General features: G+C 63.6%; 111 protein-coding genes, 1 tRNA gene and 3 pseudogenes (2 of these 115 only partly in view). 48 read left to right on the forward strand and 67 right to left on the reverse strand.

Features of this window, described 5'->3' with window-relative positions:
- The 4 genes in view from GR702_RS08435 to GR702_RS08450 are tightly spaced (at most 11 nt apart) and all read left to right on the forward strand, a layout consistent with a single transcriptional unit that may run on beyond the window.
- Window positions 1-608 carry the 3' portion of a type IV secretion system DNA-binding domain-containing protein gene (locus GR702_RS08435; RefSeq protein WP_048575781.1) on the forward strand. It extends 1,531 nt beyond the left edge of the window, so the window shows 608 of its 2,139 coding nt (coding positions 1,532-2,139); its start codon lies beyond the left edge, outside the window; it ends in the stop codon at window positions 606-608.
- Window positions 605-3,571, forward strand: a complete 2,967-nt coding sequence (gene mobF, locus GR702_RS08440) for a MobF family relaxase (protein WP_048575780.1) — start codon at window positions 605-607, stop codon at window positions 3,569-3,571. Before GR702_RS08435 ends, mobF begins: the two co-directional genes overlap by 4 nt.
- An 11-nt stretch (window positions 3,572-3,582) precedes the next feature.
- The gene (locus tag GR702_RS08445) at window positions 3,583-4,170 is read left to right on the forward strand and encodes a restriction endonuclease (RefSeq protein ID WP_048575779.1); all 588 of its coding nucleotides are present in this window, start codon (window positions 3,583-3,585) and stop codon (window positions 4,168-4,170) included.
- Window positions 4,167-4,724 (forward strand): lytic transglycosylase domain-containing protein, encoded by a 558-nt coding sequence (locus GR702_RS08450; protein WP_048575778.1) that lies wholly within the window; start codon window positions 4,167-4,169, stop codon window positions 4,722-4,724. The genes GR702_RS08445 and GR702_RS08450 overlap by 4 nt, the downstream gene beginning before the upstream one ends.
- A 384-nt stretch (window positions 4,725-5,108) precedes the next feature.
- Here GR702_RS08450 and GR702_RS08455 read toward each other — a convergent pair whose 3' ends face one another.
- Both GR702_RS08455 and GR702_RS08460 read right to left on the reverse strand, forming a co-directional pair.
- Window positions 5,109-5,750, reverse strand: coding sequence for a PepSY-associated TM helix domain-containing protein (locus GR702_RS08455; protein WP_237449629.1), 642 nt, complete (start codon window positions 5,748-5,750; stop codon window positions 5,109-5,111).
- A 174-nt stretch (window positions 5,751-5,924) separates the two neighbouring features.
- Window positions 5,925-6,233, reverse strand: coding sequence for a hypothetical protein (locus tag GR702_RS08460; protein WP_202408153.1), 309 nt, complete (start codon window positions 6,231-6,233; stop codon window positions 5,925-5,927).
- On the opposite strand from GR702_RS08460, the gene GR702_RS08465 reads away from it, so the two are divergent.
- Together GR702_RS08465 and GR702_RS08470 are read left to right on the forward strand one after the other, a co-directional pair.
- Window positions 6,226-6,708, forward strand: coding sequence for a TraB/TrbI/VirB10 family type IV secretion system protein (locus GR702_RS08465; protein WP_474100218.1), 483 nt, complete (start codon window positions 6,226-6,228; stop codon window positions 6,706-6,708). The genes GR702_RS08460 and GR702_RS08465 overlap by 8 nt on opposite strands.
- Window positions 6,705-6,983: a DUF2274 domain-containing protein gene (locus GR702_RS08470; protein ID WP_160985495.1), complete on the forward strand. Its 279-nt coding sequence runs from the start codon at window positions 6,705-6,707 to the stop codon at window positions 6,981-6,983. The genes GR702_RS08465 and GR702_RS08470 overlap by 4 nt, the downstream gene beginning before the upstream one ends.
- Before the next feature lie 150 nt (window positions 6,984-7,133).
- Here GR702_RS08470 and GR702_RS08475 read toward each other — a convergent pair whose 3' ends face one another.
- The 5 genes from GR702_RS08475 to GR702_RS08495 form a co-directional block, all read right to left on the reverse strand.
- The gene (locus tag GR702_RS08475; protein ID WP_160985496.1) at window positions 7,134-7,457 is read right to left on the reverse strand and encodes a helix-turn-helix domain-containing protein; all 324 of its coding nucleotides are present in this window, start codon (window positions 7,455-7,457) and stop codon (window positions 7,134-7,136) included.
- Window positions 7,450-7,851 carry a type II toxin-antitoxin system RelE/ParE family toxin gene (locus tag GR702_RS08480; protein ID WP_237449630.1) on the reverse strand — a complete coding sequence of 134 codons (402 nt, stop codon included), beginning with the start codon at window positions 7,849-7,851 and terminating at the stop codon, window positions 7,450-7,452. Before GR702_RS08480 ends, GR702_RS08475 begins: the two co-directional genes overlap by 8 nt.
- Window positions 7,852-8,253: 402 nt before the next feature.
- Window positions 8,254-8,595, reverse strand: coding sequence for a hypothetical protein (locus tag GR702_RS08485; RefSeq protein ID WP_474100219.1), 342 nt, complete (start codon window positions 8,593-8,595; stop codon window positions 8,254-8,256).
- A 218-nt stretch (window positions 8,596-8,813) separates the two neighbouring features.
- Entirely contained in the window at window positions 8,814-9,587 is a 774-nt protein-coding gene (locus tag GR702_RS08490; RefSeq protein WP_237449631.1) for a recombinase family protein, read from the reverse strand.
- Window positions 9,577-9,771: a hypothetical protein gene (locus GR702_RS08495; RefSeq protein ID WP_069709770.1), complete on the reverse strand. Its 195-nt coding sequence runs from the start codon at window positions 9,769-9,771 to the stop codon at window positions 9,577-9,579. Before GR702_RS08495 ends, GR702_RS08490 begins: the two co-directional genes overlap by 11 nt.
- A gap of 345 nt (window positions 9,772-10,116) precedes the next feature.
- Between GR702_RS08495 and GR702_RS08500 the strand changes: the two are divergent.
- The 3 genes and pseudogenes from GR702_RS08500 to GR702_RS22295 form a co-directional block, all read left to right on the forward strand.
- A pseudogene (locus GR702_RS08500) lies at window positions 10,117-10,254 on the forward strand (IS3 family transposase); the annotation flags it as partial.
- Window positions 10,255-10,274: 20 nt separating this feature from the next.
- Window positions 10,275-10,421: a hypothetical protein gene (locus GR702_RS22055; RefSeq protein WP_202408154.1), complete on the forward strand. Its 147-nt coding sequence runs from the start codon at window positions 10,275-10,277 to the stop codon at window positions 10,419-10,421.
- Between the two features lie 58 nt (window positions 10,422-10,479).
- Window positions 10,480-10,662, forward strand: a pseudogene (locus GR702_RS22295) (hypothetical protein); the annotation flags it as partial.
- A 52-nt stretch (window positions 10,663-10,714) separates the two neighbouring features.
- Here GR702_RS22295 and GR702_RS08505 read toward each other — a convergent pair.
- Together GR702_RS08505 and GR702_RS08510 are read right to left on the reverse strand one after the other, a co-directional pair.
- Window positions 10,715-10,990: an HU family DNA-binding protein gene (locus GR702_RS08505; RefSeq protein ID WP_086485605.1), complete on the reverse strand. Its 276-nt coding sequence runs from the start codon at window positions 10,988-10,990 to the stop codon at window positions 10,715-10,717.
- 126 nt (window positions 10,991-11,116) lie between these two features.
- Window positions 11,117-12,745: a Na+/H+ antiporter gene (locus tag GR702_RS08510; protein ID WP_086485606.1), complete on the reverse strand. Its 1,629-nt coding sequence runs from the start codon at window positions 12,743-12,745 to the stop codon at window positions 11,117-11,119.
- A gap of 372 nt (window positions 12,746-13,117) precedes the next feature.
- Between GR702_RS08510 and GR702_RS08515 the strand changes: the two genes are divergently transcribed.
- From GR702_RS08515 to GR702_RS08525, 3 genes are read left to right on the forward strand one after another with little or no spacing between them, the layout of a single operon-like run.
- The gene (locus GR702_RS08515) at window positions 13,118-15,808 is read left to right on the forward strand and encodes an HAD-IC family P-type ATPase (protein WP_086485607.1); all 2,691 of its coding nucleotides are present in this window, start codon (window positions 13,118-13,120) and stop codon (window positions 15,806-15,808) included.
- Window positions 15,809-15,817: 9 nt separating this feature from the next.
- Entirely contained in the window at window positions 15,818-16,717 is a 900-nt protein-coding gene (locus GR702_RS08520) for a universal stress protein (protein WP_086485608.1), read from the forward strand.
- A 7-nt stretch (window positions 16,718-16,724) separates the two neighbouring features.
- Window positions 16,725-17,693: a calcium/sodium antiporter gene (locus tag GR702_RS08525; RefSeq protein WP_086485609.1), complete on the forward strand. Its 969-nt coding sequence runs from the start codon at window positions 16,725-16,727 to the stop codon at window positions 17,691-17,693.
- Between the two features lie 70 nt (window positions 17,694-17,763).
- On the opposite strand, the gene GR702_RS08530 is transcribed toward GR702_RS08525, so the two are convergent.
- A complete protein-coding gene (locus GR702_RS08530) occupies window positions 17,764-18,000 on the reverse strand; it encodes an HP1242/YdcH family protein (protein ID WP_086485610.1) in 237 nt (78 codons plus the stop codon).
- A 122-nt stretch (window positions 18,001-18,122) separates the two neighbouring features.
- The gene (locus GR702_RS08535; protein ID WP_086485946.1) at window positions 18,123-19,721 is read right to left on the reverse strand and encodes an MBL fold metallo-hydrolase; all 1,599 of its coding nucleotides are present in this window, start codon (window positions 19,719-19,721) and stop codon (window positions 18,123-18,125) included.
- A gap of 296 nt (window positions 19,722-20,017) precedes the next feature.
- On the opposite strand from GR702_RS08535, the gene GR702_RS08540 reads away from it, so the two are divergent.
- The 6 genes from GR702_RS08540 to GR702_RS08565 all read left to right on the forward strand — a co-directional run bounded on the left by GR702_RS08540 (window position 20,018) and on the right by GR702_RS08565 (window position 23,969).
- On the forward strand, window positions 20,018-20,887 hold the full coding sequence (locus GR702_RS08540; protein ID WP_337192562.1) for a 1-phosphofructokinase family hexose kinase: 870 nt from the start codon (window positions 20,018-20,020) through the stop codon (window positions 20,885-20,887).
- 194 nt (window positions 20,888-21,081) lie between these two features.
- The gene (locus GR702_RS08545) at window positions 21,082-21,237 is read left to right on the forward strand and encodes a hypothetical protein (protein WP_160985498.1); all 156 of its coding nucleotides are present in this window, start codon (window positions 21,082-21,084) and stop codon (window positions 21,235-21,237) included.
- A gap of 117 nt (window positions 21,238-21,354) precedes the next feature.
- Entirely contained in the window at window positions 21,355-22,233 is an 879-nt protein-coding gene (locus GR702_RS08550) for a LuxR family transcriptional regulator (protein WP_202408155.1), read from the forward strand.
- Between the two features lie 267 nt (window positions 22,234-22,500).
- Window positions 22,501-22,746, forward strand: coding sequence for a type II toxin-antitoxin system TacA family antitoxin (locus GR702_RS08555; protein ID WP_237449632.1), 246 nt, complete (start codon window positions 22,501-22,503; stop codon window positions 22,744-22,746).
- Window positions 22,743-23,270 carry a hypothetical protein gene (locus GR702_RS08560; RefSeq protein WP_048577672.1) on the forward strand — a complete coding sequence of 176 codons (528 nt, stop codon included), beginning with the start codon at window positions 22,743-22,745 and terminating at the stop codon, window positions 23,268-23,270. The genes GR702_RS08555 and GR702_RS08560 overlap by 4 nt, the downstream gene beginning before the upstream one ends.
- 243 nt (window positions 23,271-23,513) lie before the next feature.
- A complete protein-coding gene (locus tag GR702_RS08565) occupies window positions 23,514-23,969 on the forward strand; it encodes a hypothetical protein (RefSeq protein ID WP_048577673.1) in 456 nt (151 codons plus the stop codon).
- Here the strand turns inward: GR702_RS08565 and GR702_RS08570 are convergent.
- From GR702_RS08570 to GR702_RS08675, 22 genes are all read right to left on the reverse strand, one after another.
- Entirely contained in the window at window positions 23,956-27,726 is a 3,771-nt protein-coding gene (locus GR702_RS08570; RefSeq protein WP_160985499.1) for a conjugal transfer protein TraG N-terminal domain-containing protein, read from the reverse strand. The two genes, GR702_RS08565 and GR702_RS08570, sit on opposite strands and share 14 nt — an antisense overlap.
- Before the next feature lie 14 nt (window positions 27,727-27,740).
- The gene (locus tag GR702_RS08575; RefSeq protein WP_048577675.1) at window positions 27,741-29,165 is read right to left on the reverse strand and encodes a conjugal transfer protein TraH; all 1,425 of its coding nucleotides are present in this window, start codon (window positions 29,163-29,165) and stop codon (window positions 27,741-27,743) included.
- A 45-nt stretch (window positions 29,166-29,210) separates the two neighbouring features.
- Window positions 29,211-29,708 (reverse strand): hypothetical protein, encoded by a 498-nt coding sequence (locus tag GR702_RS08580; RefSeq protein ID WP_373886193.1) that lies wholly within the window; start codon window positions 29,706-29,708, stop codon window positions 29,211-29,213.
- A gap of 83 nt (window positions 29,709-29,791) precedes the next feature.
- Window positions 29,792-30,664, reverse strand: coding sequence for a conjugal transfer protein TraF (locus tag GR702_RS08585; RefSeq protein ID WP_231923301.1), 873 nt, complete (start codon window positions 30,662-30,664; stop codon window positions 29,792-29,794).
- Window positions 30,661-31,257 carry a S26 family signal peptidase gene (locus tag GR702_RS08590; RefSeq protein WP_048577677.1) on the reverse strand — a complete coding sequence of 199 codons (597 nt, stop codon included), beginning with the start codon at window positions 31,255-31,257 and terminating at the stop codon, window positions 30,661-30,663. The genes GR702_RS08585 and GR702_RS08590 overlap by 4 nt, the downstream gene beginning before the upstream one ends.
- Entirely contained in the window at window positions 31,229-32,107 is an 879-nt protein-coding gene (locus tag GR702_RS08595; protein ID WP_048577678.1) for a type-F conjugative transfer system pilin assembly protein TrbC, read from the reverse strand. Before GR702_RS08595 ends, GR702_RS08590 begins: the two co-directional genes overlap by 29 nt.
- Window positions 32,079-33,194: a conjugal transfer protein TraN gene (gene traN / locus GR702_RS08600; RefSeq protein ID WP_160985500.1), complete on the reverse strand. Its 1,116-nt coding sequence runs from the start codon at window positions 33,192-33,194 to the stop codon at window positions 32,079-32,081. The genes GR702_RS08595 and traN overlap by 29 nt, the downstream gene beginning before the upstream one ends.
- Window positions 33,191-35,128 carry a hypothetical protein gene (locus tag GR702_RS08605; RefSeq protein ID WP_086485617.1) on the reverse strand — a complete coding sequence of 646 codons (1,938 nt, stop codon included), beginning with the start codon at window positions 35,126-35,128 and terminating at the stop codon, window positions 33,191-33,193. Before GR702_RS08605 ends, traN begins: the two co-directional genes overlap by 4 nt.
- A 319-nt stretch (window positions 35,129-35,447) precedes the next feature.
- A complete protein-coding gene (locus GR702_RS08610; RefSeq protein ID WP_086485618.1) occupies window positions 35,448-36,464 on the reverse strand; it encodes a TraU family protein in 1,017 nt (338 codons plus the stop codon).
- Window positions 36,461-37,120, reverse strand: a complete 660-nt coding sequence (locus tag GR702_RS08615; protein WP_254908046.1) for a conjugal transfer protein TraW — start codon at window positions 37,118-37,120, stop codon at window positions 36,461-36,463. The genes GR702_RS08610 and GR702_RS08615 overlap by 4 nt, the downstream gene beginning before the upstream one ends.
- Entirely contained in the window at window positions 37,110-37,346 is a 237-nt protein-coding gene (locus tag GR702_RS08620; protein WP_086485949.1) for a hypothetical protein, read from the reverse strand. The genes GR702_RS08615 and GR702_RS08620 overlap by 11 nt, the downstream gene beginning before the upstream one ends.
- A gap of 103 nt (window positions 37,347-37,449) precedes the next feature.
- Window positions 37,450-37,713, reverse strand: a complete 264-nt coding sequence (locus GR702_RS08625; protein WP_160985501.1) for a hypothetical protein — start codon at window positions 37,711-37,713, stop codon at window positions 37,450-37,452.
- Window positions 37,710-38,036 carry a hypothetical protein gene (locus GR702_RS08630; protein WP_086485620.1) on the reverse strand — a complete coding sequence of 109 codons (327 nt, stop codon included), beginning with the start codon at window positions 38,034-38,036 and terminating at the stop codon, window positions 37,710-37,712. The genes GR702_RS08625 and GR702_RS08630 overlap by 4 nt, the downstream gene beginning before the upstream one ends.
- The gene (locus GR702_RS08635; RefSeq protein ID WP_086485621.1) at window positions 38,033-40,555 is read right to left on the reverse strand and encodes a TraC family protein; all 2,523 of its coding nucleotides are present in this window, start codon (window positions 40,553-40,555) and stop codon (window positions 38,033-38,035) included. The genes GR702_RS08630 and GR702_RS08635 overlap by 4 nt, the downstream gene beginning before the upstream one ends.
- Window positions 40,552-41,145, reverse strand: a complete 594-nt coding sequence (locus GR702_RS08640) for a TraV family lipoprotein (RefSeq protein ID WP_086485622.1) — start codon at window positions 41,143-41,145, stop codon at window positions 40,552-40,554. Before GR702_RS08640 ends, GR702_RS08635 begins: the two co-directional genes overlap by 4 nt.
- Window positions 41,146-41,180: 35 nt before the next feature.
- On the reverse strand, window positions 41,181-42,506 hold the full coding sequence (locus GR702_RS08645) for a TraB/VirB10 family protein (RefSeq protein ID WP_086485623.1): 1,326 nt from the start codon (window positions 42,504-42,506) through the stop codon (window positions 41,181-41,183).
- On the reverse strand, window positions 42,503-43,261 hold the full coding sequence (locus tag GR702_RS08650; protein WP_086485624.1) for a type-F conjugative transfer system secretin TraK: 759 nt from the start codon (window positions 43,259-43,261) through the stop codon (window positions 42,503-42,505). The genes GR702_RS08645 and GR702_RS08650 overlap by 4 nt, the downstream gene beginning before the upstream one ends.
- Window positions 43,245-43,883 carry a TraE/TraK family type IV conjugative transfer system protein gene (locus GR702_RS08655; protein WP_086485625.1) on the reverse strand — a complete coding sequence of 213 codons (639 nt, stop codon included), beginning with the start codon at window positions 43,881-43,883 and terminating at the stop codon, window positions 43,245-43,247. The genes GR702_RS08650 and GR702_RS08655 overlap by 17 nt, the downstream gene beginning before the upstream one ends.
- 9 nt (window positions 43,884-43,892) lie before the next feature.
- Window positions 43,893-44,159, reverse strand: coding sequence for a type IV conjugative transfer system protein TraL (locus GR702_RS08660; protein WP_086485626.1), 267 nt, complete (start codon window positions 44,157-44,159; stop codon window positions 43,893-43,895).
- A 133-nt stretch (window positions 44,160-44,292) separates the two neighbouring features.
- Entirely contained in the window at window positions 44,293-44,610 is a 318-nt protein-coding gene (locus GR702_RS08665; protein ID WP_086485627.1) for a hypothetical protein, read from the reverse strand.
- 156 nt (window positions 44,611-44,766) lie between these two features.
- Window positions 44,767-45,549: a DsbC family protein gene (locus GR702_RS08670; protein WP_160985502.1), complete on the reverse strand. Its 783-nt coding sequence runs from the start codon at window positions 45,547-45,549 to the stop codon at window positions 44,767-44,769.
- Window positions 45,536-45,844 carry a hypothetical protein gene (locus GR702_RS08675; protein WP_086485629.1) on the reverse strand — a complete coding sequence of 103 codons (309 nt, stop codon included), beginning with the start codon at window positions 45,842-45,844 and terminating at the stop codon, window positions 45,536-45,538. Before GR702_RS08675 ends, GR702_RS08670 begins: the two co-directional genes overlap by 14 nt.
- Window positions 45,845-46,291: 447 nt before the next feature.
- Here GR702_RS08675 and GR702_RS08680 point away from each other — a divergent pair, with 447 nt between their 5' ends.
- Window positions 46,292-46,708 carry a helix-turn-helix domain-containing protein gene (locus GR702_RS08680; RefSeq protein ID WP_086485630.1) on the forward strand — a complete coding sequence of 139 codons (417 nt, stop codon included), beginning with the start codon at window positions 46,292-46,294 and terminating at the stop codon, window positions 46,706-46,708.
- Between the two features lie 131 nt (window positions 46,709-46,839).
- On the opposite strand, the gene dmeF is transcribed toward GR702_RS08680, so the two are convergent.
- Entirely contained in the window at window positions 46,840-47,844 is a 1,005-nt protein-coding gene (dmeF, locus tag GR702_RS08685; RefSeq protein ID WP_160985503.1) for a CDF family Co(II)/Ni(II) efflux transporter DmeF, read from the reverse strand.
- Window positions 47,841-48,116 (reverse strand): metal/formaldehyde-sensitive transcriptional repressor, encoded by a 276-nt coding sequence (locus GR702_RS08690; protein ID WP_086485632.1) that lies wholly within the window; start codon window positions 48,114-48,116, stop codon window positions 47,841-47,843. Before GR702_RS08690 ends, dmeF begins: the two co-directional genes overlap by 4 nt.
- Before the next feature lie 431 nt (window positions 48,117-48,547).
- On the opposite strand from GR702_RS08690, the gene GR702_RS08695 reads away from it, so the two are divergent.
- Complete coding sequence (locus GR702_RS08695) at window positions 48,548-48,763, forward strand: helix-turn-helix transcriptional regulator (RefSeq protein ID WP_086485633.1); 216 nt, start codon at window positions 48,548-48,550, stop codon at window positions 48,761-48,763.
- 330 nt (window positions 48,764-49,093) lie between these two features.
- Here the strand turns inward: GR702_RS08695 and GR702_RS08700 are convergent.
- From GR702_RS08700 to GR702_RS08725, 6 genes are all read right to left on the reverse strand, one after another.
- Window positions 49,094-49,169: transfer RNA gene (locus GR702_RS08700), tRNA-Lys, on the reverse strand.
- A gap of 100 nt (window positions 49,170-49,269) precedes the next feature.
- Entirely contained in the window at window positions 49,270-50,382 is a 1,113-nt protein-coding gene (gene rodA / locus GR702_RS08705; RefSeq protein WP_160985504.1) for a rod shape-determining protein RodA, read from the reverse strand.
- Window positions 50,379-52,478 (reverse strand): penicillin-binding protein 2, encoded by a 2,100-nt coding sequence (gene mrdA / locus GR702_RS08710; protein ID WP_202408156.1) that lies wholly within the window; start codon window positions 52,476-52,478, stop codon window positions 50,379-50,381. Before mrdA ends, rodA begins: the two co-directional genes overlap by 4 nt.
- On the reverse strand, window positions 52,475-52,927 hold the full coding sequence (locus GR702_RS08715; protein ID WP_237449633.1) for a rod shape-determining protein MreD: 453 nt from the start codon (window positions 52,925-52,927) through the stop codon (window positions 52,475-52,477). Before GR702_RS08715 ends, mrdA begins: the two co-directional genes overlap by 4 nt.
- A 98-nt stretch (window positions 52,928-53,025) precedes the next feature.
- The gene (locus GR702_RS08720; protein WP_160985506.1) at window positions 53,026-53,907 is read right to left on the reverse strand and encodes a rod shape-determining protein MreC; all 882 of its coding nucleotides are present in this window, start codon (window positions 53,905-53,907) and stop codon (window positions 53,026-53,028) included.
- A 106-nt stretch (window positions 53,908-54,013) separates the two neighbouring features.
- Entirely contained in the window at window positions 54,014-55,060 is a 1,047-nt protein-coding gene (locus GR702_RS08725) for a rod shape-determining protein (RefSeq protein WP_160985507.1), read from the reverse strand.
- Between the two features lie 243 nt (window positions 55,061-55,303).
- On the opposite strand from GR702_RS08725, the gene mutL reads away from it, so the two are divergent.
- Together mutL and GR702_RS08735 are read left to right on the forward strand one after the other, a co-directional pair.
- Window positions 55,304-57,121, forward strand: a complete 1,818-nt coding sequence (gene mutL, locus GR702_RS08730; protein WP_160985508.1) for a DNA mismatch repair endonuclease MutL — start codon at window positions 55,304-55,306, stop codon at window positions 57,119-57,121.
- Entirely contained in the window at window positions 57,121-57,612 is a 492-nt protein-coding gene (locus GR702_RS08735) for a hypothetical protein (RefSeq protein WP_160985509.1), read from the forward strand. The genes mutL and GR702_RS08735 overlap by 1 nt, the downstream gene beginning before the upstream one ends.
- On the opposite strand, the gene GR702_RS08740 is transcribed toward GR702_RS08735, so the two are convergent.
- The gene (locus tag GR702_RS08740; RefSeq protein ID WP_160985658.1) at window positions 57,613-58,329 is read right to left on the reverse strand and encodes a MauE/DoxX family redox-associated membrane protein; all 717 of its coding nucleotides are present in this window, start codon (window positions 58,327-58,329) and stop codon (window positions 57,613-57,615) included.
- Between the two features lie 251 nt (window positions 58,330-58,580).
- Window positions 58,581-59,681, reverse strand: coding sequence for a redox-regulated ATPase YchF (gene ychF / locus GR702_RS08745; protein ID WP_160985510.1), 1,101 nt, complete (start codon window positions 59,679-59,681; stop codon window positions 58,581-58,583).
- Window positions 59,682-59,830: 149 nt separating this feature from the next.
- Between ychF and GR702_RS08750 the strand changes: the two genes are divergently transcribed.
- Window positions 59,831-61,348: a tetratricopeptide repeat protein gene (locus GR702_RS08750; RefSeq protein WP_160985511.1), complete on the forward strand. Its 1,518-nt coding sequence runs from the start codon at window positions 59,831-59,833 to the stop codon at window positions 61,346-61,348.
- A 50-nt stretch (window positions 61,349-61,398) separates the two neighbouring features.
- On the opposite strand, the gene GR702_RS08755 is transcribed toward GR702_RS08750, so the two are convergent.
- The 5 genes from GR702_RS08755 to GR702_RS08775 all read right to left on the reverse strand — a co-directional run bounded on the left by GR702_RS08755 (window position 61,399) and on the right by GR702_RS08775 (window position 65,150).
- Window positions 61,399-61,779, reverse strand: a complete 381-nt coding sequence (locus GR702_RS08755; protein WP_160985512.1) for a PEP-CTERM sorting domain-containing protein — start codon at window positions 61,777-61,779, stop codon at window positions 61,399-61,401.
- Between the two features lie 141 nt (window positions 61,780-61,920).
- Window positions 61,921-62,496: an aminoacyl-tRNA hydrolase gene (pth, locus tag GR702_RS08760; protein ID WP_160985513.1), complete on the reverse strand. Its 576-nt coding sequence runs from the start codon at window positions 62,494-62,496 to the stop codon at window positions 61,921-61,923.
- A 97-nt stretch (window positions 62,497-62,593) separates the two neighbouring features.
- Window positions 62,594-63,211, reverse strand: coding sequence for a 50S ribosomal protein L25/general stress protein Ctc (locus GR702_RS08765; protein WP_160985514.1), 618 nt, complete (start codon window positions 63,209-63,211; stop codon window positions 62,594-62,596).
- A gap of 148 nt (window positions 63,212-63,359) precedes the next feature.
- On the reverse strand, window positions 63,360-64,223 hold the full coding sequence (locus GR702_RS08770) for a TraB/GumN family protein (RefSeq protein WP_337192555.1): 864 nt from the start codon (window positions 64,221-64,223) through the stop codon (window positions 63,360-63,362).
- A gap of 3 nt (window positions 64,224-64,226) precedes the next feature.
- Window positions 64,227-65,150, reverse strand: a complete 924-nt coding sequence (locus tag GR702_RS08775; protein ID WP_160985515.1) for a TraB/GumN family protein — start codon at window positions 65,148-65,150, stop codon at window positions 64,227-64,229.
- Window positions 65,151-65,357: 207 nt separating this feature from the next.
- Between GR702_RS08775 and GR702_RS08780 the strand changes: the two genes are divergently transcribed.
- From GR702_RS08780 to ppdK, 3 genes are read left to right on the forward strand one after another with little or no spacing between them, the layout of a single operon-like run.
- The gene (locus GR702_RS08780; RefSeq protein ID WP_160985516.1) at window positions 65,358-66,272 is read left to right on the forward strand and encodes a glycine--tRNA ligase subunit alpha; all 915 of its coding nucleotides are present in this window, start codon (window positions 65,358-65,360) and stop codon (window positions 66,270-66,272) included.
- On the forward strand, window positions 66,269-68,386 hold the full coding sequence (glyS, locus tag GR702_RS08785; RefSeq protein ID WP_160985517.1) for a glycine--tRNA ligase subunit beta: 2,118 nt from the start codon (window positions 66,269-66,271) through the stop codon (window positions 68,384-68,386). Before GR702_RS08780 ends, glyS begins: the two co-directional genes overlap by 4 nt.
- 60 nt (window positions 68,387-68,446) lie before the next feature.
- The gene (gene ppdK, locus GR702_RS08790; protein WP_160985518.1) at window positions 68,447-71,110 is read left to right on the forward strand and encodes a pyruvate, phosphate dikinase; all 2,664 of its coding nucleotides are present in this window, start codon (window positions 68,447-68,449) and stop codon (window positions 71,108-71,110) included.
- A 19-nt stretch (window positions 71,111-71,129) separates the two neighbouring features.
- Here ppdK and GR702_RS08795 read toward each other — a convergent pair whose 3' ends face one another.
- Window positions 71,130-71,891 carry a methyltransferase domain-containing protein gene (locus GR702_RS08795; RefSeq protein WP_160985519.1) on the reverse strand — a complete coding sequence of 254 codons (762 nt, stop codon included), beginning with the start codon at window positions 71,889-71,891 and terminating at the stop codon, window positions 71,130-71,132.
- A gap of 85 nt (window positions 71,892-71,976) precedes the next feature.
- Here GR702_RS08795 and GR702_RS22665 point away from each other — a divergent pair.
- The 3 genes and pseudogenes from GR702_RS22665 to hisI all read left to right on the forward strand — a co-directional run.
- Window positions 71,977-72,171 (forward strand): annotated as a pseudogene (locus GR702_RS22665) (double zinc ribbon domain-containing protein); the annotation flags it as partial.
- A gap of 132 nt (window positions 72,172-72,303) precedes the next feature.
- On the forward strand, window positions 72,304-72,717 hold the full coding sequence (locus GR702_RS22670) for a ComF family protein (RefSeq protein WP_337192563.1): 414 nt from the start codon (window positions 72,304-72,306) through the stop codon (window positions 72,715-72,717).
- Between the two features lie 340 nt (window positions 72,718-73,057).
- Window positions 73,058-73,435 (forward strand): phosphoribosyl-AMP cyclohydrolase, encoded by a 378-nt coding sequence (gene hisI, locus GR702_RS08805; protein ID WP_160985521.1) that lies wholly within the window; start codon window positions 73,058-73,060, stop codon window positions 73,433-73,435.
- A gap of 21 nt (window positions 73,436-73,456) precedes the next feature.
- Here hisI and GR702_RS08810 read toward each other — a convergent pair whose 3' ends face one another.
- The 6 genes from GR702_RS08810 to tyrS form a co-directional block, all read right to left on the reverse strand.
- A complete protein-coding gene (locus GR702_RS08810; RefSeq protein WP_160985522.1) occupies window positions 73,457-74,164 on the reverse strand; it encodes a dienelactone hydrolase family protein in 708 nt (235 codons plus the stop codon).
- 22 nt (window positions 74,165-74,186) lie between these two features.
- Window positions 74,187-75,104 (reverse strand): cysteine synthase A, encoded by a 918-nt coding sequence (gene cysK / locus GR702_RS08815; protein WP_160985523.1) that lies wholly within the window; start codon window positions 75,102-75,104, stop codon window positions 74,187-74,189.
- Window positions 75,101-76,363, reverse strand: coding sequence for an MFS transporter (locus tag GR702_RS08820; RefSeq protein WP_160985524.1), 1,263 nt, complete (start codon window positions 76,361-76,363; stop codon window positions 75,101-75,103). The genes cysK and GR702_RS08820 overlap by 4 nt, the downstream gene beginning before the upstream one ends.
- A 90-nt stretch (window positions 76,364-76,453) precedes the next feature.
- Window positions 76,454-78,628 carry a TonB-dependent receptor gene (locus GR702_RS08825; RefSeq protein ID WP_160985525.1) on the reverse strand — a complete coding sequence of 725 codons (2,175 nt, stop codon included), beginning with the start codon at window positions 78,626-78,628 and terminating at the stop codon, window positions 76,454-76,456.
- A gap of 112 nt (window positions 78,629-78,740) precedes the next feature.
- Entirely contained in the window at window positions 78,741-79,079 is a 339-nt protein-coding gene (locus tag GR702_RS08830; RefSeq protein ID WP_160985526.1) for a PilZ domain-containing protein, read from the reverse strand.
- 110 nt (window positions 79,080-79,189) lie between these two features.
- Window positions 79,190-80,419, reverse strand: a complete 1,230-nt coding sequence (gene tyrS / locus GR702_RS08835; RefSeq protein WP_160985527.1) for a tyrosine--tRNA ligase — start codon at window positions 80,417-80,419, stop codon at window positions 79,190-79,192.
- 133 nt (window positions 80,420-80,552) lie between these two features.
- On the opposite strand from tyrS, the gene GR702_RS08840 reads away from it, so the two are divergent.
- Together GR702_RS08840 and GR702_RS08845 are read left to right on the forward strand one after the other, a co-directional pair.
- Window positions 80,553-81,089, forward strand: coding sequence for a DOMON-like domain-containing protein (locus tag GR702_RS08840; protein WP_160985528.1), 537 nt, complete (start codon window positions 80,553-80,555; stop codon window positions 81,087-81,089).
- Window positions 81,086-82,285, forward strand: a complete 1,200-nt coding sequence (locus GR702_RS08845) for an exo-beta-N-acetylmuramidase NamZ family protein (protein ID WP_160985529.1) — start codon at window positions 81,086-81,088, stop codon at window positions 82,283-82,285. The genes GR702_RS08840 and GR702_RS08845 overlap by 4 nt, the downstream gene beginning before the upstream one ends.
- Before the next feature lie 27 nt (window positions 82,286-82,312).
- Here GR702_RS08845 and GR702_RS08850 read toward each other — a convergent pair whose 3' ends face one another.
- The 3 genes from GR702_RS08850 to GR702_RS08860 are packed head-to-tail and all read right to left on the reverse strand — an operon-like array spanning window position 82,313 to window position 84,777.
- Entirely contained in the window at window positions 82,313-83,494 is a 1,182-nt protein-coding gene (locus tag GR702_RS08850) for a VWA domain-containing protein (protein WP_160985530.1), read from the reverse strand.
- A 3-nt stretch (window positions 83,495-83,497) separates the two neighbouring features.
- Complete coding sequence (locus GR702_RS08855; protein WP_160985531.1) at window positions 83,498-83,929, reverse strand: GFA family protein; 432 nt, start codon at window positions 83,927-83,929, stop codon at window positions 83,498-83,500.
- A 2-nt stretch (window positions 83,930-83,931) separates the two neighbouring features.
- Window positions 83,932-84,777, reverse strand: a complete 846-nt coding sequence (locus GR702_RS08860) for an AAA family ATPase (RefSeq protein ID WP_160985532.1) — start codon at window positions 84,775-84,777, stop codon at window positions 83,932-83,934.
- 126 nt (window positions 84,778-84,903) lie between these two features.
- On the opposite strand from GR702_RS08860, the gene GR702_RS08865 reads away from it, so the two are divergent.
- On the forward strand, window positions 84,904-86,124 hold the full coding sequence (locus GR702_RS08865) for a glycosyltransferase family 87 protein (RefSeq protein ID WP_160985533.1): 1,221 nt from the start codon (window positions 84,904-84,906) through the stop codon (window positions 86,122-86,124).
- A gap of 15 nt (window positions 86,125-86,139) precedes the next feature.
- On the opposite strand, the gene parE is transcribed toward GR702_RS08865, so the two are convergent.
- Window positions 86,140-88,149, reverse strand: coding sequence for a DNA topoisomerase IV subunit B (parE, locus tag GR702_RS08870; RefSeq protein ID WP_160985660.1), 2,010 nt, complete (start codon window positions 88,147-88,149; stop codon window positions 86,140-86,142).
- A 123-nt stretch (window positions 88,150-88,272) separates the two neighbouring features.
- On the reverse strand, window positions 88,273-89,454 hold the full coding sequence (locus tag GR702_RS08875; protein WP_202408158.1) for a penicillin-binding protein activator: 1,182 nt from the start codon (window positions 89,452-89,454) through the stop codon (window positions 88,273-88,275).
- 40 nt (window positions 89,455-89,494) lie between these two features.
- On the opposite strand from GR702_RS08875, the gene rsmI reads away from it, so the two are divergent.
- The 4 genes from rsmI (at window position 89,495) to GR702_RS08895 (ending at window position 92,399) form a co-directional block, all read left to right on the forward strand.
- Complete coding sequence (rsmI, locus tag GR702_RS08880; RefSeq protein ID WP_160985534.1) at window positions 89,495-90,322, forward strand: 16S rRNA (cytidine(1402)-2'-O)-methyltransferase; 828 nt, start codon at window positions 89,495-89,497, stop codon at window positions 90,320-90,322.
- Complete coding sequence (locus GR702_RS08885; protein WP_337192557.1) at window positions 90,319-90,678, forward strand: YraN family protein; 360 nt, start codon at window positions 90,319-90,321, stop codon at window positions 90,676-90,678. The genes rsmI and GR702_RS08885 overlap by 4 nt, the downstream gene beginning before the upstream one ends.
- A gap of 93 nt (window positions 90,679-90,771) precedes the next feature.
- Window positions 90,772-91,743, forward strand: coding sequence for a glutathione synthase (gene gshB / locus GR702_RS08890; protein WP_160985535.1), 972 nt, complete (start codon window positions 90,772-90,774; stop codon window positions 91,741-91,743).
- A 53-nt stretch (window positions 91,744-91,796) separates the two neighbouring features.
- Complete coding sequence (locus tag GR702_RS08895; RefSeq protein WP_160985536.1) at window positions 91,797-92,399, forward strand: DedA family protein; 603 nt, start codon at window positions 91,797-91,799, stop codon at window positions 92,397-92,399.
- 2 nt (window positions 92,400-92,401) lie between these two features.
- On the opposite strand, the gene GR702_RS08900 is transcribed toward GR702_RS08895, so the two are convergent.
- From GR702_RS08900 to rph, 4 genes are all read right to left on the reverse strand, one after another.
- Window positions 92,402-93,301 (reverse strand): tyrosine recombinase XerC, encoded by a 900-nt coding sequence (locus tag GR702_RS08900; RefSeq protein WP_160985537.1) that lies wholly within the window; start codon window positions 93,299-93,301, stop codon window positions 92,402-92,404.
- Window positions 93,301-94,452, reverse strand: a complete 1,152-nt coding sequence (gene hemW, locus GR702_RS08905) for a radical SAM family heme chaperone HemW (RefSeq protein ID WP_160985538.1) — start codon at window positions 94,450-94,452, stop codon at window positions 93,301-93,303. Before hemW ends, GR702_RS08900 begins: the two co-directional genes overlap by 1 nt.
- Before the next feature lie 94 nt (window positions 94,453-94,546).
- Entirely contained in the window at window positions 94,547-95,182 is a 636-nt protein-coding gene (gene rdgB, locus GR702_RS08910) for an RdgB/HAM1 family non-canonical purine NTP pyrophosphatase (RefSeq protein WP_160985539.1), read from the reverse strand.
- 27 nt (window positions 95,183-95,209) lie between these two features.
- Window positions 95,210-95,926: a ribonuclease PH gene (gene rph / locus GR702_RS08915; protein WP_160985540.1), complete on the reverse strand. Its 717-nt coding sequence runs from the start codon at window positions 95,924-95,926 to the stop codon at window positions 95,210-95,212.
- A gap of 83 nt (window positions 95,927-96,009) precedes the next feature.
- Between rph and hrcA the strand changes: the two genes are divergently transcribed.
- The 3 genes from hrcA to GR702_RS08930 all read left to right on the forward strand — a co-directional run bounded on the left by hrcA (window position 96,010) and on the right by GR702_RS08930 (window position 98,058).
- Window positions 96,010-97,053 carry a heat-inducible transcriptional repressor HrcA gene (hrcA, locus tag GR702_RS08920; RefSeq protein WP_160985541.1) on the forward strand — a complete coding sequence of 348 codons (1,044 nt, stop codon included), beginning with the start codon at window positions 96,010-96,012 and terminating at the stop codon, window positions 97,051-97,053.
- A 17-nt stretch (window positions 97,054-97,070) separates the two neighbouring features.
- Window positions 97,071-97,649 (forward strand): nucleotide exchange factor GrpE, encoded by a 579-nt coding sequence (gene grpE, locus GR702_RS08925; RefSeq protein ID WP_160985542.1) that lies wholly within the window; start codon window positions 97,071-97,073, stop codon window positions 97,647-97,649.
- A 145-nt stretch (window positions 97,650-97,794) separates the two neighbouring features.
- Window positions 97,795-98,058: a YMGG-like glycine zipper-containing protein gene (locus tag GR702_RS08930; RefSeq protein ID WP_160985543.1), complete on the forward strand. Its 264-nt coding sequence runs from the start codon at window positions 97,795-97,797 to the stop codon at window positions 98,056-98,058.
- Between the two features lie 72 nt (window positions 98,059-98,130).
- On the opposite strand, the gene GR702_RS08935 is transcribed toward GR702_RS08930, so the two are convergent.
- Entirely contained in the window at window positions 98,131-98,616 is a 486-nt protein-coding gene (locus GR702_RS08935; RefSeq protein ID WP_160985544.1) for a vgr related protein, read from the reverse strand.
- Window positions 98,617-98,618: 2 nt separating this feature from the next.
- Window positions 98,619-99,146: a copper chaperone PCu(A)C gene (locus GR702_RS08940; RefSeq protein WP_337192558.1), complete on the reverse strand. Its 528-nt coding sequence runs from the start codon at window positions 99,144-99,146 to the stop codon at window positions 98,619-98,621.
- A 212-nt stretch (window positions 99,147-99,358) separates the two neighbouring features.
- On the opposite strand from GR702_RS08940, the gene dnaK reads away from it, so the two are divergent.
- Complete coding sequence (gene dnaK, locus GR702_RS08945; RefSeq protein ID WP_160985545.1) at window positions 99,359-101,266, forward strand: molecular chaperone DnaK; 1,908 nt, start codon at window positions 99,359-99,361, stop codon at window positions 101,264-101,266.
- 80 nt (window positions 101,267-101,346) lie between these two features.
- Window positions 101,347-102,474 carry a molecular chaperone DnaJ gene (gene dnaJ, locus GR702_RS08950; protein WP_160985546.1) on the forward strand — a complete coding sequence of 376 codons (1,128 nt, stop codon included), beginning with the start codon at window positions 101,347-101,349 and terminating at the stop codon, window positions 102,472-102,474.
- Between the two features lie 196 nt (window positions 102,475-102,670).
- Here the strand turns inward: dnaJ and GR702_RS08955 are convergent, their stop codons facing one another.
- Entirely contained in the window at window positions 102,671-104,923 is a 2,253-nt protein-coding gene (locus tag GR702_RS08955; protein WP_160985547.1) for a patatin-like protein, read from the reverse strand.
- A gap of 100 nt (window positions 104,924-105,023) precedes the next feature.
- Here GR702_RS08955 and radA point away from each other — a divergent pair, with 100 nt between their 5' ends.
- The 7 genes from radA to proS form a co-directional block, all read left to right on the forward strand.
- The gene (gene radA, locus GR702_RS08960; RefSeq protein WP_160985548.1) at window positions 105,024-106,391 is read left to right on the forward strand and encodes a DNA repair protein RadA; all 1,368 of its coding nucleotides are present in this window, start codon (window positions 105,024-105,026) and stop codon (window positions 106,389-106,391) included.
- A gap of 11 nt (window positions 106,392-106,402) precedes the next feature.
- Complete coding sequence (locus tag GR702_RS08965) at window positions 106,403-106,936, forward strand: CvpA family protein (protein WP_160985549.1); 534 nt, start codon at window positions 106,403-106,405, stop codon at window positions 106,934-106,936.
- Between the two features lie 3 nt (window positions 106,937-106,939).
- The gene (locus GR702_RS08970) at window positions 106,940-107,353 is read left to right on the forward strand and encodes an iron-sulfur cluster assembly scaffold protein (protein ID WP_160985550.1); all 414 of its coding nucleotides are present in this window, start codon (window positions 106,940-106,942) and stop codon (window positions 107,351-107,353) included.
- Window positions 107,354-107,437: 84 nt separating this feature from the next.
- The gene (gene alr, locus GR702_RS08975; RefSeq protein ID WP_160985551.1) at window positions 107,438-108,481 is read left to right on the forward strand and encodes an alanine racemase; all 1,044 of its coding nucleotides are present in this window, start codon (window positions 107,438-107,440) and stop codon (window positions 108,479-108,481) included.
- 114 nt (window positions 108,482-108,595) lie between these two features.
- Window positions 108,596-109,156: a polyhydroxyalkanoate synthesis repressor PhaR gene (phaR, locus tag GR702_RS08980; RefSeq protein WP_160985552.1), complete on the forward strand. Its 561-nt coding sequence runs from the start codon at window positions 108,596-108,598 to the stop codon at window positions 109,154-109,156.
- 20 nt (window positions 109,157-109,176) lie between these two features.
- Complete coding sequence (locus GR702_RS08985) at window positions 109,177-109,614, forward strand: NUDIX hydrolase (RefSeq protein ID WP_160985553.1); 438 nt, start codon at window positions 109,177-109,179, stop codon at window positions 109,612-109,614.
- Window positions 109,615-109,678: 64 nt separating this feature from the next.
- Window positions 109,679-110,710, forward strand: partial view of a proline--tRNA ligase gene (gene proS, locus GR702_RS08990; RefSeq protein ID WP_160985554.1) — the 5' portion only. It continues 528 nt past the right edge of the window; 1,032 of the gene's 1,560 nt are visible here — the first part of the coding sequence; its start codon is at window positions 109,679-109,681; its stop codon lies off the right edge, out of view.

Genomic DNA, 110,710 nt, shown 5'->3' on the forward strand with positions numbered 1-110,710 from the left:
GCGACGGGGTGAACTTAAGCCGTATGCAGGTGACCCGCCCGCTGGTGATGGACACCGAGGTCAACCACCTGCCCAACCTTTCGGGGTTTCTCCGGTTCGGTCGCAACCTCCCCGTCGTGCGCTTCACTGATCGCTTCAATCTCCTGCCAACGGTCGCACCCGCCTTCATCGAACGGAACGAACCGCCCAAGCGACTGCCGATCGGCGAGAAGATCATATGCGAGACACGGAAAAGTCGCCGGGCGGCGCAAGCACGACAAACGGCCGCTAGGAAAGGAGAGGCTTCATCGGACCAAGGCGCAAGACCGACACCCGGGAAGCCGCAGGGCGACTTTTTCAACCGCCCGAACGATCCTCCACCCGTGGACGAGACGACCGGTGTGCCGATCCCCGAAGAGGCGGCCGGTCACGACAAAAGCACAATACCTCCGGATCATCCTGATCCCGACATGGGCGAGGGCGATTTGCCGATCGAGGACCATGCTGATGCGGACGACGTGGTCGCGACGCCCATCCCACTGCTGGGCGCGCGGCGGGGGACCCTTCGCGTATCGCTCGATAGCCATGGCCGGTCCGAAGGACCGCGCGAGAAGGCGAAGCCGGCATGATACATCCCCGCCGTCTCAAGGGCACGGCCGCCAATATCAGCCGCTACTATACGATCGGCGACTATTATACCAAGGGCGGCGACGAACCGTCTGAATGGGGTGGCAAGCTTGCTCCCGGTCTCGGCCTGTCGGGCAAGGTCGATCCCAAACAGTTCGAGGAACTGCTGGCCGGCAAGGTCGGCGACCAGCAACTCGGTCGGCGCCGCAAGGAAGGTATCCAGCACCATCCCGGCTGGGACTTCAACATCAGCGCCCCCAAGTCGATCTCGATCCTGGCGCTGGTGACGGGCGACGAGCGGATCATCGCAGCGCATGAACGGGCGGTTGGCGTCGCGCTGGCCCATCTTGAAGAGCATGCCGAACTGCGCCGCCGCGTCGAGGGCGAGATCGTCCATGAAACGACCGGCCGGCTTCTCTTCGCCCGCTTCACCGAACATGCGAGCCGCGACCTCGATCCGCACCTTCATACCCATGTCGTCGTCCTCAACATGACCAACCATCTTCGTGGCGACCGGATGTCGAGCCTCGAGACGCGTTCGATGTTCGCGGAACAGCTCGTTACTGGGCAGATTTATCGCAACGAACTAGCCCATGACGTGCGTGAGCTCGGTCACGAGATTGTGTTCGATCCGCGCCGCGGTCTGTTCGAGGTAGCCGGCGTCCCCGGCGAAATGATCCGCGAATATTCGCAGCGGGCAGAGGAGATAAACGCCCATGCGAAGGAACATTGCCTCACCGGACAGGCTGCTCGGCGCATATCCTTCTTCGAGACGCGCAAAGCCAAGGAAAAGATCGGACTGGAGGACCTCCAGGAGCGGTGGAACAAACGTGCCGAACCCTGGCGCGAGGATCTCGACAAGCTCATGGCGGCCGTCGCGGAGCGCGGCGAACGCACGATCGAGACTGATCCGGGCGTCGCCCGCCGCGCTGCGCTATTCGGAATCCGGCAAAGCGAGACGCGTGAAGCGGTCAACAATATCGGGCGGCTGTACCGCACCGCGCTCGCCTCCCATGTCGGTGAGGTCCGGTTCGGTGACGTGCGTCCGATATTCGATGCTCAGGAAGCCGATCGCAAGCTGCTCCGCACAGTACGCCAGACCGGCGATCAACCGCTTCCACGGGGACGCTCGTCGCGGCGGACCGCGAAACTGGAACTGGCCCTGTCGGAACATCTATCGCTCGCCATGGGCGATGCCTCTCCCGTCGCCAGCTCCGAGCGGCTGGCAGAGGCCGCGGTTGCTGCCGGTCTGACGCAAGAGCAGGCGCGCGCGCTCGAAGGGATCGGTACGGGCAACAACCGTCTTGTCGCGATCCACGGCGTCGCGGGCGCAGGAAAATCGACCCTGGTCGGCGCGCTGGTCGATGCGACCCGCGACGATTACATGACAATCGCACTTGCGCCGACGTCTTCGGCAGCGGCAGAACTGGGTAACCAGGCAAATATCGAATCCCGCACGGTCGCCTCACTGCTCGCCGGTGGCGGCCATAATATCACCGACAGGCATATTCTTGTGCTCGACGAGGCGGGCCAGCTCGGTAACCGTCAGGCATTGCGCATCCTGGAGATCAGCCGCGCGACCGGCGCGAGGCTCATCCTGCTTGGCGACAACAAGCAGACCGGTGCGATCGAGCAGGGCAAGGCGTTCTGGCTCCTTCAGCAGCTGGGACTGCCCACCAGTCAACTTCTCGATCCCATGCGCCAGCAAACCAGGACGACGAAAGAGTCGGTGGCGATGGCGCGCAAGGGCGACTATGCGGCTTCGCTTGCCGCGCTCGATCGTGTGAACACCGGGGAGACCGCAGAGGCTCTCGCCAAGGATATCGTCGTCGAGTGGACCCGGCTGCGGCCCGCTGCGCGCAATGCCACCAATATCCTTGTGCTCGACAATGCGACCCGGTTGATCGTCAACAGCCACATCCGCGAAGTGCTGAAACGCGAGGGCGCGGTCGCGGCCAATGATCACCGGCTCGAAGTCCTGACGCCGGCGGGCATGACAGATCAGGAAAAGCAGATCGCCCGCTTCTACACTGAAGGCCAGGTGCTCAAGTTTGCGCGCGACTACGCGGGTCTCGGAATCGCCCGGGACGCGGAATATCGCGTGGTCGGGATTGGGCGGAATAATAATGGCCGCCAGGTCGTGCGCCTGGCCGACGAGCATGGCCGTCAGATTGAATGGAATCCCCGGCTTGGCAAAGCGGCGCACGTCAACGTCTTCCTGACCGAGCAGCGCCAGCTCGGCGAGGGGGACCGCATCCAGTGGCGGCTCGTCAACAAGGATATCGGCGTCAAGAACGCCGAGCGTGGCACTGTGTTGGCCTTCGACGGGACGATTGCCACTATCAAATGGGACCGCGGCGAGCGTGTGCAGGATGTGGACCTGTCCGCTCATAGGACCTGGGACCACGGCTACGCGGAAACTGTCTATTCCTCCCAGTCGAAAAGCTACCCGCGGACCTATGTGCTGGCGCCGGTCGAATCCGGTCTGGTCAACGGCCAGAACTATTACACTGCGATCACCCGCGCTCGCTATGGTGTGAAGCTGTGGACCGAGGATGTGACACGTCTTGCGGCCAAGCTGGCGTCGCGCTCGGGCGAGAAGACCTCGACGCTCGAAGGGCTTGGCCGGCTCAAGGCCGACAGCCACAAGCAGCGGGGCGCGCGCCACAAGGAACGCCACGATCGGTCGCGCGAGGCGAATGCCCGCGAACGGGACGAACGCAACGCCGAGCGCGAACAGCGCCGGCAGGGGCGGGGTAACACAGGCCCGCCGGGCTTCGCTGACAGCCTTGCCAGTCGCGCGCAAGAGGCTGCCGTTTTGGTCGACCGCTTCCTGCGCGGCACTCTCGATCGCGATCGCGCGCCCGAATCCACCGAGCGTGGCAGCGCGCCCCATCATGTTCACCAGCCAGCACCTCAACCGCAGCATGACCATGGCGATCATGGCAGCGGACACGACCGATAGGAGGGTTACCCATGAATCTGAATCTTGTTCTCATTCTGATCCTCTGCACCGCACTGCTGGCGCTTCTCTTTCGTCACGACCGCATCCCCATCCGCCATCGATGGCGACGGCGGCAGGCCCGGGAGATGTGCGAGCAACTGCGGGGGCGGGACCGCGATCAGCCGGTCGCGCTCCATTATGCGCGGTTCCGCGCCATGGACCCGCTCGCGTTCGAGGAGTTGCTGCTCGAAGCCTTCGAGCGGCGCGGGCACCGCGTCATCCGCAATTGCCGCTATACGGGTGACGGCGGCGTCGACGGCGAAGTCATCATCGATGGAATACGCTTCCTGATCCAGGCCAAGCGCTACAAAGACGCCATCAGGCCCGAACATGTCTGGGACTTTGCCCAGCTCTGCGCCACCAGAAGGCAGCGCGGCCTGTTCATTCATACCGGCCGCACCGGCGGGATGAGTCGCGCCGTTGTCGATGGTGCGACGGGTATCCAGATCGTGTCAGGCCAGAAACTGCTCGCCCTGTTGACGGGGGCGCCGTTCTTACCTGACCTGTGTGAACCTCGTCGCCCCAGAGAAACCATCGCTTTCAGGCGGACGTCGTCATGAACGCGCTGTCCTGCTCACGATCGCAGCGACCCCGCTATTATATCGGCATCGCCTCGCTTTTGTCGCTCTCGCTTGTTCTCGCGCCAACGCCCGCACTGGCACAGCGTGGAGGATCGGCGGAGGCGGCCGAGCTCGCGCGCTGCATCCGCATTGCTGCGCGGGGCTATGGCTGGCTCGAAAAGACCCTCTGGGGACTGCGCAAGCAGGAGGCGGGCTGGATCGGAGCCGAAATCGCCAACACCAACGGAACGCATGACCTGGGACCGCTCCAGATCAACTCATGGTGGGTGCCCCGCATCGCCCGCCTCATCGGCAGGTCCGAGCATCAGGTCCGCCATTGGCTGCGCTACGATGCCTGCTTCAATGTCGAAGCGGCGCGCTGGATATTCATCTCCGGACTGGAGGCTACAGGCGACTATTGGAAGGCCATCGGCACTTATCACAGCCCCACCGCCTGGCGACAGCGGGCCTATGCAACAAAGGTCGCAACCCACATGCGCGTGAGGTTCGGACCGAAGGTGTTCGCAGCAACCGGTATCGACGCACCGAGATAGGGGCGACGAGAAGCGGGAACCGGTGGCCGGATATGGCAGTGTCGCCGTTTCCTGGGTGACTGGTATCCTAGGCTGCCATTGCTGGACGGCATTGGTGATGAGCTCGGCGCTACTATCTCAGCGTATGTGTTCGGGTGGGCCACGCGAGATGAACAGGTCAGTCAATCCTCGACCATGTTGTCGCTCTGGCGAAGGCAAACACTCAACTGGGCGTCAAACTAGCCGAGGTCTGGCGCGAGAGTGGGTAGAAGCTGATCGTCCTCGGCACCAGGGCTGAGGGGGAGGCCCGCGATGAAACGCTGTCGGTACTTCGCCGCAAGCTCTACGATATCACGCGGCTTGGCATGACAGTCGTCATCGCCGGTGACGAGACCGTGCCGCGTATTACCCCAGATCTGGCGTTTTTGGGGCAGAATGAACCGCAACGCTGTCGCGCTGGATCGCATTCGCATGGGCCGCGCCGCGCGTCCCAGTGTCCTCTACGGTCTTCGCGGTGTCGGCAAGACCGTGTTGCTGGTGACGATGCGGGATGCCGCCGAGGTGGAGGGGACGTCGATCTTTATGATCGAAGCGCCTGAGAACCGATCTCTCCCCGGCATTCTCGTTCGGCGCTTCGGGCGGCGCTGCTGCGGCTCCACCGAGAGAAGCAGGCTTCAGAGGGGGCGATCTCGAAGCGGATCTTTCGGATCTGATAGTCACGATAGGGAAGGCCGCACGGGAATGGGGTGGCTCGCCGCCGCGTGCTGGCGGCAACGTGATCGTCCAACTCGCCGCGCCCGGGGCCTGCCGCTTGAGAAATGTCAAGGCGGCGTCGAGCGCAACCGGCGTAACGGTCGTACCGCGCAACTCCGGCCGCATCCAAAGGGAAATCTCCTGCTGGAACAACGATGTCGTCCCGAACAGGAAGATCAGGAAAAGCAACCACCCGGGCAGGAGTCCCACCCAGGTGTGCAGCCGCGCCATCGACTGTCGGAATGACCTCGTCGCGACCGATGCCGCCGGCATCTGAGAAATGTAGCTGTTCAAGGCTATGGCGTCAGAAGCGGTAGCGCACCGTCGCCATCGCGTTACGGGGGTCGCCATAGACGCTCGTTGGATAACCAAGGCCCGACTGCCCCGTCAGAGAACGGTAGTATTTCTTGTCGAACAGGTTGTTGACGTTAACAGCCCGCTGCCGAAGTCGATTTTTCGGGACGGCGCTCAGCCCGGCCCCGCAGACATGATGATCAGCAGCACGCCGGCTTCGGCTGCGACTTGGCCGACGAGGGCGAAGATCAGCGCGTTTTCGGTCTGAGCGACGATCAAAAACGCCTGTGAAGCGCTGGCGGCCTCCCTTGGGGTGCCACATCCGAACAGTGCGCGCATGAGGATGCCCAGGTTGAAGCCGGCGACGTGGATCAGATACCTCTTGTGGAGGTTTTCGCGCCCACGCAGCCATGCGCGGCGCATGCCGCCCCGGTCCAGGACATGGGCAAAGCTGCGTTCCACCAGCTCGCCGCGTTTGCGCATCGTCCTGCTGATCCCGCAAGGCTCGCGCATTCTGGGCCGCTACAACAGCCAGGTCAGCTATGGGCAAAGCCGCGTTCAAGTCGTCTGGAACCGGATCATCCTGCCCGACACGTCATCGCTGACGCTCGACAACCTGGCCGGCACCGACCCGGCCGGCTATGCCGGTTTGGAGGATGAAGTCGATTGGCATTGGGATCGCATCTTCGCCGGCGCCGTGCTGACAACGCTGCTGGGCGTTGGCGCCGAACTGGCCGCACCGGAGAACCGGCAGGACGGCGATCGCGTCATCATCGCCGGGCGCGACAGTGCGCAGGACAGCATCAATCAGGTCGGCCAGGAGATGACCCGGCGCAACCTGAACATCCAGCCCACCTTGACCGAACGGCCGGGCCTGCCGGTTCGCATCATCGTCAACAGGGATCTCGTACTGCGGTCCTACCAGCCACTGTTTTTTAACAAGGGGACTTCCCGATGAGCACGACCAGGAAACTGCGGCTTGGCCCTCTGCCTCGCCAAGAAGTCACGAAGCTGACCTTCGCATGTCCGGCCAGCCTGAAAATCGATCTTGACCGTTATGCCGAGCTTTATGCGCTGACCTATGGCGAGGCGGTCGATGCGGCAACACTGATCCCGCACATGCTGGAGGCGTTCATGGCAGGGGATCGGGGATTCAAGAAAGGCGAGCATGCCAAGGCGCCGCCTTCGCGGCCGGCTGCGGCTTCGCCAGGCGTGGATGCTGCGCCGCGCTGACTCCCTGAAACGCAGAACCCGCCATCACTGGCGGGTTCTGTTCGGCCGGGTCGGTCAGGCGTCCGGCGCTTCGATCATCACCGGATAGCGCCGATCTTTGTTCGGAGAGTTCTTCTCTCGCAAGGATCGAATGCGATGCGTCCCCGGCGTTCAGAGCACGGCTTCAAGTCCCTTGCGTTCGATGATGTCGAGCAGTTTCTGCGATGGGCCGCTGGGGCGCTTGTCGCCCACTTCCCACTTGCGGACGGTGGACGCGCTGGTATTGAGCACCGAGGCAAGGACGGCCTGGCTCAGTTGCAGGCGCTCGCGCAGCGCCTTGATTTTGGCAGCGTCGTAATCCTGCACCGGCTTCAGGCACAGCAGGTCGTACTTCTGCATCTTGCGCTTGTCGATGAACCCCAGGCGATGCAGGTCACTGGCGCCTTCATGCACCGCTTCCATGATGCGGCTCTTGGGTTTGGCTTTGTCAGTCATCGGTGATCTCCAGCAAAGTGCCGTCGGCAGCGGCTTCATCCAGTTGCGCAGCCGTGCGCTTCAACAAATCAGCGGCGTAGTCCTGCAAGGCTTGCAATTCATCGTCGTGGATGTTGTCCCGCTCGTTCTTCTCGAAGCCGAATACAAAGAACCAGCGGTTGCCCTTGTTGGTGGCGACCAACGTCCTCGCTCCGCCGCGCTTGCCGCGCCCGGCCAGTCCGATGCGCTTTTTCATCACGCCGCCGCCGAGGTCGGCGTCGATCAGCCCGGCAGCCATCTCCAGGACAGCCTTGCGCAGAGCGGAATCGCTCAGCTCCGTCTTGCGCATCCACCGCTGGAAGTGGCGGGTTTTGAAGATTCGCATCGTTGTTCTCACTATACCACTCAGTGGCATGATGTGTCCATGGGAGGATAGGCGCAGCCAGATCGAAGACCATGTGGTGTCGAGTGATCGGCCAGATCCAGATTCACACCGTCCCGCCGCATCCCGATCCGGTTATCCGCGAGATCAGTAAGGCCGGTCAGGTTGGCTCGCCATGGCTGGCCCAGGCCGGCCAAGTGCATTCGATAGAAAGGTGTCGGTTCAAGCGGCATCGCGGGCGTCCATCCGCAAATGATGGAAGGATGCCGCATGCTGGCGACGCCGGAAACTTGCCAGGGCGCGTTCCAGCGTAGTGCGCGCCGATTGCCGGCTGCGCGAATTGTCGTATCGCTGATACGACAATTCGGTGCTGGGTCTGCGGACGGGGAATTGTCGCGCCACTGTCGCGACAATTCCCGGCAAACTGATGCGGCATCACGTGGCTTCCAGCCCGCGCAGCAGTTCGGGCGAACGCTTCAACAGCTTGAACAGCTCGGCCAGCGCCTGCGGCACTTCTGCCGCTTCCTCGGCCTTGGCCGGCGTGGCCTGCTGGCCGCTGGCGATCAGCTTGCGCAGCTTCGCCACTACGTCGCTGGCTTCACGTTCTTCCTGATCCTGGGTGTGGACGTAGCCCATGAACGTCGCCACGGTCTTCTGCGCCGTGAGCGCCATGCCTACCTTGATCGGCACGCCGGAATTGGCAATATCGGTGGCCGAACGGTGGCGGATGCCGTGGGTGCCAACGTGGGCCGGGCCGGTGCCACATTGGGCCCCCATTCTAGGGAGCAGGGGCGTAGACGCACGGGGTGCTGTGGCGCACTGTTGGAAGCCTTGGCGGGCGCTAGCAAAGTACGCCAACACATGCTGGAGTGTGCCGCGGTTTCCGAGGCATTTTCTTGGGGCAAATTTGGGGCAATTTGCCCGCCAAAACATGCCAATCCACGCCAATTTCGCGCTCTGTCGTAGGTGGGCGTATTTTATGTAAGATGTTGATTTTAATATTTTTTGTTGATAATAGTGGGTGCCAATGGAGCACTTTGCTTGCACAATCGGGGAATGGTAGCATAGCTCGGCCTACGCCACACGACATCGCCGTTGTTGCGCTTTGCGGGCAGATCCAGCCCATGCTCGATGAACCAGAGCAGTGCCTGCCGTGCGCTGCCAAGTTCGGCCACCTTGTCGAAGACAAGGGTAATGGCTTCCTGGATGCGGCGGTCGGGATCCTTCTCGATCCGGTCGCCAGCCTTCACGAAGCCAACCGGGGCGGCAACGATCAGTTCGTCGCGCCGGGCCTTCTCGTAGCGGGCCGAGAGCGAGCGCTGGCGCAGGAGATCCAGCTCATACTCGTTGAGGCTGCCCTTCAGGCCGAGCAGCAGCCGGTCATTGCCCTGGCGCGGGGCGTACACGGTCTCCTGGTCGATCAGAACCGTATCGACGACCCGGCACATCTCGATAAGCTGCTGCCAGTCGCGGCTGTTGCGCGCGAAGCGTGAGACTTCTCGCGCCGCGACCGCGCCGACCTTGCCGAGACAGACCTCGGCAACCATCCGATCGAAACCGGCGCGCGTCACGCCGCCTGCCGCGGATCGACCAAGATCGTCATCGACCGTCTCGATTTGCGACCAGCCCAGCGCTGTGAGACGGTCACGCATGGCGTATTGCAGGGCACTGCTCTCTCGGTTGTGGAGGACCTGATGCGCCGAGGACTGCCGCACATACAGGATCGCCTTGCGGTCGAGATGCTGTGGCCCAATCTTCTCACAGATCATCACGCACCTCCCGCTGTTCCATGACGGGATCGTTGACGTGGTCGAGCAGCAGGCGCACGATCAGCGACGTCAATGTCTGGCGCGTCTGCGCTGGCAGCGTGTCCCATCTTGGTGTCGGGGTTATCGCGGAATTGCGGGGACAGGAAAACAGATCGAGCTGCAACACCTTGGACTTGTAAGCCATTGAGACCTCCCGAATGTGAGTCGTGAGGGCTCGATGCTGCGCTCAAAACCGATAATGCCGAAACCGGCTTTGCCGTTCGCAAAAGCTTGGCCAGTGCGCTCAGCGCGCCGACGTCAACCTGGGGCGACGCGCCTATGCGCGTCAGGGCGCAAGCGGCGTGGTCGAACATCCATGCAGGAATCTCGAGCCACCGGTCCGACGTCGCTCCCGTCTTGCTGCAGCGAAGTCTATCCTGACCCGCCCGCACGACCTTCTCATGAACGTGAACACGACACCCTGACCAGGGATGCCAGCGATAAAGAACTTCTCGAACTTCGGTCCCGTGGGCGTTGCGACGCCGCGTTGTACAACACCGTCCGTCCGCACAGCAGCCTGGGATACCGACCACCGGCACCAGAAACGGCTTCACCGCCATATCCGGCCTCCGGCTCCGCTTCGCTCCACCTCCATCCGGATATGGCGGCGGTGAGCGTAATCCACTAACAAACCATACGGTCCACTCGGTGGGGGCAGACCAAGGCGGCGTCGAGAAGAACATCGCCGCGTGGTGCGGCAAGATCGAGCGGCTGGCGGCTTCCGCATTTGCTCTGCGGCGCGGCACCAGGCTCCAGGCCGTTCTCCCGAACGATTGGTCCGACGACTTCCGCTGAAGTTGTGCAGAGCATTTTGCAAGACGATGCTGCAAAGTCTCCTGTGAAGGAAATCCTTCTCGTTCGCGCCGGGATCCTGCATCGGCACTATCAGGGCTATCGGGTCGACCACCATAATCGCGGCACCCAGCGCCAAGCGTTCTACACGCTTTCTCCCATCGCTCGAAAGCTGCTCCAGACAGGCCATGCCCAGTCAGCACCGCCACAGCACCCACGACAAGGCTCGTTGGCCCTCGGTTGAGCGATCTGATCGCGCCGCCCCGGCTTATGCTAAGAGGCACCGCCGATCGGGGTTACGGGTTGAGCTTGTCCTTCAAGGCCTTGGCGGCCGAAAAGCCCAACTTGCGCGATGCCTTGATGGTCATTGCCTCGCCGGTTGTCGGATTGCGGCCTTCCCGCGCAGGGCTGTCCTTGACCTTGAACTTGCCGAAGCCGTTGAATGAGATTTCCCCACCTTTCGCCGCGGCCTCGCCAATCCCGGCGAACATCGCATCGACAAGCTTGCGCGCATCGGCCTTGGTGATGCCGTGTTCACGGGCGATCTTTTTGGCAAGATCATTGTTGTTCATGAAAAATACCTCTCCTGAGCTGAATTTCGGTCGCAGGGCTTCATAACGGGCGAGGCATGGCGCGCCTCCTTCCAATCCTGACCGCGCTGGCTTCATAACGAAATGCCTCACAGGCGAGGCACTATCTCATCCTGCAAGCCGCGTCTCGAAGAGATCCAGTTCTCGGATGAGCTTGCGCGCGGCCTCGCTGCCCAGTTGTCGGTTGCGAACCCGCCGGGATATTTCCTCCCGCTCGGCCTTGAGCGCGGCGAGCCGCAATTCGCGTTCGATCTTCTCGTCGCGCCGGTGAACATCCTTCTGCTCGGGCTCGGCGATCTGATGATCGATCCGATCACGGTATAAATCCATGAGCCGCGACGCGACATTAACGTAAGTGTCCGGATCCCTCTTGCCGTTGGCGAGGCGATGTTGCGTTCGTTCGATCTCGCCGATCGCCGCTTCCGCGGCAGCAACGCGCGCGGCATCCACCTCGGCCTCTCCCGTCGGCTCGGGTGGCATCTCGAGGCTCCGCATCATCAAGGGCAGACCGATGGATGCGGCAATCAGCGACAGAATGATCACGCCCATCGCCAGGAATATCGCGAGATCGCGGGCGGGGAAGGGCGAGCCGTCCACCATCGCAAGCGGGAGGGTGAGCACACCGGCCAGCGTGATCGCGCCTCGCACACCGGCGAAGGACATCGCCCCGATGATCCGCCAATTCGGGCGCTCTCGGTCCTCCGGCCGACGGAACAAGGTCAGGCGGAACGACAACCACACCCAGGCGAAACGAAGCGCTGCGAGTCCAGAATTGATCGCGATGACATAGACACCCAGCCACCACGGTTCGTGATGACCGGTGAGACGCACGGTATCGGCGGCATCGGCGAGGATCGTTGGCAGTTGCTCGCCCAACAGCACGAAGATGACCCCGTTGGCGGTGAACTGGATCATGTCCCACACCGCTGTTCTTCGGATGCGTGTGACAGCCAGGGCATTCCCGCGCGCCTCAACGAAACCCATGGTAAGCCCGGCTGCGACGGTTGCGAGGATTCCTGAACAATGGAGATGCTCGGCGATCAGATAGGCGCCGAACGGGATGAGCAGGCTAATCAGGATCTGCGAGCCGCTTTCCTCGCCCACGTATCGCGTGACGATGCTCTTCGCCCAACCGACAAGCCAGGTCAGCGCTATCCCGACGGCGATTCCGCCGATCGCGACCCACAGGAAATTAATCGCTGCCTCCCCCAGGGAAAAGGCGCCAGTCAACGCGGCGGCGACCGCAAAACGCAAGCATACGAGACCCGAGGCATCGTTGAGCAGGGATTCTCCCTCGAGGATATGCATCATCCGCTTGGGAACGGGGGTGCGCTGGGCGATTGCGGAGACCGCTATCGGATCGGTCGGCGATACTACTGCGGCGAGGGCGAACGCCACCGCAAGCGGCATCGCCGGGATCATCCAGTTGATGAAGAATCCCATGCCCAGCACAGTGAACACGACCAGTCCAAGCGCAAGCTCGAGGATGGTCGACCGATCCTTGAACAGATCCTCCCGCGGGATGCGCCAGCCATCGAGAAACAAGAGCGGCGGCAGAAAGAGTAGGAAGAAAATCTCCGGATCGAGCGTTACGCGCCAGTCTGCGACCAGTCCGACTGCGGCGCCCAGGGCGATCTGCACCAGCGGCCGCGGTATCGGGAGCGGAAGCAACCGAGCCAGTATGCCGCTTACGACGACGGCGAAAAGTAAAGTCAGGACAAGCGTTACGGTTTCCAAAAGCGGCCTCGAACAAGCGGGGAGGGTCGGTGTCTCCTTGGACTCTTAGCGGGATGGGCCGTTCATGCCAGCCTTGTTCGAGGTCCGCAGAGGCGATCTACCCTGCGGTTCGCGAACACCCCGATCGCACCCAGCGCGGGTCCTGCGAACGCACTCGTCCATTTCTAAACCCCAGCCTATCGGGCGGTGGGAGCAGCGTCTCTACGGATATAACCGGATTGCGATCTACCCGGTCTCTCCAGCTAGTTGATCCCAGTTATCGATCGAATTGGAGGACTTCGGAGCCCAGTTCAGGAACCAAAGGAAGCGAGGTCTGGCCCACGCTTCCGTGTGCTCAATTCCCATGATCCGAACCTATCCCAAGGAGGCTTGATGTCGGCGCCCATCGATTTGGAAGAAGTGTGCTGGCATGCGTTACCGAGCAGCGAGATCGCCAAGATCCTCGACGTGGATCTTACCGGCCTCTCGCCTTCGGAAGTAGGCCGACAAGCTACCCGTTTTGGTCCCAATGCGCTGCCCAAGTCGCCTCGGCGGAGCCCGTTGCTGCGCTTTCTGGCCCAGTTCAACAATACCCTGATCTACGTTCTGATCGCCGGGGCGCTGGCAGCCGCGCTGCTCGACCATATGATCGATGCGGCTGTCATCGTGGCCGTCGTAATTGTGAATGCGGTTATCGGCCATATCCAGGAAGGGAAGGCGGAACAGGCTCTCGAAGCGATCCAGCAGATGATCGCGCCAAAGGCGAGCGTTGTCCGCAGCGGCATCAGGCAGACGATCCCGGTCTCCGAGATCGTCCCTGGCGATCTTGTCCTCATCGAAGCTGGCGATCGTGTCCCGGCCGACCTCAGGCTGCTCCATGCCCGCCGCCTCCTGATCGACGAAGCCCTTCTGACCGGGGAGTCGGTCGCGGCCGAGAAGCAGGAGGCGGTGCTGCCCGAAGAGACCGTTCTCGCAGACCGGCGAAACATGGCCTTCTCCGGCACGCTGGTCGCCGCCGGACAAGCGAACGGAATTGCCGTTGCCACCGGGCCCCACACGCAGATCGGACGGATCAGCGAGCTAATCCAGTCCGTCGAAGCGATGGTGACGCCGCTGCTGAAGCAGATCGACCAGTTCGCCCGTCGCTTTACTTGGTTCGTGCTCGCAGGAGGCCTGGCGCTGTTTGCGTTCGCCGTTCTGGTGCGGGGCTACGACTGGATCGATGCTCTGATCGCCGTTGTCGCGCTTGCCGTCGGCATTGTGCCGGAAGGTCTGCCGGCAGTCATTACCATCACGCTTGCCATAGGCGTGCGCCGGATGGCTTCCCGGAATGCCGTTATCCGCAAGCTCCCTGCGGTTGAAACGCTCGGCGCCACTTCGGTGATCTGCTCGGACAAGACCGGCACGCTTACGCGCAACGAGATGACGGCCCGCCGGATCATCTCCGCCCGGCACACCATGATCGCCAGCGGCTCAGGCTACATTCCGGAGGGACATCTCCAGATCGCGGGAACAGGCGATCAGGCCGACGCCATGGCGGCCTCTATGCCGCTGATCCGCTGTGGTATCCTGTGCAACGATGCGTCACTGCGCAAGGTTGGCGAAGACTGGCGCGTCGAGGGCGATCCCATGGAAGGCGCCCTGTTCGCCCTGGCAATGAAGGCTGCCGTCGACCCGGAACTGGAACGTACGGAATGGGAGCGGCTCGACGAGATCCCGTTCGATGCGGCGCACCGCTTCATGGCGACGCTTTGTCGTGGGTCTGACGGAGCGACGGCTCTCCTCGTCAAAGGCGCACCCGAGGCCCTCTTCGCGATGACCTCGCCCGACGACATCGGCGATTGGGAACGCGCCATCGCTGAAGCCGGAAACGAGGGCGAGCGTGTCCTCGCCTTTGGAGCGAAGCCCATGCCGTCGGATGCAGAGCGCATCTCGTTCGACGACGTCATGGCCGGCGTCCGGCTGCTCGGACTGGTCGGCTTCATCGATCCACCGCGCCTCGAGGCGAAGGAGGCGATCGCCGAATGCCGCTCGGCCGGGATCGCCGTCAAGATGATCACGGGAGACCATGCCGCGACGGCGCTGGCAATCGCGCGCCAGCTCGAGCTTGCCGACGATCCGCAAGCGATGACCGGGCTCGATATCGAGAAGCTCTCGGACGAGGAACTCGAACGGATCGTCGCTCGCATCTCCGTGTTCGCCCGGACCAGTCCCGAGCACAAGCTTCGCATCGTCCGCGCCCTGCAGGCACAGGGCCAGATCGTCGCCATGACCGGCGATGGCGTGAACGATGCCCCGTCGCTCAAGCAGGCCGATGTCGGCGTGGCGATGGGCATCAAGGGGACCGAAGCCTCGAAGGAAGCCGCCTCCATGGTGCTCCTCGACGACAATTTTGCATCGATCGTCAGCGCCGTACGCGAGGGCAGGACCGTTTACGACAATATCCGGAAAGTCATTTCCTGGGAAATCCCCACCAATGGCGGCGAGACACTGGCGGTCGTTCTGGCGATCCTCTTGGGATTTGCTCTGCCAATGTCAGCAACCCAGATCCTGTGGGTCAATCTCATCCTCGCCGCGACGCTCGGTCTGGTGCTCGCTTTCGAACCCACCGAGCCAGGCGTAATGCAGCGTCGCCCACGCAAACGCGGCGCGCCTCTGCTTTCGCCATTTCTCCTGTGGCGCGTCGTGCTGGTGTCCGTGCTGTTTGCCGCGGTCACCCTCGGCCTCTTCTTCCACACGCTCGATCAGGGCCGCGGCCTCGAAGTGGCGCGCACGATGGTCGTCAACATGTTCATCGTCGCGGAGATTTTCTACCTCTTCAACGTCCGCTATCTGCACATGACGTCCCTGACGTGGCGCGGCGCGCTGGGAACCCCCGCCGTGTTGATCGCGATTGCGATCCTGCTCCTTGGCCAGGCGCTCTTCACCTACGCCCCGTTCATGAACGCGATCTTCGGCTCGCGACCGCTCACCGTTGACGACCTTGCGCTGCTCGTGCTCGCCGGCGCGGCTCTCATGCTCCTGCTCGAGGGCGAAAAGCACCTCATGCGGCGTCTGGGCTGGTTCAAGGAACTCAACGACTAGGAGGACGAAATGACCCAGGACACTTTCCCCAAACGTATCGCGCTTGCAACCGACCTCAGCCATCGTTGCGACCGCGCGCTCGACCGGGCCCTGATGGTCGCCAAGGCGTGGCAGGCCGAACTCACAGTCATCCACGCGCTTGCCCCACCCGACGATATTACCCTGTTCGGGAGCCTGCGCGACCAGCCATCCTGGCGTCGCCCGCCTGACCCGGTTCGAAAGGTCCGCGATCGAATGTTCCGGGATCTGGTGCGCGAGGACCCGAACATCGACATCGCAGTCCATGTCGAGGCGGGAGCGCCTGCAGATGTCGTCCTGAAGGTCATCCGGAAATCCCATGCGGAGCTGATCGTCACCGGCGTCGCCCGCGACGAACTACTGGCGCGCATGTTCCTTGGCGACACTGTCGACCGGCTGATCCGCAAGTCTCCCGTTCCCGTTCTCATCGTCCGCGACCGCGCCTTCGAGCGCTATCACAACATGCTCGTCACGACGGATTTTTCGAAGTCTTCCCGTGTCGCGCTCGAGACGGCCGTCCGGTTCTTCCCAGATGCGGGCATCTCGCTCTTCCACGCCTATGACGTGCCCTTTGCCGGCTATCTCGGCCGCGCGGAAGTCGAGAAGCAATTCGAGGACTATGGCAAGGACGCGACCGACAAGTTCCTGGCCGAAGCCGGGATCGCGCCCGATACGGCTCGCATGGTCAGCCGCATGATCGAAAACGGAGTGCCCGAGCGGCTGTTGCAGGACTATGCCGAGACTTCGCGGCGCCATCTCACCGTGGTGGGGACTCATGGCGGCGGCATGGTCTATGAAGCCCTGATCGGAAGCACGGCGCGCAAGATCATCGATGCCGTGCCCGGCGACGTCCTCCTCGTGCCCGATCCCGCGAAGCGCAAGGCAGACTGACCTCCCGATGACTCTTGCGATCGTCTGGATCTGCGTCGGGCTTGCCGCATTGATCGCTGGCGCCGAACTGCTCGTGAGAAGCGGGTCGGCTCTGGCGGCACGCCTCGGCGTTTCACCCCTGCTGATCGGACTCACCGTCGTCGCGCTCGGAACGAGCACTCCGGAGCTGGCTGTCGGCATCGATGCCGCCGTTCAGGGCAACGGCTCGCTTGCGGTGGGGAATATCGCCGGCACCAATACCGTCAACATCCTCCTTATCCTCGGGCTGAGCGCCGCGCTGCGGCCGCTGGCGATCCAGATGCAGACACTGCGCCTGGAACTCCCCGTGATCGTCATCGCCTCGGCCACGCTGCTCGCCTTCGCATGGGACGGCACGCTCTCGCGGTTGGAGGGGCTCCTACTCGTCACCATGGGCGCGGCGTTCACGCTGGCGGTCATCCGCGTCGCCCGGCAAGAGAGCATTAAGGTCAAGTTGGAATTTGCCCGTGAGTACGGGCCCCGGCGCCTCGCCAATCGCCAGGCGGCCACCGAGATGCTGATGCTTGCCGCCGGCCTTGTCATCATCGTCGCCGGCGCCGACTGGCTCGTCGAGGGTGCCGTCGGTTTGGCACGTCTCTGGCGCGTCTCGGACGCATTCATAGGTCTGACCATCGTCGCCATCGGCACCTCAGCGCCCGAACTCGTGACCACGATCATTTCCACCTTCCGAGGTGAGCGTGACATCGCCATCGGCAACCTGATCGGCAGCAGCGTCTACAACATTCTTGTGATCCTTGGCGTGACCTGCCTCATTCCGGCCGATGGCATCGACGTCAACACTCACCTTATCGGCATCGATATCCCGGTGATGCTAGGCGTAGCGTTGTTCTGCATTCCGGTTTTCGTTAGCGGCCGCAAGATCACGCGGGGCGAGGGTGGCCTCTTCGTGAGTGCCTACGTGGCGTACCTTAGCTACCTCATCATACAGCGTGCATGAGATGAGCCGTTTCCCGCCGGCGCGTATCCGAAGGCCGACAGCGCCGCGCAAGACCCCTTGACCCATTGGGCTAATTCGAGAGTGCTGCGGCGATCCGGTCCTTTATCGCCAAGCGGCGCCTGCGAAGCTCGGTTTCATGATCGTGCGACGTCGGCTGGACATTGGTCTCGGCCACGTGAATTTCGTCGTTCACTTCATCATAGTCGATGAGCAACTGTGCAAAGCTCGGGTTTGAGACCTTCAGCGCATGGATCTTGTCCAACTGGCCCGGAAACTCTTCGCTCAAATTATGCGGTGTGTTCGACATGTCTTACTCCGTAGATGCCTATGCAAGCGTGATAGAGGACGCACCCGGGTGCGCCCATAAGTAGGTTCCCCATCAGCTTCGGGCGATAGGCCTGGTCGAGCAGAGCAAGGAGCTTCGGGCAGCTAGTCCTGCCGGCTCTTCCGCTTCTCGCGGTGGGACTGGTAGGAACGCAGGATCTCGCCCATCCGGGCAAGCGCCTCGCGCCGTGCCGACGCACTCTCGATATCCTGCAGTTCCTTCTTCAACCGGACCGAGAAATCGGCATAGTCGTTCTGCCAATCCCGCCCAACCGCGCTCTGCAATTCGACATCGCCCGTCTTCAGGCGCTTGGCCGGCGCTCCTGTGGGCAACGAATAGGTCTCGCCGATCTGCGGCGTGACGATTGACAACACTCCTTCGCCTTGCATCAAGCGGCGTAGCGTCTCGATGGAGACTGGCTCGCCATGGTCCAGGAAAAGACTGCCATTGATCGGCATCCGCCCCGTGATCCATTCCTTGAGATCCGTCTGGTCGCCATGCGCGGAATAGCTGTCGATCCGACGAATTTGGGCACGGACCGCGACGTCCTGTCCCCAGATCCGGACGCGACTGGCACCGTCGAGGATCGTCCGGCCGAGCGAGCCAGCCGCCTGGAAGCCGACGAACAGGATCGTCGATTCCCGACGCGCGAGATTGTACCGCAAATGGTGGCGAATACGCCCCGCTTCGCACATGCCGGACGCGGCCATAATGATTGCGCCCGACATCGTGTTCAGCCGCATCGATTCCATGGTGGTGGCGGTGTAGTGGAACGACGGGTGATGGAAGATCTCCCCCGAACCCATGTCTTCAAGGTCGTTGGCGTGCTTGGCGAACACCTCGGTCGCCCGTGTCGCCAACGGAGAATCGATGAACACCTGCGGAAATGCCAGACGCCCGGTGTTGATCAGTGTCGCGATGTCGAGCAGCAATTCCTGAGTACGTTCAAGTGCAAACACTGGGATCACCAGATTGCCGCCGCGGGTCAGGGCGGCCTTGATCTCCGCCTCGAGTTGCGTCCGGCGTTCCTCTATCGAGACATCCTCCCGAACCCGGTCGCCATAGGTGCTTTCGCACACGACATGGTCCAAACCAACCGGCGCTTCCGGATCCGCATGGAATGCCTTGTGATGCGGTCCAAGGTCTCCCGAGAACAATAGGTGCGAGCCTCCGACGTGCATCTCGGCCGACGCTGACCCCAGAATATGCCCTGCATTCCAAAACCGGGTCCTGAAGCCCGGTACCGGCTCGAACCACTCATTCAGTTCGACCGTGTCGCACAGGCTGTAAGCGGCCATCGAATCCGCTTCGGTGTAGATCGGCTCGAACGGCACTTCATCCCTGCGATCACGCCGACGATTGCGTCGCTCCGCTTCGCTCTCCTGGATCCGTCCGGCATCCGGCAGCATGTAGTAGAGAAGATCCTTGGTCTGGGGAGTGCAGTAGATCGGGCCACGGTAGCCCTCGGCCGACAACTTGGGCAGAAGCCCGCTGTGATCGATATGCGCATGGGTCAGCACGACCGCGTCGATCCTGCGCACATCGAATGAAAATGGGTCCCGATTGAGCGTTTCGAGAGTCCGCGATCCCTGGAAAAGGCCGCAGTCGATAAGCACAGTACTCCCTCCATAGTGCAGTTCCATGCACGAGCCGGTGACTGTCCCTGCAGCGCCGTGGAAGGTGATCTTGGGCTCGTTACTCATCGGCTCACTCTGCTCCTGCTTGGTCTGCAACAGTCCGACCCTTAGACACCCCTATAACTCGAGCTATGCGAGATATCCCGTAGTGGGCCGCGTCAACTGGCATTGCCGTACTGGCCGAGCACATCGCGCTGACCGCGACGTCGTCGATCCTCGATCACATCCGCGAATATGGGCCGGTTGAATTGGGGATATTGCGGATAGACCGGAATGCGGCCGGCCCGCTCAATGGCAGAATGACGAACATTGCCACCCTGACGCTGAACCCCACGATCGACGTCGCCTACGAAGTCGATCGCATGTTCCACACGCGCAAGATGCGGACAAAATCCGAGTTTTACAGCCCAGGCGGTGGCGGCATCAACGTCGCCCGGGTCTTCGTCCGCCTCGGCGGCAATGCTCGAAACTATTATATGGCGGGTGGCGCAACGGGCGATGCGCTCGACGGCCTGCTCGACCTTCATCAGCTTGTTCGCAATCGCATCACCATCGCGGGCCACACCCGCGTTGCATCTGCCGTGCTGGAGATCGAAAGCGGCAAGGAATTCCGCTTCGTCCCGCCCGGCCCGACAATCCAGCCTGTCGAATGGCAGGCGTGTCTTGCCCAGCTTGAAAACGCGCAGTGCAAATTCATGGTCCTAAGCGGTTCGCTACCCCGGGGTATGCCCGGTGACTTCTACGGTCAGGTCGCGGCGCTGATGCACCGACGCAATATCCCGGTTGTGCTCGACAGTTCAGGGCCCGGTCTCAAGGGTGGCCTTCAGGAAGGCCGCATCTTTCTCGTAAAACCCAGCATCGGCGAGTTGCGGCAATTCACCGGCCAGAAACTCGCGACACCCGACGAGATCGCCAATGCCGCAATGGAAATCGTTCGATCGGGACAAGCCGCGCATGTCGCCGTGACCATGGGCCATGACGGCGCAATCCTTGCCACTGCCACCGGACAGCTTTTTCTGCCGGCCGCCTCCATAGAGGCGAAAAGTGCGGTTGGCGCCGGTGACAGTTTCCTCTCCGCCATGCTCTTTGCGATCTCGATCGGCTGGGATACGGCCGAAGCGTTCCGCTTCGGAATTGCTGCTGGCGCTGCCGCCGTGATGAGCCCGGGTCACGATCTCGCCAGACCAGACAATATCCAGCACCTATACCAGCAGGTTACGCCAATACCCTGAGTGTTGCGGCAAATCGGCCATCTGAGATTCATCGCGCCCGAATCATGCGCAAGCTCGACGCTAGTTCGATCGCGAGCCTGGTTGCGACGGCGATAGCGCTAGGCGGCGCGCAACAGACCCTGGTGCGTAGAATCCCGCATTGCTGGAAAAAGGCCGGTCGGTCAGTCAACCTCTTACGCCAAAGAGACTGAATGATGACCGACAATACTCCCAACGGGGCGAACATGAACGTCCGCGCGCCCTTCCCGATTGCTCATCCAGAGGCGGCGAGGATACTGCTTTTTCTGCCGCACATGCAGGCCGCCATAATCACGGCCGCTCTGGAGCAGCAGCAGGCCCCTCAAATCTAGCAAAGGATCCATCCTTTATGAATATTAGCACGACCGGCCTCGATTCGGCTAAAAATTGCTTTTCAAGCTCACGCGATCAGAAAAGTTGTCGTCCGCAAGACGCTAAGACAACCGCAGATGCGTCCCTTCTTCGAGAAGTTTCCGCCTAGTCTGGTCGGAGCGGAAGCCTGCGACTGGACGAAGATCTGCGCCGGCGAGGAGGAGAAACCCGTGTATGTCGGACCCCGCCTGCTTGAAGCGCTATCCCGTCTCAACATGGCATCGTCGACCGAGGCACTGCGCGACGGACTGGCTGATGCCGCCAGGCAAATGGGCTTTCCCTATATCGCGCTGGTCCAACACGGCGGTCTGCCGCGGCTGGTCGAGTGCTCGATGGTGGTCACCAACTATCCGGCGAAGTTCGTCCAATCCTACATCGCAAACCACTATTATGTTATCGACCCGGTCTATGAAGTGAGCCAGCTTCTCGATCGGCCGTTCGGCTGGGAGGAGATCAGCAACGTCGTCGAGCTTGCCGATCACCAGCATGCCCTTTTCAAGGAAGCGGGGCGCTACGGGATCGTTCACGGCGTCACCGTGCCGCTACACATCCCGAGCGAGTCCTACGCGTCATGCACCTTCGCCCGCCCGGAACCGATCGAGATCACGCCATCGCTGATGACCACGCTCCAGATCATCGCCGGCTTCGCGTTCAGGGCGGGCCTCTATCTCCATCACGCCATGCACGACCGCAATGTTCCCCGGCTTACGCGCCGCGAGGCAGAATGCACGGCGCTGATCGCGCTCGGCAAGACCGATTGGGAGATCGGCCAGATCCTCGGGATCGCCCAAACCACGGTTCGGTATTTCATAACGAGAGCGAAGCAACGCTACGGCGTCTTCAGGCGCTCGGAGCTGGTCGCGCGCGCGATCATCGATGCTCAGGTCATCCGTGATGGCCAGGACAGGGATAGCAAGGTGCCCGAGAGCGCCGACGACAAGCCGGAGCGTGGATAGCTCACATCGCGTTGCGGGAGCGGACGATGCGCCAGATACGGCTTGGACCATTTTGCGGCGAGCAGCGCGGAAGGGTGGAGGTTGGTTGAGGCGGTGGAGTAGAATCGGAAAGGTGGTGAGTGGGGAAGCGCGTTAACGCCCCCAAGCGCCCCGGTGCTCTTTCAAAGCGTACACTGCTTGACGAACGGCAGCGGAAGGGTGTACCAATTGAAGCTGTACGAGTGGAGGCACACAATGCCGCGAGCAGTAGTGGAAGACAACAGACGCATGAGCCTGCGGATTCGGCCGGAGCAAAAGGCTTTGCTTGCCCGGGCGGCTGCGCTCAAGCATACCGATCTCACGACCTTTGTCACACGTTCGGCGCTGCGCGAGGCCGAGAACGTGATCGAAGAGTCGGAGCGGACGAAACTGAGCGAGAGAGACAGCCTGCTCGTTCTTGATCTGCTCGAGAACCCGCCGCCGGTGAATGCGAAACTGCGCGCTGCCATCGCCGCGATGCCGAAGTTGGCATGACGCTTCCTTCATGGCACGAGGAAGCGATTTCGAAAGCGCATGACCGGACTTCATTCGACTGCGGCGACAATGATCTGAACGTCTACTTGCAGCGTTATGCGCGGCAAAGCCACGAGGCAGGCGGGGCGAAGACGTTCCTCGCCATCGACGACACCGACAGCAAGACGGTTCTCGGCTTTTACAGCATCGCTCCGGGCAGCATGGATCATGCGGATACGCCAGAACTGGCGAGGCGAGGACTCGCCAGGCATGAGGTGCCGGGCTTCCGGCTCGCGCGGCTAGCAACGGATCTGCGTGTGCAGGGGCAAGGGCTCGGGGGTCAGCTCCTGGGCGCGATCGGGCGCAGATGCATTCGCGTCGCGACCGAGGTCGGCGGGGTTATGCTGATCATCGACGCCAAAAACGAGCGCGCCGCGGACTGGTATGCCGGCTACGGCGCTATTCCGCTGCACGACAAACCGCTGACGCTCATATTGCCCTTTGCGACACTCGAACGTGAATTGAGAGCTGCAGGCCAGTTCTAGGCGTTCAGGGCGCGATGCGCCGTGCAATGTCGTTTGTCTTCGACGTGAGCTCCACACCGGGGTCACTCGCGCGACCATATCCACATCGGAACCCGAAGGCTGAGGCGCGCTCCAGATCGGCTTGCAGAGAACAGAATCAGCGGGGTCAAACCAGTGTTCCAGTGCGATTTGCCGCACGAAACCGGCTATGAATGATGGAACAATGACAAGATCTCTGCTATAGTCGGCTGCGAGGAACTATCGATGAATACCGCAGCCGACATGCCCCCAACCGATCCTGCAGCGCCGCGGCTGAGGCTAGCCGATTGGCTGTGGCGTCCGTGGTATGCAAAGGCGTGGTGGGCCACGATCCCGGTCTGGTGGATCGGCATGGCGGCGTCCACGAAGATCGCGCCGCTGGAGGCCTTCTACGACAGCGCGCCTGCCGGTTTTCTCAATGTGCTTTTCTTCCCGATGACTGCGCTCCTGGCGCTGGGTGTCGGTTACGCGCAGGATTGGCTGACGGCATTTGCGCCGCAGGGCGAGGGCGATCCTATATCCGATGAGGCGCGGGCTAGAATTGCCCGTCTGTGGGAAGAGCATGATCGCGCTATGGAAGATATCCGAGCCGGCAGCGATATCCACGATCCGCGCTCCGGGGCGCTATACATCGGCAATCCGATAAGCCCTAACAATGGCGCTCGTATCAGCGTTTTTTGAAGCTGCTGTCGCCATCGCCCGGGCTGCCCTCGATGTCCGTGGAGAATCTCCCGCCCTTCAGAACCGCGTTCTGTTCAACCGATGTGAGAGGGCCAGTAACGTCGAATGTCGCGCGCCCGGAATCCGCGTCCTGAAGGTAGCGGTTACGCATGCCATCCGGGCCAAGGATGCGATCTGACAGTTCGCGGGAGAAGGTTGCAGCCGGATCGCTGGACCGGGCCGCGGCACGTTCGGCGGCAGCAATTGCCTCTCGAACGTCGTAGTTCACGATATCCAGGCTCGACTGAGCATTCTCCGTTGAAATGCCAACATCACGGCTCTCGAACCCCAGACTTCCGCCGACACGTCCCGAGGTGGAACGGCCCTTCTGGGTGGTCGGCGTTTGGCTCGATTGCTGTCCCTTGCCGGCCGGTTGTCCGCGGCCGCCAATAGCTTCGGATTCCTGAGAGTCGATACTCCCTCCGACATGAGCACCGACAGACGTACCAATCGTGACCTGATCCTGCGCCGAGCGCGACAGCCCCCGCTGCCATCCGGTCTGCGCGATGATCGCCTGGACGTCCCTGGTGAGCGTATCTGCTACCTGCGGATTGAGCCGCCAGTTGCCGTGCCGGTCCATCTCGAACCCGCCGCGCAGCCAGTTCTGCATCATGGCCTGGCCCTGTTCGCCGCTGCTCAGGAAATGCTCGATCGTGTCGGGCCCGGCCTGTTTGCCCGCCTCGAAACGCGTACTGGTGTCGTTGCGCGCCGACTGTTGGAACCCGACCGAGCTCGATACCAGCACATCGTTGTCGGCGAACGAAAATCGCGCACGCCCGCCATTGGCGATCGCACCGAGCTGGCTCTCGTTGATCAGACCACCGCGCCACATCTGCGCTGCGGTCTCCGGCGTCAGATTGAGGCTCAGGTCACCATTTTGCGCCATGGCGATCTGGCGCTTGGACATCTGCACGCCATGCTCGCCCAGCAGTTGCTGCATGCGGGTCAGGCGCTCATTGTCGACAATGCGGGTCAGGCGCTCGTTGCGCGCGCGATCGGCAATTCCTTCCGCGCCGCCTTCGGCCATATCGACCTGATTGCCGGCACCCTGCGACAATGTGCGAATGAAGCTATCGAGGTGGGCCGCCTGCCGCACCGACATGCCCGCAGCCGCCGCACCCTCGGCAAAGCCGGCATTGTCGGCCTGTCGACGCTGCTCGCCGATCCGAGCCGCAGAGCGCGTTCCATCATGGCCGACCTCGCGCTGCGCATCGAGCTTGCCCGACCGCTCGGCGAAGTCGTAGCCCGCCGCCTCGCGTGTGCGCCCGTAGACGCTGGTGCCTTCCCGGGCAGCCTCGGCCGTCGCGCCGTCGGCGGTGCCGACCTGCACAGCGGCATTGTAGGTTTCGAGCGCGCGCATCACCTGCGCTTCGTTGCGGCCAGTTGCGCGGGAGAGCTGGGAAATGGCGGTGGAGCGGGCTTCGCCCGAGAGGGCGTTGATGAAGGCGATCCGACGGGAGGTTTCCTGCACGCCGAGGCCGAGCATCGATGCGGCATTACGCTGCCCCTCATTGCTGCCGGTGCGGTGTGCCTGCTCGGTCGCGACATTGCCGCGCTCGATCCGCGTCACATTGTCGCCCGCGAAATCGCGCCGTCCTTCCATCGCGCCGACCTGGACCTGAGCGGCGGTGAGGTCGTTCCGCAGCATCTGCTCCTGGTCGAAGGTGTTGGCAATCAGCTTGGCGAAGGTTGGATCGGCCGATGCCTGCGCGATCACCGTCGAAGCTTTCAGTACCGCGTCCTTCTGGTCGTAGCCGTTCCGCTCGAAATGCCGCTGTGCGCCGGACAACATCATGTCATAGGCGCGCGTATCGCCGAACGCCTTCCACTGGACCATCCGTTGCGTAAAGGCGGCAAAGGCACCTTCGCCCGCCTGTCCCTGGCCGAAATATCCCGTGCCCAGCGCGCGCAGCGCATCCTTCTCCGCGAAATTATGGATCGCCGTCGTCGCGGCATTGTCGCGCACTGCGCGAACGGTCGCTGGATCGGTCAGACTACGGCCAGTGAGCGCTGGCGATAACCCGCCCAGTTCTCGTGCGCTATCGAGCCCACCCATGCCGAATGCGGCCGTGCCGTTCGCCCCGCCGCCGTGCTCGCCGAGGACCCGGCTTGCGGCGCCGAATGCCCGGTTCGCGCCGAAGGTCGAGCGCTCCCCGAAGTCGCCGAAGTTCGACGCCGCACCGCGCCGCGCCATGGTGCCCGCCGCCGTCGCCTGCGCCTCGAGCGCGCCCGCATAGCCCTCGCTTGTGGCGAGCGGCGCGGCGGCGGCCGTGCCCTGTCCCTGGACACCGAGGGCGCCGCTGGTGAACGAGGTGAACACGTTGCCCGAAAAACGGAACACGGTGAACACGAAGGCGCCCGCAAGTCCCGCCGCAGCCGTGCGGAAGCTCCCGAAGATGGCGAGCGCCTTCATCGCGGAGGAGGGCGCGAGCATCCATGCGTTGGCCGCGACATTGTTCGCGCGCATCTCGGCCAGCACGTCGGTCGCGCGGCCCAAGGTGAGTTGATAGATGCCGGCGTCGATCACGCCCCAAAGCGCGACGAACACGAAAAGACCGAGCGCGAACGACGCGACGCGCAGGTTGATCGGGGTGAGGATGAACAGGAGCGCGATCGGCATCATGAATAACATGATTCCGAAGACCGTGGCCCGGATGGTCGGCATCCATTCGTTGGCGGTCGACATGGTGGCGAGGCCGGAGGAGACGACGGCGCGATTGGCCATGACGCGCGCGGCGGTTGCCGGACTGTCCTCGAACAGCACGTCTCCCACCGTACTGCCGAGCATGACATTGGTCAGGAACTGCTGGAGCGACTGGGGTGTGTCCATCATCATCTGGCCGAGTTCGCCGATGTTGGATCGGCAACGCTGTAGCTGGGTCGCGTTGGTGATATCGTAGCCGGTGCGTGTGCAGACCTGCGCGACGTAATTGTCGAACAGCGCGGGCTCGGAGAGGCGCGTCGAGATATGCTCCCAGGTTTCGGTGCAGCTGACCGTCGTGCCGCCCTTGTCGGTGGACGTGAACACCGTGCTGAATGTCGCGGGACCCGCCATACCCGCGAAGGCGGCGGGCAGATCGGTGGCGGTGCGGAACAGCATATCATCGTCAACGCCATAGGCGGGCGAGACGCGCGCGACCGGATAGCATTGCCGGACATAGTCCTTGATCGTGCTATCTAGGAAGGTGTCGGTCATCGGACCGCGCGGGGACGCGGCATTGAGAAACAGATCGAACGTGTGGCCGCCCGCGCCGAACTCGAGCTTGGCGTGCGGATCGGTCGTATTGTCGTCGATGACCTCGGCCAGCGCGCGCTCCATCATATTGGTCACGCCCGCGACCAGCACGATCAGGTTCGGCACGTCGCCGACCGGCTGATAGGCGTTGCGGACGCGGTCATAGACATGGACCGTGCCCGTGGTCGCCACCATGCCGACGAACAGCCCGACGCCGATCAGCATCTGAAAACCGAACCCGACCAGCCCCATGCCCTGACCGCGGATGCCGGCGAGCAGGACACCGAGGCCGATGCCGACCACCGCGACGATCAGTACCAGTGTCTCGTAGCGCGGATCGCCGAAGATCATCGAGACCAGGCGGAAGGCGTCCACAGTCTCGGCAAAGCCGTCATAAGTATGGAAGCTGGTATCGATCGCCAGCGCGGGTGTGGCCACGAAAAGCGCGATCAGGACGGACAGGGCGCGGAGAATGCGGATCATGGCGTGGCCCTAGCTCAGCGGTTGCGGTTGGCGGCGGCGCCGGCGGCATCACGCGCATCGCGGTCGCGCTGGCGAACCACCCCGGCATAGTTGGCCGAGAGATTCGCCGACTCAAGCGCTGCCATATAGGACTGACGCATCTGCGCGCGCTGGCGCAGCACTTCGTCGCGCAGTCCGCTCAATTGCTCGATTCCCTTGCTGAGGATGCGCGTCTGGCAGACCTTGGCATTTCCGGGATCGCTGGCCCCTGCCGCCGTCGCGCCGCGTTCGGCATTGGACACCGCGAAGTCGATGCTGCGCGTGAGGTCGTTGAGCATCTGATAGGCGAGCGTCAGGGCGACCAGTTCATCGGTGTCACCGATCACGCTCTCGACCATGCCCTGCCGCACGCCCCATTCCAGCAGGCGATAGACCGGCAATGTACGGACATTGGCGACGAACTGGCGTTCCTCGGGCGTCAGAGCAGCCCGGGTGCGGATTTTGACCGCAATTGACTCCATCCGTCCGCGCGAAAGGATCAGTGCGCCCTTGCCGCTGCCGTCCACGGAACAATCAGTCGAGGTTGGCGGCACGGCGATGGCTCGGGTCTGGACCTTGCCCGTTAGAAAATCGTCCACGCTCTCGGTATCCTGCCGTGGACAGGCCGGGATCGCGCTAAACAGAGGCACGCGATCGGTGGCGTCCCAGCGCATATAGACGTCGCCGACGCGCGCGCGCATAACGCCGGCCCATTCGGATGCTCCGACCCGCGCGGCGGCGTGGGCGAGCAGCGAGCCGGTCTTGAAGATGTCGGTGACCTCGGCGGGGCAGTTTTCGAGCGCGTCCTTCAAATCCTCGGTCGGATTGCCCTGATTGGCCTGGATTTTCTCACGGCTCTGCTGATAGCTTTTCGAGAAACCTTCGCGCACCGACTTATAGCCGGTCATCTCCTCGATGATGCCGGACATGTTGTCGTCACCCTTGGCGATCTGCACCATGCGGTTGGCGAGACGGCAGTCGTTGACCTGGATCGAGTTCAGGAAGTTGGTCGCGGCCTCCATCTTCGAGATGATGTTGCCCATCTTTTCATCAAGGGTTTCGAGTAGATATTGAAAAGCAACGGCGGGCGCGGCCTGCAGGATGCTTTCGAGCTTTTGCACGAGGTAGTCCGGATCGAGGAAACTCATTCCCCCCAGGAACATGTCGATTCCGCCGCAGCCCGCCCTGATCTTCGGCAGCGTGACGCTCATCAGATAGTCGTTATGGACGTCGACCCGGCCCGACATGCCGCCCGCGGTGATGTAGCCGCGAGTCTGATCCTCGAAGCTGCCGGGGCTGGTGTAAGTAACATTGTCGAACCAGCTCTCGGCCCAGCTTTGCGCGGACGCGGGGGAAGCGAAGCCGCAGACCGCCAGCAGCGGCAGGGCAAGCAAGGTCAGACGACAACGAGCGGAGGCCATGGCAGACAACTTTCCTGGAAGTGGGCGAGGACGTGGCTCCCCATGTCAATTCCTCGCCCGGTTGGGGACGGGGCGTGGCGATGCGGCCACGATCCCGGTGAATTTCGACATGCCGCGCACGCCGACGGTGGGCTTCACCCCGGTCAGCATCTTGGCGGCAAGGTAGAGGTTGCGCGCCAGGTTCGGCTCGTGGTCGGTTCCGATCGCAACCGGAATGATGCGATTGGGATCGGAGACCGGGCGCACCCAGGCGACGGGATGCCCCACCCAGGGCAGACCGAGTCGCCCGGAGCGCAGCATCGCCTCCTGGCTACCGATCGTGCGCACCTTCCAACCATAGCGTTGCCCGAGGGCACCGAGTCTGTTCCAGAGATCGGCACAGGGCACGCAACCCGGCGCCGTGCTCATCTCGACGATGAAGGCCGGTCCCTGGCCCTTCATGGTTTCCGCGAAATCGGGCGGCCAGTTGCGTGTCACCGGCACGCGGGCGAGCCATTGTCGCATCCCGGCCTCGGTTGCGACGGGATGGATCGCCGCGCGCATCGCCTGCTCGCGGGTGACAGGCTGTGCGGACGCCGGGGAAGCGCCCGCAAGGAACACGGCCAGCGTGCAGGCCAGGTGCCGCTTCACCGCTGCGGCTCCAGGCTCGCGCCGACAAGATCGCCGCCAAGCGCGCGGGGATCGGTTGCGGACACCGGCCCGGCCGAGAGGGCATCGAAAAAGCCGTCCTCTTCGCCGGCCCCGGTCAGGAACTGTTCGGGCCGGATATCACCCGCAAGCAGCCGCACCGCCTGATAGGCCGTCTGGATGAGATTGGGATAAGCCTCGACCCCGCTCGCGATCACCATGCGCTGCTGGCTGTTGCGCCTGATCACCATCGTCGTCGGCGTGATCTCGACCCCGAACCGCTGGGCCAGCTCGGGCCTGCGCTCGATGTCAATCAGCGTGACCTGCCAGCCCATCTCCTCCTGGAAGCGCTGGACGATCGGCCACTGGACGCGGCAATAGCCGCAAGTCGAACGCGAGAACATGACCAGTGCGAACTCGTTGGCCCGGCCGCGCAGATACTGGCGACGGACCTGATCCTTTTGCGCGGAAAGCTGGTCGCGGGCCTCGCCGACCATCGGATTGGCGGACTTGGCGTTGAGTTCGGGATTTTGGAGCATGGCGATCTGGGTGACTCCCGCGAAGGCGCGCGCCTTGCGCCTCGCGAAATCCTGCAACCGCCAGAAATCCGCCACGGCATCGACCGTCAGTACGGTCGCAGCATAGTCGCGTTGCTGCTCGATCAGATTCCTGATCTTCGGTGGTGTCCATGTCGCCAGCTCCGCCATCGGCGGGATCGCCGGCTTCATCAGCGCATCTGGATCGGCTTCATCATCCGCAGGGCCGGGCGGGGCCTGATACCACCAATAGCCGGTGCGCTGGTCGGCGGCTTGTGCAGGGGCCGGCATGGCAGGCACGAGCGCCGCCGCGAGCAGGAGGGCCGCCCGGCTCACAGCAGTTTCTCCATGCGTTGGAGTTGTCCGATTTCGACCGGACCATAGTAACGGCTGTCGAATCCGCTCGCGTGCGGTGATCCGACATAGATTGTTCCGGGCAGGATGAGACCGTTGTCGGGTTGCCAATGATCGAGACGCTGACCGTCGTGACCGAAGGGCTTGCTGACGCCAAGCAGCCTGCCGTTGCAGTAATACCAGCCATCCCATTCGCCATAGGTCATGGACGGCTTCTCGATCAGCGAGATGCGGTCCCCTGGGAGGCACATGGCATATTTGGTGACAGCAACCGGCTTGGGGCCGGCGAGCGGGTGCGACAAGGTGAACGAGACGAGATCGTCCCGGCCGATCGGTCCCGGCGCCTTGCGGACGAGCCACGCGTCGATCGACGGGCTCATGACGATCGTCGCCTGCGGGATCGCCCACCAGGTGAAGAGGCCGACCGGCAACACGATGCCAAAGGCCTTCCACAGTTGCTTCGGGCGCGGAGGCTGGCCGAGCCCCGAACTGCCGAGCGCCACCGCCGCCTTCAGCGGCAGCGCCTTCAATTCGACGAAGCCGGCTTTAGCGGCCCTGAAGGCGAGCCTGAGCATCGCTGACCTCCTTCTTTCCGCCGAGGCGGGCATATTCTTCGAGAAGTCCGGAAAGCGCCGCGTCGCCATAGACGACATGGGCCGCGCGCGGGCTGTCATCCTCGCGCTCGCAATAGGGCAGGGCGGGATCGCCCGGCACCATGGCGAGCGCTGGAACGCGGGTGACACTGTGCTGACGGAAGATCAGTGGATCGACGATCAACTGCACGTCGCGCATCGCGCAGGCCGGGCCTTCGCAGCCGGGATCATGGCGCAGGATCTCGGCCGAGAGCTTCGCCATCGGGGCGACCTTCGTGAGTCCGCCCGGCATTCCGCGAAAGGCGAGCACGCCGCCGACCCGTTCAAGTTGCCCTGCGTAGGTCCGCAGCGTTGTCACCGGCATGGACGAGGACACGAACAGCACCGGCACCCAGCCTTTGGCGCTCGGCGGCGCGGTGATGCCGACGACCGCCTCCATGTCGGGCGCTTCGAGGCCGAGAGCTTGGCCAAGGCGAAGTGCCATTGCTTCGCGTTCGGCCGCCATAGCCTCCTTGGCCTTGTCCATGGCTGTACGCGCGCGGGCGTCCATCGCAGGGGACGGGGCACGCTTGCGCAGGCCTTCAAAGGCGCGGCGGCGGGATTCTTCCGATGGCGTCGGCAGTGACGTCGGACCGCGCGTTTCCGCTTCCTGCTTTCGGGCGGCCGTGGCGCGTTCGAGCCGGTCGAGTGCGGCCTCACCTTGCGCTGCTGCCCCATCACGCGCATTGTCCGGGCGAGGGTTGTCCTGCGCCAGAGCGGAAGCGGAGACGAGCATCGCCATCGCGGCGGCGAGAGGCCGCACGCTACTGGCCGATGGCCTGCATATGGGCATCGATCTTGTCCTTCATGTCGATCTGGATGTCGGCCTGGGCGCGGGCCTCGATCTCGGAATAATATTCGGAAAGGTCCATTTTGGAGAAATCCAGCGCCTGGAACTCTTCCGGGGTGAAGCCGCGGCAATAGGGGTTCTTCGGCGTGCCCCAGCCGACGCTGTTGAACGATTTGAGCTGCGGGCGGCCCTGTTCCTGGATGATGCGGCCAAGCTTGGTGTTGAAGCAGCAATGGCCGCGCGACCGCTGGACGCAGACGCCGAGAATGCGCGAGGAGCAGTAGCGCCCGACCTCGTGGCACATGCCCGATCCCCGTAGCATGCCCACTTCCATGTCTTGCTGGTCACAGCCCGAGAGCAGAAAATCCATCATGAAGTTGATCGCGAGGCTGATCGCGATCGAGGTCGGATCGATGCCGGCGATGATGGCGTTCGCGCCTGATGTCGCGGCCTGACCAGCGGTCGCTCCGGCCCGGAAGGCTGTGTAGGCGGCGCTCATGCCGGTATAGACGCCTTTGGCCACGGCGATCTTGGTCTGGATCGATGAGATGGACGAGCCCATCCCGTCCTTGACGATCTTGCCCTTGTCCTTGCAGCAATTCTGGAATGTGGTGCGCAGCCCCGCCGGGCGGCAGCGCACCGCGCGCCCTGCGAAGATCTCGATATTGCCGAGACAATGCCCCTCTGCATCGACCACGCCGTCGGCGGGCGCGCCGGGATCGTCGATGACCGGATCGTCCTCGATTCCAGCGCCGTCGCTCCCCGTGCACGCATGGGGCGAGCACATCGGCGTTCCGCCGCCCGCCGGGGTCAGACATTGATGCTGCGATCCCAGCGGGCAGCTATATTCGCCCTGCGCATCGGCGACGCACATCACCTGCTGGACCGGGCAGAGCCAGGCGTCGTCGGCCATGGCCGAGCAGCTCACGACCTCGCCGGGATCGCCGGCATCGCCATTGCCGTCGAGGTCGACCGCGCAGACAGGTTGCTGCGCCTGCGCCGGAGCGAACTGACCGGCGAGTAGAAACCCGCAGATGGCGAGCGCGATCAGGGCAACCTGCGTCGGCCAGAGGAGAGGACGCCAGATCATCGCACTTCTCCGGTGCAGACGAGATCGGCGCCGCCGAGACGGACAGTCTGCATCATCACGACTGCTTCGGGAAAATCGTCGAGACAGCCGCAGGCCGAGACGATCTCTTCGCCCGGACCGGCGGGGCAGATGTCACCGCCCGCGCTGCCGGTCTTGCAAGCGTAGTAGAATGTGTCCCAACCCGTGGGCGCGTTCTGTTTGGAGCTGACGACGCCATCCAATGCCACGCCGTCATTAGCCTTGGGCGCGCGTGTCTTGCAGACCGGCTCGCAGGCCGGGACCGTACCGCGATCGGGTAGCGCGAAGGGACGCGACGACGTCGTATAGCCGTCATCGGCGGTCTTCACCCGGTCGGCGAGCAGCGCCTCGGTCGAATGGTCGATGATATAGGCGCCGCGGCTGAGATCGGGCGGCGTCGGCGAGCCGAGATCGACGGCGCATTTGTAGCGGCGCTCGCGCTTGAAGAAATCGCGGGTCAGCCGGATCGTGCAGATCCCATTGCCGAACAGGCGCGTTTGCGGTAGCGGCGTGAGGCCGGTGCCGACGCCGTTCCTGACGGTCTGCACGCCGTCGACGGTCTCGCCATCGAGGCGGCAGGCGGAATCGGCGGCATAGCCCGAGCAGAGATCGACGAGGCGTTCGGAGACACCGCAGCTCGCATCGACCCGGACCTCGATATCGACCCAGCCCCAACGGCCGTCACCGCCGCCGCGCACGCGCACGCCGAGCGCCGCCGTTCCAGCGCGGAACCGTTCGGTGAGATCGATCGGCGTCAGGTTGACCGTTTCGGCATCGACGTTGCAGTCGCCCGAAGGCAGGGCGTCGCCCAGCCACGGCCGCTTGCCGGCATAGCCGACGACCTCGCCGTTGACGCGTGATTGCAGCCAGTCATTGGCGTCTTGCCGGACGATGCGGGCAGAGACGAGGCCGTCTGGCCTCAGAACCTGGAACGTCGCCGTGAATATGGGCGGTGCGGCCGAGCAATTGCCGTTGCCGCCAATCCGGTAGCGCCGGCAGTCGGTTCCGCAGCTCGTGACCGACTGGACTTGTCCGGAAACGCTGATGATGTCGTCATAGATCGCCGGCGCCAGCGTCACTTCCCGCTCGATCGTGCAGAGCCTCACCTGATCCGCCTTGCCGACGCCAGCGGGCGAGGCCTTGAGCGCCTGGAAGATGCTGCTCGAAGTCGACGCCGCAGAGGCGTCACCCTGGATCGCGGTCGGATTGGCGCGATAGGCGGTCTGGGGCAGCGACGGATTGGGCGTGCAGGCGGTGCTTTGCGCGCCGGTATAGCGGATCACCGGGCCGTCGATCGCGGCCTGCGCGACGCCGACGCGCGGATCGGCGGTGGTGAGCGCGCCGATCACCCCGCCACCCAGGTCCTTCAGCACCGAGGCCATATTGCCCCAGACCAGGTTCGCGCCGCAGCTGTTGTTGATGCAGTAGCAGCCGGCGAGATCGGTCAACCCGACCTCGGTGAGCTTGAGGTCGCCGCTCGAGGCGACATCCCATTTGAACGTCTTGCACTGGTTCCAGGTGCCGGGCTGGCAGGAAACAATGCCGTTGGCGCAGATGCCGGACACCGGCACGGGCAAGGTCAATGTCTGGTCGACGCTGCCGTCGAGATCCTTGTCGCGCGAAATGCGGAGCGTCCCGATGTCCCCCGTTCCGGCAGGCTGCGCGAGCAGTTCGAGCAGCGTCGCCGTCTTCTGGCACGCGATATTCGGGTTGAACGTCTTGCTGTTGTCGACGGTCGTGATCGGCTGCCCGGCAAGGCCCGGCGTCAGATAGTTCTCCTGGATCGCATCGCTGTCGGACGTCTTCGCGCGCGAGGCCTCGGCGGCGGCGCGGGCGCGATCCTCGACTGTCTGCGCCGAGGCCGACATTGGTAGAGTGGCGGTCGCCGCCAGCAGGAGGAGACAGCGCACTTTCATGGCTGCCTCGCCCGCGTGCCGCGTGAACCGCGCCGGAACCGGAACACGTCTCCCGCGCGGAATGCGCTGGATCCGGGCGAGAGTATCCGGAAGACGGCCTGGCCCTCGAAGGTGGTCAGCGCGGCCGCCACCGGCGCGGCATGAGGGGGGCCTGCCGCCCACGATGGGGGGCATTCGGCCGCGCTGACCATAGGTGGAGCGACGGCGGCAGGGGGCACCGCCGCCGCTCCGTCCGCGCGCCCGCTCACGGTGGGGAGCCTTCCGTGACGAGCGGGACAACCGCCCGTGCCGGATGCGCGGGATGGGGGAAGCGACCGGCTCATGGCGTGGAAATCCCCGCGCAGCAGATCGCTTTTTCGAAGAGCATGAACTGGGCGTTGTCCTTGCCCGGCGCATGCTTGCCGCTGGTCCAGAGCGCGCCGGGCCGGCCGATGTTGACGCACTTGCCGCCCTTGACGGGCTCCATGATCTGGAGCTTGTAGCGGCTCTTGGTCCAAATCGGCTGAGCCTTGAACGAGCAGCCGTCCTCGGAATGGATGGTGAGTGCGCCCAGGCGCCCCATCATGAATGTCGTGCGCGCCGCCAGCCCGGCCCAGGCCTCGACCCGGTCGCCCATATGGATGTCGCCGGCAACCGGATAGGTCGCGCCCCACGACCCCATGCACCAGAACAGGGGATCGATGGTCTTGCCCGCGGCGGCGGCGGCGCTGTCGGCCATGCAGGCAAGGCCTGCTGCCGGATTGCCGAACAGGATGCCCTCGGGCTGGATGATCGCGCCGAGCGTGCCCGACTGCCAGGTCGGCAGAACCTCGGTGATCATCGCGACATCGAAGCCGTCATCCTCGATGCACGGCAGGTCGGTGAACATGTCGAGCATCTTCCAGACCGGCGCGATGTAGTAATGCGCCTGCGCAAACAGCTTGGTGGTGTTGGTCCCGTCGGAGATCGACGACTGGCTGCCCTGGAGCTTGCCGCCGGTCGGCAGGAGGTCGACGCCGAGCGCCGTCATGCAGCCGGGCTCGGTGACGACGTCAACCATGCGGTTGGGTGTCCAGAAGCTGACCTTGACCCCGAACCAGAAGGTCGCGCCCTTGCGGCAGGCGCAGAGCGGCTTGGACGCCGACTGCGCGTCGAGCGCCTTGTCGAGCTTGTCGTAGCTGCCGACGCGCACGCCGCCGATGGTGATCGGGAAGATGCAATTCCACCTGACCTTGGTGATCGGATTGAACACCGTGTCCGAAGGGCATTTGGAAGCATGCGCGGGCGTGGTGGGCGCGAGCAGCGACAGCAGGATCGCGGCGGCTCCGACGCGCAGAGCGGATGCAAGGCGGGTCATTGGCCTCGCCCTCCCTTGGCTGACAGGTTGACTTCGGTGAGTTCGAGCTTTTGTCCGACCTGCCGCACAATGACGGGCGCGACCGTGAGGCCGAGCCGGTCCTTCACTCGTTCCTCGAGCATGAACAGCGCGCGGCTGTGGCGTTCGCCGAGCGACAGGGCATCGTCTTTTGGATCGCCGCCGCCGGTCAGGACGATCCAGTCGGTAAGCGTCGCCGTCTTCAGCGCCCAGGCGAGATCGCGGGGGTGAACGATGACGAGGCGCTGCGGCAGCGAGACATAGGTCAGCGGGTTGAAGGTGAAGCCCTTGGGATAGAGCAGCTTGCCGTCGGGCAGACGGATTTCCTGGTCGAGCGTGTAGAAAGGCACGACATGGCGCACACGATTCTCGCGCGCGGTGGCGAGAGTCGCACCCTTGAGCGCGCTCCATGCCGAACGCGGGCCGAACTTCGCCCTGATATCGGGCGGCTGCTGCGCGGCGCGGGCCTCGATCTCGGCCATCGCGTCGGGCTCGGCGATCGGCCAGGTGCGGCCGATGGTCGAGGTGTCGGCACGGGCGGACGACGCGATCAGCACCGCGCGGGCCAGGAGCCCGGCGATCGTCGCGGACTGGAAGGCGACGATGGGCCAGCGCTGGCGGGTGCGATCATCGGCCACGGCGGCGCTCCCTCCACGGCACGGGCGGCGTGCGGCTTTCGCCGCAGACCGCACAGATGAACGCCGAGAGGCCGAGCACGAGGGTCAGCCAGATGAGCGCCTGGTTGCCGCCGAGGTCCGGGGCCGACCACAGCACCAGCCCCGACTGCACGATCAGCAGCAGATGCGTGCCGACCAGCAGGCGGATCGAGGACGGACAGGGCGAGGCGGAGAAGATGCCGTTCATCGCCATCTCCGTGACCTTCGCGCGGCCATCCAATCGGGAAGCCGATCGAGAATGTGCGCGACGGCGAGCGCCAGCGCCGCGCCGGCGAGCCCGGCACAGGCGATCAGGGCGGCCAAGCAAGGCCCGCATAGGCCAGACTGGCGATCACCGGCCCGGTGAACGCCAGCAGGAGCTTGCACCGCCGCCAGCGGATGCGCTCCATGCCCAGGATCTGGATATAGGCATCGCGGACCGCCGCGAGCAGCTGGATCCGGCCGCTCAGTTCCTCCTGGCAGCGGAGCAGGTAGGCGTGCAGCGTTTCGTCGGGCCGGCGCTGAACGGCCGCCAGGGGATTGGTGTCTTGGGGCGGGAGCGGGTCGAGGATCATCGAGGCCTCCGCAATTTCGCGAGCAACCGGCTCACGGCACCGGTCAGCGCGATCATCAGCAATCCGGTCAGGAAGCAGCCAGCGCCGACCAGCGCAGCGCTGCGCAGGACGAGTCCGGTCGGCTGCTCGAGAACCAGCCCGGCGACGAGCACCAGCGATGCGATCATCACCGTTTCGATGACGACGAGGCGGAACCGCCAGCGCAGCGCATCGGCCTCGGCGCGCTTCGCCACGCGCGCCTCGACGATCCGTTCGAGGTCATTGTCGCCGTTCTCGACGAGCCGGAGCGGCAGCTGGTCGGGGGAGGCAAAACGCCGGCTCATGACCGCGCACCCCGCTTGAATGCGACGGCGCTGTCCGTCTGGCCCGCGTTTCCGAGGACCTCGGCGGGATCGACGCCGGCAAGATCGCAGACCGCCTCGAGCGGCGATCGGCCTCGGCGCACCAGCGCCTCGAAGGCCGCGACATCTTCGGGCGCCGAGGTGTTGATCCAGTAGGAGAAGGGATCGACGACGAGGCGTGCAATGCCGAGCCCGAGCGGCGAGTCGACGAACACCTCGCTGTAGTTGGGCTTGTTATTGCGGACCGATTTCAGGAGATCGAGAACGAAACCCGAATAGTCGAGGATCTTGTTCTCGACCGCCTTGTCGTAGGTCGAGCCCTGCAGCAGGAAGCGGGTGGCGGCGTTCTCGAGGATGACCTGGCCGGTGCCGCCGAACAGCATGAGGTCGTTCATGCTCTGGAGGACAATGCCGAAACTGCCGCGATATTTGCGGGCGCGGCGATACCCCTGGGAAAATGCCTCGGCGAGCCGTGACAGATCCTGCCCGTCGCTGCGCGTCATGAACTGCGCGGCTTCATCGCAGAGCACGAAGCGGGGCCGGTCACGCGCCGACAGGTAGAGTTCCTGGGTGACGGCGTTGACCACGACCATGATCACGACGTTGAACAGGTCGGGCATGGCCTTCAGGCGCTCGAGTTCGAGCACGACGAATTCGTCGCTCGAAATGTCGAAGGTCGAAGGCCCGTTGAAATAGTGGCCGTAAGCCCCGTCCGAACCGAAATCGCGCAGGTTGAAGGCGAGCTCGCGCGCGGTCGGCACCAGATGGTCCACGCGGTCGAGATCGGAGGCGGTGTTGGCGGGATAGGCTCCCAGCCATTCGCGCACCGCGTCGATCCCGGCTTCGGCCCGCCCGCTGTCGATCGCCCATTGCACCGCGGACTTGAGCAGGTTCCATTCCGAGGTGGTGACGCCCTTGCGGGTCGCGGCATTGGCCATTTCCGCGACGATCGACACGGCCATGCTGATCGCGGATTCGCGATCGTCGCCGTCGAGGGCCAAGCCCAGATCGAAGGGATTGAGGACGAGATGCTCTTCGCCGAGGTCGATGTAGCGGCCCGAGCAGAGCGAGCAGAGCTTGCGGTAGGAGCCCCCGATGTCGATGATGCGGATGAGCGCGTTCTGCGCGAAATATTGCTGGCAGAGGTTGTTGAGCAGGAAGCTCTTGCCCGCGCCGGACTCGGCCGAGACGATGAAGTTGTAATTGTTGATCCGAGGATCGAAGAGGTCGAGCGTGATAAGCTGACCCTTGCGGCCCGTGTAGAGCAGCGCCGGCCGGCCGCCGCCCCGGAAATCGGTCTGGATCGGCGACATCAGCACGCCCGCGCGCACCGGCACGCGGAAATCGCGCTGAAGCATGCGGACCGTGCGGCGCTCGGGATAGAGACCGAACGGCAGGCTCGCGGCGAGCAGGATCGGATTGAGGTAGCTTTCCTCCTGCACCATCCAGGGCAGCGGCTCGCTCTCCCAGAGGCGTTTGGCGCGCGCCGCCATCTCGCGGGCCTGGTGACGATCGCGGCCGAACACCCAGAGCGTCGGGATCACCGAGACGAAGCGGCTGTTGCCCACTTCGTCCAGGATCCACGAAATCTCCTCGATCTGCTTGCCGACCTCGACCGCGAAGCTGCCCGCGGCCTTCTGCGCCGAGAGGATCTGCGCGCGCTTGTGGATCTCGAATTGCGAATGGTCGAACAACACGTTCAGGGTGAAGAGGAACGGCCCGCCGATCTGGTCGCTGTCCTCGGCCGAGCCGCGCATGCCGCCGGTCAGGCGATTGGCGCGCTCGGCGGTAATCCGCTTGGGCGGCGACTTGGGGGTCAGGCAGCGCGCCACCTGGTTGCCGAGAAACACTTCCGGTCCGTCGAAAAGCAGCGCCGGTCCCGCGTCGATAATCTGGCGGCGCAAGGGGACATCGGCGGTCTGGGTGAACACGCCGGGCGCGGCGGCATGGACGCCGTTGAAGATGCGGCGATAGAAACTAACGATCTCGCCCGCCCCCATCGGCCGGATACCGAGCTTGGATAATTGCTCCTCGATCTGCCGGCGCAGATCGCTGTCCATCGGCGCCCTGGCCTTGACCGAGAGGAAAGTGCGGAAATTGCGGACCGGGATGCCGTGGAGCGCTTTCAGCCCCATGGTTCCCGCCTGGAGATAGTCGAAGGTCCGCCGCGCCGATGCCTGGATCAGCGGATCGGGGCGCGTCTTGAGATCGAGAAAGGCATCGAGAGCGCCTTCGACCAGCGGATCGGCGAAGCTCTGAAGCTGGAGGATCGTCCCTTCGGGAAAGTTGACATTGAGGAGCCCCAGCAACGCCTCATGCACATGCGCGAACAAATAGGCGGTGGGAACCAGCTCCCAGGCGTAGCCCCAGCCATCGTCGATGGTGAGGAAGGCCTGCTCTTCCTCGACCCAGGCGGCGAGCGGCAGATAGTCGGAATAGCTGTCGCGCTCGACGCTGCGGCGCAGCCGCGCGAGCGTCATGCCCGATTGGTAGCTGGTCATGGCCGCGGTCCCGTGTCGTTCTGGCCGTCGTCGGCACGATCCCTGACCTGTTCGAGCACGTTCGCGCGCGATGCCGGAGATACGGGCGTGACCAGATAGTCGCCCACAACCCATTGCGGGCGCTCGACCAAAGAATAGACATAGCGCGGCATGTAGAGCCGGTCGGGCCGCTGCCGATCGGCATAGGGCAGGATCAGGGTGCGTACCGTGCGCGGGGGCTTCAGCATCGGCGTGACTGGCTGCTCGATCAGGCCCTGCAGTTCGCGATATACGGAGTCACGATAGCCCGCGAACGCGCCCGACCCTGTCTTTGCGGTGCCTGCCTTGCCGGAACCGCGCGCGGGCTTGCCGTCCTTCAGCAGCTTCCTGTCGTTGGTGACGGCCGGATCGGACTTCGACGCCACGCCAGCCACGGCGTCGGCATAGGCCTTGTCGGGATGGATGCACTGGCCATGATCGTCGTTCTTGCAGCTGAACTTCTCGCTGTAGGGCGACATCACCGATCCCAGCGTCGCGCAGCCGCCGAGCAAGGGAAGCGTGAGGATCAATGCAGCGGCCCGGATCGCGCGGCCTCGCGGACGATGAAACATGGGACGTACTCCCCTGGTGTTTGCTGGCGGGCGCATCAGAATTTGCTCCCCGCGGTGGGCTTGATTTCGAGGCTGACGCCTTCCTGGATGACGACGACGACATCCTTGGCCGCGCCGACCTCGACGATGGGGCCGGCCTGGCGCGCGAGATCGAGATAGAAGTCTGTCAGCTTGTCCGACGAGCGCGACAGGCCGCCGGCGATGCCCGCCTGCGCCGCGTCGCCCGCATCCAGCGTGCGGACCGAGCCCAGCGCCGAGGTCGAGACATTGCCGACCGTGTTCTCGACCGTCTGCGCGACTCCGGTGATGGTGCCCGCGATAAAGGAGCGGGCCAGCGCCGCGCCGGCACGGGTGACGACCTTGCCGGAGAGGCCCTTCTTGCCGTCGGCATCGACGAAGAAGCCCTTGATCGGCTGATCGACCACCGAGCGTTCGTCGAAGTCGACGCAGGACAGCGAGACCAGCTGGACTTCGACCCGCTCCTTGGCGAGGCTGCCGGTGGCGTTGCCGATGACGAAGCAGCCGGAGAGGTTGGCCTTGACGTCATTGGGCAGCACGGCAGGCGCCTGGACACGCGCGATCAGCGGCTCGGGATTGTTGGTCGCGTCCCGGCTCGCCAGCGCGTCGATCCCGGTCAGCAGCCGCGCCTTCATGAAACCAGGCGGCAAATAGATCGTCCGGGCCTTTTTTTTAGCGCCCGCTGCCGCATCTCCGCCGCCGACCGGCGCGGTCGCCGCGCCGATCGCGCCCACTGTCTTTTCGACCGGCGGAGCAGGGGGTGCGGGCGGGGCCGCGGGAGGCGCCGGAGGAGCGGACGCCGATGGATCGATGTCGCCGGTCGCGGGCGGTTCGGGAAAGTCGGGAACCGCGCCGGGGATCGCCGGCGGCAGGTCGCCGTCGATCGCGCCCGCCGTGCCGGTCCCAGGCACGATCTTGCCTTCCTCGATCGCGGTCACGCGCTCGCCGAGCAGCGTCTGACCGTCGAGGATCTTCTTCAGGTCGCCGCGCAGCTTGATCTCGAGGCTGTCGCCGCGAAGTCCCGCACCCATGTCGAGATGCGAACTCGGCGGCGCGGCGGCTTCCTCGGCCTTGTCGCCGCTCGCCGAATAGAGGCCGAGCCCCAGCGCGCCGATCACGCCGGCGACGCCGAGCTGCTTCAAGCGCAGCTGCTGGCGCGCGCTCAGCGTCTGCCAGCGCGCCTTGAGATCGAGCAATGCCGGACCGCGCGAGGCGAGGTCGGGACGAACGCGTTCCTCCTGAAAACCGTCGAGGTCGAGTTCGCCGTCCCGGTCCTGAAGCGTGCGATCACCGCGACCGCCGCGATTGCCGGGGCTGCGATCATTCGGACCGGCGGGGCTCATTGTATGGTTCCCCGGCGCACGACGATCAGCCGGGCCGTCTCGCCCGCCGACAGAGTGCCGCGGTCGAGCGTGACCGCGAAGATATTGGCGCCGAGCGCGCTGTCGAGGAAGCTGCGTTCGTCGAGCAGCGTGTCGCTCGCCACCGACACCAGATACTCCGAGGCCGAGAGGCCCGAGCCGTCGACCTCAATGCGGCGCCGTTCCTCGATGCTGGCATCGGGGAGCAGCCCCAGGCGGAGCGGGCCCGAGCGCGGTGCGACGCTGGTGAAGCTCGCCGGTATCCGGTCCTGGAGCATCGAGAGCGTGATCGAGACCGCGCGTTCTTCCTCGACCAGCGGTCCGAGCAGTTCCTCGTTCGCCTGCGCGCGCTGGGCGCCCCCCGGCTGCAACGTCACCGTCTGCGCCGGAATGTCGGATGGTTCGGCGTAAAGCGCAAAGACCGCGCCGTTGCAGGTGATGAAGAATTCGGACGGGACCGTCACGAAAGTCCGCGTCACCGCACCGGCGTCGTCGATCTCGCGGACGAGAAACTTGATCCACGCGTCGCGTCCGGCTTTTTCGACGGCGATCGCCTTCTCGGCGGAGAACTTGACGTCCTCGATCTCGCCGCCCGCGCAGATCACATGATTGATGTCGCGGTTGGACAGGCGGATCGTGCTGGTCTGGTCGGGCAGCGCGACGATGGTCTGCGCCATGACGGGCAGCGGCATCAGGGCGAGGCCGAGCGCCAGCAGCCGCTTAGCGGGGCTGTGCATCAAACTTCTCCTCATTGAGGGCGGTCAGCCAGAAGCGGCCGTTGTCGATCACGTATCGGATCCGCAGATTGCCCCGGAACTTGCGGATCACGCCGCCGATCACGCGCACCTTTTCGACGGGAACGAGGATCTCGGTCCTGGTCCAGGTCACCGGCTGATCGGGGCGGATATAAGTCGCGATCGAGAGTGTCGGATTGTCGGCCAGCTCGTCGAGCAGGCGGTTGAGACTGTCGCGCACGCTATTGTAGGTCGAGGGGTGGACGATCGAGAGCAGCTCCTGGAACTGCCGGTCCGCCGAGTAAGCCGAATAGGTGCCCGACAGCGACACCACGTTGCGCGTAATCGTGCGCAGGTATGCCTCGGACGGCTCGCTGCCGGTCACATAGAGGTCGCCGCCGCTGCCGAACGGCACGACCACGGTGCGGGTGTTCTGGTTCGAGGTGTAGATGAGCGTGCCGAGCACGGCGGTAATGCCGAACAGGCCGATCACGGCGAGCTTCAGCAGCCGGTTCTCCTCGAACAGGTTGCTCGCGCCCTGCAGGTAGCGGTGCATGCCGAAGCTTGCGGGCTTGCCGAGCAGGGGGTCGCGTGGAGGCGCGTCGGGGGATTTGCGTCCGAACATCGCTTGGACTCACTCGAAGAAGCGGGTCTGCGTCGGACCCGGATAGTTGCGAAAGCTGACGAGGCCCCAGCGCCAGGCCATGTGCGGGATGAACCCGCGCGGCTTGGTGCGAAGCCAGGGGACGAAAAGGAGAAGACCCGCAACGAGCGCCCAACCGAGCATCCCGCCGAGGACTACGGCGACGAAGATGACGGTGATCACCAGCACGAATTCGTCCGATCCGAACCACAGGATCTGGACCGGCTTGTGCAGATATTGGGGTAGCCGCTCGTTCATGAGCCTTCTCCTCCTTGCGTCGTGACCTCCCTTCCGAAGCCGGTTGAACTTCGTGGGCTGTCTCGCCATCGCGCCTGTGCGCGCTGGCCCGTTGAGGCCCGCGGTCCGCGTGGGCGGACCACGGACCGAACCGTCAGATGACCATCCCGAAGGTCTGGAGGATCGAGTCCGCCTTGATCAGGCAGACCGCCGCGACGATCGTCGGGATGCCGATCATGATGTTCGAGAACAGCCTGCTCACGCCGAACAGGAAGGCGGCGACGCCGCCGACGAAGCCGAGCGGGCCTTTGACGCCCTGGTTCACGACGATATCGTAGATGTCGTAGCCGAGGTCACCCGCGGCCGGCGCGGAGAAGGCGTGAGCCCCACCGGCGCCGAGCAGCGCGAGCGCGGTCAAAGGGATGCCGACATTGGCGAGCGAGACGGTCTGCCGACCGATGGTCCTCAACATGCATTTGCTCCTGTGAAGATGGGCCGCTCCGGGATCTGCTTGCCGGCATCGATGGGGATCGCTGTCGGCCGGCGGCGAGGCTGGACGGCCCGTCTCGGGTCTCGCCGCCGGCATGGGGCTGGCGCGGTGATCGCCGCACCAGGGATCGGGACGTGGTCAGCGCCCGGCATTGGCGAGCGCCTTCGTCCCGGCGAGGAACTCCTCGATCTCGGCCTGCCGGAAGCCGGAGATGATCTTGCCTTCCGCGATCAGCGTCGGCGTGCCGGTGATCCCGACGCTGCGCACGACGCCGGCGTCGGCTTCGACCCGCGCCTTGCCTTCCGCGCATTTGCGCAACTGCGCGGGAGCGGCACCGGCGTAGATCGCCTTGAACGCGGCTTCCTTGTCGGGCGAGCAATGGACATGCTCGGCCTTGGCGGCAGCCTCGGGATGGATGCCGGAGACGAAGAAGATGAGGCGGCGCACCGGCTTGCCCTCGGCGGCCTTTGCTGCCCAGAAGCGGTCGAGCGCGCGGCAGTAGGGGCAATCGGGATCAGTGAACTCGAGGACGACGGGTGCGCCTTCGGGGCCGATAGCTAGGGCCTTGCTGGTGTCGATCGCGGCGAGCTTCCTCGCCGCAGTGGAATTCTGCGCCAGCGCGGTCAGATTCTGCCCGTTGCGGTCGTAGACCTCCGCGAACAGCAGGTGCTCGCTCTCGGGCGCGTAGTAGATGATGCGACCACCCGCGCTCGCCTGGTAGATCGGACCCTTGACCGGCGCCGGTCCGAAATCCTCGAACTGGAGATTGGTGAAGGTCTGCCGCAGTTCGCTCTCGGCTTCGCGCGCCGCCGCGGCGAGCGGATCGGCTTGCTGCGCCGAGGCGGCGCTTTGGGCAGCGAGGATCAGAGGCAGGGCGAGGGCTGCTGCCCCGATCTTTGGCCCGAGCTTACGGATGCGCATGCGAAATCTCCTGAATGGCGCTAACCGGAGGTGAGAGCAGGCGCGCATCGAGATGCGTGCCCGATCCTACCGGGATGTGTTCACGGGCCGTGGCCGACAGGCCGCCGTTCTCCGCCGGGGCCGATGCCGCCGCGCGGATCACAAAGCCGTCCGCCGTCGCGGCGATGGTCCGATGCCGCCCCACGTCCGGCATGGAGCTGAGGCGCTGGGAGCGATTGTCCGGCGTCGCGCAGGCTGTCGTCGTAAGGACGAGGACGCCCAGGGCAGCCGTCATCGCTTTGGCAATCGGCTTCATGCACGACTCCATGTCGGCGCAACGCGCCAAGGTTAAAGTTACTTAACGATCCGAAGTATCAGGCCCGATTCGACTTGAGTTGTTCGGAACGAGGTTTGACTGATGGGATTCGAAGTCGATTGCAACAGGCCCCGGCAGCTGAGTGCCGCCAGCTTCGAAATTAGCCGGAATTGCTCGAAAATAGCTTTATTTCGGTATGATGGGTTCGTTCGCGCCGCTCTGTCGCACTTTCGGAAGATAAACTCCGAAACACCCCATTTTGGATGAATTCGGCAACGAAATGCCGACTATACCGTATTCGACTGGTGCGGGCACGTATTCATGCCTATTCGGTAGATATATTCCTCTAAAATCATCGGCATCTATTATTGCGGACGACCGTCTGGGCTAATTAGATATTTCGGGCGATCCATCGCGCCAGGACGCGTTGCTGCGGAGGACGAGATCATGGAGCCCGACGATAAATTTGCCGCCGTCGACACGTCGATCTTCAGGGAGATCAAGCTGCTGTCCGGCGAGCGGATCAGGCACGAGCGGAACCTGCGCGGCATCACGCAAATAGAGCTTGCCGCCAACATGGGCGGCAGCCCGCGCTGGATGCGCGAGATCGAGGCCGGGGCGCCGGGCACGAAGCTGGAGGATCATCTGAAAGCCACGCTCAGCCTCGGTATGCCGACGGGACATATCGCCTTCTCGATCCTCTTTGCGGGCCAGCGCATGCGGTTCCCGCGTCAGCTCATCTACGGCGATCTGCCCGCCATCGAGCGCAAGTGCATCGAGATGATATCGGATTCGGTGCTCACCGCGCTCAAGCAGGATCTCTCACCCCAATGGCGGCGCGGCGATGATTGCGGCCAGATATGAAACCCGCGACCGCTCCGAACTGCGGCGCATCTTCATCGAGCGGATATTGTTCGATCCGATTGACCCGCAGACAAATAGGGCCACAGCTGCTTTGCGATGATCGGCCAACGCAGCTGGATCCAGACCAACGGTCAGCGACTACACAGCCCGCATATGTGCCCGGTCTCTTCTCTGGCGGGGTGCGGCTCGATCGTGACGTGGACGAACTCGTCATGCACCCGGACCCGTCTGGCATAATCCCCGGGAGGCAAGGGTCGTTCCGCGACCAGAGCGACGATCGCGGCGAACTTGCCCGGACCCACCTGCCAGACGTGAAGATCGGTGATGCGGGCATCGCCGTCCTCGATCGCCTCGCGGATCTCGTCTTCAAGCTCGGTATTGGCGGCCGCGTCGACCAGCACGGCCGAGCTGTCGCGCAGCAGGCCGAATGACCAGCGGGCGATCACGACCGCACCGACGACTCCCATGGCGGCATCCATCCAGCGCCAGCCGAGAAACAAACCGGCAAGCAGCGCGGCGATCGCCAGCAGCGAGGTCAGCGCGTCGGCGACGACATGGAAGTAGGCCGCGCGCAGATTGTTGTCGTGCTCGTGATGATGGCGATAATGCCCGTGATGGTCGTGCGCATGATGATCGTGATGGCCCTCGTGACCGTGGCCATGATGATGGCTGCCGAGCAGCCAGGCGCTGACGAGGTTCACGATCAGGCCGAGGATCGCGATCCAGATCGCCTCGACATAGGCGATGTCGGCGGGCGCGAAGAGTCGCCGGACCGACTCGATGCCGATACCGAGCGCGATGATCGCCAGCACGAGGGCGCTGGCAAAGCCGGCCAACTCGCCGACCTTGCCGGTGCCGAAAGTGAAGCGCGGATCGCGCGCATGGCGCCGGGCATAGCCATAGGCGAAGGCCGCGACGCCGAGCGCGCCCGCATGGGTCGCCATGTGGAAGCCGTCCGCGAGCAGCGCCATCGATCCGGTCAGATAGCCGGCGGCGATCTCGCCGATCATCATCGCGAAGGTCAGCACGACGACGATGCGGGTGCGCCGCGCATTCTCGTCATGGCTCGCGCCCAGGAAGTTGTGATAGTGCGCGAGGGTCTCGGCGCTTCGCAAGACGTCCGTATCGCGAGTCATTTGGAATAGCGCCGGATCACGGTTGTCAGCTCCGCGGCGCCGGCCGCGCGCTCGGTATCGTCAAGGCCGGGCCGTGCGACATGCTCATTGAGATGCTCGACGATGATCTCGTCCATCAACCCGTTCACAGCGCCGCGCACCGCCGCGACGAGTTGGAGAATATCGGCGCAGGGCGCCTTGTCAGTGAGGCCGCGTTCGACCGCTGCGACCTGTCCTGCGATGCGTTTGACCCGCGCCATGAGATCGGAGTCGTTTCGAGATGTGTGTGCCATACTATACCCCCCTATATTATTTAGGGACAGGCTGACAACTGTTCCGGGCGGGCGGTGGCATACACCGGAGCTAAGCGACGAGATCCCGCCGCGGGAATGATAAGCGAGAACGCAATATGCGGCATTTGCTTGCCTGAAAGCGCGATCTTCGTCCTTTGGAAGCCGCTCCGGAAATGCTAGATTGGCTGCGCGTCATGGCCTGCCTGCGTTGCCCACAGGGTAGCAATCCATGCGCTATTCCCATGCGGACTCATACGATCAGCTTCGGCGAACGCGTTCGCGTAATGGCCGGATGGCGGTCCAACCGTTCCAAATCGGCCGGAAGGGAAGGGAGAGGGAAGGAAGCGGAAGCAGCGGACAGACAACTGTCGAAGACCCCAATCCCTCAACCACAACACTGAAGTCGGCAGGCGACCCGATCGGACGTTGCAATGCGTAATCTGCTGGCATTCTCCGATCTAAAGGCGAAGGATATTCCTTTCACCCGCCAGCATGTGGCACGCTTGATCAAGCAGGGGCGCTTTCCCGCACCGATCAAACTGGGCGTAGGCACGAACCGCTGGATAGCTTCCGAGATCGATGACTGGTTGGATCAGCGAAAGGCCGCCCGGGATGAGGCTCTGGCATCGCGGCCAGGAAACCCATAGTCAATTTTCACGATAGCAGACCGAACGTCCGCTAGTTCCGAACGGTGCGCAGGCAAAGCCTTCCCCGAACGTCGCTTGCGAATCGGCTTTCCGTGAGCAGCATAAGGCTCGTTCACAAGCCAGGGCTAGATGCCTCAAGTCAGGTCTTGCACGGCAGATTTTGAGGTCGGCGCACGCGAACAAGGCGTCACTGGCAGGAACATTCCCGAACCTCTGGGAGCCTCGCATCACGTGAAATCTGCTGCACAGTTTGCTGCACACCAGCGGAATCTTGATCGAAAATCGACCTTAGGTTACTGTGACAAGTCACTGAAATTATTAAGAAAGTAGTGGTGGACGCACTTGGGCTCGAACCAAGGACCCGCTGATTAAGAGTCAGCTGCTCTACCAACTGAGCTATGCGTCCACACTACCTGCTACAAGGCCTTGCGGCCCCGCCGCTTCGGCAGCGGAGAGGCCCCTATAAAGGCTCTTTTCGGATTGAAAAGAGCTATTCTCAAAAAAGTTCACCGAAGCGAGCCACGGCCCTGACTCCAGCGGTGTACAGCCATGATCGTGCCAAGGCAGATCATGTTGGTCAGCATCGAAGTGCCGCCGTGGCTCATGAAGGGCAAGGGAATACCCACGACCGGCGCCAGTCCCATGACCATCATCAGGTTGATCATGACGTAAAAGAACATGGTCGCCGTCATTCCGGCGGCCAGCAGGCTTGAGAACCGATCGGGCGCGCGACGAGCGACGTTCATCCCCCATCCGAGGACAACCGCGAAGACGAAAAGCACGAAGAGCCCGCCCATCAAGCCCCACTCCTCCGACATGGTCGCAAAGACGAAGTCCGTGTGGGGTTCTGGAAGGTATTGCAAATGGCTCTGGGTGCCGTTGCCGAACCCTTTGCCGAAGATGCCTCCCGACCCTATCGCGATCTTAGATTGCGTGATGTGATAGCCGGTCCCGAGCGGATCGCTTTCCGGATCGAGGAAGGTCAGCACTCGGTTGCGCTGATAGCCGTGAAGCAGCGTGAAGAACGAGACGGGTGCGATGACCATCACGGCAGCGCCTGCGCTGACGAACCACCACAAGGGGAGACCAGCGAGGAACATCGTCACCGCGCCGCCGAAACAAATGGCCAGCGCGGTCCCAAGATCGGGCTGGATCATGACGAAGAGTGCGGGAAGACCGATCAGTAGGCCAGCGGGTACAAGACCGCGCCAACTGGCTGTCATCGCCTGGGGCAAAGTTTCGTAGAAGCGGGCGAGAACGAGAACGATGGCCGGCTTCATCAGCTCAGAGGGTTGCAGCGTCATGAAGCCAAGGTTCAGCCAGCGCTGGCTTCCTCCACCGACCGCCCCGATGAGCTCGACCAATACGAGCAGGACGACTATGCCGCCGTAAACCGGATAGGCGGCCAGGCGGAAAAGGTTTCGGCTCAGGCGCGAGATGATGACCGCCATGACCAGAAAGATGCCGAAGCGCACGACATGGCTGAGCGCGTAAGGCTGCAGCGACCCTCCGGCCGCCGAATACAGAACCGCCGCGCCAAGCGACACGAGGCAACACAGAGGTATCAGCATCTGCCAAGGCTGGCGCGAAATAGCCTCTGGCACGATCGAGCGGCTCATTGGGCGTTTGCTCCGGGAGTGCCGCTCGGCGTGGACGTGCTGGCTGGGGCCGGCGGCGCATCCGCACGCGGAATGCCGGGCGCTGCATCCGGTTCCGGCGCAGGCGACTGCGCATCGCTGACGATCGGCTGGCGCGGCTCCTGCGAGCCGCTGGCCTGCTGCAGGGCCTCGGGCGCCACGGCGGGAGCACCTGCTCCATACTGTGCCGAGTAGGCGCGGTATCTTGTATCGAGACGCTCCTTGGCAGTGCCGCCCCAGTTTTTCTCGAGTTCGGTCAGGATGTCCATGCCTTTCTGCCGATCGAAGACATACGTCAAAACATCTCTGGCGATGGGATAGGCCGCGCCCGATCCACCACCGTGTTCCACGACTACGGAGCAGGCATAAACCGGATTGTCGAAAGGAGCGAAGCAGATGAAGTGGCCATGGTCGCGGTGCTTCCAAAGACCGCCCTTGCCGCTGCCGATGTTGAGGCCGACTACCTGCGCGGTGCCCGTCTTTCCGGCAAGCTTGATGTTCGGGAAAGGCAATTTGGAGTTCGGCGCCGATCCGGGTCCATTAGCCACGTCCGACATTGCCTGGTGAATATATGCCAGATGGTCCTGCGGAATGCCGAGAGAAGCGGCAGGGCGGTCGCCAGCGCCGTGAAGAAGCCGGGGCATGATGATCTTTCCGCTTGCAAGGCGAGAAGCCTGCACCGCCTGCTGCAGCGGGTTCACGAGGAAGTAACCTTGCCCGATCGTCGCGTTCACGGTGTCGAATGTCTGCCATTCCTTGCCGTACTTGCGCAGTTTCCAGGCGGGGTCGGGCACGGTGCCGTAAGACTGGCCGACTACAGGCAACTCGAATTCATGGCCAAGGCCTAGGCGCCACGCCATCGCGGCGATCGGGTCCATGCCGATGCGCTGGGCGAAGTGATAGAAGTAGACGTCGCAGCTCTGGTATATGCCCTTAGCCATGTTGACCGAGCCGTGACCGCGCCGGTTCCAGCAGTGGAACACGCGGTTTCCGACGCGAAGGCCACCGCCGCAGAACACCGACTCGTCGGGATCCAGACCTGCTTCCATGAAGGCCAGGGCCACCATCGGCTTCACGGTCGAGCCGGGCGGATAAAGGCCGCGCAGCACCTTGTTGCGGAGCGGCACATGGTCATCCTCGGACAGCATCTTCCACTCGAGGCGGCCGATTCCATCAGAGAAGCTGTTCGGGTCGTAACTCGGCATCGACGCCATTGCGAGCACATCGCCATTGCGACAGTCCATCACCACGACCGCCGCGGACTCAAGACCGATCCGGCGCGCGGCGAAGTCCTGTATGCCTGCATCGATCGTCAGCTTGATCGTCTTGCCGGGAACATCCTCGCGGGTATCGAGATTGCGCACGATGCGCCCGGAGGCGGTGACCTCGACGCGCCGGGCGCCCGGGCTGCCACGCAGATCCTTCTCGAAAATCTTCTCGAGCGCGTCCTTGCCGACCTTGTAGCCCGGCGTGATCAGGACGGGATCGTGGTCCTTCTCGTACTCTTCCGCGGACGCAGCTCCGACATATCCGATAAGATGGCCTACCGAAGGACCCGTGGGATAAAAGCGCGAGAAGCCGCGCTGCGTTACCACGCCGGGAAGGTCGGGCAGACGCACGCTGACGGCGGAGAAGCGTTCGAGGTCAAGCCCGGTTGCGACCTCGACCGGCGCAAATCCATGTGCCTTGTCGAGCTTGTCCTGCAGGTCCTGCAGGTCGACCGGTGAGAGGGAAAGCAGGCGTCCCAGTTCGGCGATGGTACGCTCGGCATCCTTCATCTGCTCGGGTACGACATCCACTCGGAAATCGGCCCGGTTCGATGCGAGAGGCTGTCCATGGCGATCAAGGATCCAGCCCCGGCGCGGAGGAATGAGGGAGAGGTTGACGCGGTTGCTTTCCGCCTCCAGCTTGTATTTCTCGTTCTCGAACACCGACAGGTACGTCATGCGCGCGGCGAGTAGCGCGCCGACCCCGCCCTGTATCGTTCCCAACACGACAGTGCGGCGGTCGAAACTGTTGCGCAGGGTACCTGTCGTGACGTGCGGTGGACGCAGCCAGCGGCGAAAGTCGATCTTCATCGAATAAGCACGAAGGGCCTGAGCCGAAAGCGATCGGCAATGGCGACGAGCCGGCCGACAAGCGGATAGAAAAAGACCGATATCACCAGTTGCGGACCGATTACGCGTAAGGGGGTAGAAGCACCGGCGATGTTCGAGATACCGAGGCAAAGTACGATATAGGCGATGATCAACCCGACCGCCACCAGCCACTCGGTCAGGAAGTTGCGCCAGGGGAGCCGGGCTTCCACCACGTCGAGCACGATGGCGGAGATGGACCACAGCAGCACCGCTGTCCCGAACGGCTGGCCTGAGAAAAGATCGTCAAACAGGCCGAGCGGAAGACCTGCCCATACGGGCAGCAGACCAAGCCGCAACTGGCGCCAGGCGATGAAGACCAGAAAGCCAAGGGGAGGAAGTACCGGAGCCGACGCGATCAGCATCCAGCCGGGCATGAGCGAGGCGACCATGATCGTCAGCCATGGCACGCTGAGTGCAAGGAGAGCAGACGGCTTCCGGTTTATCCTTGGCCTAATCACGCCATCTGGCTGCGAGAGCAGGGCCACGGCTATGATCCCGCCTGTGGAACTGCCGGAGGCGGTGGGGGAGGAGGGCTCCAGGCCCGCTCGACGATCACGAAATCGGTATCGGACGGATTGCTCAGAACACGTGCGATAGCTCCGTCGCGGAGGAGCTTGGTTACGATCGCCATTGGCGTGCCGGGCCGATACAGGCCGCCCGAGCCCGTCGTCACCATCACGTCGCCCTTGCGCAGCGGGTTGAGACCGAGGTTGACGAGGCGAACGCGGATAGTGCCGTCGCCTTGCCCTTGCGCAAAGGCGGCCACGCCATCCTTTGCGCGCCGCACCGGCACCAGACTTTCCGTGTCCGTGATCAGCAGCACCCGAGAACTCGAGGATCCGACCTCGAGAACGCGCCCGACAAGGCCCATCGGCGAGCGCACCGGCATGCCCTTCGTCACGCCGCGATCCGCGCCGGCGCCAAGCGTGGCGAACCGACGCGTACTTGTCCCTGTGGAAGCCACGAGGCGCGCGAAAGCGACCGGCTGGGCGTCGCCTTCGTCCAGATCCAGCAATTGCTTGAGGCGGCGGTTCTCGTCCTTGATCGCCTGCGCCTCAACCAGCCGGACCTTGGCTTCGGCAAGTTCACGCGCGACCCGTGCGTGTTCGCTGCCGCTCTGGAAGAAGCCCGAGATTGTCGCGAAGGCATTCTTGCCGGCGCTTCTTCCACCCGCAGATGCCTGTGCAGCCGGTTCCGTCGCGTCTGCGGCGACGCTGTTCAGTACGGAAAAGGCGCCCGGACTGAAAATGGCGATGGCCAGCAGAACCAAGCCGACCAGAGCCCCTGCCACGCCCGCTGCGTAGCTGAAGAACGTCGTGTACTGCGCCCTGCGCGAAAAGCCGGAGCGCCGATTGGATGGCGGTGCCATGCGCCATGCACTCCTGTCGTCATTGCGGCGTCACCTGCAGGCTGGAGCCGCTTCATCTGGAACAGCAGCAGCTCACCCGAGCCACCGCTGTCCTTTGCAAACCCGATCAGGCGGACATGAGGACGCCGCGATAGACCGGGTCCTCCATCGCGCGGCCAGTGCCGAGAGCAACGCAGGAAAGCGGATCCTCGGCGACGCAGACCGGAAGGCCGGTCTCTTCGCGCAAATAGGCATCGAGGCCCTGGATCAGCGCACCGCCGCCGGTAAGGACGATCCCCTGATCGACGATGTCAGCGGCCAGTTCCGGTGCCGTGTTTTCAAGGGCGATGCGCACGCCCTCGATGATCGCGCCAATGGGTTCGGCCAGCGCTTCTGCCACGTTGGCCTGGGTGATGGTGATTTCCTTGGGCACGCCGTTGACAAGGTCGCGGCCCTTGATGTGGATCGTCTCGCCCACGCCGTCGGCTGGCATGATGGCGATGCCGTAGTCCTTCTTGATACGCTCCGCCGTTGCGTCGCCGATCAGCAGGTTGTGGTGGCGACGAACGTAGGAGACGATCGACTCGTCCATCTTGTCGCCGCCCACGCGAACCGAAGTGGTATACGCAAGGCCACGCAGGCTAAGCACCGCGACTTCGGTGGTGCCCCCGCCGATATCGACGACCATCGAGCCGACGGGCTCGGTGACGGGCATGTCGGCACCGATCGCGGCCGCCATCGGCTCGAGGATGAGGTAGACCTGGCTGGCGCCCGCGTTGCTTGCAGCGTCGCGGATGGCGCGGCGCTCCACCGACGTGGAGCCCGACGGTACGCAGATCACGATCTCGGGATAGCGGAACAGGTTCTTCTTGCCGTGCACCTTGCGGATGAAGTGCTTGATCATCTCTTCCGCGATCTCGATGTCGGCGATGACGCCGTCGCGAAGAGGACGGATCGCCTCGATGTTGTCGGGAGTCTTGCCCATCATCATCTTGGCGTCGTCGCCGACCGCCTTCACTTTCTTCACGCCGTTCATCGTCTCGATGGCGACAACCGACGGTTCGTTGAGGACGATTCCGCGGTCCTGCACGTAGACCAGCGTATTGGCCGTGCCGAGATCGATCGCCATGTTCTGGGAGCCGAGTTTGAAGAATCGCGAGAAGACGCCGGCCATCTAAAATCCGTTTCTTGCCAATCGCTTGCCGAATGAACCTCGGAACCTGCGACAGGGGTTTTGGGGTGAGAGCGCACCCCTTAGCCCATCGATTCGCGAAACGCCAAAATTTTGTGGCTTTTTGCCGTGGGTATCGACGGGTGCCCGTCTCGAATTCCTCGCGCTTCGTCGCTACGGTCAGCCGCCATTGGTCGTGCGCCGCAACAATGCGTAACCAGCGCTGATTTCAACCGAGTCCCTAGTATGCCGACTATCCGACGACTGCCCGAACATCTCGTCAACCGCATTGCAGCGGGCGAGGTTGTGGAGCGTCCGGCCTCCGCCCTGAAGGAACTGGTGGAGAACGCGATAGATGCCGGCTCTACCCAGGTCACGGTACGTCTCGCGTCGGGCGGGCTAGACATGATCGAGGTCACGGATGACGGCTGCGGCATGCGGCCGGACGAAATCGCGCTGGCTCTGGAACGGCACGCCACCTCCAAGTTGCCGGATGAGCAGATCGAACTGGTCGCCACGCTCGGTTTCCGGGGCGAAGCACTGCCCTCGATCGGCTCCGTGGCCTGTCTCACGATCGAGAGCCGGCCCCACGATGCGCCGGAAGGCTGGAAGAGTGTCGTCGATCATGGCGAAGTTACCATGGACGGACCGGCGGCCCTTCCTCCCGGCACTCGCATCCGGGTTGAGGCGCTGTTCGCGAAAGTGCCGGCGCGGCGCAAATTCCTGCGCTCTTCCCGCTCCGAATATGCCGCATGCCTCGACGTCGTCCGACGCCTCGCAATGGCCAGGCCCGACATCGGCTTTGTCATGGAGCACGATGGCAGGCGCGTGCTGGCAGTGCAGCCACGCGAGGAACTCGCCTCGCGCGTTGCACGGATTGTGGCGCGCGAACTGGCCGAGGACGGCGTGCTGATCGGAGCGGAGCGAGGGCCGTGCCGTCTCACCGGCGTTGCAGGGCTGCCTACCTACAACCGAGGCGTGGCGGATCATCAGTATCTCTTCGTGAACGGGCGCCCGGTGAAGGACCGCCTCCTGACGGGGGCGGTACGCGGCGCCTATTCCGACATGCTGGCGCGCGATCGCCACGCTGTTTTGGCGCTTTTCCTCGAAATCCCGCCCGAGGAAGTGGACGTCAACGTTCACCCGGCAAAGACGGAAGTGCGGTTTCGCGATCCGGCGTTCGTGCGCGGGTTCCTCGTCGGTGCATTGCGCCATGCGTTGGAAGGGGCCGGGCAGAAGAGCGCCCAGCCGCCTGCCGGCGCCGCGATGGAGATGTGGAAAGTGGAGCCGGTCCGGGCGCCGCCCGTGACGCCCTCGCTCGGGACGCTGTTCGCGCGCGAATATGGCGGACCCAGCGCGCGGCATGAAGCTTCGAGAGTTGCGGAGAGCGGCACCGTCTGGCGCTCCTACGAAGCCGACGTCATGGCCCAGCCGTCAGCAAGAGCCGAGCCTGCCAGCGAAGCGAGCGAAGAGGCCCTGCGGTATCCGCTTGGCGTGGCGCGAGGTCAGGTGGCCGGAACCTACATCGTTGCCGAAGCGGAAGACGGCCTTGTCATCGTCGATCAGCATGCGGCGCACGAACGACTGGTTCTCGAGAAGCTCAAGGCGGCAGGAGCCGAGGAGGCGATGAATCGCTCTCAGGCCCTGCTGTTGCCGGAGGTCGTCGACCTCGAGGAGACTGCCTGCGACGCGCTGGAAGACAAGCTGGTCGATCTTGCCCGTCACGGCCTTGTCCTTGAGCGGTTCGGCCCGGCGGCAATGCTCGTGCGGGCCGTGCCTTCGGTGCTCTCTCGCAGCGACGTGACGGCTCTGGTCCGGGATGTGGCCGACGACCTCGCCCGGAACGGTGACGCGCTCCTGCTCGGTGAGAAGCTGGATCTCGTGCTGGCGACGATGGCATGTCACGGCTCGGTGCGGGCAGGGCGCGCGCTCTCGGTTGCCGAGATGAACGCGTTGCTTCGCGAGATGGAGCGAACGCCGCGATCGGGCCAGTGCAACCATGGCCGCCCCACATGGGTTAAGCTTGCCCATCAGGACATAGAAAAGCTTTTCGGGCGAAAGTGATGCGAAAGACGATTGCGGCTGTGGTTTGCCTAGGGTTCCTGTCTGCCTGCGGGGAGGAGGGGGCTTCCCACGACCCCGCCAAGGCGGCGCGCGATGTCGCCATGGTCGAGAAAATGAGCAAGGAACCGTTCAAGCCGATCCTGCCGGTGGTCATTACCCAGGTCGACATAGAACGCTATGGTCTCGACAAGCCGGGGTGCTCCTTCCACAAGAATCGCGACAAGGATCCGCTCTTCATAGCCGGCAAGGACGAGGCATTCATGCGTGTCGGCGCAGAACTCAAACGCTTCTCCGCTAAGGATGTCAGCGCGGATTTGCCCGGTGGAGCCCGGTCGACCTACGTTGGCCTCGCCAGCTGGATCGACCTTGTCCGCCTGCCCGACGATGGTTCGGGCAGCGACGCTCTCAACTGGCCTGCACGACTGATCGTCCACGACGCCCAGGAACGTGTCGCCTATCGAGCGGACGGGCGCGTGAGCTGCCGGACCTGATCATGGCATTATGGTGGGTCGGATCAACATCCAAACCGCCATACCGACCATGAAGAGGTTCTCGAGAATAGAAACCGCCCCGAGCGGTACGTTGTCCGCGCCGCCGACGCACGCGCACCTCAGCTCCCGCTTCTGAACGTAGACAGCGTAGAAGACGGAAACCGCGCCGACGCTTCCGATCAGGAGCGCGATCGGAATGGACAGCCAGGGCAGGATATCGGCCGCCATGAAAGCGCCGGCGAACCATTCCAGGAATGGATAGGCGTAGGCATAGGGCACCCATCGCCGCGCCAGAAGGTCGTAGCTCAGGAACATCGTCGTGAATGCTTCCAGGTCCTGCAGCTTCAGCATGGCGAGAAGCAGCATCGATGCCGCAACGAACCACTCCGCGGCCTGAACCGTAACTGACGTCCCAAGCACATCCCAACTCGCGGCAAGGGCAATCACCGCAGCCGTGAGAAAGACGCATATGACCGGTGCATAGCCGGGGCGGCTGGATGGATCATCCAGACCTAGGAAGCGCCGAAGATCGTCATGCCCGCCTATGCGCTGTTCGTTGATGAACGTTTGCGGCGTAGTGCTGACACGATGTCGAGCTTTGAAGGCATCGACTTCCTGGCGGGTAGTAAGGCAGTGATCCTCGACCAGGTACCCCTTGCTTTCTAGGAGATGCTTGGACTTGAGGCCGAATGGACAGACGTGCCTGTCCATCACCATCCGGTAAACCACTGCCGTGCGGTTTGGATCGATTAGGGCCTCTTCGGCGCGCAGGCCTTCGATCAGATGGCTTTCCGAGCCGTTTCGATCACCCGTACAATCCAGCGAACGTGGCGAAATTCCATCGACCATAGGCCAATGCTCCTTGTCGCCTCCCGCCATGGTAACGCACGCTCACGGCGGAAAGTGCCGAATGGATGCATCCGCTTTCGTGCAGGAGAGGCAGATCGCCGCCTCCCCTGCGCCGTCCGTCAAACGTTGAACTTGAAGTGCATGACGTCGCCGTCGTTGACGACGTACTCCTTGCCTTCCTGACGCAACTTGCCCGCTTCCTTGGCGCCGGCCTCGCCTTCGCAGGCGACGAAGTCGTCGTAGGCAATCGTTTCGGCGCGGATGAAACCGCGCTGCATGTCGGAGTGGATCGTGCCGGCGGCTTCCGGAGCCTTCGCCCCCTTGTGGACTGTCCATGCGCGGGCCTCCTTGGGGCCTACGGTGAAGAAGGTCAGCAGTTCCAGCAGTGCGTAGCCGGCCCGGATGATACGGGCTAGGCCTGCTTCCGAAAGGCCCATTTCCTCAAGGAAGACCATCCGTTCGTCAGGCTCCATCCCGGTCAGTTCAGCCTCGATCGCGGCTGAGACGATGACAGCGCTTGCACCTTCGGCAGCTGCCTTCTCGAACACCCTCGCCGAGAAGGCATTGCCTGCGGAAGCGGCCTCTTCCTCCACATTGCAGACGTAGAGCACCGGCTTTGCGGTGAGCAGTTGGGCCTGTGCAAAGACGCGCGCCTCGTCCTCGTCCCTGGGCACCGTCAGGCGCGCTGGCTTGCCCTCCCGCAGGAGTTCCAGCGCCTGGCCGAGGACGGAAGCGACGATCTTCGCTTCCTTGTCGCCCTGGGTCGCCTTCTTCTGGGCGGCGGGCACTCGCTTCTCGAGGCTTTCGAGGTCGGAGAGCAGCAGTTCCGTCTCGACCGTTTCCGCGTCGGCAATCGGATCGACCTTGTTGTCGACATGCTGGATGTCGTCGTTCTCGAAACAGCGCAGGACGTGGATGATCGCATCCACTTCGCGGATGTTGCCCAGGAACTGGTTACCCAACCCTTCGCCCTTCGACGCTCCACGAACGAGACCGGCAATGTCCACGAACGACAGCTGGGTCGGGATGATCTTGGCCGAGCCGGCGATGGCGGCCAACTTGTCGAGCCGCGGATCGGGCACGCCGACCTGTCCCACGTTCGGCTCGATCGTGCAGAACGGATAGTTCGCGGCCTGAGCGGCCTGCGTCTCGGTCAAGGCATTGAACAAGGTCGACTTGCCGACATTGGGAAGGCCAACGATCCCGCAACGAAAACCCATCGATTACTCCGAAAGCAGATATGGCCGGGAAGCGGCCTTTGCCGCGCCCATAGCGACCTCGACGGGACTTGACCAGTTTGTCCGCGAGAGGAGATGCAGCAGCACCAGGATTGACGGAACGTTCAGCCATTGCCTCTAACCCGTGCGACATGAATTCCCTGCTTCGACCTGCCTTGCCCTTCGCCGCACTTTTTGCGCTCGCGTCATGCGGGGAAAGCCCGGAGGCGGTTTTCCGAGACGCCCAGACGGCCTTCGCTCAGGAGAACTATCAGGAGGCGCGCCTTGACCTCGTAGAGGCTTTGCGTGCGCGACCGACTGACCATGCGATGCTTGTCCTCCTGGCCGAGACGCACCTCAGGCTTGGCGATCCCGACAGCGCGGAATGGGCAATCGGTCGATTGGAGCGGGCCGGTGGCAAGCCGCCGGCCCGGATCAAGGCCGAAGTCGCCCTGTTGAGGCAGGACCCGACGTTGGCTCTCGACCTGCTGGGACGTGACGAGACTGTGGACGGTTGGCGTATCCGTGGGGAAGCATATGCGATGCTTGGCCAGGCGGACGCGGCGCGACACGCGTTCGAACAGGGGCTGAAAGCGGGCGGCAATGTGCGTCTTGGCTCGGCCTATGGCCGGGAACTGCTGCTTGCAGAGGATTTCGGCGCTGCGGGAAAGGTTCTGGCGCGGATGAGGTCATTGGCGCCGCAAAGCTACGAAACACTGGTGATGGCAGCCGATCTGGCCGCTGCACAGGGGCAGGACGAAGCAGCCATTGCAGCCTACCGCAGGACGATCGATGCCTTCCCGGACCGGGCCGCGCCCATGCTGGCCCTCGCGAACCAATACGATGCGCTCGGCAAGGTGGACGATGCGATCAGCCTGGTCGAGCGAGCCGCGAAGATCGATGCCGGTGACCCTCAGGTAGAGGAACTGCGTTTCCAGCTCCTCTCGGAAAAAGGCGAGTGGGAGAAGATCAGGCTGGCGTTGCAAACGCGCGAGACTTCCCTGCAGCCGGGATCGGCACTTAGCATGACGTATGGCGAGGCACTGCTGCGCCTCGGGCACGCGGAGCAGGCGCGCGTCATCTTCCGCCGTGCAGCGCTCGTTCTTCCCGGCAACCCTTATTCGCGGCTGATGCTCGGACAGGCAGAGCTTGCGACAGGCGACGCGCAAGGTGCCTGGAAGACCCTGGAGCCGCTTGCGCAGAGCAGCCTTGCGAGGCCCGAGGTGCTGGTTCAGGCGGAACAGGCGGCGCGCGCTGCGGGAGCGCCGGAAGCGGCGAAACTTCGCGCAAGGCTGGAACCTGCGCGGATTAAGGCGACAATGGAGCTGGTGGAGCAGGGTGAAGATGCGCTCGCGCGCCAACAGTGGGCACGCGCCGTGGCGATCTACACTCGGCTGCTGCAGCGTGGTGAGGACGCGGAAGTGCTGAAACGGCTGGCGCTTGCACAAGGCCGCTTGGGTGATGCCGCCTCGGCCATTGCCCGGGCAGACAGGGCGCAGGCCCTTTCACCCGACAATCCGGACTACCTCTACGTAGCCGGCATCGTACGCCTCGACAGCGGGCGGGATGTCGGCGAGGCCGTTCGCTTGTTGGAGCGAGCTGCCGCCATCGATCCGGGTAACCGGGCCATTTCCCGGGACCTTGCGCGGGCAAAGGCCGCCGCCGGCTAAACCGGCAGCGGCCCTTGAGGAGATAGTCTGGCGGCTGTCGCCAGGAGGACTTAGGCGCGTGCCTTCCGGCGACGAGCGTAGGCCAGGCCGAGAAGGCTGAGGCCCAGCATGCCGAGCATGCCCGGCTCCGGAACCGCCGTGCCGCCCGACGAACCGCCGGAAGTGGTGCCGCCCGAGGTCGTCGTACCACCGGACGTGGTCGTGCCGCCCGAAGTGGTCGTGCCGCCCGAGGTCGTGGTGCCGCCCGAAGTTGTCGTCGTGCCGCCCGAGGTGCTGCTGCTGGTGGAGGTGCTGCCGCCGCACTGCTTCTTGCCGGACGAGTGGCCGCAGTTGCAGTAGTGCTTATGGCCCCAGGTGGCCTGCGCCGGAGTAGCCAGGCCGATGGTTGCGGCGGTGGTGATGGAAAGCGCGAGCAGCGTCTTGCGGAGCATTGGTTGGTTTCCCCTGTAGTCGGTTAAGTTGATTGACCAAGCTTACGCAACGACCGTGCCAAACGCCGATTACTCTCGTTTTTGAGCGCCAGACCGCCTTTGGTAAGCGACGGTTGTAAACTAACTCGACATCATGAAGCTTCAGGGTTGCTGACGAAGCGCCACATCGTTCATGAAGCGTGTGTCGTCCCCCGCTGCCAACCGGTCAGCCTCGGCGGCGACGGCGCCCAGCATATCGGCCAGCGGGTCCATCTCAGCCTTGGCATAATTGCCAAGGACGTGACCGGTTACCCGATCCTTGTGCCCGGGATGCCCGATTCCCAGGCGAACCCTGCGAAAGTCGGCGCCAAGGTGCTGATCTATCGACCGCAGTCCGTTATGTCCGGCGTGCCCGCCGCCCTGCTTCACCTTCACCTTGAATGGCGGCAGGTCGAGTTCGTCGTGGAACACGGTGATGGCCGAGAGGTCGAGCTTGTAGAAGCGCATCGCCTCCCCGACGGAGCGCCCGCTCTCGTTCATGAACGTGGCCGGCTTGAGCAGCAGGATCTTGTCGCTGCCGATGCGCCCTTCCTGTAGCCACCCCAGGAACTTCTTCTGCACCGGACCGAAGTTGTGGATGTCCGCCAGGGCGTCGACTACCATGAATCCGACGTTGTGGCGGTTGAAGGTGTATTGCGGACCGGGATTGCCCAGACCGACCCAGAGCTGCGTGGCCATTGCGGTTCCTTGGCTGCATCAATCAACAGGTCTGACAAAGAAAAGGCCCCTCCCGCAGTGCGGGAAGGGCCGATTCAAAACCGAAGCTGAAGAAGGCTTACTGGCCTTCACCCTCTTCGTTGCCGTCCTCGCCTTCCGCGCTGCGCAGCGCGGAGGGAGCGGCGATCGTGGCGATCGTGAAGTCACGATCGGTGATCGCGCTCTCGACGCCCGAGGGCAGCTTGACGTGGCTGATGTGGATCGATTCGCCCACGTCGAAACCGGTCACGTCGATGCTGATCTCGTGCGGGATCTTCTCGGCGTCACAGACCAGCTCGAGGTCGTGGCGAACGATGTTCAGCACGCCGCCGCGCTTCAGGCCCGGCGAAAGCTCTTCGTTCTCGAAGACCACGGGCACGTTGACGTGAACCGTCGCGCCCTTGGCGAGGCGCAGGAAGTCGGCGTGCACCGGGCGGTCGGTGACGGGGTGGAAGGCAACGTCCTTCGGCTGCGTCCGGAACTTCTGGCCGCCCACTTCGACTTCGACGATCGAGTTGAAGAAGTGACCGGTCATGAGCTGACGGGTCAGCTCCTTCTCCTCGACGTGGATCACGAGGGGTTCTTCCTTGCCGCCGTAGACGACGGCGGGGACGCGGCCGTTGCGACGCAGATCACGGGAGGCTCCCTTGCCAGCCCGTTCACGCGTCTCGGCCGGCAGGTTAAGCGTATCGCTCATGGGACTTGCCTTTCAAAACTGGATAGTGTCGGCCGACGCCGCTCATCGACATCGTGCCGCCCGCCACGCCTCCAGGGATGACCATGACGGGAAGCGGCGGCCCTTACCCGCAAGCTCCCTAAAAGACAAGCCATGATCCCACGCCGTGTCACTCAACACGGACAACCCGGAACCCCCTTGCGGCAAGCATCGCCGGGAGGCCGTCCGGGCCAGCCATGTGAGCTGCCCCCACAGCCACGAAGGGGCGCTTCCCGGATCGGATCTGGCGCGCGATCAAGCCCGTCCATCGGAGGTTACGTCCCGTGAACAGGACTTGCCGAAGCTCGGGATCCGCAAGTAGGCCCGCGCGGGTCTCCTTTTCGATTGCCGTCATGTCGCCGCTGCGCCAGCTCTTGGCCAGGCCGCGGTCCGGCGCCGCAGCTTCCTTGACTACGGCGGCAAGCAGGTCACGTTGTTCACGCTCGGGCAGGCTGTCGAACAGGCCGAGTTGCCGGGCGGCGCCTTCCAGCTCCAGAACCGGCCTCGCGCCTGCCGCGGCGATCACCGCCCTGTCGACACCGTAGCGCGTATCCTCTCCCTCGGCTCCAGCGCGTGCGATGGTCAAAGCGGCCGCCCATGTGTCCATTTCGGCGAAGTCGTGGTCGGCATGGCCGCTTTTCTTCAGGAGCTTTTCAACGGCGGGACGATCCTGAGGAGCGACCCGCAATGACAACGGCGGCTCACCTTCGCTGCGCGCAAGTTCGGCAAAGGTGGCTGCGACCTCTCGTTCGTCCGCAAGGTTCGCCACTTCGACCATGACCGTGCCTGACCGTTCGAACGCAGCAGCAACCGCCGGAGTGCGCCAGTTCACCGGACGATCCGAAGAGTGAATCGTACCGAACAGCCAGCCTACATGCCCCTCTCGGTCCACGACTCGCCAGAGAGCCGGGTCGGCCTCGTGCGACTGCGGCGAGCAGGCGAAGAGAACGGCGGCCAGCAGCAACGCAGCGGGAATACGAAAGCTGCAGGGCACGACTTATTGCACGCGCGTGGAGGTGATGCCGGAGGCGGCAAGTTGGTCCTGAACGCTCCCGGCGCCAGCGAGGTGCCCAGCGCCTACGGCGACGAAAACCGTTCCCGGCCTATCAAGCCGCTCCTTCAGCCAACGCGCCCATGCGACATTGCGATCCGTGATCAGGACCCGGCGCATATGTGCATCGCTCTCGTCTTCATTGAGAAGCGCGGCCAGATGCTCGGCGTCGCCACTCTTCCATGCCTGAACCATCGCATCGATGTCGGCCCTGACGGTGGGAAGCTGGGCTATGACCTCGGCGAGGTAAGAGCGCTGCGTCTCCTCCGGCAGTTCGTCGAACAGGCCAATCTGGTACTCCGCCGTTTCGAAGGCGTGATTGCGCATGTGGCGGGCCCTGGCACGGGATTCGACCTGCGCATCGATGCCGCTTTCCGTGTTGTAGCCCGCGTTCCTGAGCGGGATCAGCGTCAGCATCAGAGCCGCTAGCCAGGTGTCGTTCGCGTCGAATGCAGCCGGCGCTATCCCGGCCGCGACCATCGCCGCTTCGTATTCGGTTCGAAGTGCGGGGGGCAGGGTTTCGCGAAGGTTCCTGCCGTCGCTTCGCATACTCCTGCGAGCGATCACGCCCTGGGTTTCCGCAGTCCCATCGATGGGAATTTCCGTCACCAGTTCCTCCGCCTCGTCGAAGGCAGCAGATACGGGTCCTTTGTACCAGCGGACATCTTCCGGAAGAACGTGGATCGTTCCAAACAGCCAGATCGTCGTGTCTTCATCCGCAACCTTCCAGAGGGCAGGGCGCACCTGCGCTGCAGGGCCTGGCTCGTTCGAGGACAAGGGTTGCGCCATCACTGGAACGGGCAACAGCGCCAGCGGTGCGCAAGCGGAAGCGCTCAGAAGCGAGCGGAGCCAGATGCGGAGGAAAGACATCGAAATTCCTGTAGAGCGGGGTGCAAAGCGACAGACAGGGCTCGCCTATGCACGAAACATGTTTGCGGATGAAGGGGAAGACAACGCAGAGGACGCGCCCCGGAAAGGATGCAACAGGAAAGCGCGACTTCAGCATGTTCTTTGCGCAGTTGATTTGACAGGCTCGATCCGCCAAAGGCTGCGAGCCTCGATATTCACGGGAAAACGATGACCGCCGCGCCAAAGGCACCAGCACAGCCGCTCAGCTTCCAGGACATGATCCTGACGCTCCATGATTTCTGGAGCAAGCAGGGATGTCTCATCCTGCAGCCCTACGACATGCGGATGGGTGCGGGCACCTTCCACCCGGCTACCACCCTTCGAGCGCTGGGACCGGAACCGTGGAAGGCGGCCTATGTCCAGCCCTCCCGCCGGCCGACGGATGGTCGGTACGGCGAGAACCCCAACCGGCTGCAGCATTACTACCAGTACCAGGTGATCCTGAAGCCCAATCCCGAGAACCTGCAGGAGCTTTACCTTCAGAGCCTTGCCGCCATCGGTGTCGATCCGCTTGCGCATGACATCCGGTTCGTGGAGGACGACTGGGAAAGCCCGACGCTAGGTGCATGGGGTCTGGGCTGGGAAGTATGGTGCGACGGCATGGAAGTGACGCAGTTCACGTACTTCCAGCAGGTTGGCGGCTTTGACTGCAAGCCCGTCGCGGGCGAACTGACCTATGGGCTCGAACGACTGGCCATGTACATCCAGGGCGTGGACTGGGTCTACGACCTTCGGTTCAACAACGAAGGCGTGACTTACGGAGACGTCTTCCTCGCCAACGAGCAGCAGCAGTCGAAGTACAACTTCGAGATCGCCGACACCGATGCGCTCTTTGCCGGGTTCAGGGCTGCCGAAGCGGAATGCATGCGCTGCATCGATGCGAAGGTTCCCCTTGCCGCGTATGATCAGGCGATCGAGGCGTCGCACCTTTTCAATCTGCTGCAAGCGCGCGGCGTGATATCGGTGCAAGAGCGCGCCAGCTACATGGCGCGGGTACGTGACCTCGCCAAGGGTTCATGCCAGGCATGGATCGACGTAAACAAGGACAAGTGGGAAGCGAAGTTCCCCGGGTGGAGCGTATGACCGACTTCCTTCTCGAGCTGCGCAGCGAAGAAATCCCGGCGCGCATGCAGGCCGGCGCCCGCGCGGACTTGGAAAAGCTGTTCCACAAGGAAATGGAAGCCGCAGGCGTGACGCCGGCGCAGATCACGGTCTGGTCGACTCCGCGGCGGCTTGCCCTGATCGCCAGTGGTCTTCCGGAAACAACGGAGGCGGTGAGCGAGGAAACCAAAGGGCCGGCAACCAGCGCACCTGAGCAGGCGTTGGAAGGGTTTCTGCGCAAGACCGGACTGACGCGGGAACAGCTTCAGGTTCGTGACGTCAAAGGCAAGGACACGTACTTCGCCGTCGTGGAGAAGCCCGGCCGTGCCTTGAAGGATGTGCTTGCCGAAGCTGTGCCGGCCATCGTCCGGGCATTCCCCTGGCCGAAATCCCAACGTTGGGGGGCTTCCTCGATCTCGACGGAGTCGCTGCGCTGGGTGCGTCCGCTCTCGGGCATCGTCGCGATCCTGGGTGAGGACCTGGTCGAGTGCGAGGTGGGGGGCATCCGCTCGGGCTATGCGACTAAGGGCCACCGCTTCCACGCACCCGGTGACATCACCATCGGCGGTGCGGACGACTATGCCGCGAAGCTGTCGGCCTGCCACGTGATCGTCGATCACGTCGAGCGCCAGGACCTGATTCGCGACGAGGCACGCAACGTCGCGGCCGCAGCAGGCCTCACCCTTGTCGAGGATGAAGGACTGGTTGTCGAGAACGCGGGCCTCACCGAATGGCCTGTGCCGCTCCTCGGGCGCTTTGACGAGGCGTTCCTTGATGTGCCGCCCGAAGTGATTCAGCTGACCGCGCGCGTGAACCAGAAGTACTTCGTGTGCGAAGATGGGCAGGGCAAGCTGGCGAACGCTTTCGTCTGCACGGCCAACATCGATGCCACGGACGGCGGGGAGGGGATCGTCGCGGGCAATCGCAAGGTTCTTGCGGCCCGCCTCGCCGACGCACGCTTCTTCTGGGAGCAGGACAAGAAAACCTCGCTTTCGGTTCACGCCGAGAAGCTGGGTCGCATCACCTTCCACGAAAAGCTCGGCAGCGTCGCCGAGAAGGTTCAGCGCGTTGCGCAGCTGGCCGAGTGGCTGGCTGCGGAAGGGATCGTTCCAGCTTGCGACCCGGCACTGGCTCGCCAGGCGGCGGAGTTGTGCAAGGCAGACCTCGTGACCGAGATGGTCGGCGAATTCCCTGAACTGCAAGGTCTGATGGGAGGCTATTACGCCCGCGCGGAGGGGCTGCCCGAAGCGGTCGCCGACGCTATTCGGGACCATTACAAGCCAGTCGGGCAGGGAGACGATGTGCCCGCCGCGCCGGTCACCGTCGCTGTGTCCCTGGCGGACAAGCTGGACACGCTCCGCAGTTTCTTCGCGATCGACGAAAAGCCGACCGGCTCCAAGGATCCGTTCGCGCTGCGCCGCGCCGCTCTGGGCATCATCCGCATAATCACCGAGAACAATCTTCGGTTTGCCGTGGCCGAGGGCGATCTTCTCGACTTCTTCGCCGACCGCCTCAAGGTTCAGCAGAAGGAAGCCGGTGTTCGTCACGACCTGATCGATGCAGTGTTCGCCCTGGGGGGCGAGAATGATCTTGTCCGTCTTCTGACACGTGTCCATGCTCTACAGGCATTCGTTGCCACCGAGGATGGCGCGAACCTGCTCGCTGGCTACAAGCGCGCGGCCAACATCCTCAAGAAGGAAGACTGGCAAGGCGTAGAGGCGGAAATCGCGCAGACCGGTGAAGAGGATCCGCTCGTTCTGGTCGAAGATCCCGATCTCGCGGATGTGATCGCGGCCAAGATGGAAATGCGTCACGAGGCGGAGCGCGGTCGGGGCTATACTCCTGAACCGGCAGAGAAAAATCTCATGGACGCATTGGACGCTGCGGAACCCGAAGCTGCAAACGCAGTTGCAGCAGAGGACTTCGCATCTGCGATGATGGCCCTGGCTTCTCTTCGCGCGCCAATCGACGCGTTCTTTGACCAGGTGACTGTCAACGATACCGACGTCAACAAACGATATTCGCGACTGGCCCTGCTTGCCCGCTTGCGTGCTGCAGTGCACAATGTTGCCGATTTCTCGCGGATCGAGGGGTAGGAGGTTTTCCCCTCGTTCGTTCAACTTGCGCAATTCCTGTTCGGGAAAGTTAGGGGATAGATGATCAGGCAGGTCTACACGTTCGGTGGCGGGGTCAAGCACGACGACCCCCGCTCGCGCGACAAGGTGATCACCGGTGGCAAGGGCGCCAACCTTGCCGAGATGGCCGGGATCGGCCTGCCCGTGCCGCCAGGCTTCACCATCACCACCGAGGAATGCGTCAAGTACCTCGCTGAGGGAGCGAATTTCTCCGATCAGCTTCGGGCCGATGTTGCCGATGCGCTGACCCATATCGAAAAGGCCGTGGGCAAGAACTTCGGCGACGCGGCCGACCCGCTGCTCGTATCGGTCCGGTCCGGGGCGCGCGTTTCGATGCCGGGAATGATGGACACGGTCCTCAACCTTGGTCTCAACGACGCAACTGTGGAAGGTCTTGCCGCGACGTCGGGTGACGATCGCTTTGCGTGGGACAGCTACCGCCGCTTCATCCAGATGTATTCGGATGTCGTTCTTGGCGTCGAGCACCACCTTTTCGAGGAAGCGCTGGAGATAGCCAAGGAAGACAACGGCTATGACAACGACGTCGATCTTACCGCCGCCGACTGGCGCAAGATCGTGACCGAATACAAGGCGATCGTTCAGAACGAGCTTGGACGCGCCTTCCCGCAGGATGTGCATGAACAGCTTTGGGGTGCCATCCAGGCTGTGTTCGACAGCTGGGATTCCGATCGCGCCAAGGTCTACCGCCGCCTGAATGACATTCCGGGTGACTGGGGCACTGCGGTCAACGTGCAGGCCATGGTCTTCGGAAACATGGGTGACACCTCGGCAACGGGTGTCGCCTTTACCCGCGACCCGGCCACGGGCGAGAAGGCGTACTATGGCGAGTGGCTCGTCAACGCACAGGGTGAGGATGTCGTCGCTGGCATTCGCACCCCGCAGTACCTGACCAGATCCGCGCGCGAGCGTGCCGGCGCAAAGCCGCTGTCGATGGAAGAGGCTATGCCCGAGGCATATGCCGAACTCGCCGCGGTGTTCGAACTGCTCGAAAAGCACTACCGCGACATGCAGGACATCGAATTCACGGTGGAGCGCAACAAGCTGTGGATGTTGCAGACCCGCTCTGGGAAGCGCACTGCCAAGGCCGCGCTCAAGATGGCTGTCGACATGGTCGAAGAAGGCCTCATTGACGAGGCCACCGCCATCAAGCGCGTCGATCCGATGGCTCTCGACCAGCTTCTGCACCCGACGCTTGACCCTCAGGCGGCGCGCGACATCCTTGGCAAGGGGCTGCCAGCATCGCCCGGCGCTGCATCCGGCGCGATCGTGCTCGACGCGGACACCGCCGAAAAGCGCGCGGAGCGCGGAGATGCGGTGATCCTCGTTCGCGTGGAAACTTCGCCGGAAGACATCCATGGCATGCATGCGGCGAAAGGCATCCTCACTGCTCGCGGTGGCATGACGAGCCATGCGGCAGTGGTGGCGCGCGGCATGGGCCGTCCGTGTGTGTCGGGCGCATCGGGCCTGTCAATCGACATGAAGAGCCGCACCCTGCGGATGGGGCAACGCGCGCTCAAGGAAGGCGACATCATCACTCTCGATGGGTCGACGGGCGAGATCATGGCCGGCGAAGTGCCGACGATCGAGCCGGAACTTGCGGGCGATTTCGCGACGCTCATGACCTGGGCGGACAAACACCGTCGCATGAAGGTGCGCACGAACGCGGAAACCCCTGCAGACTGCCGCATGGCGCGCCAGTTCGGCGCGGAGGGCATCGGCCTGTGCCGTACTGAGCACATGTTCTTCGATGCAGGGCGCATCTCGGCTGTCCGCCAGATGATCCTTGCAGAGGATGAGGCCAGCCGCCGCGCAGCGCTCGAAAAGCTGCTGCCCGAACAGCGCGCCGATTTCCAGGCCATTTTCGAAGTCATGGCAGGGCTGCCCGTCACCATCCGCCTGCTCGACCCGCCGCTCCACGAGTTCCTCCCGCACGCCGACGCCGAGTTCGCCGAGCTGTCGGAGACCATCGGTATCGGTGTCGATACTCTGAAGCGCAGGGCCGACGAACTGCACGAGTTCAACCCGATGCTGGGGCATCGCGGTTGCCGTCTGGGTATCACCTTCCCCGAAATCTACGAGATGCAGGCGCGCGCCATCTTCGAGGCGGCCTGCGACGTGGCGCTCGCTTCGGGTGAGGCAATCGTGCCAGAAGTCATGATTCCGCTAGTCGGCACCAAGCGCGAACTGCAGATCCTCCGCAAGCTCGTCGACGAGACCGCTGCCAAGGTCTTTGCGGAAAAGGGGCGGACGCTCGAGTACCTCGTGGGAACGATGATCGAGCTTCCGCGCGCGGCGCTGATGGCCGGCGAGATTGCGGAGGAGGCGAAGTTCTTCTCGTTCGGTACCAACGACCTTACGCAGACGACGCTCGGCGTCAGCCGCGATGACGCTGCGCGTTTTCTCAGCCCTTACGTAGAAAAGGGTATCTACCCACGCGATCCATTCGTCAGCCTCGATATCGAAGGGGTCGGCCAGCTTGTGCAACTGGGCGCAGAGCGCGGGCGTGCGACGTATTCGGCGTTGAAGCTGGGCATCTGCGGCGAGCACGGCGGGGATCCCGCTTCGATCGCATTTTGCGAAAAGGTTGGCCTCGACTACGTCAGCGCTTCGCCTTTCCGCGTGCCGATCGCCCGGCTTGCAGCTGCACAGGCTGCGCTCGGTTAAGCTGGCTCGGGCTGGAAGGTTATCGCTTCCAGCCCGTTAAGGTCAGGATCTGAAAGCTTTCCACTGTGCGGCCGCTGGCACCAGCGGCCGCAAAGGCGTGGCGGGCACGCGAAAAGGCAGCTTTACCCAACGCAGGGCTTGGGTCGGCAAGCACGTTGCCGAGACCTTGCTCCCGAAGGTCTTCGACCAGCCGATCGAGGCTTCGGAACCCGACAGTGATGGTTCGGTGATCGGCAACAGGGTCGGCGAACAGCGCACGTTGCAGTAACTGGGCTCCGGATCGCACGTCAATGGATGGATGAACGCGCGGCGCAGGGCGATCCCCATCCGCCGCAAGCATCACCTCGCGAAGGACCGGCAGGCTGCCCGAAGCGACGAAGCTGGCTATCATGAGACCGCCCGGCGCAAGCGCCTTGCGCATGTGAACCAGGGCTCCGGGCAGGTCATTGACCGTATCGAGCGTTCCGAGGCTGGCAATGAGATCGAACCCTTCGAAGGGGAAGGGCTCCTCCTCCTCGAACCCGAAACCTGGCTCCCGTTCCGTGACCTCGACCATTGAGGTGCGCAAGGTTCGAGCCAACTCGCCGGAATAGTCCCCGATGATCAGGGCGCTCGCAGGCTCGAAGCGCAGGAACGACAGGCGTTCGGGTACGTCTTCGACCATGTCGTCGATGATGTACCGTGCCGCATCGTCCCTCCTTCTCTGCAGTTCCAGCATCCGCCTGCGAGAGGCGGCGCGGCGCTGTGGGGAGAAGATGCTGGGAGGTGCTTTGCTTGCCATGAGACCTCCCTGCCGCCTTGATTAAAACGTTGCAACCAGCCTCGTGCGACTTTGTGCAGATGGACTGCGTGGGTAGACCGGGTTCATGTCCATCGGTCAGACACTTCAGCCGCTCGTCGACCTGATCTTCCCGCCGCGCTGCCCGCTATGTGGGGATGGGATCGGAACCCAGACAGGACTCTGCACGCCGTGCTGGGCCACTCTGGCGGTCCCGGGGGAGCCGGCATGTACCGCATGCTGCCGTCCCTTTGGGGAACCAGCCTTGGAAGGGGCAACCTGTGCCCCGTGCCTCAAGGATCCGCCGAAGCATGCCGGGATCGCGGCGGCAACGCTTTACAACGACAGCTCCCGCAAGCTGGTCCTAGCGTTCAAGCACGGGAGTCGTCTCGGCCTAGCTCCGATGATGGCCGGCATGATCCTGCCAAAAGTTCGCTTCGTAGACGAGGAGTGGGTGGTCGTGCCGGTACCGTTGCATCGTTGGCGACTGTGGAAGCGAGGGTACAATCAAGCCGCCGAACTGGCCCGCCATCTGGCAAGGGGCACGGGCGGGCGGCTCTGCGTTGATGCCCTTGTCAGGCGTAAGGCCACGCCATCACTTGGCGGGTTGGGAAAGCTCGCCCGAAGGCGTGCGCTTACCGGAGTAATCGCGATTGCCGCGGCTCGAGCGCCGCAAGTTGGCGGCAAGAAGGTGCTGCTGGTGGACGATGTGCTTACAAGCGGTGCGACGAGCAACGCGTGCGTCTCAGCCTTGCGCCGTGCGGGAGCGGAGAAGGTGGTTATCGCCTGCTTTGCCCGGGTTCTGGACGAGGCACTGGACGCAACGTGAGTGCAAACGAAAACGCCCGGAACCTGCGTTCCGGGCGTCCTCGTGACGAAACTGCTGGGCCCGGCTTTCGCAGTTCGGCTGCGCCCCTGAACACGCCTGGCCCGATCCCTCATGATCGCATTTCCCTGAACCGTGGCGCTTTCCTACCTGGTTCGTGTCAAAGCAGACACTTGCCTGTGGGCGACCTGTGGGTCAGAAGCAGCCCCCCAGCTGCATGTGCAAAATTCCCCGAATCGCGCGTTTTTGAAAGAGGATTCGTCAGCGTTCTGGATTTTGGCACTGCCCTGTGGTTATCGTGCAACAATAAAGCCGCAATGGTCTGAAACAAGGATTGAGGGACGTGTCGGACGTGTCTGTCGCCGAGCGCGAACAAGGAAAAGCGTTTCTCCCGAGGTTCGATGCGAACGGGCTGCTGATCGCGATCGCAGTCGACGCTGCTTCCCGAGAAATCTTGATGGTGGCCTATATGAACGCCGAAGCGCTTGCAAAGACACGCGAGACGAAGATTGCACACTTCTACTCCCGCTCCCGGCAAGCCCTCTGGATGAAGGGTGAGACGTCGGGCCACTTCCTGCATGTCGAGGAAATGCGGGTCGATTGCGATCAGGACGCCATCGAACTGACGGTCCGCCCGCAAGGTCCCGCATGCCACACCGGGGCGCGCAGCTGTTTCTATCGCCGATTGGATGGCGAAGAACTGGTGCCTATCGGGGATTGACCGCCCCGGAGGCCAGTCGATTCAGCCGATGATCTCGTCGAAGAACGAGAGCATCGCTGCCCAGGACTGGCGGTCGGCACTCGTATCATAGCCCAGGAACGCCATACCCTTGGTCTCGCTTGCCGGGTCGGTGAAGCCGTGCTTCACATGACTGTACGCATGGAAGTGCCAGTCGGCCCCGGCGGCGTCCATCTCTTCCCAGAATGCCAGGACGTGCTCGCGCGGAGCGAGCGGGTCGGCATCTCCATGGCAGACGAGGATACGAGCGGTGATCGTTCCCGGTATAGCCGGCGTCTGGGTGGGCAGCGTGCCATGAAAACTGACTACTCCCGCCAGATACTCGCCAGCGCGAGCAGCCTCCAGGACGGCCTGCCCGCCCATGCAATGGCCGATGGCGAACAGGCGAAGGCCCTCCGCTCGCTCCCGAAGAGCGGAAATTGCCGCAGCGATGCGTTCGCGATAGTAGCCGTTGTCCGATCGAAGCTTGTCGGCCAGAGGGAACGAGGCCTCGAAGCTTTCTACCCGTTCGCCGTAGAAATCGGCGATCATCACCAGGTATCCCTCGTCGGCTAGCCTTGCGGCACGCCGTTCCATGAGCGCTGTCACGTTCGTGATCGTGGGGAACAGGATGATGCCTGCGCGCGGTTGACGCTCTGGGCGGGCTAACCAACCGGTGAGTGCGACCTCGCCGTGGCCATAGTGAACCGGCTCCAGACCCATCTCGCTCATTCCATGTTCCCCATTTTTCGACTTACTCGGGCAGGAAATCGGGCACGGAAAGATAACGCTCGCCCGTGTCGTAGTTGAAGCCAAGCACACGGCTGCCGGCAGGCAGATCCTGTAGCTTCTGGGCTATGGCAGCCAGAGTGGCGCCAGAGCTGATGCCCACCAGCATGCCTTCCACCGTGGCACTGCGGCGCGCCCAGTCCTTGGCATCGGCGGGATCCACCTGGATGGCGCCATCGATGGACTTCGTGTGCAGATTCCCCGGAATGAAGCCAGCACCGATGCCCTGGATCGGATGCGGCCCGGGCTGCCCGCCGGAAATCACGGGCGAAAGCGTTGGCTCGACCGCGTAGGCCTTGAGCTGCGGCCAGCTTTCCTTGAGCGTCTCGGCGCAGCCGGTAAGATGGCCACCGGTGCCCACGCCGGTCACGAGAACGTCGATCGGGGTGTCGGCGAAATCCGCCAGGATCTCCTGCGCCGTCGTTTTCACGTGGACGGAGATGTTGGCCGGGTTGTCGAACTGCTGGGGCATCCAGGACCCGGGCGTTGCCTCGATCAGTTCACGCGCGCGCTCGATCGCGCCTTTCATGCCCTTTTCGCGAGGGGTGAGGTCGAACTCGGCACCATAAGCCAGCATCAGACGGCGCCGTTCGATCGACATCGATTCCGGCATAACGAGAACCAGCTTGTAGCCCTTGACCGCAGCGGCCATTGCCAAGCCGATCCCGGTGTTGCCCGAAGTAGGCTCGATGATCGTGCCGCCGGGCTTGAGGCTGCCATCCGCTTCCGCGGCTTCGATCATCGCAAGGCCGATGCGGTCCTTGATCGAGCCGCCGGGGTTCGCGCGCTCTGCCTTAACCCACACCTCATGGTCGGGAAAGAGCCGCGCCAGGCGGATGTGCGGAGTGTTGCCGATCGTGGCGAGGATGCTGTCGGCCTTCATGGTGTCTGCTCCCAACGGGGTTCGAAGGTTCGGGCCCGGCGGATTTCGGGGAAGAGCCAGGCCCAGGCAAGGGTTATCACTATGGCAGCGCTTCCGCCGAAAACAACTGCGCCGGTCGCACCGAGAAGAGCGGCTGCAAAGCCGGACTGAAGCTCTCCCAGCTCATTCGAGGCCGAGATGGCCAGGCCCGAGATCGCGGAGACACGGCCACGCACTTCATCGGGGGTCCGCAGTTGCACAAGCGAACTGCGGATGAAGACCGAAATCATGTCCGCTGCCCCGAGCAGGGCCAGTAAGGCCAGAGAAAGCACGAAGTGCTTCGAAAGGCCGAACGCCACCGTCATCGCGCCATACCCCGCGACAGCAACGAGCATCTTGACGCCAACGTTGGAGCGCAGGGGACGGAACGAGAGCCACAGCGCCACTACGGCTGCACCGGCGGCAGTCGCCGCGCGCATCTGGCCAAGCCCCTCGGGCCCAACGTGCAGGATGTCGCGTGCGAAGACGGGCATCAGCGCGGTTGCGCCGCCAAGGAGCACTGCGAACAGGTCAAGCGTCAGGCATCCCAGAAGGAAGCGTTCGCGCGACACGAAGTGGAAGCCTTCCACGATCTGGCGGATGGGGTGGGCCTTGCGGGCATCCGGCCGCGGAGGCGGCAGGTTCCGGATCGACTGGATGGCGACAGACGCACCCAGCGTGAAGACTGCGGAGGACCAGTAAGGCAAGGCATGGTCGGCTGCGAACATGAACCCGTAGGCGGCAGGACCGATGATCGTTCCAGCCTGCATCGCAATCGAGTTGAAGCCGATGGCACGGGGTATCAGGCGGGCCGGAACGATGTTGGGTGCGATCGCCGCCATCGACGGGCTGATGAACACTCTCACCGTACCGTGCAGCACAGCGAAGAAGTAGAGGACGGGCAGGCTGCGCACCTCAAGCGCCGTGGTCAGGCCAAGTCCCAGCGCTACGCCCATGTCGAGCAGGGACGCGATGCCCGCCACGCGGCGGCGGTCGAAGCGGTCGGCCAACACTCCCGCGACCGGCGTAAGCAGAAAGACCGGGAGGAACTGCGCGAAGCCGAGAAGGCCCAGCTGCAACGCCGCTTCCTGGATCGACATGCCGTATTCTGTCCGCGCGACGTCGTAGAGCTGGTAGCCGATGATCACGACGGTGCCCGTAGTGGCAAGCACCGCGAAAAAGCGCGCAAGCCAGAAACGGCGGTAATCAGGTATGCGCAGGGGCGAAGTGGGTTCGGCCATCGGCGTCGATGCGGGTGGGGCAGGGGGGAGATTCACGCTTCCTGAATGGCAGCGTAGCCCCCCCTTGCCAAGATGCCCCGTGTTGATCCGTCAGTAGGTGAACTTTGCCGTCAGGCGGACGTCGCGGCCGGCAATGGGCACGAAGTCACGCGTGAACGATGCGGAGCGACGACCGGTGACGTCGAACAGATTGTCGGCCGACAGCATAAGCGTGACGGGTCCATCTTCCCCTGCCGGATGCCAGTCGGCGCTCAGATTGACGAGCGTGAAGGCAGAGGTCCGGTTCTCGTAATCGCCCACGCGCTTCTGCCTGGCGTTCCATTCTACCTCGCCACGCACCCGGATTTGGCCGAAAGTGGCCGAGCTGCCGCCTCTCAGGCGAAGCGGAGGAATGCGCGGCACCGGCCCCACCCCCTTGATCTGGGCGTGGGTGTAATCGGCGGCGGCGTCGAAGTTCAACTCGCCGTTGTTCCACGTCATGGCCTTCAGCGTTCCGGCCGCCTCAAAGCCTTTGAAGCGAGCGTCCACGCCCGTGTAGCGGTAGACGGGTTGCCCGTCTTCCTCAGCCCCGGTGGCAAGGGGAGCGATGTAGTTGTCGAAGTCCGTGATATAGCCGGTCAGCGAAAGATCCACGGTAGAGGTGCTGTATTTCAGGAACGCCTCGAAGCCGTTGCTGCGCTCGATCCCGAGGGTAGGGTCGCCTTGTTCGTAGGACTGCGTGGCCACGTGAATGCCGTCGCTCAGCAGCTCTTCCGGAGAAGGCGCGCGTTCTCCATGGATGAAGTTGGCGCCCAGATTGAGGCCGCTCCCCGACTTCCAACTCGCACCCAGCGCTCCGGACCAGAGGTCGAACGACTTGCGGTAGCCAGCGCCCTGCGACCGGACCCGCGAACTGTCGTATCGACCGGACCCGTCAAGCGTGATCCCTGCGCCCAGATCGTACGACTGCAGAGTGAACACGCCGATCCGCTCGACTTCATAGTCAGGGATCAGGGCTTCTTCCCCCGTCGTGACAAGGCTGCGCCAGAGGTATTGCACGCCGCTTCGGCCCCGCCACCCGCCCCGGGTCGCCTGCACGAGGTCGGCGCGGGTTTCGATGCCTTCGCCCTGGAAGACCGTGCCCACCTCATCGCCCTCGAACTCGGTGTGCTCATAGTCTGCATATGCCCCCCTAAGCTGGACGCTCTCGAGGAACCCGCCCAGCTTCAGCTCTCCCCTGAGGTCGAACCGGTCCTGCTTCAGGCCGATGGTGACAGGCCCCTCGCCATGATCGTGGCCTTCACCCTCATCCTCATCGTCGTGGTGGATTTCCGGACGCTCCGGTACGCCGTAGGATGTGTCGTAGTGCTGGTACGAAATACCAAGGCTGCCACCGGCGTCGATGAAGGCGAGACCTGCACCAACGGTAGACGTGCGCGCGGCAGAGTTGGGGAGACGACCCGAGCGATCGGACTCAAGGGTCAGAGCTGCCGCCTCCCCCGTTTCTCCTTCTTGGGCAAGGTGCTCGGCGCTTCGAAGCATCTCGCTTCTCAACGCCTTCGAATAAATGTGTCCGCCTGTCCTGAGATCATCGCTCTTGCGCCAGGATGCATCCACATGCGCCACAAAGCGGTCGCCAAGGGGGGCATCGATCGATCCGCTTAGGGCACGCTCGTCGGCGGCGGTTGCGTAGCTGCCGATGCCGGTTGCAGTGATGTGCCGAGGTACTTGCCGGGGAATGCGCTTGTCGATGGCATTGACTGCACCGCCGATCGCATTGCCGCCATAGAGAAGAACCGAGGGGCCATGGAACACGTCGATGTGGTCGACGGTAAGCGGATCGAACACCACGGCATGATCCACCGAGACATTGGAAGCGTCGAGCGAGCCGATGCCATCGGTCAGCACACTTACCCGGTCACCGCTGAAACCGCGCAGAACCGGCCGCGAGGCGCCCGGTGAGAAGCTGGTCGAGGAGACCCCGGGCAGGGAATTAAGGATTTCGCCGATCTGGCCACGTGTCTGCGCAACGAGAGCATCGCCCGAGATGCTCGCCGTGGCAGCAAGCAAGCCGTAGTTGGTCGGCGGATGGCCGACGACAACGATCTCCTCGCCATCATCATCTTCGCTGGAGTGTGCTGGGGCGTGTGCCGGCGCGGTGCCAGTCGTCCGGGCTGGTGACGGAGGCGCTTCCTGCGCTTGAACTGGGTTGGGGTGCGTGACAGCGAGCGAGGTGAGCAGTCCGGTGGCAGCCAGAATGGCGAGTCGAGATGTTTGGGTGTCCATGAAGACGCCGCTAATTGTGACGATATATTATATCAATGTAAAGTTTTGTTGCTGCGCCGAGGTGTTGCGTGGCTGCGGCGAAGCGAGATTCAGCTTTGCCACCGTCCCGTTCCTAACGACGTGGGCGAAGGCGCGGATTCGGCTGCAGGGTATCCACCAAGGCTAGGAAATCGTCGATACGGATGATCCGCTCGAACTGGAAGCCGGCACGGCCTTCATGCGCCCAGATCATGTGGGCCTCGATGCGACCGATCACCGGCAAGCGCATGACGAGACGTTCCCCGCGGTCCAGCGGCACTTCGCCCTGAACCATGAAACCCTGCGCCGAAAGATTGACGATGTGCAGATCGAGATCGCCCAGCTGGCGATGCTCAGCGACGACGTTGTAATCGACCGGGTGGCGCGTGGCGCGGCGCTTGTCGGTTACAGTGAGCTGAGCTCCCGCACTCATCGTTGCTATGCCTTTTTATCCTGACGATCGCTGACGGCCATAGGGGCAATTGGCAAACAATCGGTAAACTCCCCGGACCCGAGTCTCCTCCAAGGTCCGGGGTTACTGGTTCAGACGCCCCTGAGCACCCCGTGCTTCTTCTTGCCGAGGCTGAGCTTGCGACTTGTCCCAGGCTCTACCACGACGAGGAAAGCCGGGTCGGAAAGCACTTCGTCATCGAGGCGGACCGCTCCTTCGGCGATCTTGCGCTTGGCTTCACCGTTGGAGGCGACAAAACCGAGAGCGATGCACGCAGCAGCGAGCCGGATGCCATCGGAGCCAACTTCGGCGGTGGGCAGGTCAAGGCCCATTCCGCCGCCCGCAAAGGTGGCCTCGGCCGTAGCGGAAGCTCCAGCCGCGGCCTCGTCGCCGCGGCACAACCGCGTGGCTTCGTTGGCAAGGACGATCTTTGCCGCGTTGATCTCGCTTCCCTCAAGGGCTTCGAGGCGCACGATCTCGTCCAGCGGCAGGTCGGTGAAGAGGCGCAGTCGCTTGCCGACATCGCGGTCGTCGGTGTTGCGCCAGAACTGCCAGTAATCGAAATTCGAAAGCTCGTCTTCGTTCAGCCAGACCGCGCCGCCGACCGTCTTGCCCATCTTGGTACCGTCGGCATTGGTGAGGAGCGGCGTCGTCAGCCCGAACACCTGCGTGCCATCGACGCGGCGTGACAGTTCCACTCCGTTGACGATGTTCCCCCACTGGTCCGATCCGCCCATCTGCAGGCGGCATTCAGCGCGGCGAGAAAGCTCCAGGAAATCATAAGCCTGGAGGATCATGTAGTTGAACTCGAGGAAGCTGAGCGACTGTTCGCGGTCGAGACGCAGCTTGACCGAGTCGAAGCTCAGCATGCGGTTCACCGAGAAGTGCTGGCCGATGTCGCGCAGGAACGGGATGTACGCCAGCTTGTCGAGCCAGTCCGCGTTGTCGACCATGATGGCATCGCTGGGCCCGTCTCCGAACGTCAGGAAGCGCTCGAAGACCCGGCGGATCGATGCGACGTTCTGCGCAATCGTATCCTCGGTCAGGAGCTTGCGCGCCTCGTCCTTGAAGCTTGGATCGCCGATCTTGCCGGTGCCGCCGCCCATCAGCACGATGGGCTTGTGTCCCGCCCGCTGGAGCTGGCGCAGCATCATGATCGAGACGAGGTGCCCCACGTGCAGCGATGGCGCTGTCGGGTCGAAGCCGATATACCCTGGCACCACCTGCTTGGCTGCAAGAGCGTCCAGGCCCTCGGCATCGGTCAGCTGGTGGATGTAGCCACGCTCATCGAGCAGGCGGAGCAGGGAAGAAGTGTAGGTCATTGTCTCGCTTCGGCTTGAAATGAGCGGCGCGACTAGCACGAGGATGCGAGGATTGCGATACCTGCGGCGTGGGCCTTCTTCACAGCGGAAAACCGTTTGTCACCGCCGAGGTCGCCCATCTACGATGCCGGTGATGGCAGAACTAACCTATCACCCGGCGCATCCACCAATCGCCGTTCGCAGTGTGGAGGCCCGGATCATCGGCTTGGATGCTACGTGGCTGCGCACCCGTTGGAAAATCCTGGGAGCGGGCAGGCTCGTGGTGCCACCCTTTGCGGGACGGGGCAGGGCCGATGGCCTTTGGCAGACGACTTGTTTCGAGATGTTCCTCCGGGCCGACGAGGGAGCGGGTTACGTCGAGCTCAACCTGTCCCCCTCCGAACGGTGGAACGTCTATGACTTCACCGGGCGGCGAGAAGGCATGGCGGAGCGCCCGATGCCTCGTGAGCCCGACTGCACCATGCGCATCGGCACCGACATGGCGATCTTCGATGCCGCGATCCCGGTAACCGGGTTGCCCAAGGCCCCATGGCGATACGGTCTTGCCGCGGTGATCGAGGAGCAGGGTGGCCACAAGAGCTACTGGGCCCGCGCGCACATGAGTGATGCGCCAGACTTCCACGATCCGGCTTGCTTCGTTGACGAGGTTGCGGCACCGAGCGACACATGAAATTCGGTATCGATCGCCTGCTTGCAGATCCAGCGTTGCGCCGCCCGCTCGAAGGCAAGCGCGTTTCCCTCGTCGCGCATCCGGCCTCCGTAACGCAGCATCTCGCCCATTCACTGGACGCGCTGATCGCGGCAGGGGTGAACGTGACGAGCGCCTTTGGCCCCCAGCACGGCCTCAAGGGCGACAAGCAGGACAACATGGTTGAAAGCCTAGACGAGGTGGATCCCGCCTACGGCATTCCGATCTTCAGCCTTTATGGCGAAGTTCGCAGACCGACGGCCGCGATGATGGAAAGCGCGGACGTGTTCCTGTTCGACCTGCAGGACCTTGGTTGCCGCATCTACACCTTCGTGACGACGCTGCTCTATCTCCTGGAAGAAGCTGCGGCTCACGGGAAGAGCGTCTGGGTTCTGGATCGCCCCAACCCCGCTGGCCGCCCCGTGGAGGGGACCGTCCTGATCCCGGGCCAGGAGAGCTTTGTCGGCGCCGGCCCGATGCCGATGCGCCACGGGCTGACCATGGGGGAAATGGGTCGGTGGTTCATCCGCCGGTTCGGCCTCGAGCTCGACTATCAGGTGGTCACAATGGAAGGCTGGCGGCCCGGGGAGGGGCCGGGATACGGATGGCCGGCGGATCGCATCTGGATCAATCCGAGCCCGAACGCCGCCAACCTCAACATGGCCCGCGCCTATGCCGGAACCGTCATGATCGAGGGCACGACCCTGTCGGAAGGGCGCGGAACGACCCGCCCGCTCGAGGTCCTGTTCGGCGCACCCGATATCGACGCAAAGGCCGTGCTGGAAGAGATGAGGGCATTCGCCCCTCAATGGCTTGATGGCTGCGCTTTACGGGAATGCTGGTTCGAACCGACGTTCCACAAGCACGCGGGCGCCCTTTGCCATGGCGTGATGATCCATGCCGAAGCGGGCTTCTACGATCACGAAAGGTTCAATCCCTGGCGGCTGCAGGCCTTGGCCCTCAAGGCCATCCGTAGGCTCTACCCGCATTATCCGCTCTGGCGCGATTTCCCGTACGAGTACGAATTCGATCGCCTCGCCATCGACGTCATCAATGGAAGCACGACCTTGCGGGACTGGGTCGATGCCCCTGCCTCGAAGCCCCATGACCTCGAAGAGCTTGCCGCTGCTGATGAAGCTGAGTGGCGGCGGGAAGTTGCAGACCTGCTTCTCTACTAAGTCCCACCCCGCGCCCGCCGCCCGGCCCTAGCTTTTCTTCCGCGTCAGTTCGCGCATCGCACTGTCGAGGCCTTCTAGGGTCAGCGAATACATGGCGCCTTCCATGATGTCGCGGATCATCCGGGTGGAGCTGGAGTAGTCCCACTGCCGCTCGGCCGTGGGATTGAGCCAGACGGTTGCCGGATAGGTCTGCACCACCCGTCGAAGCCACGTGGCGCCGGCTTCCTCGTTCATGTGCTCTACCGACCCACCGGGGTGGCTGATCTCGTAAGGGCTCATCGCCGCATCGCCGACGAAGATCACCTTGTAGTCATGCCCGTACTTGTGAAGGATGTCCCAGGTCGGCGTGCGCTGCGACCACCGGCGTCGATTGTCCTTCCAGACGCCTTCGTACAGGCAGTTGTGGAAATAGAAGAACTCCATGTTCTTGAATTCGGCCGTGGCCGCGCTGAACAGGTCTTCCACCAGGCGGATGAACGGATCCATCGATCCGCCCACGTCAAGGAAAAGCAGGACCTTTACCGCGTTGTGCCGTTCCGGGCGCATTACCAGATCCAGCCAGCCGCGCCTTGCCGTGCCTGAGATCGTAGCGTCGAGATCAAGCTCCTCGGCTGCGCCCTCGCGCGCGAAGCGCCGCAGCCGGCGAAGCGCGACCTTGATGTTGCGGGTGCCCAGTTCCCGCCCGTTGTCGAGGTTCGCGAACTCACGCTTCTCCCACACCTTGACGGCGCGGCCGTGCTGGCCTTCCCCGCCGATGCGCACGCCTTCCGGATTATAGCCGGAGTGGCCAAACGGAGAGGTGCCGTTGGTGCCTATCCACTTGTTGCCGCCCTGATGGCGTTTCTGCTGTTCCTCCAGCCGCTTCTTGAGAGTCTCCATGATCTCGTCCCAGGATCCCAGAGCCTTGATGGACTCCATCTCTTCCTTGGAAAAATAGCGCTCGGCCATCTTCTTCAGCCAGTCTTCGGGAACGTCGACAGGGGCTTGGCCATAGTCCGTCACCATGCCCTTGAAGACTTTCTGAAACACTTGGTCAAAGCGATCCAGCAGGCCTTCGTCTTTAACGAACGTGGCCCGGCTCAGATAGTAGAAGGCCTCGGGCGTCTGCTCGATAACGTTTTTGTCGAGAGCCTCCAGCAGCACGAGGTGCTCCTTAAGAGAGGCGGGGATGCCGGCGGCCCGCAGCTCATCGATGAAGTTGAGGAACACGGCTCAACCGGCAGGCAACGAGGGTGCCGGCGGCTGGGCCGGCCATTGCTCAAGCGCCGGGTCGATGCAGGCCCAGGCCGGAGCCTCGCTCACCCATATCGCCGTCTCCGGGCGAAGGCCGTGGCTTTCGTCAAGAAGGCCGAGGCGGATGGTGCGGAACTGGGGGCGTGCGCTGGAGCGCGCAAGGACCGGCGTGCCGCACTTCGCGCAGAACTCGTGCGTGAGCACATTGCCGCTTGCCGCGACATAGGCGTGATGGGCAATCTCCCCGGTCATGGACACGGCAGCGGCAGGAAAGATCGCGTTGTTGGTAGGGCCCCCGGCCGCGATGCGCTGGCACTGCCGACACCAGCATTGCCGGGAAGCGACCGGCTCGGCGGAAATCGTCACTTCGACGAGGCCGCATGCGCAACTGCCGCTATAAGGCTGCGCCATGCTCAACTGCCTCGCCGGGACATGAAGGCCAAACGTTCGAACAGCATTACGTCCTGCTCGTTCTTGAGCAATGCGCCGTGAAGCGGCGGAATGGCCTTGGTCGAATCCTGGTTCTGCAGAACGTCGAGCGGCATCTCTTCGTTCAAGAGCAACTTGAGCCAGTCGAGCAACTCGCTGGTGGAAGGCTTTTTCTTGAGCCCAGGCACATCGCGCAGTTCGTAGAATATCTCCATCGCCCTGCGCACCAGCGTCTTCTGGATGCCGGGGTAGTGCACATCGATGATCGCTTCCATCGTCTCGCGATCAGGGAATTTGATATAGTGGAAGAAGCAGCGGCGCAGAAAGGCGTCCGGAAGGTCCTTTTCGTTGTTCGATGTGATGACCACGATCGGGCGTTCGGCAGCAGCGACCCGCTCTCCGGTTTCGTAGACGTCGAAGGCCATGCGATCCAGCTCGGCTAACAGATCGTTCGGAAACTCGATGTCCGCCTTGTCGATCTCGTCGATCAGCAGCACAGGCAATTCAGGCGATGTGAACGCTTCCCAGAGCTTACCCTTCCGGATGTAGTTCGAGATGTCGTGAACGCGCTGGTCCCCTAACTGGCCATCGCGCAGTCTTGCCACGGCGTCGTACTCATACAGCCCCTGGTGCGCCTTTGTCGTCGACTTCACGTTCCAGGTGATGAGCGGCGCATCAAGGGAGGCAGCGATCTGTTCCGCCAGAACGGTCTTGCCGGTCCCGGGCTCGCCTTTGACGAGGAGAGGGCGACGCAGCAGCACCGCCGCATTGACCGCAACCTTGAGATCATCGGTCGCGACGTAGTCGTTCGTGCCTTCGAACCGCTGCATGGGCCATCCTATTCGCATTAACTGTGCGGTTAAGTTCTATGGGGTGCGCGGTGGCAAGGCAAGGCCGTCAGTGAGCTGGCGTGCCCTGCGATGGACAACGTCGCCGCAGCGTTGCAAGGATGGCGCATGGGGTTGGAGTTCCTGCGCAGGATGGATTGGCTCGGTGCTGCGCGCTCCCGTGGGTATCTGCGGCTTCTGGCTGCCCTGAACGTCGTGATGTTGAGCGTTCTTGTTCTTACCTCCACCCGTGGGATCGACCGCAACGGCTACCTCCTCGGGAGCGACTTCCTGAGCTTCTGGACCGTGGGGAACATGCTGCAAGCCGGTTCAGATCCCTACGATGGGGCAGCTCACGCAGCCGCGCAGCGCGTGTTCTTCGCGTCCGACGCAGGCTATACCGCCTTCTTCTATCCTCCTTCGTTCCTGCCGTTCTGCTTGCCGTTGGGATGGTTGGGCTATTTCCCGGCGCTCTGCGCATGGCTGCTGGCGACTGGCGCAGCGTATGGCGTCGCGTTGAGACGCTGGTGGCGTGCGGCTGGAGCCAACCTGCCGTTCTGGGTAGCCGTTTTCGCCTTTCCGGCTGTTCCGATCGTGATCACTCACGGACAGACGTCGTTTCTCGTTGCCGGGCTGCTGGGACTTGGGACCATTCTTGTTCGCCAGCGGCCGATCCTTGCTGGCCTCTTGATGGGGCTTGCCACGATCAAGCCCCAGCTCGGCATCCTGGTGCCACTGGCGCTCCTCCTCACGGGCGAGTGGAAAGTGATCGGGGCAGCAGCGGCCGGGAGCATTGGCCTTGCCGCCATATCCACTCTGGCGTTCGGCACCGATAGCTGGGCGGGGTGGATAGAGGCCAGCGGCAGGGCACAGGACGCCATGGTTTCAGGCGCGGTGGGCTACGGCAAGATGGTGAGCACTTTCGCCGCGCTGAAGCTGCTGAAAGCGCCTTCGATCATCGCCTACGCAGGGCAGATCCTTGTGTCTTTTGCGGTGGTAGCGCTTCTTGTGAAAGCCGCCTGGAAAAAGGCCTGGCGCTTCGATTTGGCTGCGCTGACACTGGCCGGGTCGCCGCTCGTCACGCCCTTCGTGCTTGATTACGACATGGTGCTGCTGGCATTCCCCTTGCTGTGGCTCACGGGTGAGGGGGTGCGCAAGGGCTTCCTCGACTGGGAGAGGCTCGCGATCCTGGCTGCGTTTGCCGCGGCTGCCTTCGCCCGGCCGCTAGCGATGAACCTTGGCATCCCGATCATGCCCGCCGCCATCGCGGGATTGTTCCTTGCCGTGTGGCGGCGCAATGTTCTTACGCCGCCTAGTTCAGACGCCCGAATGAGGAGCGCCAGCCCTTAAGCGCAGCGCCCGTGCTTACGCATCGATCAGTTCCTGATCGATCTCGCCTGCACGGTTCTGGATGAACTGGAAGCGGTGTTCGGGATTTCGGCCCATCAGGCGATCGACCAGATCTTTCACGGCCGCACGATCTTCATACTCCGGCGGCAGCGTGATACGCAGCAGCGAGCGGGTGTGCGGGTTCATCGTGGTCTCGCGCAGTTGCTGCGGGTTCATTTCGCCCAGACCCTTGAAGCGCCCGACCTCCACCTTCTTGCCCTTGAACTGCGTCGCCTCCAGTTCGCGGCGGTGTGCATCGTCGCGGGCATAGGCGGAAGTGGACCCTGCCGTCAGACGATAGAGGGGCGGCTGGGCGAGGTACAGATGACCGCGTCGCACGATGTCGGGCATCTCTTGGAAGAAGAACGTCATCAGGAGCGTCGCGATATGGGCGCCGTCCACGTCGGCGTCCGTCATGATGACAACGCGATCGTACCGAAGATTGTCTGCGTTGCAGTCCTTGCGAGTGCCGCATCCAAGGGCGAGCGCCAGGTCCGCAATCTCCTGGTTGGCGCGGATCTTGTCCGCCGTGGCGCTGGCGACGTTCAAGATTTTTCCGCGTATGGGCAGGATCGCCTGAGTCTTGCGATCCCTGGCCTGCTTGGCGGAACCGCCCGCCGAATCGCCTTCGACGATGAAGAGTTCGGTCTCGCCGTGGCCTTCGCCAGAGCAGTCGGTCAGCTTGCCGGGCAGGCGCAGCTTGCGCGAGTTAGTGGCGGTCTTGCGCTTGACCTCGCGCTCGGCCTTGCGGCGCAGTCGATCGTCCATGCGCTCCATCACGGCGCCGAGGAGCGCCTTGCCTCGATCCAGGTTATCCGTCAGGAAGTGATCGAAGTGGTCGCGCACCGCCGCCTCGACCATCCGCGCCGCCTCGGGCGATGTCAGGCGGTCCTTTGTCTGGCTTTGAAACTGCGGGTCGCGAATGAAGACCGAAAGCATCACCTCGCTTCCGGTGATCACGTCGTCCGGCGTGATGTCCTTGGCTTTCTTCGCCTGGCCGACGAGTTCGGCAAACGCGCGGATACCCTTGGTGAGAGCCCCGCGCAGACCCTGTTCATGCGTGCCGCCATCGGGCGTCGGAATGGTGTTGCAGTACCAGGAATAGGCACCGTCCGAGTAGAGCGGCCAGGCGATGGCCCATTCGACCCGGCCCTGTTCCGAGCCGTCATCACCGCGAGGGAACGCCTGCGAACCGGAGAAGAACTGCGATGTCACGCATTCGCGGCTGCCGATCTGTTCGGCGAGATGGTCGGCAAGGCCGCCCGGGAACTGGAACGTCGCCTCCGCAGGAATGCCGTCTACCGCAAGCGAGGCCGCGCACTTCCACCGGATTTCCACACCAGCGAACAGGTAGGCCTTGGAGCGAACAAGCTTGAAGATACGCGCGGGCTTGAACTTCTGGTCGCCGAAGATCTCCGCATCGGGCGTGAAGGTGACGGAAGTGCCTCGGCGATTGGGCGCCGCACCTACGCGCTGGATCGGTCCGAGCGTCACGCCTCGCGAAAATTCCTGAGCGTACAATTCCTTGTTGCGGGCGACCTCCACCCGAGTCTTCACGGAAAGGGCGTTCACCACCGAGATGCCCACGCCGTGCAGACCGCCGGAGGTGGCGTAGGCTTTGCCCGAGAACTTGCCGCCCGAGTGAAGCGTCGAAAGGATGACTTCGAGCGCAGACCTCCCGGGGAATTTCGGATGTTCATCGACCGGGATGCCGCGCCCGTTGTCAACGATCATCAGTCGCCCCGCCGTGCCGGGCTCGTCCTCCAGCGTGACTTCTATCCGGTTCGCGTGCCCGGCGACGGCCTCGTCCATCGCATTGTCCAGCACCTCTGCGGCAAGATGGTGGAGCGCGCGCTCGTCCGTGCCGCCGATGTACATGCCCGGACGGCGCCGGACGGGCTCGAGCCCTTCCAACACCTCGATCGCGGAGCCGTCGTAGGATTCGCCAGTGGCGGCGGGAAGCTTGTCAAACAGGTCGTCGGCCATGGGAGGACTATAGGGGCCGCTCGAATCCGCAATCAAGCGCAGGTTTCCTCTTATCCGACGAAACCTTTGTTCACGGCTTGTTTCCCGCCTGTCGGAGTGCCCTGGCAGCGAGGCTGCTCCGAATCAGTCGCCGAACTTGACCGGTGCGGGGCTGACTACCTTGACGGAGCCGGTCTGCACTTCCCGCACCTCGAGAGCCCGCTCCACAAGGCCGCCTTTGGTGAACCGGAACGCGCCGTCGACCCCAAGGAAACCTCCCGGGAAGGACTTGCTGTCCCGCAGTGTGTCGGCAGGAAAGCGCGAACCCGGCTTCCAGTCGCGCGCGACCCGCAGCGTCAGGAGGACGGCATCATAGCCCAGCGTCGCGATGCGGAATGGTTGCCCGCCAAAGCGCGCGCGATAGCTCTTGGCGAACTGCCCAAATCGCTGGTCGGAAACCGTGGCGAACCATGCTCCGGCAAGTGCAGGTGTGGTGCCCAGTTCGCGCTCACCGCTCCAAAGCTCGGTGCCGAGAAGGCGAACGGCACCGGGGCTTGCCTTGCCAGTGCCCTTGAACGCCGTTGCTGCTCTGGCGGAGAGGCCACCGCTGTCGGCTATGAGGAGGGCGTTGAACCCGCCTTTCGCCTTGATGCGCTGCGCCGCGGCTGCGATCGAGGCGGGGCTGCGGTCATACGGCTCCATCGCGACGACCGAGCCGCCGCCCGACCGGACCGCGCTCAACAGCGCGGAGCTGGTGCGATCGCCGTAATCGCCGCGGGGCACCAGCGCCGCAAAGCTGGTGACGCCTTGTCCGCGCGCGTACTCGACGGTTCGGGTCACGGACTGGCCGGGCAGGTTGCCCATGATGAATACGTCACGGCTTGCTGCCTGTTCGTCGTTCGAAAACGAGATGACGGGGATCTTCGATGCCTTGGCCACGGCAGAGATCACCGGGATGTCGTTCGAGAGAAGCGGCCCGAGTATCAGCTGGTTGCCATCGGCGATGGCCTTGCGCGCTGCCTCTGCCGGTCCGGTCGCGGTGTCGTAGGTGGTCAGCCGCAGGTTCTTCGCCGCAGTATCGAGAAGAGCCATGTTCGCTGCATTGGCGATCGCCTGGCCCACGCCCGCGTTCGCACCCGTGACCGGTACGAGAAGGGCGATGCGGTGGCGCTCGGCATCCACGGGGATGTCGCTTTGCGTTGGAGTAGGGACCGGGGTGGGGGCGGGCGCGGTGACCGGCGCCTTCGGCACCACCGCGCAACCCGCAAGCGCGGCCATAGCGACTGCAGCCAATACATTTCGCCGATTCAGGCGTTTATCGAACATTGCTTGCCGCTCCCTCGGTTCATGGGCCATGTGTCGCGCGATGGAAAACACTCTTTCGCCGGGCCTGTACATAGTCGCAACCCCCATTGGCAACCTGGGCGACATCACCTTGCGCGCCGTCGAGACCCTGCAGAGGGTGACAGCGGTGGCCTGCGAAGATACCCGTGTCACCGGCAAGTTGCTGCATCATCTGGGGATAAAGCAGCGCCTCATCCGATACGACGACCATGCCGGGGAGGCCGACCGCGAGCGGCTGCTGGCCTTGATGGAGGCGGAGCCCGTCGCGCTGGTCAGCGACGCCGGCACGCCGCTCATCTCCGATCCGGGCTATCGCCTCGTCCGTATCGCGCGGGAGCGCGGCATCGCGGTGACCAGTTTGCCCGGCGCGAACGCGGCGGTCGTCGCAATGACCCTTTCGGGCCTTCCGAACGATCGTTTTCTGTTCGCGGGCTTCTTGCCGAACAAGGCCAAGGCCCGCGAGGACACGCTGTCAGCACTCGCCAACGTTCCCGCAACCCTTGTCTTCTACGAGACCGCACCTCGCCTCGATGCCTCGCTTCGAGCTATCGAGGAGAAGCTTCCGGGCCGCGAAGTCGCCGTGGCACGCGAACTGACGAAGAAGTTCGAGGAATGTCGGAGCGGGTCTCCGGCAGAGCTTGCCGAGCATTACGCCGCTCATCCACCCAAGGGCGAGATCGTCCTGTTGATCGCACCTGCAGGTGAACAACAGATCGGGGAAGTCGACGTGGATGCACTGCTGAAGTCTGCACTGGCGACGGCCAAGGCGTCGCAGGCGGCGGCGCTCGTCGCGAAAGCGACAGGCCTTGATCGCAAGGTCCTTTATGCTCGCGCGATGGAACTGAAGTGAACCGGCGTGTCCGAGCCGAAAAGGACGGGCGGCGGGGAGAGCTGCTGGCCGCGTTGTACCTGTGGATCACGGGCTGGCGCATTCTCGCAAGGCGAGTGAAGACACGCCGGGGGGAGGTCGACCTTGTCGCGCGGCGCGGAAGAACCTTGTGTTTCATCGAGGTCAAGTGGAGGCGCTCGGCCCAGGAACTGGACCTCGCCATCGATGCTCGGCGGCTGCGCCGTGTTGCGGATGCCGTGGAACTGATCGCTTCTCGCTATGGCCGTGTGGGCGATGATGTGCGCATCGATGTTATCCTCGTGGCTCCTGGCTGCTGGCCGCGGCGGATCAAAAATGCCTGGCAACCGATGGAGTGAGGCGGGACTTGCATATCGCAATTCCGGTCGCACCTTCCGCGTCTTGCGGCTAAGCCGCGCGTCACCATTCTTTCGCAAAGGCCGACAATCGCCATGACCCTACGCGTCGCCGTCCAGATGGATCCGCTCGAAACGATCAAGATCGGGGGAGACTCCTCGTTCGCGCTCATGCTGGCGGCGCAGGCGCGCGGTCATCAGCTTTTCCACTACGACGTGCGGACGCTGGCTTACGACACCGCGCATGGAGCGGGCGGTCGCCTCACCTGCTGGGGTGCACCCGTGACGGTCCAGAGGGTTGAAGGCGCGCATTTCACACGCGGCGAGTACCGCCTGATCGACCTAGTCGAAGATATCGACGTTGTACTGATGCGGCAGGACCCGCCCTTCGATCTTGGCTATATCACGGCCACGCACCTTCTTGAGCGCCTTGCCGGCCGGACGCTCGTCGTCAACGATCCGGTCGCTGTCCGCAATGCCCCGGAGAAGGTCTTCGTTCTCGACTACGCGCGGTTCATGCCTCCCACCTTTATCGCGCGCCGGATCGAGGATGTGCGTGCATTCAATCTCCGCCATCCTGGAGACCTCGTCATCAAGCCTCTCCACGGTAACGGCGGCAAGGCGGTCTTCCGCGTGCCTGCCGACGGATCGAACCTTGGCGCCCTGATCGAGATGTTCGAGAACGCATGGGTCGAGCCGTTCATGGTCCAGCCCTTCCTCCCGGACGTTGCGGAAGGGGACAAGCGCATCGTTCTGGTCGACGGAGAGTTTGCCGGAGCGATCAACCGCAAGCCTGGCGAGGGCGAGTTTCGCTCGAACCTTGCCGTCGGCGGCTCGGCAGAAGCCAGCGAACTCACTTCGGCGGAAGAGGAAATCTGCGCGGCGCTTGGGCCGGAACTGAAGGCGCGAGGGCTCGTTTTCGTCGGCATCGACGTGATTGGCGGAAAATGGCTGACGGAAATCAACGTGACATCGCCGACCGGCATCGTGGCGATCGACCGCTTCAACGGCACCGACACCGCCGCAAGTATCTGGGACGCGATCGAAGTTCGGCACGCCGCCCTGTAAGGCCCGCCGGGGAGGGCCGTCTCACCGCTCCATCGACCCAGAGGATGAACTGAATGTCTGAATGGGTCTACGAGATCGTCCGGCAGGGCGGGTACCTCGGCATCATGTTCCTGATGGCGCTGGAGAACATCATCCCTCCGGTACCCTCCGAACTGATAATGGGGCTCGGCGGAATCGCTGTCGCGCGAGGCGACATGGAGTTCTGGCCGCTGCTGCTGTGCGGGACCATCGGCGCGGCGCTTGGCAACTACGTGCTGTTCGTTGTGGCGGACCGGCTAGGCTACGAGCGCCTCAGGCCTTTCATCGAGCGGTGGGGGCGGTGGTTGACGCTGGAGTGGCGGGACGTGGAGATCGCCGGGTCGTTCCTCCGCCGCCATGGGCACTGGGTCGTTTTCATCCTGCGGTTCATGCCGATGTTCCGCACCGTCATCTCCATTCCAGCAGGGCTCGCGCATATGGGCCACGTGCGTTTTCTGCTCTTCACGGCGGCAGGAGCGGCGATTTGGAACGTTGTCCTGATCCTTGGGGGAAGGTGGCTGGGCCAGACGCTGGCGGAAGCCGAACAGTGGCTTGGCTGGGCGACGCTCGTTGTGGCCGTGATCACGATTGTCTTCTACGTCTGGCGGATCGTCACGTGGAAACCGCGCGAGGAGTGAGCTCAACCGATCTCCCTTGGATGAGCATTGCGGTAAGCATCGAGCATCGTGGCGGCATCCACCCGGGTGTATATCTGCGTCGAGCTAAGCGAGACATGGCCGAGCAACTCCTGCAGCGAGCGCAAGTCCGCGCCCGCCCCCAGCAGGTGGGTCGCAAAGCTGTGGCGCAGGGCATGCGGTGTTGCCGTGGATGGCAGTCCCAGAGCGACGCGCGCACGCGCTACTGCTCTCTGCACCAGACCTGGCGCCAGCGCCCCGCCTTTCGCGCCGCGAAACAAAGCCTTCTCCCCCTCAAGCGGCCATGGGCACTGATCGACATAGTCAGCGACGGCCGAGCGCACGACCGGCAGCAATGGCACCATGCGCTGTTTTCCGCCCTTGCCCGTAACGACGAGCGTTTCGGCAAGCGGAAGTGCTCCGCCGGTCAGGGAAAGAGCCTCCGCGATGCGCAACCCGGCTCCGTAGAGCAGAAGAAGGACGGCGCGATCGCGGGCGCCGATCCATGGCTGGCTGGCATCGTCCTCCACCGTCTCGGCAAGGTTCACCGCCTCGTCAGGTGTGACGGGGCGCGGCAGGCCTTTCTTCACACGGGGCCCTTTGATGCGGGGAGGCATCGGTTGCGCAACCCCGGCACGATCTTGCGCAAACGCAATGAACGCCTTCAGCGCGGAAAGCTCTCGTGCGGCAGAGACATTGCCGATACCATCTTGCCGCCGCGCCGCCAGATGACCCCGCAGAACGGCCGCATCCACCCTGGCGAGCCTCGCCCAGTCAGTTTCGCCTATGGCATCGAGAAGCCGCGCTGCCGTTGCCACGTAAGCACGCACCGTGTGCGGGCTGCGCCGGCGACCAAGCGCGAGATGTTCGCCCCATGCCTCCAGAACGTCGGCCTTGTGTGCCATCAGGCCTCTACCAGATGCTCGGGCACCAGTTCGGCAAGAAGGCCATCGAGAAGGCACATGCCGTCCTCCGTCACTGCAATCCGCGTCCCTTCGATCCTCACCAGTCCCTGGCGTTCATAGAAGCGGGCCTTGGCCATGTCACAGAGCCGGGCTGCCTCCAGTCCGAACCGCTCGGCAAGGGGCCCGATGTCCACGCCTTTACGCAGGCGCAATCCCATCAGCATGGCTTCGCTCGCCTGTTCCGATGGTACGAGGATACGTTCCTCGGCTATGCCGTGCGAATTGCGCTGGATTGCTGCCAGCCAGTTCTCGGGCTTGCGATGGCGAACCGTCGCCCGTCCGCCGCGCCGCCCGTGCGCTCCGGGCCCGATCCCCACGTAGTCGCCGTAGCGCCAGTAGACGAGGTTGTGGCGGCTCTCCTCGCCTGCACGGGCATGGTTGCTGATCTCGTATGCGGGTAGGCCTGCAGACGCCGTCATTGCGCGGGTGAGGGCGAACATGTCGGCGCAGGCATCTTCATCCAGCGGCTCGATATCGCCCTTGCGCACCATCGTCTCGAAGCGAGTGCCGGGTTCGATCGTGAGCTGATAGAGCGAAAGGTGCCCGGTGCCGAAGGCGAGGGCGCGCTCCAGTTCCGTCCGCCAGCCTTCCAGCGATTGGCCCGGCCGAGCATAGATGAGGTCGAAGCTGACGCGGGTGAAGTTCGCCTGTGCCACTTCAAGCGCGCGCAAGCCTTCCGAAGCGTCGTGCAACCGGCCCAGAAACCGCAACGTTTCGTTGTCCAGTGCCTGCAGCCCTAGGGAGACGCGGTTCACCCCTACATTGGCCAGCGCCGCATAGTTCGCGGCCTCCACCGAGGAAGGGTTGCCTTCAAGCGTGATTTCGATGCCGGGAGTGAAACCCCAGAGGTGCTCTGCCTCTTCAAGCAGGCGAGCGACCAGCGATGGCGGCATCAGCGATGGCGTGCCGCCGCCGAAGAAGATGGACTCGAGCGGCTCGCCTCCCGCCAATTGATGCTCATGGCGCATGTCCGCGAGGAGGGCCTGCTCCCAGGCAGCATGGTCCACACGGTTCCGCACGTGACTGTTGAAGTCACAATACGGACACTTCGCGAGGCAGAAGGGCCAGTGGATGTAGAGAGCGCGCGCCATGTTCGGTCTCAAGGCAACGGTTGACCCGGCAAGTCAAGTCCCCCTGCCATCAGGCGAGGCCTGAACAGGTCACGCAGGCCTGCTCTTGATGATCTCAGCGGGCTCGACCGGCAAACTGATCCGCTACCAGCTTCTCGAAAGCCACGGCGCGATGGCTTATGGCCTGCTTGCGATCCAGCGGAAGCTCGGCGAAGCTAAGGTTATGTCCCGCCGGAACGAACACGGGATCGTAGCCAAAACCCATGGTGCCGCGCGGCGGCCACGAAAAGGTTCCGTCGATCCGCCCTTCGTAGACGGCTTCCTCGCCGTCCGGCCATGCGATGGCAAGAGTGCAGGAGAACCAGCACGACCGGTCCACCACCGGACCCTGGGCGCAGAGCAGTCCCTCGACCTTGCCCATAGCCATGTACCAGTCGCGGCCCGGCTCCCCTTCGAACCACTGCCGTTCGGCCCAGTCTGCGGTATACACTCCCGGACGCCCTTCGAGGGCGGCCACCGAGAGCCCGCTGTCGTCGGCCAGCGCCGGCAGCTGTGCCGCGGCGGCTGCGGCATGGGCCTTCAGCAATGCATTTTCGGCGAAGGTGGTTCCGGTCTCTTCCGGCTCGGGCAGGCCGAGGTCCCCCGCCGATACGCATTCCACTCCGTACGGCGCGAGCAGCCCGGAAATCTCGCGCAGCTTGCCCGCGTTATGTGTCGCAATGACGAGGCGCTCGCCTTCGAGTTTACGCATGCCGATTTACCTCGTCCTTGCCGCGCGTCAGCGACCAACCGCCTTGGCCTGTGCCGCGAAGATGCCGTCGCAGCCGATGCGGGCGAGCCGGAGGAGGCGCAGCAGCCCTTCCTCATCGTATGTCGCGCCTTCGGCGGTCGCCTGCGCCTCTGCGATTTTGCCGCCTTCGATCAGCACGAAGTTGGCGTCGGCGTCGGCACCGCTATCCTCGATGTAGTCAAGGTCAAGCACGGGATTGCCCTCATAGATACCGCAGGAGACGGCAGCTACGCGGCCCTGGATAGGATCTTCCTTGATCTTTCCGTCGGCCATCAGCTTGTCGACGGCAAGGCGCAGCGCAACCCAAGCTCCCGAGATGGACGCCGTGCGGGTGCCGCCATCGGCCTGGATAACATCGCAATCGAGCACGATCTGACGTTCGCCCAGCTTCTTCATGTCGACGACGGAGCGGAGCGAGCGACCGATCAGGCGCTGGATTTCCTGCGTGCGGCCGGACTGCTTGCCCTTCGCGGCCTCGCGGCTGCCGCGCGTGTGGGTGGCGCGGGGGAGCATCGAGTATTCGGCCGTGACCCAGCCTTCGCCCTTGCCGCGAAGGAACGGCGGGACCTTCTCCTCGACAGAGGCCGTGACCAGCACCCGGGTGTCGCCAAAGGAGATCAGCACCGAGCCCTCGGCATGCTTGGTGAAGCCGGTCTGGATGTCGATGGCGCGCATTTGATCCGGCGCGCGGCCTGAAGGTCGCATGGATGATCCTCGTCGTGATTTATTGGCCGCCCCTTGGCGCAATGGGCTTGAGGCCGCAAGGGGATAAGCCTTAGATTGCGAAGATGCCGACGCCTCCCATCATTGAACTGACCACTCGTGCTCGCGAGATATTCCGTCTCGTGGTGGAAGGCTATCTGGCGACAGGCGTGCCGATCGGATCCAAGGCACTGGCTGGGGGCGGGGCCATCAATCTGTCATCGGCGTCGATCCGATCGGTTCTGGCGGACCTTGAAGGCCTCGGCCTTCTTGCGGCCCCGCATACGAGCGCGGGTCGCCTGCCGACAGAGGCAGGGCTGAGGCTCTTCGTCGACGGCATCATGCAGGTGGCGGAACCCACGGTGGAGGAACGCCAGGCGATCGAGCGCCGGATTTCGGCTCCTGGGCCTATCGAAGCGGCGCTGGAGGCCACCAGCGCTCTCCTGTCCAACCTGTCTTCCGGTGCCGGGGTCGTCATGGTGCCCCGGCGTGAGCCCCGGCTGGCTCACCTGCAACTCGTCCCGCTCGGCCCCGGAAGAGCGCTCGCGGTGCTGGTGGGTGAGGACGGCGGCATCGAGAATCGCATTGTCGAACTTCCTCCAAGCCTTCCGGGAGGCGCACTGGAAGAGGCTTCGAACTATATATCGGCGCATCTGGCCGGCCGGACACTTGCGGAAGCCGCGCGCGTCATGCGCAGAGACATCGCATCCGGCCAATCGGCACTCGATGCGGCCAGCAGGGACTTGGTGGAACGCGGTCTCGCCGTGTGGAGCCAGGACGCCATGGCGAGGCCGGTGCTCATCGTGCGCGGCCAGGCCAACCTGCTGGACGAGGCCGCACTCAGCGATCTGGAACGCGTCCGCTCGCTTCTCGATGATCTTGAAAACAAGCAATCGGTGGCCGACCTTCTCGACACCGCTCGCGAAGCGCAGGCGACCCGTATCTTCATTGGGTCGGAGAACCGACTGTTCGCGCTGTCAGGCTCCTCGGTGATCGCCTCGCCCTATCGTGACAGGGAGGGCAGGGTGGTCGGCGTAGTGGGGGTAATTGGTCCCACGCGGTTGAATTATGCGCGCGTCGTGCCCATGGTGGACTTCACCGCCCAAAGCCTGGGCAAGCTCATCGGATAGCTGGACAGATACAGGAAATGACCGAGGACAAGACACAGTCGACCAACGACGCTGCGAGCCAGGATCCGGCCGTCGCCGAGGAACTGCAGGGCGTGCCTGAGGAGTTTCTCGACACCGGCGGGGAGAATGACCAGCTTGCAAGATTGCGCGAGGAACTCGCCACCGCCAAGCAGGAAGTTCTGTACGCCCGGGCCGAGACGCAGAACGTGCGCCGCCGTCTCGAGAAGGATATTGCCGATACCCGCGCCTATGCGGCGACCGGCTTTGCCCGGGACATCCTTTCGGTTTCGGACAATCTGTCGCGCGCCTTGTCAGCGATCCCGGCAGAGATGCGCGAGGACGAAAAGCTGAAGGGCCTGGTCACGGGCATCGAGGCCACCGGTCGCGAGATAGACAAGGTCTTCGCAAGCCACGGCATCAGCCGCATCGCGGCTATGGGCCTGCCTCTCGACCCCAATCAGCATCAGGCCATGATCGAGGTTCCCTCTTCCGATGCGGAGCCGGGAACCGTTCTGCAGGAACTGCAGGCCGGCTACATGATCAAGGACCGCCTGCTCCGCCCCGCGATGGTGGCGGTCACCAAGAAGCCGGATTGATTTCCCAGCGGCGACCGGCTCTCCGGTCGCCGAGCTTTCCAGCCAGGGCGGCTCCTGTGGCAGCGACTATGCTGCTCGTTTCTCAGGAACCTCTTGCGCCAAGTTCCGTTCACTTGTGCATAACGTGTGATTTCGGAGAACGTCGATGCGCAAGCTAATCCTCCCCATCCTTGCAGTCGGTGCCCTGGGCATGGCGGGCTGCGCAAGCAACTACGGCGGCGAAGGTGCGCTGGGCGGCGCGGCTCTTGGCGCGGGCGTCGGTGCCATCGCCGGCGGTGATGCCGGAACCGGAGCGGCGATCGGTGCGGCAGCCGGTGCGCTGGCCGGTTCGCAGGTCAAGAAGGACAATGACCGCGGCTGCTATCGTTATGATCGCAATGGCGATCGTTACTGGGACCGCGATTGCTGATTTTACTCAGAACAAGATCCCGAAGGGTCGCAACGGGGCGCAGGCGGAACACCGTCTGCGCCCCGTATCATTTCAGCTTCTAAAGGGCAGCACGCCGCGATAGCTCTCTACGGGCGGAGCCCCGGCAACTCTAATCCCCGCTTCCAGCAGGAATGCGTGTCGCACGATCTCGGCCTGCTGCTCTATGCCGTAGCGACCCAATGCCCAACCCGGCCGAAGAGAATAGTCATACCGGCAAAGCGGATGGCGCATGAGCGGAAGGTACCACTTGCCCCTCCGCTGCGTCTGCCAGACGTGTGTCATCTCGTGGATGAACAATCCCTGCAGCCTTGGCTGCTCCTTGGAGAAGTCATCGCGGAACAGCTCGGAGCGGGGGTGGAAGTGAAGGTGGCCGCAAGGCGCCATTACGGTGCCCACAGGTTGAAATGGAAACCATCGGCGACGCCGCACTCGCACCGGCCCGGTGTCTATCGCGTTGCCGAAGACCGACCGGATAAGCTTCACCTCGCCTTCCGTTAGCTCTCGTTCTCCGCCCGGCTCGCAGGTTTCGCCCTGCATGATTAGTGGTGCATTCCGCCCATGTCATGCCCCCCGGCGCCCTCGCTTCCCATGGCTTCGACATGCAGAGGCATCGACAGCTTGTCGCCGTCCGAGAACGTCAGCGTCATCTCGGTCGTCCCTCCCGCCTTGACACTATCCGACAAGCCGAAAGCCATGACGTGCAGTCCGCCCGGCGCAAAGACGACAGAGGCTCCGGGATCTATCGGCAGCGATTCGACCGGGGCCATGGAGCCGCCCTTGGTCTGGTGCATCTCCGCCTTGCTCGCTCCGGCGAGGTGCACGCCTGCCAGAGTGGCGGGCACGGAGCCGTCGTTACGCACCGTGAAGTAGACGGCGCCCGGTCGACCGGCGATCACGGGAAGCACAAGCTTGCCATCGCTTGCGGCAAGCCCTGGCTTGGCATCGGGTCCGCTGACCGTGGCCTCGTTCGTCTGCGTCGGGCTGTCGGGCGCCTTGCCGCATCCTCCAAGCGCCAAGGCGAGAGCGACGGTGGCGAGCAAAGCTGCCGCAGGACAAGCGAATTTCACGATACCACATCCTTCTCAACATTCGCCGGGGCGCTGGCCGATATGGCGAAAATCGCTCGCCTAATGCCATCCGTGCAGTCTTGTTCCAAGCAAAACCGCCCCTATATCGCGCCTCGACGACTTGGAACGTCATCGAGCCATGCAAGCCGCCTTGCCTTCTGGAAGGGAGGCGATCCGCATGGTGTCAACCACTGACGTGAGGAATGGGGACAATGGCAAAAGTAATTGGTATCGACCTTGGCACCACCAACAGCTGCATCGCGGTCATGGATGGCGGCAAGCCCAAGGTCATCGAGAATTCCGAAGGCGCGCGCACCACGCCCTCGATCGTCGCATTCACCAAGGATGGTGAGCGCCTGATCGGGCAGCCTGCAAAGCGCCAGGCCGTTACCAACGGCGACAACACGATCTTCGCGGTGAAGCGCCTCATCGGCCGCCGCTTCGACGACCCGGTGACCAAGAAGGACACCGAGCTGGTCCCCTACACCATCGTCAAGGGCAAGAACGGCGACGCATGGGTAAATGCCGGCGGCGAAGACTACAGCCCCTCGCAGATCTCGGCCTTCATCCTGCAGAAGATGAAGGAAACCGCAGAATCGTATCTCGGCGAAACGGTCACTCAGGCCGTCATCACCGTCCCTGCCTACTTCAACGACGCGCAGCGTCAGGCCACCAAGGACGCGGGCCAGATCGCCGGCCTTGAAGTGCTGCGCATCATCAACGAGCCGACCGCTGCCGCGCTGGCCTATGGTCTCGACAAGCAGGACGGCAAGACCATCGCCGTCTACGACCTTGGTGGCGGCACCTTCGACGTCTCGGTCCTCGAGATCGGTGACGGCGTGTTCGAAGTGAAGTCGACCAACGGCGACACCTTCCTTGGCGGCGAAGACTTCGACTCGAAGCTGGTCGAGTGGCTGGCGGACAAGTTCAAGGCCAAGGAGAACATGGACCTGCGGACCGACAAGCTCGCTCTGCAGCGCCTGAAGGAAGCGGCCGAGAAGGCGAAGATCGAACTGTCGTCCACCGCGACGACCGAGATCAACCTGCCCTTCATCACCGCGCGCATGGAAGGCGGCGCGACGACCCCGCTGCACCTCGTCGAGACGGTCACCCGCTCGGACCTGGAGCGCATGGTCGCAGACCTCATCCAGCGTACGCTCGAGCCCTGCCGCAGGGCGCTGGCCGATGCCGGTCTGACTGCGAAGGACATCGACGACGTCGTGCTCGTGGGCGGCATGACCCGCATGCCCAAGGTGCGCGAAGTCGTGAAGGACTTCTTCGGCAAGGAACCGCACACCGGCGTGAACCCTGACGAAGTTGTCGCCATGGGTGCCGCAATCCAGGCCGGCGTCCTCCAGGGCGACGTCAAGGACGTGCTGCTGCTCGACGTGACCCCGCTGTCGCTGGGCATCGAGACGCTGGGCGGCATCATGACCAAGATGATCGACCGCAATACGACGATCCCGACCAAGAAGAGCCAGGTCTACTCGACCGCCGAGGACAACCAGCAGGCGGTGACGATCCGCGTGTTCCAGGGCGAGCGCGAAATGGCGCAGGACAACAAGCTGCTTGGCCAGTTCGACCTCATCGGCATCCCTCCGGCGCGCCGCGGCGTTCCGCAGATCGAAGTCACTTTCGACATCGACGCCAACGGGCTGGTGAACGTCTCCGCGAAGGACAAGGGCACCGGCAAGGAGCAGCAGATCCGCATCCAGGCGTCCGGCGGCCTTTCGGACTCGGACATCGACCAGATGGTTCGTGATGCCGAGAAGTTCGCCGAAGAGGACAAGAAGCGCCGCGAGTCGGCCGAGGCCCGCAATCAGGCGGACAGCCTCGTCCACGCGACGGAGCAGCAGATCGCCGAGAACGGCGACAAGATCGATGCTTCGCTCAAGAGCGAAGTCGAGGCCGCGATCGCCGCGACCAAGACGGCACTCGAGGGCGGCGATGCCGCCGACATCAACGCCAAGGCTCAGGAACTGACCCAGGTTGCGATGAAGATGGGGCAGGCGATCTACGAGAAGGAGCAGGCCTCGGCTGCGGCTCCGAACGCGGCCTCGGCCGGTGACGACGACGTGGTCGACGCCGAGTTCTCGGAAGTCGACGAAAACAAGGGCTGACGAGTCCTGACGAAACCCTGGCCGCCATCGGTGCAATCCGCGCCGGTGGCGGTTAGCGTATTCCCCCGGGGAAGAAGCACGTGTCAGCTACTGAAATCGACTATTACGAACTGCTTGAGTGCGAGCGCACTGCAGACGACAAGACGCTGAAGTCAGCCTATCGCCGCCTTGCCATGCGCTACCATCCCGACAAGAATCCGGGGTGTCACGAATCGGAAGCGCGCTTCAAGCAGATCAGCGAGGCCTACGACTGCCTCAAGGATCCGCAAAAGCGCGCGGCTTACGATCGCTACGGCCATGCTGCCTTCCAGCAAGGCATGGGCGGTGGCGGTGGCCAGAACGGCGACTTTGGCGACATCGGCGACATCTTCGAATCGATCTTCGGCAGTGCCTTTGGCGGTGGGGGGCGGCAGCAGCAGCGTCGCGGCGCCGATCTTCGCTACGATATGGAGGTCACGCTCGACGAGGCGTTCCGCGGCAAGCAGACCGAGATCACCATCGAAGTCTCGCAGGCCTGCGAGCCGTGCCATGGTAGCGGTGCGGAGGCGGGCACCGGCAAGCGCGGCTGCAACATGTGCGGCGGTCACGGAAAGGTTCGGGCGCAGCAGGGCTTCTTCGTGGTTGAGCGCACCTGCCCCACCTGCCATGGCCGGGGCGAGGTGATCGAGAAGCCCTGCCGCTCCTGTGGCGGTGAGGGCAGGGTGGACCAACCGCAGACGCTGCAGGTCGACATTCCCCCGGGCGTAGATTCGGGCACCCGCATCCGCCTTTCCGGAAAAGGCGAGGCCGGACCTTTCGGAGCGCCCCCGGGCGACCTCTACATCTTCCTGCACGTCAAGCCGAACCGTGTGTTCGAGCGCGAAGGCACCACGCTTCTCACGCGCGTCCCGATCACGTTCACCACGGCGGCGCTCGGAGGTTCCATCGAAATACCGGGCATCGACGGCGAAGCGATCACCGTTGAGATCCCGGTCGGTATTCAGTCCGGCAAGCAGTTGCGCAAGCGCGGGGCCGGCATGCCCGTCCTCCAAGGCCGCGGGCGGGGCGATCTCGTCATCGAGATTTCGGTCGAAACCCCCACCAAGCTCACGGCGCGTCAGAAGGACCTGCTGCGCGAACTGCAGGCCACCGAGACGGGTGACGAGTGTCCGGGCTCGAAGGGTTTCTTCGACCGTCTGAAGGACGCGTGGAAGGACCTGAAGGATTAAGGCCGCGCCGGGCCGCTCGGTTTCGCCTTTGCGCCGAGCGGCCTTGTCCTTCAGCGGAGAGCGATATCTCTGCGCGTCCCGTGATGGTGGACCTCCTCGGCTACACCAGCGCCTCCGTGGCAGGTTCCGGCGCGGAGCGGCGGGTGAGCACTTCCTTGCGGATGTGGGAAACCAGTTCCGGATCCGATCTCAGCCGTCATTTTTCCTCGTCAAGGATCGCGAGGAACGCTCGACGCTTGAAGCCGAGGAGCTCGGCTTGTGACATCGCGTGCTCGGGCGCGAGAGTCGAGACGATCATGTCCATGACCCTCTCTGCTCCATGCAGGCGTCCCCAAAGATAGTCGTTCTCGCGATAGGCACGGCTGAAGAATGCGCCGAAGTTGTAGAACTCGGTTCCTCGCAAAGTGCCACCCGTTCCCCCCTCGCGGATCCCGCGGCAGTCTTCGGGCGAGATCCGGTCTACACGTACCGGATCGAATTCATTGAGGCCCTCCCCGCGCAGGAGCGGGAGCGTGACCGTGTCGTAGAAGGGGAAGCCCAGGTAGGCGAGAAGCACCCGCCGCCTCAGCGCCTGCGGCATCGCCGAGAGAGCTCCTGCCAGGAGTGCGTCCACTTTCGCATCGGTTTCTTCCAGGCGGCGCTTTCCTTCGACATGGGTCAGCACCGCGCCCGGGTCGCTGAGGAACTTGTACGCCAGCTCGCTGAATTCTTCCCCAAGCGCGGTCAGCGGCTCGCAGGCAAGGTAATAACCAAGTGCATCGTAGATCGCCGTACGAGCAGCATCCCGGTCTTGTTCGGTGACGCCGGCTTCCTCGACCCATTCCTGCGTGACCCGCCGCGCCAGCAGCCGAAGCCGCCTTACGCGGAAGGCAAGATCGTGGGCGCGGAAGAACCCGATCATCGTCGCCGATCGCGCGTCCTGGAGCCCCGCCCGCCGGTCGATCCCATGCTCAGCGAGATGCGCCACAAGCGTCGCGTGCACGCTTTCGGAAGAGAAATCCGCCTCAGGAGCCGCCTCCATCACCAGACGCGACAGTGTTGCCAGGATGCCAGTGAACTTCACCTGCGCATAGCCGTGATAGGCATACCCTGCCTGCTCGAAAGCCGCGACCTGTGCTCGCGACCGCCATGCGGCGAGGCGCCGGGGCGTGGGCCGGTCGAGGAACAGCGTGTGACCGAACAGCTTCTCCACGGCTTCCTCGATCTGGGGCCGCATGGCCAGGACGATCTCTCGCAGCGTCGCCATTTCCCGCGACTGCTCGGCCAGCGCCTCGAGATTGTCGCGGATCGGCTGTTCGCGCGGGATGGATGAGAGTGCTCCGAAGATCACGGAGAAGAAACCGGGTAGCTGCGGATCCCGGCGCATCTCAGCGCCCAGACGATCGGGAGTCGGGTCGATGTACACAAATCGTCGGTCGATCTCGCGGCTTGCGGGCCGTCCTTTCAGCACTGCCATAGCATCCGCGAAGGGTGCGTTGACCAATACCGAACCGTCGATGAGCGATACGGCATCGAGGTCTCCCTGCGCTGCATGCCTCGGCATCGTGCGAGCCAGAAAGGAGTCGCGGGTCGGCCACGCGGCGCCCTCTTCATCGACCAACCGGTCGATCTCAGCGACACGGAGCGGCGGGAATGCTCCGGGAAAGCTGGCCGATGCTCGCGCGGCCATCACCAGTTCCGGGATCGGCGCCAGACCTTCACCGCCTTCCCGGCCAGCCACTCCATGAAATCCGAAGGTCAGCCGGTGCTCGCTTTCCAGCACGACTTCGGGTGAGTGAAGCCGCAGCGTCTCGAGATGTCCCTTGAAGTCGGTGGCCGTAACGAAAAGGTCCAGCGGGTGCCCCGCCGGCAGCAGGGGCATACCGGCGGGCGCCTCGGCCATCGTGGTCAGGGCGCGGTGAAGAAGCCGCGAGAGGCCGATACCGCTGAAGGGCGGTTCAAACCAGCGCGATCGGATCAGGCGGGAGAGCTTCTCGCGAACTTCCGCGCGGGTCTCGGGAGCCACTGTTGCGCTCACCGCATTCCCACGACGGTGCAGCAGGTAATTGACCAGAGGGCTCGCCCAGAACTTAGCTGCACGGGAACCGGGCCGCGCCTCGGGCGCAAGCAGCGAATCGATGTCGGCAGTTTCCAACCACAGGTCTGTCAGAGGATCGAGGGACTGGCCGGAGTGAATGGCCTGAGCGAGGAAGATCGAGTTGATGCCTCCCGCGCTGGCGCCCGCCACGATGTCGGTGAGGACCCTGAGGCGAACATTGCCCACGCTTTTCAGCCGTCGCAGCAGATCGACGTAGACCTTGGCCGTGCCTTCCGCAGGGCTTTCGCCCGAACTGAACGCGCGACTGGCCTGCAGCGCTCGCCACAGCTCCTTGGTGACCCCGTGCATGTATACGGCGAGGCTGACGCCTCCGTAGCAAACAAGCGCGATCCGCAGTTCTTTGTGCTGCATTCCTGCATGGTTGGCCCAGTGCAGCTGGGATGGCAATGGCCTGCGAACGAATACGACGAGGACAATTGCGTTCTCATTCCGTTCCAGCTAATCAGACGGCATGGCAAAGCCGAAACGTCGATATGTGTGTCAGGCCTGCGGGGGCGTCTCCACGCGCTGGCAAGGCCAGTGCCCCGACTGCGGGGAGTGGAATACCCTGGCGGAGGACGTGCCGCAGACAGTGTTCTCGGCCAAGCACGACCTGTCGAGCGGCGGTCGCCCCATCCACTTCACTCCGCTGGATCAACCCGGAGAGATCCCGAAGCGGCGCGTCAGCGGCATTTCCGAATTCGACCGGGCGCTTGGCGGCGGGTTCGTGCCCGGCTCTGCGATCCTGATGGGAGGAGACCCCGGCATCGGCAAGTCCACCCTGCTTCTGCAGGTCTCGGCTCACATCGCCAACTCGGGAGGATTGTCGGTTTACGTGAGCGGAGAGGAAGCGGCTGGGCAGGTGCGGCTCCGCGCGGAACGGCTCGGCCTGTCCAAGGCTCCCATCCAGCTTGCGGCGGCAACTTCGGTGCGCGACATCCTGACCACGCTTGGCATGATGGACCCGCCTGCATTGCTGGTGATCGATTCGATCCAGACCATGCATTCCGACCAGATCGAGGGCGCCCCCGGCACGGTCAGCCAGGTGCGTGGCTGCGCCTTCGAGCTGATCCGGTACGCCAAGGAGAACAACGTCACGCTCGTGCTCGTCGGGCACGTCACGAAGGATGGTACGATCGCGGGTCCGCGTGTTCTCGAGCATATGGTCGATGTGGTGATGGCGTTTGAGGGGGAGCGCAGTCACCAGTATCGTATCCTGCGAAGCCTCAAGAACCGCTTCGGCCCTGTCGATGAAATCGGTGTGTTCGCGATGGAGGGGGCAGGGTTGGCGGAGGTTGGCAATCCTTCGATGCTGTTCCTTTCCGGGCGCGAAGAACCGATGGCGGGAAGTGCCGTCTTCCCGGCGATGGAGGGCACGCGTCCCGTGCTGGTGGAGATCCAGGCCCTGATCGTCCGCCTTCAGAGCGGTGCCACGCCTCGGCGAGCAGTTGTGGGATGGGATTCGGGTCGCATGGCAATGCTTCTGGCCGTGCTGGAGGCCCGATGCGGGTTGAACTTCTCGGCTTGCGAGGTCTACCTCAACGTCGCGGGCGGCTACCGGCTGAGCGATCCGGCCGCCGACCTTGCGGTTGCAGCGGCGCTCGTCTCGGCACTCGGTGACAAGCCGCTAGGTACCGATTCGGTGTGGTTCGGCGAAGTTTCCCTCGCCGGCGAGATCCGGCCGGTGGCCCATGGCTCGATCAGGCAGCGCGAGTCGGCGAAGCTGGGTTTCAACGGAGCTTTCGGGCCAGCGGGTGGGCCACCTGCCGAGAAGGGGCTACGCTTCACCGGATTGACGATGCTGCCCAACCTCGTTGACCATATCCTGTCCGATGCCTAATCCGCTAGGCTATGACTGGCTTCGACATCGCCGTCCTGCTCGTGGTGGGAACCGGCGCAATCATCGGCTTCATGCGCGGCTTCGTGCACGAGATCCTGGCGCTGGCCGCGTGGGTATTCGCCGTCTTTGCAATCCGGGTGCTACATACGCCGGTAACTGCATGGCTTGAACCCCACATCGGTTCCGGTTCGGGCGCTGCGGTTCTGGCGTTCGCACTGTGTCTCGGAGTGCCTTTCGTGGCCGTGAAGATCGTCGCCAAGTGGGCGGGCTCGAAAAGCCGCGCCTCCGTGCTGGGGCCCATAGACCGCGTGCTGGGGTTCGGTTTTGGCGCAGTGAAGGGCGTCATCATCATCGTGATGGGGTTCTCGGTGCTTGTTCTCGGTTACGATACGATCTGGGGCGTCGGGGGAAGGCCGGAGTGGATCACGCAGGCCCGAACCTATCCGTTTATCAATGCAAGCAGCGAAGCTCTGGTTGAACTGATCGCCGAGCGCCGTCGTGAGGCAGCCAGCGCCGCCGTCGAGGAACCGGGTGAGGGGTCCTGAGCCATGTCGGCCGTACTCTACACCCCGGAAGTTCTCGCCCTTGCGATCGAACTCGCTCGCCATCCACTGACGGACGACCTTCCGGAGCACGGAGAAGCACGCTCGAAGAGTTGCGGCAGCACGATCGTTCTTGGTCTTTCAGTGGCCGAGAACGGATCTGTCGAAAGCGTCGGAGTACGAAGCCAGGCCTGCGCGATCGGCCAGGCATCCGCCGCGATTTTCGCTGCCGGTGCTAAAGGAGCCGATGCCGTCCGCATCCGGCAGACCCGCGAGGCCATCGTCGGTTGGCTGCGACATGAAAGCGCTCTTCCCGATTGGCCAGGCCTCGGTGTGATCGCTGCCGCGCGGGAATACCCGGCCCGACACGCCGCTGTGCTGCTGCCCTGGGATGCCGCATGCAGCGCACTGAATGCCTGATGCCGGCCCACAAGTTGCTCTTCTCTCCTCGATAGGTCTATGGCGCCGGGCAGCTCTCTCCTGCTTCCCGCGACTATGGTGATAATGGTTCCTGACGTTCCCCCGCCGGCGCTTCGGCTCCGTTTCGATGCTGACGCACTTGTTTCCAACTGGCGCGCGCTGGATCGCCTGTCCGGTTCGGCCCGGGCAGGAGCAGCGGTGAAGGCGGATGCCTATGGCGTGGGAGCGGCGAAAGTCGTGCCCGCCCTGCTGTCAGCGGGCTGCAGGGACTTTTTCGTCGCGCACTGGTCGGAAGTTCCCGCTGCGCTCGAGGGCGCGGGTAAAGCCGGCATCTCGGTGCTCCACGGTCCGGTGACGGCAGGCGATGCAACGTTTGCCCGCGCGACTGGGGTCAAGCCTGTAGTAAACTCGCTTGCGCAGGCGCGCTTGTGGATCGATGCCGGTGGAGGTCCTTGCGACCTGATGGTGGACACCGGGATGAACCGGCTCGGCGTCTCGCTGGATGATCTGGGCGATCCGCTGATCGAGGCGCTGGAAGTGGACCTGCTGCTCTCGCACCTAGTCTCCGCCGAAGAGGATACCGATCTCAACGAGCGTCAACGAAGCCGTTGGCAGGACGCACGGGCGCAGGTGCGGCATGCACGCGCCAGCCTGGCCAACAGCGCAGGGATCGCCCTTGGAGAGGCTTTCCATGGCGATCTGACGCGGCCAGGTATTGCGCTCTATGGCGGCGTACCCCGGCCGGAAATGGCCTCGTTGCTGCGGCAAGTCGTCACGCCCGAGGCCGTGATCCTCCAGGTGCGGGACATCGCCGCCGGCGAAACGATCGGCTATAATGCCACTTTCACCGCGCCGTCGCCGATGCGGCTCGGGACGATCGCGATCGGCTACGCCGATGGCTACCTGCGTTGCTGGTCTGGCAAGGGAGGCTTTTGCGCGAGCGGGGCTGCACTTCCGGTGCTCGGCAGGGTGAGCATGGACCTGACCGTTATCGACCTGTCCGCCGCTCCGCACTTGCGGGAAGGGGACTGGGTCTCTGCCGATTACGCCTTGCCCGAAAGCTCTGCTGCCACCGGCCTTTCCCAATACGAACTGCTGACGTTGCTGTCCCGCCGGTTCGGCCGGTAAGGCCGAGAAGTTCTTCGAATTTTGACCCGCCCCTCTTTTGCTGCGCAGCAAATTGTGTTGCAATGCGATATTATCGAATGGTAACTCAACCATCAGCAGGATTGGGGATTGGACATGCCTGAAGCCGCGTCACCTGACGGCAATACCGTCATAATCAAGAAGTACGCCAACAGGCGGCTCTACAACACCCGGTCGTCGAGCTACATCACTCTCGATCATCTTTCCAAGATGACTCGCGAGGGGGTGGACTACAAGGTTCTCGATGCGAAGACGGGCGCCGACATCACCCATACGATCCTGACCCAGATCATCATGGAGGAAGAATCCAACGGCGAGCAGATGCTGCCGGTGAACTTCCTGCGAGAGCTCATCAGTATGTATGGCAATTCCATGCAGTCGCTGATCCCGCACTATCTCGAAGCCTCGATGGAAAACTTCCGGGCCAACCAGTCGAAGCTGGCCAAGGCGTTCGAGGACAGCCTTGGCAACAATCCGCTCGCCAAGCTGGCAGAGCAGAACATGGCCATGTTCCGCGCCGCATCCGCCGCATTCATGCCGGGTGCCGAGAAGCCTGAGACGAAGGCGCCTCCCGCGCCGGTCGATGCCGGAGACCTCTCTGCATTGCGCCATCAAATGGCGGACATACAGAAGCGCCTCGATGCGCTTGGCAAGTAAGAGCCGCTGAAGCCGCCCTCATGACGCCGCGCATCCCGCGCCCGGCCGCTCGGATCATCCTGACGGATGATGCTGGCCGGGTGCTCCTCTTCCGGTTCGATCCCGCAGACCGCCCGCCATTCTGGTGCACCCCCGGCGGAGCGCTTGAACCCGGCGAGAGCTACGAAGAGGCGGCCCGTCGCGAGTTGCAGGAGGAGACCGGCATCATCGCCAATCCGGGACAGCAGGTGGCACGCAAAGTGGCGGAGTTCATCACCATCGAAGGCGTTCCGGTGGTGGCGGATGAGCGCTACTTCCGTGTCGGCCTTCCATCGGGCGCCGATCCGGAAGGGATCGATCCGAGCGGCCACACCGAACTGGAGCGCGCCGTGATGCGCAGCTGGCGCTGGTTTGATCGTGACGCGCTTGCTGCATTGCAGGAGCCCTTTTTCCCCGAGGACCTTCTGCACCTCCTCTGAAGGGATAGACGGCACCTTATTCCAGCGTTTGAACCTTCGCTCGAGTGCGGCTAACAGCACCGCCATGAATCAGAAGACCGGTCAGACGCCCGCCATCCGCCACGCCCTCTCCACCAAGCGCGAGGACGACTTCGCGCAGTGGTACCAGGAGGTCATTTCCGAAGCCGAGATGGCGGAGGAATCGGGCGTTCGTGGCTGCATGGTCATCAAGCCGTGGGGCTACGGCGTGTGGGAGCGTATCCAGCGCCTGATGGATGACCGCATCAAGGCGGCCGGCATCCAGAACTGCTATTTTCCGCTGTTCATCCCGCTTTCCTATTTCGCAAAAGAAGCGGAGCACGTCGAAGGTTTCGCCAAGGAAATGGCGGTCGTCACTCACCACCGGCTGATTGGTGATGGCAAGGGCAGCCTGGTGCCCGATCCCGAAGCGAAGCTTGAAGAGCCTCTTATCGTGCGGCCCACATCGGAAACGGTGATCGGGCAGGCCATGGCGCGTTGGGTGCAATCGTGGCGCGACCTGCCGCTCATGGTCAACCAATGGGCCAACGTCGTTCGTTGGGAGATGCGTACCCGCATGTTCCTGCGAACCAGCGAGTTCCTCTGGCAGGAGGGCCACACCGCCCACGCCAACCGTGAGGATGCCGTGACAGAAACGCTGCGCGCGCTCGAAATGTACCGCGATTTCGCGGAAGACGAGCTTGCGATGCCCGTCATCGCGGGGGAAAAGCCTGAGAACGAACGCTTTCCGGGCGCCGTCGCCACGTACTCGATCGAAGCGATGATGCAGGACGGCAAGGCGCTTCAGGCCGGAACCTCCCACTACCTCGGCACCGGCTTTGCCCACGCCGCCGGCATCACCTTCCAGGACCGCGAAGGCACGCAGCAGTACGCCCACACCACCAGCTGGGGCACTTCTACCCGCATGATTGGCGGGCTCATCATGGTCCACGGCGACGATGATGGCTTGCGCGTGCCGCCCCGCGTGGCGCCGCATCAGATCGTCATCCTGCCGATGCTGCGTGAGACCCCCGAAGACGACGCGCTGCTGGCGTATTGCGAGGAACTGCGTCGATCGCTGACCCAGCTTTCAGCGCTG

The sequence above is a fragment of the Novosphingobium silvae genome (assembly GCF_009856825.1).
GTDB lineage: Bacteria > Pseudomonadota > Alphaproteobacteria > Sphingomonadales > Sphingomonadaceae > Novosphingobium > Novosphingobium silvae.

Excerpts from the sequence above, each read along its gene's own strand:
- GR702_RS08450 (WP_048575778.1), top strand. The coding sequence starts at position 4,167 with ATGAACGCGCTGTCCTGCTCACGATCGCAGCGACCCCGCTATTATATC.
- GR702_RS08780 (WP_160985516.1), top strand. The coding sequence starts at position 65,358 with ATGACCGCCGCGCCAAAGGCACCAGCACAGCCGCTCAGCTTCCAGGAC.
- GR702_RS08750 (WP_160985511.1), top strand. The coding sequence starts at position 59,831 with ATGAATTCCCTGCTTCGACCTGCCTTGCCCTTCGCCGCACTTTTTGCG.
- rsmI (WP_160985534.1), top strand. The coding sequence starts at position 89,495 with ATGGAAAACACTCTTTCGCCGGGCCTGTACATAGTCGCAACCCCCATT.
- GR702_RS08630 (WP_086485620.1), bottom strand. The coding sequence starts at position 38,036 with ATGAGCCGGCGTTTTGCCTCCCCCGACCAGCTGCCGCTCCGGCTCGTC.
- GR702_RS08555 (WP_237449632.1), top strand. The coding sequence starts at position 22,501 with ATGAGCCTGCGGATTCGGCCGGAGCAAAAGGCTTTGCTTGCCCGGGCG.
- cysK (WP_160985523.1), bottom strand. The coding sequence starts at position 75,104 with ATGAAGGCCGACAGCATCCTCGCCACGATCGGCAACACTCCGCACATC.
- GR702_RS08680 (WP_086485630.1), top strand. The coding sequence starts at position 46,292 with ATGGAGCCCGACGATAAATTTGCCGCCGTCGACACGTCGATCTTCAGG.
- GR702_RS08460 (WP_202408153.1), bottom strand. The coding sequence starts at position 6,233 with ATGCGCAAACGCGGCGAGCTGGTGGAACGCAGCTTTGCCCATGTCCTG.
- dmeF (WP_160985503.1), bottom strand. The coding sequence starts at position 47,844 with ATGACTCGCGATACGGACGTCTTGCGAAGCGCCGAGACCCTCGCGCAC.
- GR702_RS08665 (WP_086485627.1), bottom strand. The coding sequence starts at position 44,610 with ATGTTGAGGACCATCGGTCGGCAGACCGTCTCGCTCGCCAATGTCGGC.
- alr (WP_160985551.1), top strand. The coding sequence starts at position 107,438 with ATGGTTCCTGACGTTCCCCCGCCGGCGCTTCGGCTCCGTTTCGATGCT.
- GR702_RS08575 (WP_048577675.1), bottom strand. The coding sequence starts at position 29,165 with ATGGCCTCCGCTCGTTGTCGTCTGACCTTGCTTGCCCTGCCGCTGCTG.
- GR702_RS08480 (WP_237449630.1), bottom strand. The coding sequence starts at position 7,851 with ATGCCACTGAGTGGTATAGTGAGAACAACGATGCGAATCTTCAAAACC.
- GR702_RS08475 (WP_160985496.1), bottom strand. The coding sequence starts at position 7,457 with ATGACTGACAAAGCCAAACCCAAGAGCCGCATCATGGAAGCGGTGCAT.
- rph (WP_160985540.1), bottom strand. The coding sequence starts at position 95,926 with ATGCGACCTTCAGGCCGCGCGCCGGATCAAATGCGCGCCATCGACATC.
- GR702_RS08560 (WP_048577672.1), top strand. The coding sequence starts at position 22,743 with ATGACGCTTCCTTCATGGCACGAGGAAGCGATTTCGAAAGCGCATGAC.
- GR702_RS08530 (WP_086485610.1), bottom strand. The coding sequence starts at position 18,000 with ATGTCGAACACACCGCATAATTTGAGCGAAGAGTTTCCGGGCCAGTTG.
- GR702_RS08495 (WP_069709770.1), bottom strand. The coding sequence starts at position 9,771 with ATGGCTTACAAGTCCAAGGTGTTGCAGCTCGATCTGTTTTCCTGTCCC.
- GR702_RS08765 (WP_160985514.1), bottom strand. The coding sequence starts at position 63,211 with ATGAGCGATACGCTTAACCTGCCGGCCGAGACGCGTGAACGGGCTGGC.
- GR702_RS08660 (WP_086485626.1), bottom strand. The coding sequence starts at position 44,159 with ATGAACGAGCGGCTACCCCAATATCTGCACAAGCCGGTCCAGATCCTG.
- GR702_RS08985 (WP_160985553.1), top strand. The coding sequence starts at position 109,177 with ATGACGCCGCGCATCCCGCGCCCGGCCGCTCGGATCATCCTGACGGAT.
- grpE (WP_160985542.1), top strand. The coding sequence starts at position 97,071 with ATGACCGAGGACAAGACACAGTCGACCAACGACGCTGCGAGCCAGGAT.
- pth (WP_160985513.1), bottom strand. The coding sequence starts at position 62,496 with ATGGCCACGCAGCTCTGGGTCGGTCTGGGCAATCCCGGTCCGCAATAC.
- GR702_RS08515 (WP_086485607.1), top strand. The coding sequence starts at position 13,118 with ATGTCGGCGCCCATCGATTTGGAAGAAGTGTGCTGGCATGCGTTACCG.
- GR702_RS08470 (WP_160985495.1), top strand. The coding sequence starts at position 6,705 with ATGAGCACGACCAGGAAACTGCGGCTTGGCCCTCTGCCTCGCCAAGAA.
- GR702_RS08520 (WP_086485608.1), top strand. The coding sequence starts at position 15,818 with ATGACCCAGGACACTTTCCCCAAACGTATCGCGCTTGCAACCGACCTC.
- mrdA (WP_202408156.1), bottom strand. The coding sequence starts at position 52,478 with ATGAAGATCGACTTTCGCCGCTGGCTGCGTCCACCGCACGTCACGACA.
- GR702_RS08735 (WP_160985509.1), top strand. The coding sequence starts at position 57,121 with ATGCGAAAGACGATTGCGGCTGTGGTTTGCCTAGGGTTCCTGTCTGCC.
- dnaK (WP_160985545.1), top strand. The coding sequence starts at position 99,359 with ATGGCAAAAGTAATTGGTATCGACCTTGGCACCACCAACAGCTGCATC.
- GR702_RS08670 (WP_160985502.1), bottom strand. The coding sequence starts at position 45,549 with ATGCGCATCCGTAAGCTCGGGCCAAAGATCGGGGCAGCAGCCCTCGCC.
- GR702_RS08620 (WP_086485949.1), bottom strand. The coding sequence starts at position 37,346 with ATGAACGGCATCTTCTCCGCCTCGCCCTGTCCGTCCTCGATCCGCCTG.
- GR702_RS08845 (WP_160985529.1), top strand. The coding sequence starts at position 81,086 with ATGAAATTCGGTATCGATCGCCTGCTTGCAGATCCAGCGTTGCGCCGC.
- rdgB (WP_160985539.1), bottom strand. The coding sequence starts at position 95,182 with ATGCGTAAACTCGAAGGCGAGCGCCTCGTCATTGCGACACATAACGCG.
- GR702_RS08525 (WP_086485609.1), top strand. The coding sequence starts at position 16,725 with ATGACTCTTGCGATCGTCTGGATCTGCGTCGGGCTTGCCGCATTGATC.
- GR702_RS08595 (WP_048577678.1), bottom strand. The coding sequence starts at position 32,107 with ATGCCCATATGCAGGCCATCGGCCAGTAGCGTGCGGCCTCTCGCCGCC.
- GR702_RS08545 (WP_160985498.1), top strand. The coding sequence starts at position 21,082 with ATGACCGACAATACTCCCAACGGGGCGAACATGAACGTCCGCGCGCCC.
- GR702_RS08655 (WP_086485625.1), bottom strand. The coding sequence starts at position 43,883 with ATGTTCGGACGCAAATCCCCCGACGCGCCTCCACGCGACCCCCTGCTC.
- GR702_RS08965 (WP_160985549.1), top strand. The coding sequence starts at position 106,403 with ATGACTGGCTTCGACATCGCCGTCCTGCTCGTGGTGGGAACCGGCGCA.
- GR702_RS08550 (WP_202408155.1), top strand. The coding sequence starts at position 21,355 with ATGCGTCCCTTCTTCGAGAAGTTTCCGCCTAGTCTGGTCGGAGCGGAA.
- GR702_RS08540 (WP_337192562.1), top strand. The coding sequence starts at position 20,018 with ATGTTCCACACGCGCAAGATGCGGACAAAATCCGAGTTTTACAGCCCA.
- GR702_RS08490 (WP_237449631.1), bottom strand. The coding sequence starts at position 9,587 with ATGATCTGTGAGAAGATTGGGCCACAGCATCTCGACCGCAAGGCGATC.
- GR702_RS08935 (WP_160985544.1), bottom strand. The coding sequence starts at position 98,616 with ATGCAGGGCGAAACCTGCGAGCCGGGCGGAGAACGAGAGCTAACGGAA.
- GR702_RS08810 (WP_160985522.1), bottom strand. The coding sequence starts at position 74,164 with ATGAGCGAGATGGGTCTGGAGCCGGTTCACTATGGCCACGGCGAGGTC.
- ppdK (WP_160985518.1), top strand. The coding sequence starts at position 68,447 with ATGATCAGGCAGGTCTACACGTTCGGTGGCGGGGTCAAGCACGACGAC.
- GR702_RS08565 (WP_048577673.1), top strand. The coding sequence starts at position 23,514 with ATGAATACCGCAGCCGACATGCCCCCAACCGATCCTGCAGCGCCGCGG.
- rodA (WP_160985504.1), bottom strand. The coding sequence starts at position 50,382 with ATGAGCCGCTCGATCGTGCCAGAGGCTATTTCGCGCCAGCCTTGGCAG.
- GR702_RS08690 (WP_086485632.1), bottom strand. The coding sequence starts at position 48,116 with ATGGCACACACATCTCGAAACGACTCCGATCTCATGGCGCGGGTCAAA.
- tyrS (WP_160985527.1), bottom strand. The coding sequence starts at position 80,419 with ATGACCTACACTTCTTCCCTGCTCCGCCTGCTCGATGAGCGTGGCTAC.
- glyS (WP_160985517.1), top strand. The coding sequence starts at position 66,269 with ATGACCGACTTCCTTCTCGAGCTGCGCAGCGAAGAAATCCCGGCGCGC.
- GR702_RS08715 (WP_237449633.1), bottom strand. The coding sequence starts at position 52,927 with ATGGTCGCCTCGCTCATGCCCGGCTGGATGCTGATCGCGTCGGCTCCG.
- GR702_RS08820 (WP_160985524.1), bottom strand. The coding sequence starts at position 76,363 with ATGGCCGAACCCACTTCGCCCCTGCGCATACCTGATTACCGCCGTTTC.
- GR702_RS08970 (WP_160985550.1), top strand. The coding sequence starts at position 106,940 with ATGTCGGCCGTACTCTACACCCCGGAAGTTCTCGCCCTTGCGATCGAA.
- GR702_RS08640 (WP_086485622.1), bottom strand. The coding sequence starts at position 41,145 with ATGTTTCATCGTCCGCGAGGCCGCGCGATCCGGGCCGCTGCATTGATC.
- GR702_RS08635 (WP_086485621.1), bottom strand. The coding sequence starts at position 40,555 with ATGACCAGCTACCAATCGGGCATGACGCTCGCGCGGCTGCGCCGCAGC.
- traN (WP_160985500.1), bottom strand. The coding sequence starts at position 33,194 with ATGATCTGGCGTCCTCTCCTCTGGCCGACGCAGGTTGCCCTGATCGCG.
- GR702_RS08505 (WP_086485605.1), bottom strand. The coding sequence starts at position 10,990 with ATGAACAACAATGATCTTGCCAAAAAGATCGCCCGTGAACACGGCATC.
- GR702_RS08830 (WP_160985526.1), bottom strand. The coding sequence starts at position 79,079 with ATGAGTGCGGGAGCTCAGCTCACTGTAACCGACAAGCGCCGCGCCACG.
- radA (WP_160985548.1), top strand. The coding sequence starts at position 105,024 with ATGGCAAAGCCGAAACGTCGATATGTGTGTCAGGCCTGCGGGGGCGTC.
- GR702_RS08955 (WP_160985547.1), bottom strand. The coding sequence starts at position 104,923 with ATGCAGCACAAAGAACTGCGGATCGCGCTTGTTTGCTACGGAGGCGTC.
- GR702_RS08755 (WP_160985512.1), bottom strand. The coding sequence starts at position 61,779 with ATGCTCCGCAAGACGCTGCTCGCGCTTTCCATCACCACCGCCGCAACC.
- mutL (WP_160985508.1), top strand. The coding sequence starts at position 55,304 with ATGCCGACTATCCGACGACTGCCCGAACATCTCGTCAACCGCATTGCA.
- GR702_RS08650 (WP_086485624.1), bottom strand. The coding sequence starts at position 43,261 with ATGCACAGCCCCGCTAAGCGGCTGCTGGCGCTCGGCCTCGCCCTGATG.
- GR702_RS08695 (WP_086485633.1), top strand. The coding sequence starts at position 48,548 with ATGCGTAATCTGCTGGCATTCTCCGATCTAAAGGCGAAGGATATTCCT.
- GR702_RS08610 (WP_086485618.1), bottom strand. The coding sequence starts at position 36,464 with ATGACCCGCCTTGCATCCGCTCTGCGCGTCGGAGCCGCCGCGATCCTG.
- GR702_RS08930 (WP_160985543.1), top strand. The coding sequence starts at position 97,795 with ATGCGCAAGCTAATCCTCCCCATCCTTGCAGTCGGTGCCCTGGGCATG.
- GR702_RS08875 (WP_202408158.1), bottom strand. The coding sequence starts at position 89,454 with ATGTTCGATAAACGCCTGAATCGGCGAAATGTATTGGCTGCAGTCGCT.
- GR702_RS08580 (WP_373886193.1), bottom strand. The coding sequence starts at position 29,708 with ATGCGCGCGGCGATCCATCCCGTCGCAACCGAGGCCGGGATGCGACAA.
- GR702_RS08725 (WP_160985507.1), bottom strand. The coding sequence starts at position 55,060 with ATGGCCGGCGTCTTCTCGCGATTCTTCAAACTCGGCTCCCAGAACATG.
- GR702_RS08485 (WP_474100219.1), bottom strand. The coding sequence starts at position 8,595 with ATGGGGGCCCAATGTGGCACCGGCCCGGCCCACGTTGGCACCCACGGC.
- phaR (WP_160985552.1), top strand. The coding sequence starts at position 108,596 with ATGCCTGAAGCCGCGTCACCTGACGGCAATACCGTCATAATCAAGAAG.
- GR702_RS08645 (WP_086485623.1), bottom strand. The coding sequence starts at position 42,506 with ATGAGCCCCGCCGGTCCGAATGATCGCAGCCCCGGCAATCGCGGCGGT.
- GR702_RS08895 (WP_160985536.1), top strand. The coding sequence starts at position 91,797 with ATGTCTGAATGGGTCTACGAGATCGTCCGGCAGGGCGGGTACCTCGGC.
- hrcA (WP_160985541.1), top strand. The coding sequence starts at position 96,010 with ATGCCGACGCCTCCCATCATTGAACTGACCACTCGTGCTCGCGAGATA.
- GR702_RS08900 (WP_160985537.1), bottom strand. The coding sequence starts at position 93,301 with ATGGCACACAAGGCCGACGTTCTGGAGGCATGGGGCGAACATCTCGCG.
- GR702_RS08740 (WP_160985658.1), bottom strand. The coding sequence starts at position 58,329 with ATGGTGATGGACAGGCACGTCTGTCCATTCGGCCTCAAGTCCAAGCAT.
- GR702_RS08865 (WP_160985533.1), top strand. The coding sequence starts at position 84,904 with ATGGGGTTGGAGTTCCTGCGCAGGATGGATTGGCTCGGTGCTGCGCGC.
- GR702_RS08840 (WP_160985528.1), top strand. The coding sequence starts at position 80,553 with ATGGCAGAACTAACCTATCACCCGGCGCATCCACCAATCGCCGTTCGC.
- mobF (WP_048575780.1), top strand. The coding sequence starts at position 605 with ATGATACATCCCCGCCGTCTCAAGGGCACGGCCGCCAATATCAGCCGC.
- GR702_RS08675 (WP_086485629.1), bottom strand. The coding sequence starts at position 45,844 with ATGAAGCCGATTGCCAAAGCGATGACGGCTGCCCTGGGCGTCCTCGTC.
- GR702_RS08855 (WP_160985531.1), bottom strand. The coding sequence starts at position 83,929 with ATGGCGCAGCCTTATAGCGGCAGTTGCGCATGCGGCCTCGTCGAAGTG.
- GR702_RS08795 (WP_160985519.1), bottom strand. The coding sequence starts at position 71,891 with ATGGCAAGCAAAGCACCTCCCAGCATCTTCTCCCCACAGCGCCGCGCC.
- GR702_RS08605 (WP_086485617.1), bottom strand. The coding sequence starts at position 35,128 with ATGAAAGTGCGCTGTCTCCTCCTGCTGGCGGCGACCGCCACTCTACCA.
- hemW (WP_160985538.1), bottom strand. The coding sequence starts at position 94,452 with ATGGCGCGCGCTCTCTACATCCACTGGCCCTTCTGCCTCGCGAAGTGT.
- GR702_RS08825 (WP_160985525.1), bottom strand. The coding sequence starts at position 78,628 with ATGGACACCCAAACATCTCGACTCGCCATTCTGGCTGCCACCGGACTG.
- GR702_RS08625 (WP_160985501.1), bottom strand. The coding sequence starts at position 37,713 with ATGATCCTCGACCCGCTCCCGCCCCAAGACACCAATCCCCTGGCGGCC.
- GR702_RS08445 (WP_048575779.1), top strand. The coding sequence starts at position 3,583 with ATGAATCTGAATCTTGTTCTCATTCTGATCCTCTGCACCGCACTGCTG.
- parE (WP_160985660.1), bottom strand. The coding sequence starts at position 88,149 with ATGGCCGACGACCTGTTTGACAAGCTTCCCGCCGCCACTGGCGAATCC.
- GR702_RS08720 (WP_160985506.1), bottom strand. The coding sequence starts at position 53,907 with ATGGCACCGCCATCCAATCGGCGCTCCGGCTTTTCGCGCAGGGCGCAG.
- GR702_RS08775 (WP_160985515.1), bottom strand. The coding sequence starts at position 65,150 with ATGTCTTTCCTCCGCATCTGGCTCCGCTCGCTTCTGAGCGCTTCCGCT.
- GR702_RS08535 (WP_086485946.1), bottom strand. The coding sequence starts at position 19,721 with ATGAGTAACGAGCCCAAGATCACCTTCCACGGCGCTGCAGGGACAGTC.
- GR702_RS22670 (WP_337192563.1), top strand. The coding sequence starts at position 72,304 with ATGATCCTGCCAAAAGTTCGCTTCGTAGACGAGGAGTGGGTGGTCGTG.
- GR702_RS08860 (WP_160985532.1), bottom strand. The coding sequence starts at position 84,777 with ATGCAGCGGTTCGAAGGCACGAACGACTACGTCGCGACCGATGATCTC.
- gshB (WP_160985535.1), top strand. The coding sequence starts at position 90,772 with ATGACCCTACGCGTCGCCGTCCAGATGGATCCGCTCGAAACGATCAAG.
- ychF (WP_160985510.1), bottom strand. The coding sequence starts at position 59,681 with ATGGGTTTTCGTTGCGGGATCGTTGGCCTTCCCAATGTCGGCAAGTCG.
- GR702_RS08570 (WP_160985499.1), bottom strand. The coding sequence starts at position 27,726 with ATGATCCGCATTCTCCGCGCCCTGTCCGTCCTGATCGCGCTTTTCGTG.
- GR702_RS08590 (WP_048577677.1), bottom strand. The coding sequence starts at position 31,257 with ATGCTCAGGCTCGCCTTCAGGGCCGCTAAAGCCGGCTTCGTCGAATTG.